General features: G+C 69.2%; 105 protein-coding genes, 3 tRNA genes and 3 pseudogenes (2 of these 111 only partly in view). 49 read left to right on the top strand and 62 right to left on the bottom strand.

From position 1 onward, the window contains the following. Positions 1-128, top strand: partial view of a hypothetical protein gene (locus BUR99_RS10975; RefSeq protein ID WP_074260437.1) — the 3' portion only. 613 nt of this gene lie to the left of the window's left edge; 128 of the gene's 741 nt are visible here — the last part of the coding sequence; the start codon falls outside the window, past its left edge; its stop codon occupies positions 126-128. A 26-nt stretch (positions 129-154) separates the two neighbouring features. Here BUR99_RS10975 and BUR99_RS20020 read toward each other — a convergent pair whose 3' ends face one another. The 3 genes from BUR99_RS20020 to BUR99_RS10995 all read right to left on the bottom strand — a co-directional run bounded on the left by BUR99_RS20020 (position 155) and on the right by BUR99_RS10995 (position 2,085). Continuing rightward, the gene (locus BUR99_RS20020; protein WP_159440986.1) at positions 155-892 is read right to left on the bottom strand and encodes a hypothetical protein; all 738 of its coding nucleotides are present in this window, start codon (positions 890-892) and stop codon (positions 155-157) included. Between the two features lie 126 nt (positions 893-1,018). Then, complete coding sequence (locus BUR99_RS10990; RefSeq protein ID WP_143231602.1) at positions 1,019-1,576, bottom strand: DUF4232 domain-containing protein; 558 nt, start codon at positions 1,574-1,576, stop codon at positions 1,019-1,021. A gap of 146 nt (positions 1,577-1,722) precedes the next feature. Further along, on the bottom strand, positions 1,723-2,085 hold the full coding sequence (locus BUR99_RS10995; RefSeq protein WP_074260441.1) for a hypothetical protein: 363 nt from the start codon (positions 2,083-2,085) through the stop codon (positions 1,723-1,725). Positions 2,086-2,322: 237 nt separating this feature from the next. On the opposite strand from BUR99_RS10995, the gene BUR99_RS11000 reads away from it, so the two are divergent. Beyond that, a complete protein-coding gene (locus BUR99_RS11000) occupies positions 2,323-2,595 on the top strand; it encodes a hypothetical protein (RefSeq protein ID WP_143231603.1) in 273 nt (90 codons plus the stop codon). 58 nt (positions 2,596-2,653) lie between these two features. Here BUR99_RS11000 and BUR99_RS11005 read toward each other — a convergent pair whose 3' ends face one another. From BUR99_RS11005 to BUR99_RS11060, 12 genes and pseudogenes are all read right to left on the bottom strand, one after another. Beyond that, the gene (locus tag BUR99_RS11005; protein WP_074260443.1) at positions 2,654-3,889 is read right to left on the bottom strand and encodes an RNA polymerase sigma factor; all 1,236 of its coding nucleotides are present in this window, start codon (positions 3,887-3,889) and stop codon (positions 2,654-2,656) included. Continuing rightward, complete coding sequence (locus BUR99_RS11010; protein ID WP_074260444.1) at positions 3,886-4,209, bottom strand: YciI family protein; 324 nt, start codon at positions 4,207-4,209, stop codon at positions 3,886-3,888. The genes BUR99_RS11005 and BUR99_RS11010 overlap by 4 nt, the downstream gene beginning before the upstream one ends. 61 nt (positions 4,210-4,270) lie before the next feature. Further along, positions 4,271-4,630: an MmcQ/YjbR family DNA-binding protein gene (locus BUR99_RS11015; RefSeq protein WP_074260445.1), complete on the bottom strand. Its 360-nt coding sequence runs from the start codon at positions 4,628-4,630 to the stop codon at positions 4,271-4,273. 196 nt (positions 4,631-4,826) lie between these two features. Then, positions 4,827-5,438, bottom strand: coding sequence for a dihydrofolate reductase family protein (locus BUR99_RS11020; protein ID WP_074260446.1), 612 nt, complete (start codon positions 5,436-5,438; stop codon positions 4,827-4,829). Between the two features lie 317 nt (positions 5,439-5,755). Then, positions 5,756-6,103, bottom strand: a complete 348-nt coding sequence (locus tag BUR99_RS11025) for a hypothetical protein (protein WP_074260447.1) — start codon at positions 6,101-6,103, stop codon at positions 5,756-5,758. Between the two features lie 99 nt (positions 6,104-6,202). Continuing rightward, positions 6,203-7,576: a replicative DNA helicase gene (gene dnaB / locus BUR99_RS11030; RefSeq protein ID WP_074260984.1), complete on the bottom strand. Its 1,374-nt coding sequence runs from the start codon at positions 7,574-7,576 to the stop codon at positions 6,203-6,205. A 465-nt stretch (positions 7,577-8,041) separates the two neighbouring features. After that, entirely contained in the window at positions 8,042-8,494 is a 453-nt protein-coding gene (gene rplI / locus BUR99_RS11035) for a 50S ribosomal protein L9 (RefSeq protein ID WP_074260448.1), read from the bottom strand. A gap of 11 nt (positions 8,495-8,505) precedes the next feature. Then, positions 8,506-8,766 (bottom strand): 30S ribosomal protein S18, encoded by a 261-nt coding sequence (gene rpsR, locus BUR99_RS11040; protein ID WP_022892391.1) that lies wholly within the window; start codon positions 8,764-8,766, stop codon positions 8,506-8,508. An 89-nt stretch (positions 8,767-8,855) separates the two neighbouring features. After that, positions 8,856-9,380, bottom strand: a complete 525-nt coding sequence (locus tag BUR99_RS11045) for a single-stranded DNA-binding protein (protein ID WP_056007138.1) — start codon at positions 9,378-9,380, stop codon at positions 8,856-8,858. Positions 9,381-9,481: 101 nt separating this feature from the next. Next, positions 9,482-9,841, bottom strand: a pseudogene (gene rpsF / locus BUR99_RS11050) (30S ribosomal protein S6); the annotation flags it as partial. 219 nt (positions 9,842-10,060) lie between these two features. Further along, a complete protein-coding gene (locus tag BUR99_RS11055) occupies positions 10,061-10,873 on the bottom strand; it encodes a hypothetical protein (protein ID WP_074260450.1) in 813 nt (270 codons plus the stop codon). Between the two features lie 92 nt (positions 10,874-10,965). Further along, complete coding sequence (locus tag BUR99_RS11060; protein WP_074260451.1) at positions 10,966-12,396, bottom strand: CCA tRNA nucleotidyltransferase; 1,431 nt, start codon at positions 12,394-12,396, stop codon at positions 10,966-10,968. A 106-nt stretch (positions 12,397-12,502) separates the two neighbouring features. Here BUR99_RS11060 and BUR99_RS11065 point away from each other — a divergent pair, with 106 nt between their 5' ends. The 6 genes from BUR99_RS11065 (at position 12,503) to BUR99_RS11090 (ending at position 20,581) form a co-directional block, all read left to right on the top strand. Then, on the top strand, positions 12,503-14,899 hold the full coding sequence (locus tag BUR99_RS11065; protein ID WP_074260452.1) for a DUF6049 family protein: 2,397 nt from the start codon (positions 12,503-12,505) through the stop codon (positions 14,897-14,899). After that, positions 14,892-16,514 carry a murein biosynthesis integral membrane protein MurJ gene (murJ, locus tag BUR99_RS11070; protein WP_074260453.1) on the top strand — a complete coding sequence of 541 codons (1,623 nt, stop codon included), beginning with the start codon at positions 14,892-14,894 and terminating at the stop codon, positions 16,512-16,514. The genes BUR99_RS11065 and murJ overlap by 8 nt, the downstream gene beginning before the upstream one ends. Positions 16,515-16,698: 184 nt before the next feature. Beyond that, positions 16,699-17,682, top strand: coding sequence for a thioredoxin-disulfide reductase (gene trxB / locus BUR99_RS11075; RefSeq protein ID WP_074260454.1), 984 nt, complete (start codon positions 16,699-16,701; stop codon positions 17,680-17,682). Between the two features lie 73 nt (positions 17,683-17,755). After that, a complete protein-coding gene (gene trxA, locus BUR99_RS11080; RefSeq protein WP_074260455.1) occupies positions 17,756-18,079 on the top strand; it encodes a thioredoxin in 324 nt (107 codons plus the stop codon). Between the two features lie 202 nt (positions 18,080-18,281). After that, positions 18,282-19,604 carry an aminotransferase-like domain-containing protein gene (locus tag BUR99_RS11085; protein ID WP_074260456.1) on the top strand — a complete coding sequence of 441 codons (1,323 nt, stop codon included), beginning with the start codon at positions 18,282-18,284 and terminating at the stop codon, positions 19,602-19,604. Between the two features lie 17 nt (positions 19,605-19,621). Next, positions 19,622-20,581 (top strand): D-alanine--D-alanine ligase family protein, encoded by a 960-nt coding sequence (locus BUR99_RS11090; protein WP_074260985.1) that lies wholly within the window; start codon positions 19,622-19,624, stop codon positions 20,579-20,581. 142 nt (positions 20,582-20,723) lie between these two features. Here the strand turns inward: BUR99_RS11090 and BUR99_RS11095 are convergent, their stop codons facing one another. The 8 genes and pseudogenes from BUR99_RS11095 to rpmH form a co-directional block, all read right to left on the bottom strand. Next, positions 20,724-21,704 (bottom strand): ParB/RepB/Spo0J family partition protein, encoded by a 981-nt coding sequence (locus BUR99_RS11095; protein WP_074260457.1) that lies wholly within the window; start codon positions 21,702-21,704, stop codon positions 20,724-20,726. Then, a complete protein-coding gene (locus tag BUR99_RS20560; RefSeq protein WP_074260986.1) occupies positions 21,704-22,576 on the bottom strand; it encodes a ParA family protein in 873 nt (290 codons plus the stop codon). The genes BUR99_RS11095 and BUR99_RS20560 overlap by 1 nt, the downstream gene beginning before the upstream one ends. A 4,552-nt stretch (positions 22,577-27,128) precedes the next feature. Further along, the gene (rsmG, locus tag BUR99_RS11105; RefSeq protein ID WP_074260458.1) at positions 27,129-27,758 is read right to left on the bottom strand and encodes a 16S rRNA (guanine(527)-N(7))-methyltransferase RsmG; all 630 of its coding nucleotides are present in this window, start codon (positions 27,756-27,758) and stop codon (positions 27,129-27,131) included. Between the two features lie 16 nt (positions 27,759-27,774). Next, a complete protein-coding gene (locus BUR99_RS11110) occupies positions 27,775-28,272 on the bottom strand; it encodes a Jag family protein (RefSeq protein WP_074260459.1) in 498 nt (165 codons plus the stop codon). A 3-nt stretch (positions 28,273-28,275) separates the two neighbouring features. Then, positions 28,276-29,229, bottom strand: a complete 954-nt coding sequence (gene yidC, locus BUR99_RS11115; RefSeq protein WP_074260460.1) for a membrane protein insertase YidC — start codon at positions 29,227-29,229, stop codon at positions 28,276-28,278. Positions 29,230-29,441: 212 nt separating this feature from the next. Further along, positions 29,442-29,732, bottom strand: a pseudogene (gene yidD / locus BUR99_RS20565) (membrane protein insertion efficiency factor YidD); the annotation flags it as partial. Position 29,733: 1 nt separating this feature from the next. Beyond that, complete coding sequence (rnpA, locus tag BUR99_RS11125; protein ID WP_074260462.1) at positions 29,734-30,105, bottom strand: ribonuclease P protein component; 372 nt, start codon at positions 30,103-30,105, stop codon at positions 29,734-29,736. 7 nt (positions 30,106-30,112) lie between these two features. Continuing rightward, positions 30,113-30,250, bottom strand: coding sequence for a 50S ribosomal protein L34 (rpmH, locus tag BUR99_RS11130; protein WP_055854070.1), 138 nt, complete (start codon positions 30,248-30,250; stop codon positions 30,113-30,115). A gap of 429 nt (positions 30,251-30,679) precedes the next feature. Between rpmH and dnaA the strand changes: the two genes are divergently transcribed. The 9 genes from dnaA to BUR99_RS11175 all read left to right on the top strand — a co-directional run bounded on the left by dnaA (position 30,680) and on the right by BUR99_RS11175 (position 41,052). After that, positions 30,680-32,101, top strand: a complete 1,422-nt coding sequence (gene dnaA / locus BUR99_RS11135) for a chromosomal replication initiator protein DnaA (RefSeq protein ID WP_074260987.1) — start codon at positions 30,680-30,682, stop codon at positions 32,099-32,101. A 549-nt stretch (positions 32,102-32,650) separates the two neighbouring features. Further along, positions 32,651-33,799 (top strand): DNA polymerase III subunit beta, encoded by a 1,149-nt coding sequence (dnaN, locus tag BUR99_RS11140; protein ID WP_074260463.1) that lies wholly within the window; start codon positions 32,651-32,653, stop codon positions 33,797-33,799. A 109-nt stretch (positions 33,800-33,908) separates the two neighbouring features. Further along, complete coding sequence (gene recF, locus BUR99_RS11145; RefSeq protein ID WP_074260464.1) at positions 33,909-35,180, top strand: DNA replication/repair protein RecF; 1,272 nt, start codon at positions 33,909-33,911, stop codon at positions 35,178-35,180. Continuing rightward, positions 35,173-35,655, top strand: a complete 483-nt coding sequence (locus BUR99_RS11150) for a DciA family protein (protein ID WP_143231606.1) — start codon at positions 35,173-35,175, stop codon at positions 35,653-35,655. The genes recF and BUR99_RS11150 overlap by 8 nt, the downstream gene beginning before the upstream one ends. Before the next feature lie 123 nt (positions 35,656-35,778). After that, positions 35,779-37,797, top strand: coding sequence for a DNA topoisomerase (ATP-hydrolyzing) subunit B (gene gyrB, locus BUR99_RS11155; RefSeq protein ID WP_074260466.1), 2,019 nt, complete (start codon positions 35,779-35,781; stop codon positions 37,795-37,797). A gap of 82 nt (positions 37,798-37,879) precedes the next feature. Then, entirely contained in the window at positions 37,880-40,384 is a 2,505-nt protein-coding gene (gyrA, locus tag BUR99_RS11160) for a DNA gyrase subunit A (RefSeq protein WP_200802743.1), read from the top strand. A gap of 6 nt (positions 40,385-40,390) precedes the next feature. Beyond that, positions 40,391-40,795: a DUF3566 domain-containing protein gene (locus BUR99_RS11165; protein ID WP_074260467.1), complete on the top strand. Its 405-nt coding sequence runs from the start codon at positions 40,391-40,393 to the stop codon at positions 40,793-40,795. 65 nt (positions 40,796-40,860) lie between these two features. Next, positions 40,861-40,934, top strand: a tRNA-Ile gene (locus tag BUR99_RS11170). Positions 40,935-40,979: 45 nt separating this feature from the next. Beyond that, a tRNA-Ala gene (locus tag BUR99_RS11175) sits at positions 40,980-41,052 on the top strand. A gap of 66 nt (positions 41,053-41,118) precedes the next feature. Here BUR99_RS11175 and BUR99_RS11180 read toward each other — a convergent pair. After that, entirely contained in the window at positions 41,119-41,517 is a 399-nt protein-coding gene (locus BUR99_RS11180; protein WP_143231607.1) for a DUF1801 domain-containing protein, read from the bottom strand. Positions 41,518-41,595: 78 nt separating this feature from the next. On the opposite strand from BUR99_RS11180, the gene BUR99_RS11185 reads away from it, so the two are divergent. After that, a complete protein-coding gene (locus BUR99_RS11185; protein ID WP_074260469.1) occupies positions 41,596-42,045 on the top strand; it encodes an NUDIX hydrolase in 450 nt (149 codons plus the stop codon). 220 nt (positions 42,046-42,265) lie between these two features. On the opposite strand, the gene BUR99_RS11190 is transcribed toward BUR99_RS11185, so the two are convergent. Continuing rightward, positions 42,266-42,517, bottom strand: a complete 252-nt coding sequence (locus BUR99_RS11190) for a hypothetical protein (protein WP_074260470.1) — start codon at positions 42,515-42,517, stop codon at positions 42,266-42,268. A 601-nt stretch (positions 42,518-43,118) separates the two neighbouring features. Continuing rightward, positions 43,119-43,637 (bottom strand): hypothetical protein, encoded by a 519-nt coding sequence (locus tag BUR99_RS11195; RefSeq protein ID WP_074260989.1) that lies wholly within the window; start codon positions 43,635-43,637, stop codon positions 43,119-43,121. Positions 43,638-43,755: 118 nt separating this feature from the next. Here BUR99_RS11195 and BUR99_RS11200 point away from each other — a divergent pair, with 118 nt between their 5' ends. After that, the gene (locus BUR99_RS11200; protein WP_074260471.1) at positions 43,756-44,295 is read left to right on the top strand and encodes a peptidylprolyl isomerase; all 540 of its coding nucleotides are present in this window, start codon (positions 43,756-43,758) and stop codon (positions 44,293-44,295) included. Positions 44,296-44,446: 151 nt separating this feature from the next. After that, the gene (locus BUR99_RS11205; RefSeq protein WP_234980829.1) at positions 44,447-45,154 is read left to right on the top strand and encodes a rhomboid family intramembrane serine protease; all 708 of its coding nucleotides are present in this window, start codon (positions 44,447-44,449) and stop codon (positions 45,152-45,154) included. Positions 45,155-45,366: 212 nt separating this feature from the next. On the opposite strand, the gene BUR99_RS11210 is transcribed toward BUR99_RS11205, so the two are convergent. Then, positions 45,367-45,606 (bottom strand): cell division protein CrgA, encoded by a 240-nt coding sequence (locus tag BUR99_RS11210; protein WP_074260473.1) that lies wholly within the window; start codon positions 45,604-45,606, stop codon positions 45,367-45,369. Positions 45,607-45,678: 72 nt separating this feature from the next. Here BUR99_RS11210 and BUR99_RS11215 point away from each other — a divergent pair, with 72 nt between their 5' ends. Genes BUR99_RS11215 through BUR99_RS11220 form a run of 3 tightly spaced genes read left to right on the top strand, consistent with a single transcriptional unit; the run spans position 45,679 to position 47,295 of the window. Next, positions 45,679-46,470: a class E sortase gene (locus BUR99_RS11215; RefSeq protein ID WP_084183933.1), complete on the top strand. Its 792-nt coding sequence runs from the start codon at positions 45,679-45,681 to the stop codon at positions 46,468-46,470. A gap of 4 nt (positions 46,471-46,474) precedes the next feature. Further along, positions 46,475-46,630, top strand: coding sequence for a hypothetical protein (locus BUR99_RS20445; protein ID WP_200802717.1), 156 nt, complete (start codon positions 46,475-46,477; stop codon positions 46,628-46,630). A gap of 8 nt (positions 46,631-46,638) precedes the next feature. Next, a complete protein-coding gene (locus tag BUR99_RS11220) occupies positions 46,639-47,295 on the top strand; it encodes an anthranilate synthase component II (protein WP_074260475.1) in 657 nt (218 codons plus the stop codon). Between the two features lie 98 nt (positions 47,296-47,393). Here the strand turns inward: BUR99_RS11220 and pknB are convergent, their stop codons facing one another. The 9 genes from pknB to BUR99_RS11265 all read right to left on the bottom strand — a co-directional run bounded on the left by pknB (position 47,394) and on the right by BUR99_RS11265 (position 59,562). Then, entirely contained in the window at positions 47,394-49,088 is a 1,695-nt protein-coding gene (gene pknB, locus BUR99_RS11225) for a Stk1 family PASTA domain-containing Ser/Thr kinase (RefSeq protein WP_074260476.1), read from the bottom strand. Between the two features lie 40 nt (positions 49,089-49,128). After that, complete coding sequence (locus BUR99_RS11230; protein WP_074260477.1) at positions 49,129-50,814, bottom strand: protein kinase domain-containing protein; 1,686 nt, start codon at positions 50,812-50,814, stop codon at positions 49,129-49,131. Continuing rightward, entirely contained in the window at positions 50,811-52,265 is a 1,455-nt protein-coding gene (locus BUR99_RS11235; protein WP_074260478.1) for a peptidoglycan D,D-transpeptidase FtsI family protein, read from the bottom strand. The genes BUR99_RS11230 and BUR99_RS11235 overlap by 4 nt, the downstream gene beginning before the upstream one ends. Beyond that, entirely contained in the window at positions 52,262-53,596 is a 1,335-nt protein-coding gene (locus tag BUR99_RS11240) for an FtsW/RodA/SpoVE family cell cycle protein (RefSeq protein ID WP_084183934.1), read from the bottom strand. Before BUR99_RS11240 ends, BUR99_RS11235 begins: the two co-directional genes overlap by 4 nt. 55 nt (positions 53,597-53,651) lie before the next feature. After that, positions 53,652-54,884: a PP2C family protein-serine/threonine phosphatase gene (locus tag BUR99_RS11245; protein WP_074260480.1), complete on the bottom strand. Its 1,233-nt coding sequence runs from the start codon at positions 54,882-54,884 to the stop codon at positions 53,652-53,654. 2 nt (positions 54,885-54,886) lie between these two features. Further along, on the bottom strand, positions 54,887-55,450 hold the full coding sequence (locus BUR99_RS11250; protein WP_074260481.1) for an FHA domain-containing protein FhaB/FipA: 564 nt from the start codon (positions 55,448-55,450) through the stop codon (positions 54,887-54,889). After that, positions 55,447-56,196, bottom strand: a complete 750-nt coding sequence (locus BUR99_RS11255) for an FhaA domain-containing protein (protein WP_074260482.1) — start codon at positions 56,194-56,196, stop codon at positions 55,447-55,449. Before BUR99_RS11255 ends, BUR99_RS11250 begins: the two co-directional genes overlap by 4 nt. A gap of 97 nt (positions 56,197-56,293) precedes the next feature. Next, positions 56,294-58,804 carry a glycoside hydrolase family 65 protein gene (locus BUR99_RS11260; RefSeq protein WP_074260483.1) on the bottom strand — a complete coding sequence of 837 codons (2,511 nt, stop codon included), beginning with the start codon at positions 58,802-58,804 and terminating at the stop codon, positions 56,294-56,296. Next, a complete protein-coding gene (locus tag BUR99_RS11265; protein WP_074260990.1) occupies positions 58,801-59,562 on the bottom strand; it encodes an HAD family hydrolase in 762 nt (253 codons plus the stop codon). The genes BUR99_RS11260 and BUR99_RS11265 overlap by 4 nt, the downstream gene beginning before the upstream one ends. A 448-nt stretch (positions 59,563-60,010) precedes the next feature. On the opposite strand from BUR99_RS11265, the gene BUR99_RS11270 reads away from it, so the two are divergent. Further along, a tRNA-Leu gene (locus BUR99_RS11270) sits at positions 60,011-60,097 on the top strand. A gap of 166 nt (positions 60,098-60,263) precedes the next feature. Next, on the top strand, positions 60,264-60,644 hold the full coding sequence (locus BUR99_RS11275; protein ID WP_074260484.1) for a YybH family protein: 381 nt from the start codon (positions 60,264-60,266) through the stop codon (positions 60,642-60,644). A 116-nt stretch (positions 60,645-60,760) separates the two neighbouring features. Here the strand turns inward: BUR99_RS11275 and BUR99_RS11280 are convergent, their stop codons facing one another. The 3 genes from BUR99_RS11280 to BUR99_RS11290 all read right to left on the bottom strand — a co-directional run bounded on the left by BUR99_RS11280 (position 60,761) and on the right by BUR99_RS11290 (position 64,555). Further along, positions 60,761-61,330, bottom strand: coding sequence for an RNA polymerase sigma factor (locus tag BUR99_RS11280; protein ID WP_074260485.1), 570 nt, complete (start codon positions 61,328-61,330; stop codon positions 60,761-60,763). A gap of 10 nt (positions 61,331-61,340) precedes the next feature. Next, positions 61,341-63,764 carry a cellulase family glycosylhydrolase gene (locus BUR99_RS19645; RefSeq protein ID WP_084183935.1) on the bottom strand — a complete coding sequence of 808 codons (2,424 nt, stop codon included), beginning with the start codon at positions 63,762-63,764 and terminating at the stop codon, positions 61,341-61,343. A 128-nt stretch (positions 63,765-63,892) separates the two neighbouring features. After that, on the bottom strand, positions 63,893-64,555 hold the full coding sequence (locus BUR99_RS11290) for a pentapeptide repeat-containing protein (protein WP_074260486.1): 663 nt from the start codon (positions 64,553-64,555) through the stop codon (positions 63,893-63,895). 83 nt (positions 64,556-64,638) lie between these two features. On the opposite strand from BUR99_RS11290, the gene BUR99_RS11295 reads away from it, so the two are divergent. Next, positions 64,639-64,869 carry a hypothetical protein gene (locus BUR99_RS11295; RefSeq protein ID WP_074260487.1) on the top strand — a complete coding sequence of 77 codons (231 nt, stop codon included), beginning with the start codon at positions 64,639-64,641 and terminating at the stop codon, positions 64,867-64,869. Between the two features lie 34 nt (positions 64,870-64,903). On the opposite strand, the gene BUR99_RS11300 is transcribed toward BUR99_RS11295, so the two are convergent. Beyond that, positions 64,904-65,449, bottom strand: a complete 546-nt coding sequence (locus BUR99_RS11300; RefSeq protein ID WP_074260488.1) for a YbaK/EbsC family protein — start codon at positions 65,447-65,449, stop codon at positions 64,904-64,906. 193 nt (positions 65,450-65,642) lie between these two features. Here BUR99_RS11300 and BUR99_RS11305 point away from each other — a divergent pair, with 193 nt between their 5' ends. Continuing rightward, on the top strand, positions 65,643-66,521 hold the full coding sequence (locus BUR99_RS11305) for an EamA family transporter (RefSeq protein WP_074260489.1): 879 nt from the start codon (positions 65,643-65,645) through the stop codon (positions 66,519-66,521). A gap of 16 nt (positions 66,522-66,537) precedes the next feature. Here the strand turns inward: BUR99_RS11305 and BUR99_RS11310 are convergent, their stop codons facing one another. The 3 genes from BUR99_RS11310 to BUR99_RS11320 form a co-directional block, all read right to left on the bottom strand. After that, positions 66,538-67,461: a S41 family peptidase gene (locus tag BUR99_RS11310; protein ID WP_074260490.1), complete on the bottom strand. Its 924-nt coding sequence runs from the start codon at positions 67,459-67,461 to the stop codon at positions 66,538-66,540. A gap of 98 nt (positions 67,462-67,559) precedes the next feature. Next, a complete protein-coding gene (locus BUR99_RS11315; protein WP_074260491.1) occupies positions 67,560-68,414 on the bottom strand; it encodes an SDR family oxidoreductase in 855 nt (284 codons plus the stop codon). Continuing rightward, positions 68,411-69,487, bottom strand: a complete 1,077-nt coding sequence (locus BUR99_RS11320; RefSeq protein ID WP_074260492.1) for an SDR family NAD(P)-dependent oxidoreductase — start codon at positions 69,485-69,487, stop codon at positions 68,411-68,413. Before BUR99_RS11320 ends, BUR99_RS11315 begins: the two co-directional genes overlap by 4 nt. A gap of 76 nt (positions 69,488-69,563) precedes the next feature. Between BUR99_RS11320 and BUR99_RS11325 the strand changes: the two genes are divergently transcribed. After that, a complete protein-coding gene (locus BUR99_RS11325) occupies positions 69,564-70,142 on the top strand; it encodes a TetR/AcrR family transcriptional regulator (RefSeq protein ID WP_074260493.1) in 579 nt (192 codons plus the stop codon). 16 nt (positions 70,143-70,158) lie between these two features. Here BUR99_RS11325 and BUR99_RS11330 read toward each other — a convergent pair whose 3' ends face one another. Next, positions 70,159-70,761, bottom strand: coding sequence for a hypothetical protein (locus BUR99_RS11330; RefSeq protein ID WP_074260494.1), 603 nt, complete (start codon positions 70,759-70,761; stop codon positions 70,159-70,161). A gap of 114 nt (positions 70,762-70,875) precedes the next feature. On the opposite strand from BUR99_RS11330, the gene BUR99_RS11335 reads away from it, so the two are divergent. From BUR99_RS11335 to BUR99_RS11350, 4 genes are all read left to right on the top strand, one after another. Continuing rightward, positions 70,876-72,297 (top strand): cellulase family glycosylhydrolase, encoded by a 1,422-nt coding sequence (locus BUR99_RS11335; RefSeq protein ID WP_074260495.1) that lies wholly within the window; start codon positions 70,876-70,878, stop codon positions 72,295-72,297. A gap of 102 nt (positions 72,298-72,399) precedes the next feature. Next, positions 72,400-72,846, top strand: coding sequence for a DUF2871 domain-containing protein (locus BUR99_RS11340; RefSeq protein ID WP_074260496.1), 447 nt, complete (start codon positions 72,400-72,402; stop codon positions 72,844-72,846). Between the two features lie 46 nt (positions 72,847-72,892). Continuing rightward, complete coding sequence (locus BUR99_RS11345; RefSeq protein ID WP_200802718.1) at positions 72,893-73,810, top strand: DNA-3-methyladenine glycosylase family protein; 918 nt, start codon at positions 72,893-72,895, stop codon at positions 73,808-73,810. Positions 73,811-73,948: 138 nt separating this feature from the next. Then, the gene (locus BUR99_RS11350) at positions 73,949-74,461 is read left to right on the top strand and encodes a hypothetical protein (protein WP_074260498.1); all 513 of its coding nucleotides are present in this window, start codon (positions 73,949-73,951) and stop codon (positions 74,459-74,461) included. A gap of 7 nt (positions 74,462-74,468) precedes the next feature. Here BUR99_RS11350 and BUR99_RS11355 read toward each other — a convergent pair whose 3' ends face one another. Then, positions 74,469-74,840 carry a winged helix-turn-helix transcriptional regulator gene (locus tag BUR99_RS11355; protein ID WP_074260499.1) on the bottom strand — a complete coding sequence of 124 codons (372 nt, stop codon included), beginning with the start codon at positions 74,838-74,840 and terminating at the stop codon, positions 74,469-74,471. Positions 74,841-74,976: 136 nt separating this feature from the next. On the opposite strand from BUR99_RS11355, the gene BUR99_RS19650 reads away from it, so the two are divergent. Both BUR99_RS19650 and BUR99_RS11370 read left to right on the top strand, forming a co-directional pair. Next, a complete protein-coding gene (locus BUR99_RS19650; protein ID WP_234980861.1) occupies positions 74,977-77,367 on the top strand; it encodes an LLM class flavin-dependent oxidoreductase in 2,391 nt (796 codons plus the stop codon). Next, positions 77,318-78,082: pseudogene (locus BUR99_RS11370) on the top strand (NADPH-dependent F420 reductase); the annotation flags it as partial. The gene BUR99_RS19650 and the pseudogene BUR99_RS11370, both read left to right, overlap by 50 nt. 72 nt (positions 78,083-78,154) lie before the next feature. Here the strand turns inward: BUR99_RS11370 and BUR99_RS11375 are convergent. Together BUR99_RS11375 and BUR99_RS11380 are read right to left on the bottom strand one after the other, a co-directional pair. Next, positions 78,155-78,499, bottom strand: coding sequence for a cupin domain-containing protein (locus tag BUR99_RS11375; RefSeq protein WP_074260500.1), 345 nt, complete (start codon positions 78,497-78,499; stop codon positions 78,155-78,157). A gap of 119 nt (positions 78,500-78,618) precedes the next feature. After that, complete coding sequence (locus BUR99_RS11380; protein ID WP_074260501.1) at positions 78,619-79,506, bottom strand: carbohydrate kinase family protein; 888 nt, start codon at positions 79,504-79,506, stop codon at positions 78,619-78,621. A 107-nt stretch (positions 79,507-79,613) separates the two neighbouring features. Between BUR99_RS11380 and BUR99_RS11385 the strand changes: the two genes are divergently transcribed. From BUR99_RS11385 to BUR99_RS11395, 3 genes are all read left to right on the top strand, one after another. After that, the gene (locus tag BUR99_RS11385) at positions 79,614-80,726 is read left to right on the top strand and encodes a phospholipase D-like domain-containing protein (RefSeq protein WP_074260502.1); all 1,113 of its coding nucleotides are present in this window, start codon (positions 79,614-79,616) and stop codon (positions 80,724-80,726) included. Between the two features lie 64 nt (positions 80,727-80,790). Continuing rightward, on the top strand, positions 80,791-81,027 hold the full coding sequence (locus BUR99_RS11390) for a hypothetical protein (RefSeq protein ID WP_074260503.1): 237 nt from the start codon (positions 80,791-80,793) through the stop codon (positions 81,025-81,027). A gap of 51 nt (positions 81,028-81,078) precedes the next feature. After that, positions 81,079-82,002 (top strand): N-acetylglucosamine kinase, encoded by a 924-nt coding sequence (locus tag BUR99_RS11395; RefSeq protein ID WP_074260504.1) that lies wholly within the window; start codon positions 81,079-81,081, stop codon positions 82,000-82,002. A 54-nt stretch (positions 82,003-82,056) separates the two neighbouring features. Here the strand turns inward: BUR99_RS11395 and BUR99_RS11400 are convergent, their stop codons facing one another. From BUR99_RS11400 to BUR99_RS11425, 6 genes are all read right to left on the bottom strand, one after another. Beyond that, entirely contained in the window at positions 82,057-82,521 is a 465-nt protein-coding gene (locus BUR99_RS11400; RefSeq protein WP_074260505.1) for an SRPBCC family protein, read from the bottom strand. Next, on the bottom strand, positions 82,518-82,868 hold the full coding sequence (locus BUR99_RS11405; protein ID WP_056654864.1) for an ArsR/SmtB family transcription factor: 351 nt from the start codon (positions 82,866-82,868) through the stop codon (positions 82,518-82,520). The genes BUR99_RS11400 and BUR99_RS11405 overlap by 4 nt, the downstream gene beginning before the upstream one ends. 140 nt (positions 82,869-83,008) lie before the next feature. Then, positions 83,009-84,442 (bottom strand): pyridoxal phosphate-dependent decarboxylase family protein, encoded by a 1,434-nt coding sequence (locus BUR99_RS11410; RefSeq protein ID WP_074260506.1) that lies wholly within the window; start codon positions 84,440-84,442, stop codon positions 83,009-83,011. Positions 84,443-84,590: 148 nt separating this feature from the next. Beyond that, a complete protein-coding gene (locus tag BUR99_RS11415; RefSeq protein WP_074260993.1) occupies positions 84,591-86,945 on the bottom strand; it encodes an arylsulfatase in 2,355 nt (784 codons plus the stop codon). A gap of 135 nt (positions 86,946-87,080) precedes the next feature. Continuing rightward, positions 87,081-88,241, bottom strand: a complete 1,161-nt coding sequence (locus BUR99_RS11420) for a mandelate racemase/muconate lactonizing enzyme family protein (RefSeq protein ID WP_074260507.1) — start codon at positions 88,239-88,241, stop codon at positions 87,081-87,083. A 98-nt stretch (positions 88,242-88,339) separates the two neighbouring features. After that, positions 88,340-89,143 (bottom strand): IclR family transcriptional regulator, encoded by an 804-nt coding sequence (locus BUR99_RS11425; RefSeq protein ID WP_074260508.1) that lies wholly within the window; start codon positions 89,141-89,143, stop codon positions 88,340-88,342. A gap of 238 nt (positions 89,144-89,381) precedes the next feature. On the opposite strand from BUR99_RS11425, the gene BUR99_RS11430 reads away from it, so the two are divergent. Genes BUR99_RS11430 through BUR99_RS11440 form a run of 3 tightly spaced genes read left to right on the top strand, consistent with a single transcriptional unit; the run spans position 89,382 to position 92,542 of the window. After that, on the top strand, positions 89,382-90,326 hold the full coding sequence (locus BUR99_RS11430) for a carbohydrate ABC transporter permease (RefSeq protein WP_074260509.1): 945 nt from the start codon (positions 89,382-89,384) through the stop codon (positions 90,324-90,326). After that, positions 90,323-91,180 carry a carbohydrate ABC transporter permease gene (locus BUR99_RS11435; RefSeq protein ID WP_056006939.1) on the top strand — a complete coding sequence of 286 codons (858 nt, stop codon included), beginning with the start codon at positions 90,323-90,325 and terminating at the stop codon, positions 91,178-91,180. Before BUR99_RS11430 ends, BUR99_RS11435 begins: the two co-directional genes overlap by 4 nt. 54 nt (positions 91,181-91,234) lie before the next feature. Continuing rightward, positions 91,235-92,542: an extracellular solute-binding protein gene (locus tag BUR99_RS11440; RefSeq protein WP_074260510.1), complete on the top strand. Its 1,308-nt coding sequence runs from the start codon at positions 91,235-91,237 to the stop codon at positions 92,540-92,542. A gap of 107 nt (positions 92,543-92,649) precedes the next feature. On the opposite strand, the gene BUR99_RS11445 is transcribed toward BUR99_RS11440, so the two are convergent. Further along, positions 92,650-93,615, bottom strand: coding sequence for an acetylxylan esterase (locus tag BUR99_RS11445; RefSeq protein WP_074260511.1), 966 nt, complete (start codon positions 93,613-93,615; stop codon positions 92,650-92,652). A gap of 96 nt (positions 93,616-93,711) precedes the next feature. On the opposite strand from BUR99_RS11445, the gene BUR99_RS11450 reads away from it, so the two are divergent. Continuing rightward, entirely contained in the window at positions 93,712-97,737 is a 4,026-nt protein-coding gene (locus BUR99_RS11450) for a golvesin C-terminal-like domain-containing protein (RefSeq protein ID WP_074260512.1), read from the top strand. A gap of 91 nt (positions 97,738-97,828) precedes the next feature. Here BUR99_RS11450 and BUR99_RS11455 read toward each other — a convergent pair whose 3' ends face one another. Both BUR99_RS11455 and BUR99_RS11460 read right to left on the bottom strand, forming a co-directional pair. Beyond that, on the bottom strand, positions 97,829-98,548 hold the full coding sequence (locus BUR99_RS11455) for an SDR family NAD(P)-dependent oxidoreductase (protein ID WP_074260513.1): 720 nt from the start codon (positions 98,546-98,548) through the stop codon (positions 97,829-97,831). Further along, positions 98,545-99,438 (bottom strand): dihydrodipicolinate synthase family protein, encoded by an 894-nt coding sequence (locus BUR99_RS11460; RefSeq protein WP_234980830.1) that lies wholly within the window; start codon positions 99,436-99,438, stop codon positions 98,545-98,547. Before BUR99_RS11460 ends, BUR99_RS11455 begins: the two co-directional genes overlap by 4 nt. Before the next feature lie 136 nt (positions 99,439-99,574). Between BUR99_RS11460 and BUR99_RS11465 the strand changes: the two genes are divergently transcribed. From BUR99_RS11465 to BUR99_RS11485, 5 genes are all read left to right on the top strand, one after another. Then, the gene (locus BUR99_RS11465; RefSeq protein WP_074260515.1) at positions 99,575-100,474 is read left to right on the top strand and encodes an SMP-30/gluconolactonase/LRE family protein; all 900 of its coding nucleotides are present in this window, start codon (positions 99,575-99,577) and stop codon (positions 100,472-100,474) included. A gap of 140 nt (positions 100,475-100,614) precedes the next feature. Continuing rightward, the gene (locus tag BUR99_RS11470) at positions 100,615-101,346 is read left to right on the top strand and encodes an ATP-binding cassette domain-containing protein (protein WP_074260516.1); all 732 of its coding nucleotides are present in this window, start codon (positions 100,615-100,617) and stop codon (positions 101,344-101,346) included. After that, complete coding sequence (locus BUR99_RS11475) at positions 101,346-103,430, top strand: YhgE/Pip family protein (RefSeq protein ID WP_074260517.1); 2,085 nt, start codon at positions 101,346-101,348, stop codon at positions 103,428-103,430. Before BUR99_RS11470 ends, BUR99_RS11475 begins: the two co-directional genes overlap by 1 nt. A 52-nt stretch (positions 103,431-103,482) precedes the next feature. After that, on the top strand, positions 103,483-104,046 hold the full coding sequence (locus BUR99_RS11480; protein WP_074260518.1) for a TetR/AcrR family transcriptional regulator: 564 nt from the start codon (positions 103,483-103,485) through the stop codon (positions 104,044-104,046). Positions 104,047-104,106: 60 nt separating this feature from the next. Further along, the gene (locus BUR99_RS11485; RefSeq protein WP_074260519.1) at positions 104,107-105,048 is read left to right on the top strand and encodes an NAD(P)/FAD-dependent oxidoreductase; all 942 of its coding nucleotides are present in this window, start codon (positions 104,107-104,109) and stop codon (positions 105,046-105,048) included. Between the two features lie 15 nt (positions 105,049-105,063). Here the strand turns inward: BUR99_RS11485 and BUR99_RS11490 are convergent, their stop codons facing one another. The 4 genes from BUR99_RS11490 to BUR99_RS11505 form a co-directional block, all read right to left on the bottom strand. After that, positions 105,064-106,941 (bottom strand): cation:proton antiporter, encoded by a 1,878-nt coding sequence (locus tag BUR99_RS11490; protein ID WP_074260520.1) that lies wholly within the window; start codon positions 106,939-106,941, stop codon positions 105,064-105,066. Between the two features lie 78 nt (positions 106,942-107,019). Then, the gene (locus BUR99_RS11495) at positions 107,020-107,328 is read right to left on the bottom strand and encodes a hypothetical protein (protein ID WP_074260521.1); all 309 of its coding nucleotides are present in this window, start codon (positions 107,326-107,328) and stop codon (positions 107,020-107,022) included. Beyond that, the gene (locus BUR99_RS11500) at positions 107,316-107,846 is read right to left on the bottom strand and encodes a hypothetical protein (protein ID WP_074260522.1); all 531 of its coding nucleotides are present in this window, start codon (positions 107,844-107,846) and stop codon (positions 107,316-107,318) included. Before BUR99_RS11500 ends, BUR99_RS11495 begins: the two co-directional genes overlap by 13 nt. 109 nt (positions 107,847-107,955) lie before the next feature. Next, the gene (locus BUR99_RS11505) at positions 107,956-110,499 is read right to left on the bottom strand and encodes an AAA family ATPase (protein WP_159440987.1); all 2,544 of its coding nucleotides are present in this window, start codon (positions 110,497-110,499) and stop codon (positions 107,956-107,958) included. Between the two features lie 143 nt (positions 110,500-110,642). Between BUR99_RS11505 and BUR99_RS11510 the strand changes: the two genes are divergently transcribed. Together BUR99_RS11510 and BUR99_RS11515 are read left to right on the top strand one after the other, a co-directional pair. After that, positions 110,643-110,975 carry a DMT family transporter gene (locus BUR99_RS11510; protein WP_074260524.1) on the top strand — a complete coding sequence of 111 codons (333 nt, stop codon included), beginning with the start codon at positions 110,643-110,645 and terminating at the stop codon, positions 110,973-110,975. A 75-nt stretch (positions 110,976-111,050) separates the two neighbouring features. Beyond that, on the top strand, positions 111,051-111,812 hold the full coding sequence (locus BUR99_RS11515; protein ID WP_074260525.1) for a GAP family protein: 762 nt from the start codon (positions 111,051-111,053) through the stop codon (positions 111,810-111,812). 76 nt (positions 111,813-111,888) lie between these two features. Here BUR99_RS11515 and BUR99_RS11520 read toward each other — a convergent pair whose 3' ends face one another. Then, positions 111,889-113,202 carry a hypothetical protein gene (locus BUR99_RS11520; RefSeq protein ID WP_143231611.1) on the bottom strand — a complete coding sequence of 438 codons (1,314 nt, stop codon included), beginning with the start codon at positions 113,200-113,202 and terminating at the stop codon, positions 111,889-111,891. Positions 113,203-113,321: 119 nt separating this feature from the next. Between BUR99_RS11520 and BUR99_RS11525 the strand changes: the two genes are divergently transcribed. After that, positions 113,322-114,122 carry a DNA/RNA non-specific endonuclease gene (locus BUR99_RS11525; RefSeq protein WP_074260527.1) on the top strand — a complete coding sequence of 267 codons (801 nt, stop codon included), beginning with the start codon at positions 113,322-113,324 and terminating at the stop codon, positions 114,120-114,122. Between the two features lie 3 nt (positions 114,123-114,125). Here the strand turns inward: BUR99_RS11525 and BUR99_RS11530 are convergent, their stop codons facing one another. Further along, on the bottom strand, positions 114,126-114,195 hold the 3' end of the coding sequence (locus tag BUR99_RS11530; protein ID WP_074260528.1) for an AI-2E family transporter. It continues 1,142 nt past the right edge of the window; only the last 70 of its 1,212 coding nucleotides appear in the window; its start codon lies beyond the right edge, outside the window; the stop codon is at positions 114,126-114,128.

Below are 114,195 nucleotides of genomic sequence, written 5' to 3' on the forward strand. Positions count from 1 at the left end.
CGCATGCGCTCGTCGAGTGGGCACGAGACCCGCACCGCACCGGACGCATGCTGGTGGGGCTGGCTGAACGTGTGCTTGATCGCGCAGGTGGACGATTGCAAGCAGGTCACGCTCGGGGTGCCTCCTGACAATGACGAATGTCGCGCGAAGATTCCTAGTCGGGGGCGTCGGGCGCGTCTCGGAAGTAGCGAACGGACACCGTCGCGACGATGACCTCTGACTCACCGGATGCGACCAGCTCGGGAAGTCGCTCGATCAGATCGCCATCATCCTGATGGACGACGTCGTTCGCGAGCCAACCCCGCACCGGAAGGTCATCAACGGTCGAGGGTTCATCGATGAGATCGCGAGAGACTTCGACGAGCACAGTGAATCCGGCGGCCTGGATCCGATCGCTGACGATGTACTCGCCGTCCCAACGTTCGGTTGCAGGGGCTCCAAGAGCGGCACCCAGCTGCTGCACCGCTGCATCGAGGTCGACGGTGACGCCGTCGGCTGGGGTGTACACGACACGTTGGACGGCGAAGCACTCGTAACCCTCCACATGTCGGTCATCCAGGCCGTCACGATCACTCGTCGGCGAACCGCACGCATCCACCGTGCGGTGCGCGGCACGAGCGAACCCAGTTGGAGCCCCGAAGTCGAACCCGGCAAGCGCCTGGTGGCCGTCATCTCGGGCCTCTGCGGCGCCGGCCAGCTCAGCCTCGGTCGGAGCTCGGCTGCAGCCGGATACCCCAATCGCGAGAACACAGACGATCAGGGCGGGGATGCCCCGGCGCCATGTTCGAGCGAGGACCCGTCGTGTCGCGCGCGCGTCGCGCGAGTGTCGGTGGGATAGCTCCACCGGTGCGTGCGGTCGGGTGCTGGAGTTCGGGTCGATCATCAGGTCCATTCATGACTACAGGGTTGACGATTCGGTGTTAAACCGGCCCGCTTTCCGATCGGCAGCAGGGAACGAGTCGAGCGTCCCGATCGCTGCGAGGAGAATGCTCGCGCACGCGCCCGGCTCGAAGCAGAGTCAGGAAATGCGAATGAACGGCCCGGCCGAGAGATCGCTCCAGCCGTCGGTGCAGACCTGGAAGTCGGCCGGTGCGTCGATGCCAGGGCCGGCGCCGTCTGATGTGACGAGAACCCGGACCGTCGTCGCGGTCGTCTTGGTCGGGCAGTCGTGCCCGGCGATCTCCCCGAGCTGTCCTTCTACCTTGCCCGATTCACCCGGGGCGAGCGCGCCGGGCGGGGCGGACTCCACGGGTGAGTCGTTGAGGCTGGTGAGGATGGTGCCGTCGGCGCCGAGCAGCAACACGCCGGGGGGACCCCCGTAGTACGAGCACGCCTGCTCGGACACGTTTGTCAGCACGATCTCGAAGCCTTCCCGGCCGGCTGCCGACAGGTCGGGTCGCTCTACGAGCTTGGCGGCGAGCTGCTCGTCCTGGCACCGGTCTTCCGGCCAGACCGGACCAGACTCTTCGCTCTGTGGAGCCGCAGTCGCGGTCGACGTCGGCGCGACGGTCGGAGTCGACGCCGGAGCCTCGGCAGCCGCAGCAGCACAGGCGGCCAGCGCAAGAACGGGGAGCATGAGCAGCGCGGTGAGGGCGACGCGGCTCGTTCGGGTCTTTATCACGTGACGAACCTATCGGCATGCCTCGGCAGCGTTGGAGCGCTCACCGGTGGCACGGCCGGCGAGCAGTTCTGTCTGGCTCTGGCGGCGGACCATGCGTTCGCTCAGCCCGCGTGAGCAGGAATGTCGAAGCCGAGTTCGACGAACGGGGTGACGAGTACCGTGAACTGCTCGGCGGTCAGCCGCCGACGCGTCAGAATCGCTCGCGCCGCCGTGGAGATCGCCGTCCGGGCATCGGAGTGGAGCCCGAAGAGGTGTTCGTTGAGTTCGTCGGCACGAGGAAGGAGCGCTGCTCGAATCCGATGATCGAGCTCGGAACTCGCACTCGCGGATGGACCCGCGGCTTCGCTCGCCTCCTTGCCGCCCTCGGTCCACAGATCGATCTGTCGATCGAACGCCGCTTCGAGATTCGTCGCCGACAGAGCTGTCGCCGCGTCGACGAACTGCGTCGTCTCGGTGTCCAGCATCAGTTCGTCGCACCCTGAGTCATCGTGCGATCGTATCGAGGTCCGGGCGGATGCCTCTTGGGCAGCGACGACCTCGTCGGGCAAGAACGCACTCGGAGTTCCTCCCTCGACTCCACCCGGTCAAAACACTCGTGGATGATGCCGCGATCTACAACGTCGCCCAGATCGTCATGTCGCGATGATCATCGGTGTGGCACTGTTGGTACTGGTGGGAGTGAAGTACGGGTGGGAGTGGACATGAGCGGCAAGTGGCATCGTAAGCACCTCGGAGACGACGTACCGGAGCAGGCTCCCGGCGAAGAGACACTGTTGGGTGCCGCAGGCGACGAGGTTCCCCCCGGGGGAGTCGTCGCCGGCTCCTTCAGTCAAGAGTTCCCCGGCGCCGACCCGTACGCGGGCATTCCGGCCGACGAAGTCGGCCTCCCGCCGCTGAGTGAGGCCGAGCAGGAAGCCGTGGCGCGTCTGGCAGACCGGCTCGCAGACGACCCGGACGCACGCCGCAACCTCTGAGATGCCGTCCCGGACGCCCGGACGACAAATCGACGGGTGCCGACCGGAGCCGGTCGCATTACTGCAGCTGGTCGCGGCGACGTGACAGGTTCGCGGTCTCGGCGGTGTTGCCCGCCAGATCGATGGCTTTGTCATACGCGGCGCGGGCGTCTTGGCTACGGCCCAGTCTGCGCAGCAGGTCAGCGCGAGTCGCGTGGAAGGCGTGATAGCCGTTCAGTCCCGTTTCGAGCCGATCGACGGTCGCAAGTGCCACTCTCGGGCCGTCGAGCTCGGCGACCGCGATGGCCCGGTTGAGGGCGATGATCGGTGATGGGTCGACGTTGACGAGCTGATCGTAGAGGGCGACGACCTGTGACCAGTCGGTGTCGCGGATGTCGCGGGCGGAGGTGTGCACTGCGCCGATGGCTGCGAGGATCTGGTAGCGACCGGGCGCTTCACCGGCAGCGGCGGCGGCCAGGCGCTCGCGCACCAGCCGATGACCCTCAGCAATGAGCGCCGGGTCCCAGGCGCCCCGGTCCTGCTCATCGAGCGGAATCAGTTCGCCGTTCATCGAGATCCGGGCGGTGCGTCGGGCCTCGGTGAGGAGCATCAACGCGAGCAACCCGGCAACCTCGCCATCCTCCGGCATGAGGGCGCGCACCAGGCGAGTGAGCCGGATCGCCTCGGCCGTCAGGTCGGCACGTACCGGGCCGGTGCCTGGGCCGGTCGCCAGGTAGCCCTCGTTGAAGACCAGGAAGAGCACCGCGAGCACTCCTGAGACGCGGCCGGGGAGATCCGCCGCAGACGGCATCCGGTACGGGATGCGAGCCGCCTTGATCTTGGCTTTGGCACGGGTTATCCGCTGTCCCATCGTGCTCTCGGAGACGAGGAACGCGCGGGCGATCTCGGCCACGGTCAGACCGCCGATCATGCGCAGTGTCAGCGCCACCCGGGTCTCCATCGCCAACGCCGGATGACAGCAGGTGAAGATCAACCGGAGCCGGTCGTCGTCAATGGCACCGATCGACTCGGGCGGTGCGTTGTCGAACACCATCTGAGCCTCCTTGTGCTTGCCGACGCGTTGGTTCTCGCGCCGCATTCGATCGATGCCCTTACGGGTGGCGGTGGTGGTGAGCCAGGCGCCTGGATTGGGTGGAACACCGTCGGTCGGCCACCGGGCGACGGCGGTCGCGAACGCCTCGGCCGCAGCCTCCTCGGCCAGGTCGAGGTTGCTGAAGCGTCTGGTCAGGCTGGCGACTATCCTGGCCCACTCGCCGCGGTATGCCCGGCTGATTGCGTCCTCGACGTCGCTCATTGGAACGGTCGCACCTCGAGCTTCCGATCGCAGATCTTCGACGCCTCGGCGGCGAGGGCGAGCGCAACATCCAGATCAGGCGCCTCCCACACCCAGACGCCGGCGAGGTACTCCTTCGACTCCACGAAGGGTCCGTCGCTGAGCATCGGCTGCTCGCCCCGGTTGTCGATGACCGTCGCCGCGTCAGGGTCCGCGAGTCCGCCCGCGAACACCCAATAGCCGTCGGCGATGAGACGCTCGTTGAACTCGCTGATCGCCGGCCGCCTGTCCGAACTCCCGGGACTGCTCTTGTCGTCGATCACGGAAACGAGGTACTGCATTTGAAGATCCTCTCCTTCGGTTCGTGTCAGCGTTGAACGCCGGTCAGGTCGCGCGTCAATGTCACTGCGGGCCCGCGGGATGCGCGAGATCGTAGGCGCGGGAGAGCTTCGCCGGGACGACCATGCGCCAGGCATCGACGACGAGCTCGCGGGCCTCGGTAGCCTCCAAGACCGTGAGATCGGCGTGGACCCAGTTGAAGCGCAGATCCGAGTCCGAGGGCATCTGGAACTTGCGCGGATTCCCCGCGACGAGCGCTGCCCGCTCCTCCTTCGGGAAGGCGAACCCCATCACGCTCTCGTCGAGCGAGAACGCGACGTAGACCATCTGTCCCACGCGGAACTTCAATCGCCCGCGCACGTAGGCAAGGTAGGAGCGCTCCAACTCTGCGCCCAGCGCTCGAACGTCGTCGATGACCGCCATGTCTACAGCCTCTCAGGCGTTTCCGACACGGAGCGATCCCCGATCCGCAGGTAGGCAATTCCGCGGCCAAGCGGTCGTTCCCCAGCGCAGGATCCACGGTGCATGACCTCATGGATGGTGCGGAGTGTTTCGGTCATTGCGACACATCCTCGTGCGTAGGTGAACTGATCGGCGGCATACGGCAGAAGTCCGGCGATCAGAACGTCGCGTAGTTGGGCCGGCCAGCGGGCCGATAGGTCTGAATCATCACGCCCTTCGAATCGGAGCGAGAGTCGACCAGGTTCATCGCGATATCCCGACCTGAGTCTGCGAAGAGGCGGGCACCCTGCCCCAGGACCACGGGGACGATGATGAGTTCCATTTCATCGACCAGGTCCTTCTCGAGGAGCCACTGGATGAGACGACTGCTTCCGTGTACTTGGAGTTCCCCGTCGCCGCTCGCTTTCAGTTCCGTGACGGCGGCGAAGAGGTCGTCTCCGAAGACCGCCGTGCTTGCCCATTCCGGTTCCATCAGCGTTCTGGATGCCACGTACTTCGGCCTCGAATTCAAGGCCACCCCAATCGGGTGCCGTTTCAGGTCCTCGATGGTGCCCCAGAACTCGAGGAGGATGTCGTACGTTCGGCGGCCGAAGAGGAACGCATCGGCGCGCTGGAACGTCGCGGCAATGTGATCCCGGGTCGTGTCGTCACCCGCTCCCCTCGCCCATCCACCGCGTTCGAACCCGCCCTCGCGGTCATCGGCAGTCGGGCCACCATTACCCTGAGTCACTCCGTCCAGAGTGAGCTGCGTGATCGTCGTGAGTTTCATTGGTTCGGTTCTCCATGCCTTCGGCACCCACGCATTGGGCACCACTCACCAACTCAACGAACGACACCGCCCAAATCCGACAACAGCGAGAAGAATGCATTCGGACACGAAGTCTCGCGGTGAACAATCCGTGTTCGCGTGGATCCGATCATGGGCCACCTCAAGACTGGGTGGACCCGTCGTCTCGGAACGTCGCTATGGCGCCGATTCCACGGCACTTGTCCCGGGGAGGAGCGAGCGGGATTCCACGGTAGAGAGCAGATTCCTACCCGTGGCCGGTGTCGTTGAATAGCCCATCCCGCCCGCAAGCGAATCCACTACGGGGCGCCCTGGTCTGACCATTGCCAGTACGGCAGGAGCACGGCGATCCAGACGCCGATCGCGGCGAGGAGAGCAAGGAAGGCAACAGCTGATCTGCGCGGCCACGAAGTCCCGCGCGGCCGCGAAGTCTCCCGCCCAATCGCGACCAGAGCGAAAATCGTGAGCACGAGCGCAACAAGCGGTGGGACGGCTGCGCCGAAGGGGATCCAGATAAGGACCCAGGTCGCGGCGTAGAGCGGCAACGCCAAGAGCACCGACGCGACGATGACTGTCCAGGCGATCGCAGTGCCGTCCTTGCGGGGAGTGTCGGCGCGCGCCTGGTTGCGGCCCGTGAACGGTGGCATAGCAGTCACGCTACTTGAACCGCCGGAATGACAAGTACGTGACAGGTACTCGTGGAAGATGACATCTTCCCGCGGAACCTGCAACGGGGGGCTCGGAAGCTACCCCTGCACCATGTCCGCGAACCGCGAGAAGTGCCCGTGGAACGCCACGGTGATGGTGCGCGTGGGGCCGTTACGGTGCTTGGCCACGATGAGGTCCGCCTCGCCGGCACGGGGGCTGTCGCGCTCGTAGGCGCTCTCGCGGTGCAGCAGGATCACCATGTCGGCGTCCTGCTCGATCGAGCCCGACTCGCGCAGGTCGCTGATGGCGGGCATCTTGTCGGCGCGCTGCTCGGGGCCACGGTTCAGCTGCGACAGCGCGATGACGGGCACCTGCAGCTCCTTCGCGAGCAGCTTCAGCGCACGCGAGAACTCCGAGACCTCTTGCTGGCGGCTCTCGACGCGCTTGCCGCTCGTCATGAGCTGGAGGTAGTCGATGACGACCATCTTCAGCCCGACCTTCTGCTTGAGGCGGCGGCACTTCGCGCGGATCTCGACGAGCGTCATGTTGGGGGAGTCGTCGATGTAGAGCGGTGCGTCGTTGATGCGCCCGCGGGTCGCGGCGATCGTGGTCCAGTCGCGCGAGTCGACCGTGCCCTTGCGCATCATCTGCAGCGGTACGGATGCCTCGGCGCTGAGCAGACGCATCGCGATCTCGCTCTTGCCCATCTCGAGTGAGAAGAAGACCGACGGCTGGCCGTTCGTGATCGACGCGGCACGGGCGAAGTCGAGCGCGAGCGTCGACTTACCCATGGCGGGTCGCGCTGCGACGATGATCATCTGGCCGGGGTGGAAGCCGTTGGTCAGGTCGTCGAGGTCGGCGAAGCCGGTGGGCACGCCGGTGAACTTGCCGTCGGTGTGCTTGGCGGCCTCGATCTCATCGATCGCCACGGTGACGGCCTCGGAGAGCGGCACGTAGTCTTCGGTCTCGACCGAGCCGGTCACGGCGTAGATCTCGGCCTGGGCGTTGTTGACGAGGTCGGTGACCTCGCCCTCGCCCTGGTAGCCCATCTGCACGATGCGCGTGCCGGCCTCGACGAGGCGGCGCAGCATCGCGCGCTCGGCGACGATGGACGAGTAGAAGCCGGCGTTCGCCGCGGTCGGCACGATGCTCGTGAGCGTGTGCAGGTATTCGACGCCGCCGGCCCGCTGCAGGTCGCCGGTCTTCGTCAGCTCGTCGGTGACGGCGATGACGTCGGTGGGCTCGCCGTGCGAGTACAGGGTGAGGATCGCGTTGAAGACGACCTCGTGCTTCGGCACGTAGAAGTCGACGCCGCGAACGGTCTCGATGACGTCTGCGACGGCGTCTTTCGAGAGCATCATGCCGCCGAGCGCGCTCTGCTCGGCGAGGAGGTCGTGGGGAGGAACGCGTTCGCCCCGTCGGGCGTCACCGTCGTCGGCCGGTTCAGCGAGCCCGATGTGCGCGATCGACAAGTTCATGACCTCCGGTTCGGCTCGGACGGGCGAGCGACCCGCGCCCACGACCCAGTGTCCCGGAGGCCGCCGACATGGCGGGCCGTGCAGGATTTCAGAAGGGGTGGAATGGACGCTGCTTCACGATAGGGAAGCCTGTGCACACACACAACCCAGCCTGTGGATAACTCTGGGGACAATCTGGGCGAAACGCCGTGGAATGTGTGCACTACGCCTGTGGATAACTGTGGAAACTCGGTGAATTACATGGGTTGAATTTCAGTCTGACCAGCGAATTTATCTACTCACACCTGTGGGGGAAAACTTCTTTGAAAGTCGTTTCCACCTGTGTGCCGACCTGTGTACAACCATCTCAGGAAACATGCATCTCGACTTGCGCGCACCACCGCGGCGGGTGTACGGCGGGAACGCGAAAACGGCGGCCGGGCCGAAGCCCGAACCGCCGTTCCCGTGGTGCGTCGCGAGTTACTTCGCGGCAACCACCTGAAGGGTGATCGTCGCAGAGAGCTCGTCGTGCAGACGAACCGTCGCCTCGTGGTCGCCGACCGCCTTGATGGGGGTCGTGATCTCGATCTTGCGCTTGTCGAGCTCGCCGAGACCGGCGGTCGCGACGGCAGCCGCGACATCCGAGGTCTTGACGGAGCCGAAGAGGCGCCCGCCCGTGCCGGCCTTGACGGCCAGCTTGACCTTGGTCGACTCGAGCTTGGCCTTGACGGCCTGCGCGTCTTCGAGCGAGTGCAGCGCGCGAGCGGCGCGAGCCGCCTTGATCTGCTCGACCTGCTTCTCGCCACCGCGCGACCACGCCACAGCGAAGCCCTGGGGAACGAGGTAGTTGCGAGCGTAACCGCTCTTGACCTCGACGACGTCGCCGGCCGTGCCGAGGCCGGTGACCTCGTGGGTGAGAATTACCTTAGCCATTGTCGTGCTCCTTAGCGGCCAGAGCCCGAGTAGGGCAGAAGGGCCATCTCGCGTGCGTTCTTGACGGCACGGGCGATCAGGCGCTGCTCCTGCACGGAGACACCGGTGATACGGCGGGCGCGGATCTTTCCACGCTCGGAGATGAACTTGCGGAGGGTCGCGACGTCCTTGTAGTCGATGACACCGACCTTGATGGACTTCGCCGGGGCGGCGTTCTTCGCGCCCTTCCCGCGGGTCGGCTTGCGGCGATCGCCGCTCGACTTTCCAGCCATTGTCTTTCCTGTCTATTGAAAACGATTCGAGCGAGCGGATGCCCGTGGCATCCGTTCACCGGCCGCTGCGCTCCTGAAAGCGCCTGGGCCTAGAAGGGGGTCTCGTCGCCGTAGCTCGTACCGGGGGTGTTCCAGACGTCGCCACCGCCGCCGCCCTGAGGGGCTGCTGCGGGAGCGCTGGGTGCCCACGGCTCGTCGGCACCGGCGCCGCCCCCGAAGGAGCTGTTGCCGCCGCCGACACCACGGTTGGACTGGGCGCGCGTCACGGACGCGGTGGCGTAGCGCAGGCTCGGGCCGATTTCATCGACCTCGAGCTCGATGGTGGTGCGCTTCTCGCCTTCCTTCGTCTCGTAGGAACGCTGCTTGAGACGCCCGGAAGCGATGACCCGGGATCCCTTGGTGAGTGAACCGGCCACGTGCTCGGCGAATTCACGCCAGACGCTCGCGCGCAGGAACAGCGCTTCGCCGTCCTTCCACTCGTTCGCCTGACGGTCGAACGTACGAGGAGTGGAAGCGATGGTGAAGTTGGCAACCGCGAGGCCGTTCTGCGTGTAACGCAGCTCGGGATCTGCAGTGAGGTTGCCCACCACGGTGATGATGGTCTCGCCGGCCATGAGGACTAGTCGTCCTTCTTGGCCGTGGCGGGAGCGGCGGCGACCGCAGCAGCGGGAGCGGCGGCGACAGCGGCAGCAGGAGCTGCAGCCTTCGCGCCGGCCTTCGCCTGAGCGGCGGCCTTCTTCGCGGCCTTCGCCTCCTGGGCCTTCGCGTGAGCGGCGACCTGAGCGATCGCCTCTTCGGCACGGAGGACCTTGGTGCGCATGACGGCCTCGCTGAGGTTCAGCTGGCGGTCGAGCTCATCGGTGGTCTTGGACTCGGCGGTGAAGTCGACGACGGCGTAGATGCCCTCGTTCTTCTTGTTGATCTCGTACGCCAGACGACGACGTCCCCAGATGTCGACCTTGTCGACGGTGCCGCCATCATTACGGATGACGTTGAGGAACTTGTCAAGGCTGGGAGCAACGGTGCGCTCATCGATCTCGGGATCGAGGATAACCATCAGCTCGTATTGGTGCATGACTAACCCACCTCCTTCGGACTCAAACGGCTACAGGATCTCTGCAGCAGGAGGGTTGTGCATACGTCACGCCGTGGAGGCCGCACATTCGCGGCACACGGGCAACCTAGACAGCATAGCGGATGCCCCGCACCCGCGCCATTCGGCCCCGGGAGGGCATCGGGCCGGGCGTCAGGCCCAGGCCCCGGTCGTCGAACTCAGGCCTCAGGCCTCAGGGCCTCAGGCCTCAGGAACCTTCTCGCCGGCGCTGACCGGCCACCACGGGGCATCCGCGCCGAATCGAACGACCGCGAGCCCGCTCTTGGCGCCGGGCTTGACGAACATCCCCTCGAGCCGGCTGCCTGCCTGCGGCACGCCGGGCGCGGCAGCGGCCTTCGCCGTCAGCACGAGTTCGGTGCCGACAGGGATCCCCTCGGTCGCCGACGCGGCCACTGCGGTGATGTCGATCTCGGTGTTCTTCGGCGTCGCGGCCTTCTTCTGGTTGACGACGCGCACGGTCGCACCGGTCACGTCGAGCGCGAGCTCAGGCGTTCGCGACGACGGGTCGAACCGCGACAGACGAACGGTGCCCGCGATCGAGCCGACGAGCGCGATGACGCCGCCCGCGAGCACGAGGCCGCCGGCGATGCCCCAGAACCAGCCCCAGAAGTCGATGGCCTCTGGCGCCTCGAACGCCACTCGATCGGTGCTCGTGTTGAGGTAGACCGTCACGTCGCCGAGCTGCTCGTCATCGGTCGCGAGCGTCTCGCGGTACTGCGTGCCGGCGAACTCGAACTCCACCACGAGGGCACGGACCTCTTCGATGTGACGGTTCCGACGCGAACCCTGCGTCTGCATGACCGTCGTCTCCTCGACCGCGACGGCGGAGACCTGCTCGGTGTGCTCGGTGGCCTGGGCGATGACCGGGCCGACGAAGACCAACGACCAGAACCCGACGCCGATCACGAGCACCACGGCCCAGAGCGCATTGAGACGGGCTCGCGCCTTCGTGTAGGTCGAGAGGTGCGAACGGTCGATGGTCGTCATGGTCATGCGTGTGTTCCCCCAGGGGTCGGTGCGGTGTCGTCCGCGCCGATCATAACGACTCGGGAATCCCGCTCCGCGCGCCTGTGGACAGCCCTGTGTCAGGCTTCGCGCGACGCCCACCAGGCGAGGAGCCGATCGGTCGCGGCATCCGGGCCGATGGGCCCCTCGTCGAGGCGCACCTCGAGCAGGTACCGGTAGGCCTCGCCGACGACGGGGCCGGGCGCGACGCCCAGCAGCCGCATGATGTCGGCGCCGTCGAGCTCGGGCCGCACCGCGGCGAGCTCCTCCTCCTCGGCGAGCACGGCGATGCGCTCCTCGAGGTCGTCGTACGCGAAGGCGAGCTGGTCGGCCTTGCGGCGATTGCGAGTCGTGACGTCGGCACGGGCGAGGATGTGGAGCCGCTCGAGCTGGTCGCCGGCGTCGCGCACATAGCGGCGCACGGCCGAGTCGCTCCACGCTCCATCGGTGTACCCGAAGAACCGCAGGTGCAGCTCGATGAGCCGCGAGACGGCGGCGATCGTGTCGTTGTCGAAGCGCAGCGCGCGCAGGCGCTTGCGGGCGAGCTTCGCGCCGACCACGTCGTGGTGGTGGAAGCTGACGGCACCGCCCGCCTCGAAGCGCCGGGTGGCGGGCTTGCCGATGTCGTGCAGCAGCGCCGCGAGGCGCACGATGAGGTCGGGGGAGTCGAGCACGCCGCGCTCGATCTCGTAGTCGATCGCCTGGTCGAGCACGGTGAGGCTGTGCTCGTAGACGTCCTTGTGGCGATGGTGCTCGTCGCGCTCGAGCGAGAGCGCGGGCAGCTCGGGCAGCACGCGTTCGGCGAGGCCCGATTCGACGAGCAGTCGGATGCCGCTGCGCGGGGTCCTCGACAAGAGCAGCTTCGTCAGCTCGTCGCGCACGCGCTCGGCCGAGATGCGGTCGATCTCGGCGGCGAGGTCGGTCATCGCCTGCTCTGTGGCGGGCTCCACCGTGAAGCCGAGCTGGGCGGCGAAACGCGCGGCCCGCAGCATCCGCAGCGGGTCGTCGCCGAACGACTGCTCGGGGGCGGCAGGGGTGCGCAGCACCTTGGCGACGAGGTCCTCGACGCCGCCGGACGGATCGACGAGCTCGAGCTTCGGCAGGCGGAGCGCCAGGGCGTTGACCGTGAAGTCGCGTCGCGTGAGGTCGTCTTCGAGGCTCGTGCCGAACACGACCTCGGGCTTGCGCGAGGCCCCGTCGTACGCGTCGGCGCGATAGGTCGTGATCTCCACGGTCTCGCCGGCGATCTTCGCGCCGATCGTGCCGAACGCACGGCCGATGTCCCAGTGGGCCTCGGCGATCGGCTTGACGATCGCGAGGATCTCGTCGGGCGTGGCATCCGTCGTGAAGTCGAGGTCGTTGACGGGCCGCCCGAGGAAGGCGTCGCGCACCGGGCCGCCGACGAGTGCGAGCTCGTGCCCGGCCGCCTCGAACGCCGCCGCGAGTCGCGAGACGGTCGGCGAAGCCGCCAGCTCGCCCAGCCGGTCGAGGGCTGTCGCGACACTCTGCATGTCCCTATATTAAGCGCCGGGCGACGGATGCCTCGGCCCGTACGGAACCCGAAGCGCCTGTGGATGCCGAGCGAACGCCCCGGTACCACGCCGTAGAATCGCCAGCATGGTGCCCGAGTCGAACCCTGCGCGCCGCCGGTGCTCACGGGTCGAATCGACGGAGAGCGCCCGGCGGCCGTCGCCGTCAGCGCACGCGAACCGGCTCCACCGGCGCGGTTCCACGGCGTTCGGTGCGGTGATCGCCACGGCCGCGACGGTCGCGATGCTGGCCTCCGCGCCGCTCGCGGCGAGTGCCGTCACCGGCGGCGCATCGACCGCGACCGCGACGCGCACCGTCCCGGCGGAATCACGCGCCGACACGGGCTCAGGCGTCGTGCTGCGCGTCGCGCCCACGGTGACGACGAGCATCGCGCCCGACGCGCCCGTCGCGCTCGAGATCGAGGTCGAGAACGCCACGGCCAAGCCCATCCCGGCCGGCACCCTCCAACTCCTCCGATCGGCTTCGATCGACGACACGGCCGAGCTCGATGCCTGGCTCGCACAGGCACCCGGCCCCGACACCTCGGCAACCGACGCGGTCGCGGCCGAGGCGACCGCCATCGACGGCGTCGAGGTCGCCGAGGTCGTGTCGTCGATGATCGCGCCCGGCGCGGTCGAAGTCGTGTCGATCGCGCTGCCGCCGTCTGCCGTCGACGACATCGACGAGTCCCCGGTGCTCGGATTCGGTGCTGAACTGCACGTCGACGGCACACTCGTCGCGTCGGCCACCGACGTCTTCGCCAGCACGACCGCGCCGACCACGGGTCCGACCGCGATCTCGGTCGCGGTTCCCGTGACCGTGCCGGCATCCGCCACCGGCCTGCTCGGAGCGGATGACCTGGCCGCCTGGACGTCACCGTCGGGCCTGCTGACCCGCCAGCTCGATGCCGTCGAGGGTCACCCCGTCGCGATCGGCATCGACCCGCGCATCATCGCGTCGATCCGCACGCTCGGCACCTCTGCGCCGAGCACGGCATCCGCATGGCTCGAGCGCCTCGCCGCACTTCCCAACGAGATATTCCCGCTCGCGTATGCAGATGCGGATGTCGCGGCGCAGGCCCAGCTCCGCCTGCCCGCGCTGCTCACTCCGACGTCGTTCTCCGACGAGCTCGATCCGGCGGACTTCGCGGGAGTCGCGGACGCCGACGCCGCCGAAGAAGAAGCCGGTGCCGGGGCGCCCGACGGCACCGATCCGAGCGCCACGCCGGTACCGACCGAGCCACCGACGGGTGAAGTCCCGACGACCGAAGAGCTGCTCGCCTGGACGTATACCCGAACCGACATCGGCTGGCCCGCCGACGACACGATCGCCGCCGGAGATCTCGCCTACCTGGCCACCGCAGGGCTGACGAGCTCGATCCTCGCGCCGGGCAACGTCGCCCCCGGTGAGCAGTGGGCCAACGCCGCCTCGAGCGTCGACGGGTCGACCGCCGTCGTGGCGGACGCGCGGATCACGGCGCCGCTCCGCGCGGCATCCGAAGCCCTCAGCGACACGGAGTGGCGCGCCGCGGCGGGCCAGCTCGGGGCCGAACTCGCCCTGCTCGATGGCAGCGGCGACCGCCCGATCGCGTTGCTGGCGACGCTCGATCGCAGTGCCGGGGCGCAGTCGGCGCGGGTCGCCGCCACCCTCGAAGCACTCGCGGCGAACCCGCGCGTGGCCCCTGCGTCACTCGCCGACGCCATCGGCGCACCCCCGGTCGCCCGCGAACTCGTCGACGAACCCGAAGACCGGCAGCGCATCGACAACGTCGGTCGCATCATCCGCACCGACGCCAACCTGACCGCCTTCGCGACGGTGCTCGACGACCCCCGGGTGCTCACCGGCCCGACGCGACGCGACGCCCTCGCCCTGCTCGACGTCGAATGGATCGACGATCGCCCCGCTTGGGACGCCGCGGTCGGCGAGTGGCTCGTCGCTCAGCGGCGGACGCTCGATTCGGTGTCGATCATCCCCAGCAGTCCCATCAACGTGGTGTCGTCGGAGACGGGCGTGCCGACCACCATCCTCAATGCGCTGCCGTACCCGGTCACCGTCGTCGTCAACGTCACGCCGTCGAACGGCCGTCTGGTCGTCGAAGACCAGGTCACCGTCACGGTCGATCCCGAGTCCCGGAGCACCGAGACGGTACCGGTGGCCGCCGGCATCGGCAACGGCGAAGTCACCCTCACCGTGTCGCTGTCCTCCCCTGAAGGCGTGCCGGTCGGCAGCCCCGTCTCGATCCCCGTCAACGTGCAGGCCGACTGGGAAGGCCTCGGTGCCGCCATCCTCGGCGCCCTCGTCGTCGTCTTCTTCGGCGTCGGCATCTGGCGCAACATCCGTCGCCACCGCAAGCGACGGGCCGAGGCCGCAGCGACCGACGCAGCAGACGAGACGGATGTCCCTGACGCGACCGACGCCTCCGACGCGACCGATGCCTCCGACCCCACGACCGACGAACCTGGAGACGATCGCCGCGATGGCTGAAGACCGTATCGGACGCGCGAGCGTATTCCTCGCCTCGGGCACGATCGTCTCGCGCATCCTCGGGTTCGTGAAGACGATCGTGCTGACCGCCACGATCGGCATGGTCGGTTCCGGTGCCAACGCCTTCGCGATCGCGACGCAACTGCCGAACACCATCTACGCGATCGTCGGTGGCGGTGTGCTGTCGGCGGTGCTCGTTCCGCAGATCGTGCGTGCGAGCCGCTCGCCCGACGGCGGTGAGCGGTACATCAACAAGCTCGTCACCGTGGCGCTGGTGATTCTCGCGGGCGTGGCGATCATCGCCACGCTGGCCGCGCCACTGCTCACGATCCTGTACGGTCCGAAGCTCAACGATGAGACCCGTCAGCTCGCGACCCTGTTCGCCTTCTGGTCGCTGCCGCAGATCTTCTTCTACGGGCTCTACTCGGTGCTCGGTGAGGTGCTGAACGCCCGTCGTTCGTTCGGCCCGTTCACCTGGGTGCCGGTCATCAACAACCTCGTCGGCATCGCCGGAATGCTGGTCTTCGCATTCATCTTCGGGGCCGACCCGACCGGCTCGCGAGCCCCCTCCGAGTGGACGGGCGGCATGATCGCCCTCCTCGCCGGCGCCACGACGCTCGGGGTCGCACTGCAGGCCCTCACACTGTTCTGGTTCTGGAAGCGCATCGGCCTGCGGTTCCGTCCCGACTTCGGCTGGCGAGGCGTCGGGCTGGGCGCCGCGGGGAAGATCGCCGGCTGGACCTTCGGCATGCTGTTGCTCACGACGTTCGCCGGCATCGTCGAGACCGGGGTCAGTGGCGGTGCCGCCGACACCGGCGATCCGTCCGTCGCCGCCCTCAACAACGCCTGGCTCATCTTCATGCTGCCGCACTCGGTGATCACGGTCTCGATCGCGACGGCCTACTTCACCCGCCTGAGCGAGCATGCTGCGGCTGCGGACATCGACCGGGTGCGAGCCGACCTCTCGAGCGCCCTGCGCGGTATCGGCTCGATCATCGTGATCGCCGCGGCGGTCATCATGGTCGTCGCGTACCCGTTCGGCGCGGTCTACGGCCTGGGAGACCTCGAGAGCATCGCCGCGTTCGGCAATATCGTCATCGCGTACCTGATCGGCTTGATCGGCTTCTCCGCCCTGTTCGTCGTGCAGCGCACCTTCTACGCGCTCAACGACACCAGGACCCCCTTCTTCTTCACGCTCTTCCAGGTCGTGCTCTTCACCGGCGGTGCGCTCTACGCCGGCACGCTGCCGACCTCGCAGATCGCCGTCGCGATCGCGCTCACGACGACCATCGCCGGCACGGCGCAGCTCGTGCTCGCGGCGGTGCTCCTGCGTCGCAAGCTGCGCGGCATCGACCTGCGGCACGTCCTCGCTTCGTACCTGCGATACGTCGCCGCCGCGATCGTTCCCGTCGCAGTCGGAATCGGCCTCCTCGTGCTGCTCGGTGGAACCTCCGAAGGCGGTTTCGCGCTCGCGACCCGTGCCGGAGCGATCGTGTCGATGATCGTGATCGGCGCTGCGATGTCGCTCCTCTACTTCGCCACGCTCTGGTTCGCACGGGTACCCGAGTTCCGCGGCTTCGCCGAGGCGATCATCGTCAAGCTCCGTCGCCGCTGAGCTCGAGGCGCCGCCAGGCGCTGCTCAGGCGCTGCGCCCCGCGGTACACCGGCGAGCACGTGGCATCCGTCACACGCTGTGCAGCGCGGCTCCCGCGGAATACTCGCCGCTTAGACTGTGTTGAGCATCTCGTGGCATCCGATTCGTTGAATGCTGCGAATCACCAGCAACGACGGGAGCGGGCTTGCGCGACATCATCATCATCGGTTCAGGACCGGCCGGTTTCACGGCTGCGATCTACGCCGCTCGCGCGCAGCTGAAACCACTGCTCATCGCGAGTTCGGTCGAAATCGGCGGCGAGCTGATGAACACGACCGAGGTCGAGAACTTCCCCGGCTTCCCCGAGGGCATCATGGGCCCCGAGCTGATGACGAAGCTCCAGGAGCAGGCCGAGCGCTTCGGCACCGAGGTCGTCTACGACGACGTCGTCGAGCTGGAGCTCGACGGTCCGGTCAAGCGCGTCAAGCTGGGCAACGGCGACGAGCACGAGGCATCCGCGATCATCTACGCGACCGGCTCGGCGTACCGCAAGCTCGGCCTTCCCGAAGAAGAGGTGCTCTCGGGCCACGGGCTGTCGTGGTGCGCGACGTGCGACGGATTCTTCTTCCGCCAGAAGACGATCGCCGTCGTCGGCGGCGGCGACTCGGCCATGGAGGAGGCGACGTTCCTCACGCGCTTCGCCGACAAGGTCTACGTGATCCACCGTCGCGACACCCTCAAGGCGTCGAAGATCATGCAGCAGCGCGCCTTCGACAACGAGAAGATCGAGTTCATCTGGAACGCCGAGGTGGCCCGCCTGCTCGGTGAAACCGCCGTGACCGGTGTCACTCTGCGCGACACCGTGACGGGCGAGGAGCGCGACCTCGAACTCGACGGCCTCTTCGTCGCGATCGGCAACGACCCGCGCACGCACCTCGTGCACGGCAAGCTCGATCTCACGAGCGAGGGCACCATCGCCGTCGACGGGCGCACGTCGAAGACCAACATCCCCGGCGTGTTCGCCGCCGGTGACGTCATCGACCCGCACTACCGCCAGGCGGTCACCGCCGCGGGTTCGGGCACGGTCGCAGCCCTCGACGCCGAGCACTACCTCGCCGCGCTCCCAAAATCGCCTGAGGCCGGAACGGACTCCTCGGTCGCCGAGGCCGAGTTCGCCGCGGTGAACTGAGACCCGGGCATCCCGGACTCAGTCCTTCCGTCCTCTTCCCTGATCTTCTGACTTCCACCAAAAGGAGAACGCAATGACTGCACGTGCAGTGACCGAGGCCACCTTCGATCAGGAGGTCCTCAACAACGAGAAGGCCGTGCTCGTGGACTTCTGGGCAGAGTGGTGCGGCCCGTGCCGCGCCGTCAGCCCGATCCTCGACCAGATCGCGACGGAGCACGCCGACAAGCTCGACATCGTCAAGCTCAACGTCGACGAGAACCCCGGCCTCGCGATGAAGTACCAGATCACCGCGATTCCCGCGTTCAAGGTCTTCGAGAAGGGCGAGGTCGTCAAGACCGTCATCGGCGCCAAGCCGAAGCCCGCACTCGAGGCCGACCTCGCCGCCTACATCTCGTAGTCGGCGGTCGAACTTCCAGACCCGTCCGGCGAAAGCCGGGCGGGTCTTTCGCGTCTTCGGGCGCGACCCGGGTGAGGCTCAAGGCGCGTCTCCAGGCGAGCGGATGTCACGGGCGAGCGGATGTCACAGGGACTCGGCGCCGAACGACCACCCGGAACCCAGCAACTACCATGGAAACCCTGAACAGAACGGAAGCAGCGCAGTGACATCTGACGGCGTCCCCCAGCGGACCGGCAACAATCTCGACCCTTGGTACGCGAATTACGCCGAGCGAGCCGCCGGGCTGGCCGCCTCCGAAGTCCGAGCCCTGTTCGCCGTCGCCTCACGACCCGAGGTCGTCTCGCTGGCCGGCGGCATGCCGTACGTCTCCGCCCTGCCGCACGAGCTCATCACCTCCTCGATGGAGAAAGTGATGCGCGAGCGCGGTGCCGTCGCGCTGCAATACGGCTCTGGTCAGGGAATTCCCGAGTTGCGCGAGCAGATCCTCGATGTGATGGCGATCGAGGGCATCCACGGCAGCGTCGACAACGTCGTCACGGCGACCGGCTCGCAGCAGGCGCTCGACCTCGTGGCGAAGCTCTTCATCGATCCCGGAGACGTGATCCTCGCAGAGTCGCCCAGCTACGTCGGTGCGCTCGGCATCTTCCGGTCGTACCAGGCGAACGTCGCCCACGTCGCGACCGACGAGCACGGGCTCATCCCCGAGGCGCTGCGGCAGACGATCGCCGCGCTCCGCGGCCAGGGTCGCCGCATCAAGTTCCTCTACACGATCCCGAACTTCCACAATCCGGCCGGCGTCACACTCTCCGCCGAGCGACGGCCCGAGATCCTCGAGATCTGCCGCTCGAACGAGATCCTCGTACTCGAAGACAACCCCTACGGGCTGCTGCACTTCGACGAGCCCGCGCCGAACGCGCTGCGCTCACTCGATCCTGAGGGCGTCATCTACCTCGGCTCGTTCTCGAAGACGCTCGCGCCCGGATTCCGGGTCGGGTGGGCGCTCGCACCGCACGCCATTCGCGAGAAGCTCATCCTCGCGGCGGAGTCGGCGATCCTCTCGCCGAGTTCGTTCAGCCAGATGGTGGTGTCGGAGTACCTCGCCACCGCCGACTGGCGCGCGCAGATCGACACCTTCCGCGGCGTGTACCGCGAGCGCAAGGACGCGATGATCGAGGCGCTGGGGGAGTACCTGCCGCAGCTCAACTGGACCAACCCGAACGGCGGGTTCTACGTCTGGGTCACGATGCCCGACGTGCTCGACTCCAAGCAGATGCTGCCCCGAGCGGTGAAGGAGCTCGTGGCATATACGCCCGGCACGGCATTCTTCGCCGATGGCCGCGGCCGGCACGCGATGCGCCTGTCGTTCTGCTATCCGACGCCCGACGCGATCCGACTCGGCATCCGCCGCCTCGCGACCGTGATCAACGGAGAGCTCGACCTGCTCGACACCTTCGCGGGCACTGGTCCGCTCCAGCTGCCACCGAGTGCGGGCTACGACTCCGCGCCGCCGTCCGACCTGAAGTAGTGGAGAAAACCCTGATCATGAGCGATTCTTCTGGTCTGTACGTCGTCGTTCTCGCGGGCGGCATCTCGCACGAACGAGATGTCTCCCTTCGTTCAGGACGCCGGGTGGCCGACGCACTCATCGCAGCGGGTCACCGCGTGGTGCTGCGCGATCCCGATGCCGGGCTACTCCCGTTCCTCGTGAACGAGCGCCCCGACGTCGTATTCCCCGCACTGCATGGATCAAGCGGCGAGGACGGTTCGCTCCTCGAACTGCTCGCCGCGATCGGAGTGCCGACGGTCGGTTCGTCAGGTGCGGCGTCGCGCCGTGCCTGGTCGAAGCCCATCGCGAGTTCGCTGCTCGCTGCCGCGGGCGTCGACGTTCCGGAGTCGATCGTGCTCTCTCACGAAGCCTTCAGAGAGCTCGGCGCATCGAGCGTGCTGAAGGTGGTCCGCTCGGCGCTCGAGGGCGACCTCGTCGTGAAGCCGGCATCCGGCGGCTCGGCGCAGGGCGTCACGATCGTGGAAGACACGAACGACCTGCCGCGCGCGATGGTCGAGGCGTTCACCTACGACGACGTCGCCGTGGTCGAGCGCCGCATCCACGGCACCGAGATCGCCGTCGCGGTGGTGGACACGGGCGACGGGCCGCGCACCCTGCCCGCCGTGGAGATCGAACCGACCACCGGTGTCTACAGTTTCCAGGCACGGTACAACGCGGGGGAGACGACGTTCTACGCACCATCGCGACTCGGTGATGCCGCGGTGACGGCGGTCTCGGAGGCTGCCGTGCTCGCACATCGCACACTCGGACTCCGCGACCTCTCGCGCGTCGACTTCATCGTCGATGACAGCGGCCGGCCTTGGTTCCTCGAGGCGAACGTCATCCCTGGTCTCACCGAGACGTCACTCGTGCCGCTCGCCATCGAGGCGTCGGGCACGAGCGCTGCTGCAATCTACGGTGCACTCGTGGAAGCGGCACACGCTCGATCGAACTGACGTTGTTCGACGCGAAAGCGGGTCGGTCCATTCGGACCGACCCGCTTTCGCCTTCGGATCAGAGCAGCGTCCGCGCCGCTCCAGCCCGCTCGAAATCAGCCGATTTCGGTTCGTCAGAACGGATTCTCCGGACGATCGGCAATCACACGCCGTCGAGATCCTCGCCGAGATCAGTAAGGATCCGACGCAGGTCCTGAACCGTCGCGAAATCTACCGTGATCTGGCCTTTTCTTGCACCCAGAGTGATCTTCACGCGGGTGTTCAGCCTGTCGCCCAAACGAGCAGCCAGGTCCTCCAGGAAATCCTGACGCTTGCCGGCTGCAGGCTTCGGACGCGAGGTCTTCGGCTCCTTCGTCGCCACGGCCTCGGCAGCACGAACGGAGAGCTCTTCGTTCACGATCTTGTCGGCGAACCGCTGCATCTCGACGGCATCATCGCCGATCGACAGGATCGCACGAGCATGGCCGGCGCTCAGCACACCGGCCGCCACGCGGAGCTGCACCGGCTCGGGGAGGCGCAGCAGTCGGAGCGTGTTCGAGATCTGCGGACGCGATCGACCGATGCGCGAAGCGAGCTGTTCCTGTGTGATGCCGAAGTCTGCCAACAGTTGCTGGTACGCGGAGGCTTCTTCGAGCGGGTTCAGCTGAGAGCGGTGCAGGTTCTCGAGCAGCGCGTCGCGCAGCATGTCCTCGTTCGCGGTGTCCTTCACGACCGCCGGGATCGAGTCGAGACCCGCTGCCTTGGTGGCGCGAAGGCGGCGCTCGCCCATGACGAGTTCGTACTTGCCAGCGAGCTCCGGGTGCCGCCGAACGACGATCGGTTGCAGCACGCCGAACTCGCGCACGCTGTGCACGAGCTCGGCGAGGTCGTCGGGATCGAAGACGCTACGCGGCTGGTGAGCGTTTGGCAGAATGTCGTTCGGATCGAGTCGGGCCAGGTGAGCGCCGGGAACCGTGACGAGCCCTTCTGCCGATGCGGCCTGTTCGACCACCGCGACCGCAGTGGGCTGCTGAGTATCTGACTCGGGGAAGAACACGTCGACCGGGCGCGCTCGCGTGCTGTCTTCACCGCTCGGAATCAGTGCACCGATTCCACGTCCGAGGCCGGTTCGTTTCGTTGCCATCAGTTCGACTCCTCGGGTGTTGCTGCTCCGCGACGAGCGATTTCGGCGGCTGCCTCTCGATACGACAGGGATCCGGTCGACCCGAAGTCGTAGCTGATCACGCTCTGACCATAACTCGGTGCCTCGGACACGCGAACCGATCGGGGAATGATCGTCTCCAGCGTCTGGACGGGGAAGTGGTCGCGAACCTCCTGCGCCACCTGCTGGGCGAGGTTCGTGCGCGAGTCGTACATTGTCAGCAGGATCGTCGAGAGGCGGAGCTCAGGATTGAGGTGCTTCTCGATCAGTTCGATGTTGCTGAGCAACTGCGAGAGCCCCTCGAGTGCGTAGTACTCGCACTGGATCGGGATGAGCACCTCACGGGCCGCGACGAATGCGTTGATCGTCAGCAGGCCCAGCGACGGTGGGCAGTCGATGAAGACGTAGTCGTACGGGCGATCCATCGTGGCGAGATGCGCATCGAGTGCCCTGCGGAGTCGTTGTTCGCGCGCCACGAGCGACACCAGTTCGATCTCGGCACCGGCGAGATGGATCGTCGCCGGGACGCAATCGAGCAATTCGTGCTCGGTCGACGGCTGCACGACCTCAGCCAGCGAAACGTCGGAAACGAGCACCTCGTAGACGCTCTTGCGTTCGGATCGGTGGTCGACGCCGAGTGCCGTCGACGCATTGCCCTGCGGGTCGAGGTCGATCACGAGCACTCGAGCCCCGGCGCGTGCGAGGCCGGCGGCGAGGTTCACGGCGGTGGTCGTCTTACCGACGCCACCTTTCTGATTGGAGATCGTCAGCACGCGAGTCGATGGCGGAAGGGGGAGGACCGCTTCATCGAGTGCATTGCGCCGACGGGTCTCATCGGCGAGTTCGTAAGCCAGGGGAGTTCCTCCGTGATCTGACGATGTTTCACGTGAAACATCGGGGGCTTCGGTTGGTTCGTGGGGTGCCACCGGCGCAGTGGACGGGGCAACAGGAGGCGCGGACTCGGCGACCGGGGGAGCGTCCGCGACAGACGGCGTTGCCGGAGCGATGATCGCTGGCACCTCGGGCGGAGCGGGGTGCTGGACGACTGCCGTGGGCGTCACTGCCACTTCCGCAATTTCCGGCGCAGAGCCCTGCGGTGCAGCTGCCTCGGGCGCGAGGCTCGTGTTCGCCGGCGCCCCCTCGCTGTCGTGGGTGCTCTCGGCGGTGCCGGTGGGGGCGGTGCGCGTCGGGTGCAATGCTGAAGCGGTGTCGGCGGTGGCGTCACCGACGATTTCGCGGATCAGATCCTCGAGCAGTCGGTCAGGGCCGGTGGAGTGATGCTCCGCGGTGGTCTCCGCGGGATCGACGTCTGCAGTGAGCGCGGCAGCGGTCGCGGCGTCCCAATCGATGCTGCGCGACACGCTCTCGTGAGCCGGTGCCACCTCCGGCAGCTCGGTGGTCTCGCGGCCCGAAGGGCCTTCGTGGCCAGGCCGCGGCGCGGTCGAAGTTGCGTCTTCAGAATCTGCGACACGGACGGCGGTGGGCTCGACTGCCGATGACGCCCCGCTGTCGTACTGACGAACGGCGGCGGAGGCCGAGTCGGAACCCGCGGTGGGTGCGCCGAGTCGAACCTCAGGGCTCCATTCGGCGAACTGCTGCGAATCGCGCGCGGGCGTTGGATCAGCCTGCGGCACCGCTTCGGGCGATGGCCCGACAACGGTCGGCGGGGTGGATCTCACGTGCGTGGTGCCGCCCACGGGTTCATCGGGGGAGGGCTGAGGGCGCTTGCGGTGAAACCATCCACGTCCCCCGCCCTGTGCCATGCCGACGCTCCAAATCCTTGGTATTCGAGAGATTCGCCGCGTTCTGCGGTGTCCTCGATCCGAGAGTCAAGCCTAACCGCCGCGACCGACTCTCAAGATGAAACACGAGCGAACTCCGGCAGATCCGGACCGATCGTCCTGGCGAGGCTGAGTCGCCCGGCCGGCGGCCCCGACCGGGCCCGGCCTCGGTGCCGTATCCGGGTGGTGTCGAGGTCTCGGCGCCGTGCTGGGCCGACCGGACCCGTCCGCTTCTGCTTCCGGACGTGGTGTTTCACGTGAAACATTCGGTTCGTTGTCGTGCTGGCCCCCACCCTCCTGCTCGTCGGCGATACGGGCTGGGGTGACCAGAAGTGCGGGCGTAGGGATCGCGACTGCAACCCGAAGGCGGTGATCATCTCCAGCGCGAGCGTCCTCTGGCGCTGCGGGCGAGACGGGAGTCCGTGGTGCGGCATCGACCTGAATGCGTCAACTGCACGCGAGGAGTCCAAGCGCTCGATCGATCTGAGCGCACTGGTCGATGGGACCGATACTGCGTGCTGGTCGAGCCAACAGCGCCTCGGCTCACTCGCCCCATCTGTGAGCGTCCATGGTGGATCGTGATGTTTCACGTGAAACATCGCCTGCCCCGCGTCCCCGCGTCCCCGCGACTCCTCGCAACTGCAGCAACCTCGATCAGGCAGTGCCGCGAGGGAGGCCATCGCATCGAACCGCCCGCCGGTATCCACTGAGCTCGGACCGGCCCGCCAGGTATCCGATCACCCTGTCCATGTGCGCGCCGCGACGGCTCCCGCGTCCGCGCACCGTGGTTCCGCGTCTGTGCACCGTCATTCCGTGACCTTGAGCAGTCGCACGGCATTCACGCCCATCGGCTGAGACTGCACCGGGGCAGCGAGCGCAGGAACCAGGAGTTGAGCGTTCGATCACTCATCACCTGCAGCACCGACCACATCGCGTCGACCGGGTCTGCAGCGACGGACAGGAGATGGGCAGCGATTAAGGGGTCCGTGCGACAGGTTCGCCCGCGCGAACCCGCAGACCTGGGCTGCGGGCAGCGACCGCCATCGCCGGTGAGCTATTCGGTGAGGAGCTGAAGGTCGGGGTCGTGGGGTCCGGGCTCGAGGTTCGAGGGGGGCGAGTGTTCGGGGTTCGCGGACTCGGGTGTTCGGGGTTCGCGGTTCGGGGTTCGAGGTTCGAGGGGGCGAGGGGCGAGGGGTACAGGATCGAGGGTTCGAGGTTCGAGGTTCGAGGTTCGAGGACTCGAGGTTCGAGGGGTCGAGGGGACGTGGGTTCGAGGTTCGAGGGTCGAGGGCACGAGGGCACGAGGTTCGAGGGCACGAGGGCACGAGGTTCGAGGTTCGAGGGCACGAGGTTCGAGGCTCGCAGTCGAGGTTGGCGGGCCCAAAGGTCGCGGGGTCACGGTTCAAGACGGAGAAGATTCTCGGCGTCGAGGATCCGGTCCGTTGGTCCGGGATCGGGACTCGGGCGCGGGAATCAGTACATGACGTCAAGCAGCAGACCTTCGGACCTTGAACGACGGGACACGACGTTCGTGGGTCCGATTCCCGATCCGGGATTGCCGAGCAGGGTCTCGGGGGGCGTGGGTTCTGACTTTCGGCCGATGCGATCGGGGCGCTCGATATGGGACATGAGATGAGCCTTGCTTCTCGCGCTGCCGCTTGTGAGGACGGAGGTGAGGCAGGGGCGGGGAGACCCGGGGATCGAGGACAGGGGACCGAGGACCGAAAGGCGAGGTCAAGGAGCGAGATCAAGAGGGCGGAACCCCGGCGGGACAGCACCACGGCGCGACAGCACCACGGCGGGGGAGGAACACAGGGAGCAGACCACACGAAGCGGGAACCCGGGAAGCGGACCACGGGACGCAAGAACACCGCGGACACGACCACGGCGAGCAGGACTCAGGGGGCAGGAATACGAGGGCAGGACACGGAGGAGGAATACAGACCAGGACCCGACAGGGAGCAAGCCAACCGAGAGCGAGCGCACCGAGAGCAAGGCCAGGGGAGTGAAGCCGCGGGAGTGAGGCCACGGGAGTGAGGCCACGGGAGTGAGGCCACGGGAGCAACGCCAAAGGAGTGAGATGCGAGCATGGAGAACTGTTCGCGAACGCGCGACATGGTCCTGTGGGGTCCAGGGCCGGAGATGACGCTGGCGCTTGGTCTCCTGGATCCCCGTGCGTAGACGAGCTCACGCGAATAACGAGCATGACCCTGGCCAGTGGGTCGACCACACTGGATCGGCCGGCGAGGCCCTGCTCCACAGAGCGAGGTTCGTGATCACGGGTGCCTCGACCTCGGTGGCGGAATCGGGTGCGGACGTCACGGCAGCCCACCGCGGGGCCGCACATCCGGTTCGCCATCACGCGCGACGACAGTCGAACGGGTCGCATGGTGGGGTGGATGACACCACGGCGGACGGAGCCATCGCGCGCAACGGCATCGCGGCGTCGGACCGAGTCCTCAGCGGTCATCCGTGAGGGCTGCAGATGCGGCAGGGAAACACTCGGTCGGACAGCGCCGCCATCTCGTACTGGCCCGTTGGAACGGAGCACACGGGCATTCCAGCCTGACTCGCTCGCAACGCGGCGACCGATGTTTCACGTGAAACGCACCGCCTCGATTCCAGAGATCATGCTGCCACGGCCCAGGCGGCCGGGTGGATCGGTGGGTACCGCTCTCCGGACGCTCGGCCCAGCTGTACCGCGAGGGTGGTGCCATGTCGGCGACGCTCAGTGGCGCACGAAGCAGCTTGAGCGGCAGCGAAGCAGGGTTGAATCGCCGGGGCTACGAGAAAATGGGGTAGCGACTGCTCCGACCCGCGAACTCAAGCGATCTACGGATCACAGGGGAGACCGCCCCGTCCGCCATCCACACAGGCCGGCGGTCACACACGACGGCGGGGTGGTGAGATACCTTGCTCGAGGCGACGAGCTCGCGGAACCGGTGTTTCACGTGAAACATCACCCATCCACACATGCGTGGGGAACTTCGAGACTTCGGTACGAGCCCGTGCCTCACCCAGCGCACGACGGTCGCGTGCACCATGCGCTCCTCGAGCGCCGGATCAAGCGGCCGCGAAGAACTCTTCGCCGCGCGACCCCAGCATCTCGGTGCGAACGGCACGCCACCTCGCCGCCGTATCCAGAGATCGGGGAGCATGCCATGACGAACGGTAATCATCACATCGCGTCAGTGGTCCGTGCCCTGAGTCAACGCAACAGGCGCACCGCCGGCACTCCGACGCACCGCCGCCATTCCGACGCACCGCACGACTGCCGCCTCCACTGCTCCTCGACGAACGCACCACGTACGAACGGCACCACGATGGCCGCGGACATGCTGGGTGCATGCGGTCTCGCCAACCGTGAAGGCCAGCTGCGGGGGAGTCGGGGCGGAGCGCCAGGCCGATCTCACGATCAGACAACTGGCGAGGCCCGCCACGCGGGCTTCGTGAACAACACCGCACTCGACGCCCGCCGCGAGGACATGAGCCCGTGAACACCGGGCGTCGACGCCGGCCGGATCGACCGCACGCAACACACGACGGGTCGCGTCAGCCGGACTTGCATGAGCAGCAACGAGATCGCCGGGCGCAGAGCGCACCCCCGAGATCACGCCGGATACGTTCAGCCCGCGGTAGCGCGGAACACCCTCGTGACCTCGGAGACGACACCCTCGCCGAGCACCAGCACCTCGACGTCGTGCAGGTGGTACTTGCGGATGACCTTCTCGGCGGCGCCGATCTCTCCGTCGACTCCGGCGCCCTTCATGAGCACGAGCTCACCACCGGGACGCAGCAGGGGAGCGGTCACGGGGATGAGCGTGCGGAGCGCGCTCACGGCGCGTGCCGTGACCTGGTCGAGCGAGTCGAACAGCTTGGACTCTTCAGCGCGGGCGCGCACGACCGTCACGTTCGAGAGCCCGAGTTCCTCGGCCTGACGCTCGAGCCACGCCACGCGTCGCTCCATCGGTTCGATGAGGGTGAACGAGACATCCGGTCGCATGATCGCGAGCACGATGCCGGGAAGGCCCGCGCCGGAACCGACGTCGCCGACCCGCCCCGGCCGCAGCAGCGGCGCGACCAGGGCACTGTTCAGGATGTGCCGGGTCCACAGACGCGGCAGTTCGAGCGGGCCGATCAGCCCGAGCTCCTCGCCGTGACGGGCAAGGGCTTCGGTGAATGCCCGCCCGCCCTCGATGTGCTCGCCGAAGAGTTCGACGGCCGCGGCCGGTTCGGGTTCGAGTCCGTCGATCATCGTTTCACGTGAAACGTCAGCCAACGCGGGTGATGACCGTGTGACGATCGGAACCCTCGCCGCGCGACTCCGAGTGGAGACCGCGCTCGGCGACGAGGTCGTGCACGAGCTTGCGCTCGTAGGACGACATCGGGGGCAGGGATGCCTCGGCGGCTCCGCCCTCGATGCGCTCGGCCGCGCGCTCGACGAGACCCGCGAGTTCGTCGCGACGTGCGTCGCGCGAACCGCCGATGTCGAGGATCAGGCGAGAGAACGCGCCGGTCTTGGTCTGCACCGCGAGGCGGGTGAGCTCCTGGAACGCGCTGACCGTCTCGGGCTTCGCGAGCAGGTTGAGGTTCGCACCTTCACCGGCGTTGACCGAGACATAGGCGCGACCGTTGCGCGCGTCGATGTCGATGTCGCCATCGAGGTCCATGATGTCGAGGAGCTCTTCGATGTAGTCGGCGGCGATGTCGCCCTCTTCCTCGAGCTGCGAGGTCGAGCGGTCAGCTGCGTCGTGCTGTACGTCGGTCATGGGTTACTTTCCCTGCTTCTTCGCGCGAGCCTTGCTCACGGGCTGCTGGCGCTGGGTCTTCTTCGCCTCAGGCGCTTCGATCTCGGTCGGGGTCTTCTCGTCGACGACGAGCTTGCCCTTGCGTGCAAGGCGCTCTTCGCGCGCCTTCGCTGCTTCACTGCCCGGCGTCGGCATGTTGCGGATGACGACGAACTGCTGACCCATGGTCCAGAAGTTCGAGACGAGCCAGTAGAACATGACGCCGATCGGGAAGGCGACACCCGAGAACGCGAACACGAGGGGGAGCAGGTAGAGCATGATGCGCTGCTGGCGGAACATCGGGCTCGCCTTGGTCTCGGGCGACATGTTCTTCGAGACGATCTGCAGCTGGGTGATGAACTGCGATGCGGTCATCAGCACGATCATCGTCGCTGCGATGACCATGACCTGCCACGGGTACTCGCCGTTCATCGCACCGATGAACGTGCCCTTCAGGGGAGCGCCGAGGATCTCCGAGTTCGCGAACGAGTTGGCGAGGTCCTGCGTGAACACGCCGACACCGGCCTTGTCGTGCTGCGCGTCGTTGAGCACCGAGAACAGGCCGAAGAAGATCGGCATCTGCAGCAGCAGCGGCAGGCAGGAGGAGAGCGGGTTGGTGCCCGTCTTCTTGTAGAGGTCCATCGTCTCGCGAGACATCGCCTCACGAGAGAACTGGTCCTTCTTGCCCTTGTACTTGTCCTGGATCTTCTTGAGCTGCGGCGCGACCTCGAGCATGCGGCGCTGGCTCTTGATCTGCTTGACGAAGATCGGGATGAGCGCGGCCCGGACGACGATGACGAGACCGACGATCGAGAGCACCCACGTCACACCGGCATCGGGGTTGAGCCCGAAGAACGTCCACATCGAGTGGAACGCGACGAGGATCAGCTCGATGACCCACTTGATGGGCCAAAGGATCAGGCTGAAGATATCGGGCATTGGGTGGGTCAGTCCTTTCGGAACACGGTGGAGGAGGAGAGCTCGAGCGCCGCGTCATCGCGGCGAGCACCGGGTGCCGAGACGACCGCGGCACTCGAATCGACGTGAACGTCGTCGATGAGTGCACCGTGGCCGGCGGAGCCGGAAGTGTGAGAGTGGTCGTGACCCGAAGCGTCGAGATCAGCGGATGTCGCGGCATCCGTCCAACCGGCGGGGACGACCCAGCCGAACCGGGTGACGCCGTACCGCGAGTGCTTCGCCGCGCGAACGTCGTCGACACCGCCGGCCGACCAGGGGTTGCATCGGAGAATGCGCCAAGCGGTGAGTGCCGAACCGACCAGGAGGCCTCGTTGCTGCACCGAGCCGAGTCCGTAGGCGGAACACGACGGGTAGTACCGGCAGACATCGCCGTACAACGGCGAAATCGCGGCCCGATAACCGCGAATGAGGAGGACCCCGGCGTTGCGGGGGATGAGCGCAGCGAACAGGACGGCGTTGTTCACGCTATTCGCCCTTCTCCTGCGCTGCGGCGGCCGGCACGCGTGCGCGCCGACGTTGGAGGGCGCCGAGTACCTCGGCACGGATCTCGTTCCAGTCGGCGAGGGACGCCGACGGCAGTGCTCGCACAACCACGTCGACATCGGAGATGCCGTCGCCGAGTGCCTCGTGGCAGACGGCCTTGAGCCGCCGGCGCACGAGATTGCGACGGACCGCGCCGCCGACCTTCTTCGAGACGATGAAGCCGAAGCGTGCGTCGGTGCCCGACTCCCGCGAGCGCACATAGCTCACGGTGTGGGCACCGGCGACCTTCGCACCTCGGCGCACGATGACTCGATAGTCGTCGGCGCTCGTGATGCGATTGGCTTTGGCGAGCACCGAAGAACTACGCGGAGAGCTCGGTGCGACCCTTGCTGCGGCGTGCCGACAGGATGGCACGGCCAGCGCGGGTGCGCATGCGGAGGCGGAAGCCGTGCTTCTTGGCGCGACGACGGTTGTTCGGCTGGAAAGTACGCTTGCTCATTCTTCTTCTCCGGCGTTCGGATCTCCTCGCCGAATTCGCTGGTTGCGTGAAGGCGGGAAAACTGGGTGCCCTTGACGGGCTGGGGTCAACTGATTAAAACTACGGCCTCAAGGGCTCGGGGTCAAACCGAACCGACATCGATACGGCCGCAGTTCAAAAGAGACAGTATCGCTCGAACCTCAGGATCGCCTGTGGAACGACACGCCCGCACTGTCGAATCCCTCAATCGGCATTTGTCGGGAGCGGCTTCCTCGGATAGCGTTTGACACCAGTTATCCCCAGCTTGGTGCGCGGATTCTCGGGCTTCTTCCGAAATCTCCCCACAGGCCGTGGACAACGCAGAGAACATGCGCCTCGCGCCGCTTGCTCCGTCGATCGGGGGATCGATGAGCGGCCCAGACGATGGCTACCGAATGAATGCGGGGAACGATGACAGAACAGCCCATCACGGATACGTGGGCGACGATCCTCGATCGGCTGTCAGACGACGACGCGATCACCCCGATGCTCCAGGGATTCCTGAACCTGGTCGAACCCAAGGGCATCGCGGCGGGCACCTTCTATCTCGAGGTGCCGAACGACTTCACCGCGAGCATGCTCAACCAGCGCATGCGGGTCTCGCTGCTGTCGGCGATGAGCGTGGTCGAGGCGCCCTCGCCCGTGACCTCCTTCTACGTCGTCGTCAATCCCGAGCTCGAAGAGGCGCGGGCCCCCGAGCCGCAGTCGCCGTTCGGCGATGACTCCATCGATCCGGTCGAGCTGCCGGCGTCGCCGCAGTCGGTCTTCGAGAACACGAGTCCCGTCGCATCACGCGACACGCGCCTGAATCCCAAGTACGCGTTCGAGAGCTTCGTCATCGGACAGTCCAACCGATTCGCCCATGCGGCGGCGGTCGCCGTCGCGGAGGCGCCGGCGAAGGCCTACAACCCGCTCTTCATCTACGGCGACTCGGGACTCGGCAAGACCCACCTCCTGCACGCCATCGGTCATTACGCGATGAGCCTGTACCCCGGCATCCGCGTGCGCTACGTGAGTTCCGAGGAGTTCACGAACGACTTCATCAACTCGATCGCGAACAACCGCGGTTCCCTCTTCCAGCAGCGCTACCGGAACATCGACATCCTGCTGATCGACGACATCCAGTTCCTGCAGGGCAAGGCGGAGACGCAGGAGGCGTTCTTCCACACGTTCAACACGCTGCACGATCACAACAAGCAGGTCGTGATCACGAGCGATGTGCCGCCGAAGCACCTCACGGGCTTCGAGGACCGCATGCGCAGCCGCTTCGAGTGGGGCCTCATCACCGACGTCCAGGCGCCCGACCTCGAGACGCGTATCGCGATCCTCCGCAAGAAGGCGCAGTCCGAGCGGCTCCAGGTGCCCGACGACATCCTCGAGTACATGGCGTCGAAGGTGTCGAGCAACATCCGCGAGCTCGAGGGCACGCTCATCCGCGTCACCGCGTTCGCAAGCCTCAACCGCACACCGGTCGACATGCCGCTCGTGCAGACGGTGCTGAAGGACCTCATCACGGATGACTCGGACAACGTCGTCTCGCCGGTCGACATCATCACGGCCACCGCCGACTACTTCAAGTTGACGGTCGACGACCTCTACGGTTCGAGCCGATCGCAGGCCGTGGCCACCGCCCGTCAGATCGCGATGTACCTCTGCCGGGAACTCACGAGCCTGTCACTGCCGAAGATCGGACAGCTCTTCGGCAACCGCGACCACACGACGGTCATGTACGCGAACAAGAAGATCTCGGAACTCATGAAGGAGCGACGCTCCATCTACAACCAGGTCACCGAGCTCACCGCACGCATCAAGCAGGTCAGCCGCTACCGCTGAGTTCGTCTCGGGCGTGGGCAAGCTCGGGTTCGCCGCGCTCGGGTTTCGACAGGCTCAGGTTTCGACAGGCTCAGGTTTCGACAGGCTCAACCGGCACAGGGGTGTTCGGCGCACCCGAAAACGGTCCGAATCGAGGTCTGCAGGGCCTGTGCAGGCCTCTGACGCCCGATTCCCACAGTTGTGGAGAACCTGTGGATTGTTAACGAGCAACCGCCCAGCGCCTGTTGAGACAGGGTGCTCGCCTGTGCAGAACAGTGTCATGCGTTCGGCATCGGCACGAGGCATCCGCTCACGAACCCACACACTGTGCACAGATCGGATGCCCCCGGATCAGCGTCGTTCCGCGGGTCTCCGAACACCATCCACAGTTTCCACAGCGGTTAACACTGTTAAGAGTTAAGGGTTTAAGCGGGGATTCCCACAACCTTGTGAATCGGGGCGCCTCGAGCAGCCGGCTCCGCCATGCGGTTCGTCATCGATTCGCCCTCGTTGGAGGGAACTGTGCGGATAGCATGGGAGCCACCCAGCGACATCCACGACGGGAGTACCGTGAAGTTCCAGGTCAACCGCGACGTCTTCAGTGAGGCCGTTTCCTTCGCCGTCAAACTGCTGCCTCAGCGCACCACGCTGCCGATCCTCTCGGGCGTATTGATCCAGGCGAACGCCGACGGCCTCGTGCTCTCCTCGTTCGACTACGAGGTCTCCTCGCAGACCGAGATCCAGGCCGACGTCGAAGAGCCCGGCACCGTGCTCGTCTCCGGCCGCCTCCTCGCCGAGATCGCCGGCCGCCTGCCGAACGCTCCCGTGCGCGTGTCGACCGAAGAGAGCCGCATCTCCGTGAGCTGCGGCTCGGCGAGCTTCACGCTGCTGTCGATGCCGGTCGAGGAGTACCCCTCCATTCCCGAGATCGGCGAGCAGTCGGGTGTCGTTCCGGCTGAGGAGTTCGCCGCAGCCGTCGCGCAGGTCGCCGTCGCCGCATCGCGCGACGACGTCACCCCGGTCATCACCGGCGTGCAGCTCGAGGTGCGCGAGAACAACCTCAGCCTCGTCGCCACCGACCGCTACCGCGTCGCAGTCCGCGAGCTCGACTGGGACGGCGGCGGCGTTGCGAGCGAGGAGTCCGTCACCGCGCTCGTCCCGGCCCGCACCTTGCAGGAGGTCGGCAAGACGTTCGGGCACTCCGGCACCATCTCGGTCTCGATCACGAGCCGCGACGACCGCGAGCTCATCGCGTTCAGCGCCGAGAAGAAGACGGTGACGTCGCTCCTCATCAAGGGCAACTTCCCGCCGGTGCGTCGTCTGTTCCCCGAGACGGTCGACAACTTCGCGGTCGTCAACACCGCCGAACTCATCGAGGCGACCCGTCGTGTCGCCCTCGTGCTCGAGCGCGAGGCCGCGCTTCGCTACAGCTTCACCGCCGACGGGCTGACCCTCGAGGCGATCGGCAGCGAGCAGGCCCAGGCCTCCGAGTCGATCGATGCGATCCTCACCGGCGACGACACGGTCGTCTCCCTGAAGCCGCAGTTCCTGCTCGACGGGCTCGGTGCCGTGCACTCGGAGTTCGTGCGCGTCTCCTTCACGAAGACCGAGAACCCCAACAAGCCGGGCCCCGTGCTCATCACGAGCCAGTCGTCGCGGGACCAGGCCGGCGCCGACAGCTATCGGTACCTGCTGCAGCCGAACCTGCTGCTGCGCTAGTCCGTCGTCACGGGCCGGGCCCGTCGTCGGCGGTGCGGGGTAGCGTGATCAATTGCGAATCCGTCGGCTCCGGGGCATCCGGATGCCCCGCTGCTGAAGGGAGCCCAGCGTGCACGTCGCCCGGCTCTCGCTGACCGACTACCGCAATTACGCGCGCGCCGAGCTCGAACTCGGCCCAGGTGCAACGGTGCTGGTCGGCCGCAACGGCCAGGGCAAGACCAACCTCGTCGAGGCGATCGGGTACCTCGCCACGCTCGGATCGCACCGGGTCTCGGGCGACCAGGCGCTCATCAGGGCGGGTGCCGATGCCGCGATCGTGCGGGCGCTGCTCTCGCACGGTGATCGTGAGCTGCTCGTCGAACTGCAACTGAACCGCCACGGCGCCAATCGGGCCCAGTTGAACCGCTCGGCCGTGAAGACCCGCGAGCTGCCGCGGTACGCGCACAGCGTGCTCTTCGCACCGGAAGACCTCGCGATCGTACGCGGTGAGCCCTCGGTGCGCCGGCGCCTGCTCGACGAACTGCTCATCCAGCGCACCCCTCGGCTGGCCGGGGTCATGGCCGACTACGAGCGAGTGCTGAAGCAGCGCAACTCCCTGCTGAAGAGTGCACGGGCGCGCGGACTCGCCGTCGAGAAGCTCACGACGCTCGACATCTGGGACGAACGCCTCGTCGCGTTCGGCTCCGAACTCATCGATCAGCGCCTCGCGCTCGTCGAGGAACTGCGCGACCCCCTGGCCGCGGCGTATCGCGCCATCGTCGACGCCGATCACGGGCCGGGCATGACCCCGCTGCTCTCGATCGACGGCGCCGATCCCGATGCCGACCCCGAGCAGGTGGTCGACTCGGCCGCCTCGACGGTCGGCACCCGAGAGCGGTTCGCCGAAGCGCTGCGCGTGCTCCGCCCGAAGGAGCTCGAGCGCGGCGTCACCCTCGTCGGCCCGCACCGCGACGACGTCGTGCTCCTCCTCAACGGGCTCCCGGCGAAGGGCTATGCGAGCCACGGCGAATCCTGGTCGTTCGCACTCGCGCTGCGCCTCGCCTCGGCTGAACTGCTGCGTCGCGACTCGATGACCGGCGACCCCGTGCTCGTGCTCGACGACGTGTTCGCCGAGCTCGACCGCCTGCGGCGCGAGCGACTGGCCCACGCGATCGCCGGATTCGAGCAGGTGCTCGTGACGGCGGCGGTGCTCGAAGACGTGCCGGCCCCGCTCACCGCCCGCATCGTGCACATCGCGGCCGGACGGATCGTCGACGGCGAGGGCGAGCTCGACTCCTCGACGCCGCCTGCCGCGACCGTCGCCGAGACCGTCTCCGTCTCCGCCACTGAGCCCGAGGCCGATGGAGCGCCCGACACGGAGACCGAGGCCGCCGATGTCTGAGGCCTCCCGCGTCTACCAGCACTTCCGCGAGATCTTCGGCGGCGAGCCCCGCACGCGCACCGGCCGTCCGGGCAGGGTTCGCACGCGCGAGACATCCGGCAGCGAGCCCTTCAGCCCGGGCCGCGACCCGAAGCCGCTCGGCGACACCATCGACTCCCTCAGTGCGCAGCTCGGCTGGAGCGGCCCGTTGTCGCAGCACGACGTGCTCGCGTCGTGGGCGGAGATCGCGGGGGAGGAGACCGCGCGGCACACCGAACCCATCGCGATCGAGGGCGGCGTGCTGCAGGTCCGGTGCGAGTCGACGGCGTGGGCGACGCAGCTCCGCATGATGCGCACGCAACTCGTCACCGAGATCACGACGAGATTCCCCGGAGCAGGGGTCGACACGATCCGCTTTCAGGGGCCGGATGCCCCCACCTGGAAAAAGGGTCCCAGATCGGTTCCAGGGCGCGGTCCACGCGATACCTACGGCTAGGCAGGCAAATTCGGTCACTGGGAACCTGAAATCGCCCCAGAACGGCGCTTCGAGGCTTGCGCCGACCCTCGATTTGATAGGATCGAGAGTCGCCAGAATGACGGTCAGGAGCCCGATTCACACATGACAGCGGAACCGACGAAGCCCCAGCAGACACCGGCATACGGTGCTGATGAGATCCAGGTCCTCGAGGGGCTCGAAGCGGTTCGCAAGCGGCCGGGTATGTACATCGGCTCGACGGGTCCCCGAGGCCTGCACCATCTCGTCTCCGAGATCGTCGACAACTCGGTCGACGAAGCGCTTGCGGGCCATGCCACCACCATCGACGTGACGATCCTGCCCGATGGCGGTGTGCGCGTCATCGACGACGGCCGCGGCATGCCGGTCGACATCCACAAGACCGAGGGCCGCTCGGCGGTCGAGGTCATCCACACCGTGCTGCACGCCGGCGGCAAGTTCGGTGGCGGCGGCTACGCGGTCTCCGGCGGGTTGCACGGCGTCGGAGCATCCGTCGTCAATGCGCTCTCGACGAAGTTCGATGTCGCCGTGCGCCGCCAGGGCCACGTGTGGCGCCAGTCGTACACGATCGGCGTGCCCGATGCACCGCTCTCGAAAGACGAGCCGAGCGACGAGACCGGCACGACCACCACGTTCTGGCCGAGTCCCGACATCTTCGAGACCATCGAGTTCGACTACGAGACGTTGCGCGCCAGATTTCAGCAGATGGCCTTCCTCAACAAGGGCCTGCGCATCAGCCTGACCGACGAGCGCGTCGGCCACGTCGAGATCGACCCCGACGACACGGCGGCGAATGATGCGGATGGCGCGACTCCCGGTCAGCGTACCGACACGTTCCTCTACGAGCGCGGCCTCGTCGACTACGTCGAATACCTGAACCGCTCGAAGAAGTCCGATGTCGTGAACGACGAGATCATCTCGTTCGAGACCGAAGACACCGAGCGCAAGATCGCGCTCGAGGTCGCGATGCAGTGGACGACGTCGTACACCGAGTCGGTGCACACGTACGCGAACACCATCAACACGCACGAGGGCGGCACCCACGAAGAGGGGTTCCGTTCGGCACTCACGACGCTCGTGAACAAGTACGCCCGCGAGAAGGGCATCATCAAGGAGAAGGACGACAACCTCTCCGGCGACGATGTGCGCGAGGGTCTCACCGCGGTCATCTCGGTGAAGCTCGCCGAACCGCAGTTCGAAGGCCAGACGAAGACGAAGCTCGGCAACACCGAGGTCAAGTCGTTCGTGCAGAAGGTCACCTCCGACCAGCTCGGTGACTGGTTCGAGCGCAACCCGACTCAGGCTCGCGACATCATCCGCAAGGCGATCCAGGCGGCGACCGCTCGCCTGGCCGCACGCAAGGCGCGTGAGGCGACCCGGCGCAAGGGCCTGCTCGAGTCGGGCGGCATGCCCGGCAAGCTCAAGGACTGCTCGTCGAAGGACCCGTCGATCTCCGAGATCTTCATCGTCGAGGGCGACTCGGCCGGCGGCTCCGCCGTGCAGGGCCGCAACCCCGAGACGCAGGCGATCCTGCCGCTGCGCGGCAAGATCCTGAACGTCGAGAAGGCCCGCCTCGACCGCGCCCTCGCCAACAACGAGGTGCAGGCGATGATCACGGCGTTCGGCGCCGGCATCGGCGAGGACTTCAACACCGAGAAGGCGCGCTACCACAAGATCGTGCTCATGGCCGATGCCGACGTCGACGGCCAGCACATCACGACGCTGCTGCTCACGCTGCTGTTCCGCTACATGCGCCCGCTCATCGAGCTCGGCTACGTGTACCTCGCGCAGCCGCCGCTGTACCGCCTGAAGTGGACCAACTCCGACCACGAGTACGTCTACTCCGACAAGGAGCGCGACGCGCTGCTCGCCGCCGGCATCGCCGCAGGCAAGCGCATCCCGAAGGACAACGGCGTGCAGCGCTACAAGGGTCTCGGTGAGATGAACCACCAGGAGCTGTGGGAGACCACGATGAACCCCGAGACCCGCACGCTGCTGCAGGTCACCATGGATGACGCGGCCGCCGCCGACGAGATCTTCTCCACCCTGATGGGCGAAGACGTCGAGAGCCGCCGCAACTTCATCCAGAAGAACGCGAAGGACGTGCGTTTCCTTGACATCTGATGTGATCAACCCCGGCGGCGACGACATCGTCGAGGGCCCCGGCATCCACGGCAAGATCGACCAGGTCGATCTGCAGCTCGAGATGCAGCGCTCGTACCTCGACTACGCGATGAGCGTCATCGTCGGGCGCGCACTGCCCGACGTGCGCGACGGCATGAAGCCCGTGCACCGCCGCGTCATCTACGCGATGTACGACGGCGGTTACCGCCCCGACCGCGCCTTCTCGAAGTGCGCCCGCGTCGTCGGCGACGTCATGGGCCAGTTCCACCCGCACGGCGACACGGCGATCTACGACGCGCTCGTGCGCCTCGTGCAGCCGTGGAGCCTGCGCTACCCGCTCGCGCTCGGCCAGGGAAACTTCGGTTCCCCGGGCAACGACGGCGCGGCCGCCCCGCGATACACCGAGACGAAGATGGCTCCGCTCGCGCTCGAGATGGTGCGCGACATCGAGAAGGAGACCGTCGACTTCCAGGACAACTACGACGGTCGCACGCAGGAGCCGTCGATCCTGCCGGCACGGTTCCCGAACCTGCTCGTCAACGGCTCGGTCGGCATCGCCGTCGGCATGGCGACGAACATCCCGCCGCACAACCTGCGCGAAGTGGCATCCGGCGCGCAGTGGTACCTCGAGCACCCCGAGGCCTCGCGCGAGGAGCTCCAGGAAGCGCTGATCCAGCGCATCAAGGGACCCGACTTCCCGACCGGGGCGCAGATCCTCGGCGTCAAGGGCATCAACGACGCGTACCGCACGGGTCGCGGCTCGATCACGATGCGCGCCGTCGTCTCGGTCGAGGAACTGCAGGGTCGCACCTGCCTCGTCGTCACCGAACTGCCCTACCAGGTCAACCCCGACAACCTCGCGATCAAGATCGCCGACCTCGTGAAGGACGGCAAGGTCGGCGGCATCGCCGACATCCGCGACGAGACCTCGGGCCGAACCGGCCAGCGCCTCGTGATCGTGCTGAAGCGCGATGCCGTCGCCAAGGTCGTGCTGAACAACCTGTACAAGCACACCTCGCTGCAGGAGAACTTCGGCGCGAACATGCTCGCGATCGTCGACGGCGTGCCGCGCACGCTCTCGATCGACGGCTTCATCGCGCACTGGGTCGACCACCAGATCGAAGTGATCGTGCGCCGCACGCAGTACCTGCTGCGTGAGGCCGAGGCCCGCATGCACATCCTGCGCGGTTACCTCAAGGCGCTCGACGCGCTCGACGAGGTCATCGCACTGATCCGTGCGTCGGCGACCGTCGACGACGCTCGCGACGGGCTCAAGAACCTGCTCGAGATCGACGACATCCAGGCCGACGCCATCCTCGCGATGCAGCTCCGTCGTCTCGCGGCGCTCGAGCGCCAGAAGATCATCGACGAGGCCGAGACGATCCAGGCCGAGATCACCGACTACCAGGACATCCTGGCCCGCCCCGAGCGCCAGCGCACGATCGTCTCGACCGAGCTCGCCGACATCGTCGCGAAGTACGGCGACGAGCGGCGCACGCACATCATGCCGGGCTTCGACGGAGACATGTCGGTCGAAGACCTCATCCCCGAAGAGGAGATGGTGGTCACCGTCACGCGCGGCGGCTACGTCAAGCGCACGCGCAGCGACAACTACCGCTCGCAGCACCGCGGCGGCAAGGGAGTCAAGGGCGCCCAGCTGCGCGCCGACGACGTCGTCGAGCACTTCTTCGTCACGACGACCCACCACTGGCTGCTGTTCTTCACGAACATGGGCCGCGTCTACCGGGCGAAGGCGTACGAGATCCAGGAGGCCGGACGCGACGCGAAGGGCCAGCACGTCGCGAACCTGCTCGAGATGCAGCCCGACGAGCAGATCGCCGAGATCCTCGACATCCGCGACTACAGCGTTGCCCAGTACCTCGTGCTGGCGACCCGCGAGGGCCTCGTCAAGAAGACCGAGCTCACCGCGTACGACACGAACCGCTCTCGCGGCGTCATCGCGATCAACCTACGTGAAGGCGACGAGCTCGTTTCGGCGATGCTCGCCGATGAGCACGATGAGATCCTCCTCGTCTCGAAGAAGGGCATGTCCCTGCGCTTCGAGGCGACGGATGAGGCGCTCCGGCCCATGGGTCGCTCGACCTCGGGTGTGAAGGGCATGTCGTTCCGTGCGGGCGACCAGCTGCTCGAGGCATCCGTCGTCGCCGCGTCGCTCACCGACGGTGCCGAGGCCGAAGAGGCCGAGGCGAGCGCGGGAGACGAGGCCAGATACGTCTTCGTGGTCACCGAGGGCGGGTACGCGAAGCGCACCGCGGTCGACCAGTACCGTCTGCAGAACCGAGGCGGTCTCGGCATCAAGGTGGCCAAGTTGAACGAGGATCGAGGCGACCTCGCGGGCGCCCTGATCGTCGGTCGCGACGACGAGGTGCTTGTGGTTCTTGCCAGCGGCAAGGTGGTACGCTCTGACGTCGCCGAGGTTCCCGCCAAGGGCAGGGACACGATGGGCGTCGTGTTCGCGAAGTTCGCGAACGACGACCGGATCATCGCCATCGCGAAGAATTCCGAACGGAATCTCGTGGAGGAGGCCGCAGAGTCCGAAGCGGCCGAGCCCGCGCGAGAGGAGTAACCCTACATGAGTAGCGTCGCCGAGAAGCTGGCCCGCAAGTCCAACCGCAAGACCCCTGCCAAGCAGGTGCGCCTTCGTCTGGTCTACATCGACTTCTGGTCGGCGGTGAAGCTGTCCTTCCTCGTCGCGGTCTGCCTCGCGGTCGTCAGCATCGTCGCCACCTTCCTCATCTACACCGTGTTGAACTCGACCGGCATCTTCGGCAAGATCAACGAGCTCGTGCAGGACGTTGCGGGCACGGGCGGCGATCTCACGTCGATCCTGTCGCTCGGCAACGTCATGGGCTTCGCCGTGGTCGCTGCGCTCCTGAACCTCGTGGTCACGACGGCGCTCGGCGCCATCATCGCGGTGCTCTACAACCTGAGCGTCAAGATCACGGGCGGCATCCTCGTCGGTTTCACCAACAACTGACGCCGCGTTCGGCCCGATTCGGAGATTCCTGCCGCGTCCGGTAGTGTTTCCTCTGGCCGAAATTCGGGGATATAGCTCAGGCGGTTAGAGCGCTTCGCTGATAACGAAGAGGTCCGAGGTTCAAGTCCTCGTATCCCCACTGTGAACAATTCAATATGAAGAACGGATGCCTCGGCATCCGCTCGGGGCCTTAGCTCAGTTGGTAGAGCGCCTGCTTTGCAAGCAGGATGTCAGGAGTTCGAATCTCCTAGGCTCCACAGTTTCCCACTTGGCGTCACTCGATACCCGCACCTCGCAGCGATCCGGCGTTCGACTCGACTCCGTCACAGCCGCAGCCAGCGTTCGATGAGCACGACGATCTCATCGCGATGTGCGTCGATCTCGGCCGGGTCGAGTGCGATCACGCCGCGGTCGGCCGCCGCCCAGCGCACCAGGCCGGTGTCGTCCTCGAAGCTGAAGCCCTCGGAATCGACGATCTTCACGCCCCGGTGCATCACGATGCGCACCTTTCCGCGCGGGTCGGTGCCGACCGTGACTCGATCGACGCCGTCGAGCGCATAGTTCGGGCCGTTCCATTTGATGTTCTCGACGGCGCCGGCGGGCGCGACGCCGCGGATGCCGTCTCGGAGTCGCGCGAGCGTGCCCGCAAGATCCGTGGGCAGGCCGTCGAGATATCGATCGACTTCGGGTGACGCGGCGATCATGTTCGACGCCTCGGCCATCGTGACGCTCCGTTCGCTCGGTGCCTCGACCATAGCGGCGCTGGGCCGGCTCGTCGATGCCCCCGCTACAGTGTGCTGATGGACATCCGCATCGCTGCGTACGGGGTCATCATCCACGAGGGCCGGATCCTGCTCTCGCACTGGAACGAGCACGGTCGCTCCGGCTGGACATTGCCCGGTGGCGGCATCGAGGGCGCCGAGCACCCGGTTGTGGCGGCTCGGCGGGAGATCTTCGAGGAGACGGGGTACGAGGCATCCGTCGACCGTCTGCTCGGCATCGACACCATGGTCGTGCCGACGTCGAAGCGTCACACGGGTGCCGCGCCCCTCTACGCGATGCGCGTCATCTATCGGGCGAGCGTGGTCGGCGGGGAACTCCGCAACGAGGTCGACGGCTCGAGCGACGAGGCCCGCTGGTTCGCGCTCGACGAGGTGCCGCGCCTCAAGCGCGTGAGCCTCCTCGACATCGCGCTGCGGCTGAATGCCGCAGAACCGGCCGATGGCGTGCCGCCGTCGGTTCAGGAGTAGCAGCCAGGCCAGGGGTTCCGCGCTCCGGGATCCGGGCTCCGCGGAACGCACGGGATGCACTCGCGGCCGTGTCGCCGACGTTCCGGCCGTCGTGGCCGAACCGTTCGCGACACGGCCGCGAGTGGCCGAGCTCCCCGCGGGTCGGCGTCATCGCGTGATTCGCGACGCCGACCTGCGGGGGCCTGGCTGGTGTGTTGCTGTCGATGTTGTGCATGGTCGCTCAGATCAGCGGCTGTGCCATCAGGGTGATGCGCCGGAACTCGTCGGCCTGCAGGCGTGCTGCGGCCTGTTCGTTCCTGCGGCGTTCGGCGGTCGCCGAGTGCGTGCGCTGTTCGTCCCGACGACGGCTCCAGGAGAGGAGTGCGTGGGCCGCGCGGCGTGCGAGGCGATCGCTCATCTGTCGCGCGTCTGCGCGGAGGGTGACGGCCTGCACCTGTGCGGTGCGGCCGGCGGAGATGGTGCTCGTATTCACGGTGATTCCTTCTGGGTGTGGTGGTGCGATGGGGTGATGCAAGTGGCGGATCGGTCGGAGCCGCCGGAGTCCGGCCCGAACCGCGTCTGCGGAACCGGTCGGCACAGGGATCGCGTCTGGAGGCGATCGGTGCGAGCCCGACGAGCGGGCTCGGTGCAGCGCAGGACGGCGAGTGCCGTGCAGCGCGTCCGCGGAGGCGTGAGCCGGAGACATCCGCTCGCTTCACAGGAAGCGGCCGGCGACGAGGTCGCAGACGGATGTGCGGCAGGAGCCGCTGGGTCACGCCCGAGGGGCGGAGTGGACGATCAGGCGCGAACGCGCGAGACGTCGAGGCGAACTGCTAGCAGGCCCGAGGCGCGAGGAGGACTCCCGTGTGGGCCGCAGTAAATGCTGGCGTGAAGATGTGCTTCATCATGGGTATCAACTCCTCTCTGCATTGCGTATTCGACAACGGTTTTAGACACTAGCGGGATTCTCACGCCAACCGCAAGGCGTTTTCACAGATTCGTCGAGATTCAGGGTCTGCACTGACTGATGGGGACTCGCGGAGACGACGAAGGCCCCGCCTGGAGCAGGCGGGGCCTTCGGAAACTCGTGCAGGTCAGGCTGCGGGGCTCGAACCCGCAGCGGGCTCGTCGTCGGCGACCCAGAGTTCATCGTCAGCCCGGAAGGTCTGCCAGACGGCGTACGCCACACCCGCTGCAGCGACGATGCCGGCGCCGATCGCGAGGTAGGTGCCGAAGCCGGGGCCGCTCTTCTCCTTGACGACGACTGCGGCGCGCGGCGAGACGCGCTCGAGGGCGCGGCGCACGCGGGCGTCGTTGGCGATGTCGCCGATCGAGAGCACGGAGCCGAGCGCATTGCCGACCGTGCGCTCCATGGTGTCACCGGCCGCGCGCGCGGCGGTGCTCGCCCGCTGGACGTTGGGGCGGACATAGCTGTCGTACCCGGTGCGAACTCGCGGCACGACCTCTTCGCGCGTGAGGTGGCCGAGTTGACGGCTGGCCTCGCGGGCGACGGCGTTGGCGTGCTCGAGCACGATCTGCTGGTTCCCCCAGAGTTCCCCAGCGTTGCTCTGCAGTCGCTTGAGTTCCTTCCGGCGCTTGCGTGACAGGCTCATCTCGACCTCCATCGATGGCAGCGAACCACTCCATCTTGCCACCGAAACGGCTGGAAGCGAGGTGGGAGTCCGAATACGGCATGCCGCTTGACGAATCCACCCGTGACAGAATATGAGGATGCCGATTCCTACCGCAGTCGCGACGCTCAACACCAACCACGGACCGATCAAGGTCGACCTCTACGGCGACCACGCCCCGAAGACGGTCAAGAACTTCGTCGGCCTCGCCACGGGCGAGATCGAATGGACCCACCCCGCCACGGGCGAGAAGTCCACGGCGCCCCTCTACGACGGCGTCATCTTCCACCGCATCATCCCCGGCTTCATGATTCAGGGCGGCGACCCGCTCGGCCAGGGCGTCGGCGGCCCCGGCTACCAGTTCGACGACGAGATCAACTCCGAGCTCGACTTCACGGAGCCCTACGTGCTCGCGATGGCCAACGCCGGCATCCAGATGGGTCGCGGCACCAACGGCTCGCAGTTCTTCATCACCGTCGGCCCCACCACGTGGCTGCAGGGCAAGCACTCCATCTTCGGCAAGGTGACCGACCCGGCGAGCCAGGCCGTCGTCGACAAGCTCGCCGCCGTGGCGACCGATGGTCGCGACAAGCCGCTCGAGGACATCGTCATCGAGAGCGTCTCCGTCGAGCAGCTCTGACCCGCAGGTGAGCGACTCGGGGCCAGATCGGTCGAACTTCTGCTACCGGCATCCTGATCGGCAGAGCTACATCCTCTGCCAGCGGTGCGGACGCACGATCTGCCCCGAGTGCCAGACCCAGGCCCCCGTCGGGGTCATCTGCCCGGAGTGCATGCGCGAGCAGCGCGCCAGCGCCCCGCGCACCAAGCCGGCCGTGCTGACGCGCATGCGCTCAGCCGCCGGTCGTGGCGCACCCGTGGTCACGTATACCCTCATCGGCATCTCCGTTGCGGTGTACCTCCTGCAGATGATCCCCGGCCTCGGCGTCACCGGGGCGATCCGCTACGCGGGCCTCTACTCGCATCCGGGCTACCTCGAGCCCTGGCGCATGATGACGTCGGTGTTCGCGCACGGCAGCATCCTGCACCTGCTGCTCAACATGTACACCCTGTGGATCTTCGGGCAACTGCTCGAGGGCCTGCTCGGCAGATGGCGCTACCTCACGCTCTACCTGCTGGCCGGCCTCGCCGGCTCGGTGGGCGTGCTCTGGCTCGCACCGCCGAACATGCCGGTCGTCGGGGCATCCGGGGCCATCTTCGGGCTCATGGGCGCCTTCCTCGTGATCCAGCGTCGACTCGGCGGGCAGTCGACCCAGCTGTTCGTGCTGCTCGGCATCAACCTGGTCATCGGGTTCATCCCCGGCATGAACGTCGCCTGGCAGGCGCACCTCGGCGGGCTCGCCGCCGGCGCCCTCATCGGCTTCATCCTGGTCGAGACCCGCAAGCGGTCGCAGCGGCGCCTGCAGGTGTGGCTCCTGGTCGGCGTGGGCGTGGTGCTCGTGCTGCTGAGCCTGCGCTACTTCCTCTTCCCGATCGCCTGACGCCGTTCGAGGTTATCCACAGCTCTCTCCACAGCTGGGGAGAGTTACACCGGTGTAATTGTCGTCATTACGGGGGACACGGGGTCTTCCGGTTCTCCACAGCCTGTGGAGAACTCTGCATCGCGTCGGCGTGAATCGAGCGCGGCGGAGCAGCAACGACAGAGGGGCGGATGCCGCAGCATCCGCCCCTCTGGTGCGCGTGTAGGCGCCGGCTAGCGCCAGCGAGTGGTCATGAGGAAGCCGATGAAGGCGATGCCGAAGCCGATGAGGATGTTCCACGACTCGAGGCTGGCGATCGGGTACGCACCCTGGCTCACGTAGAACACGATGATCCAGGCCAGCCCGACGAGCATGAAGCCGAACATGACGGGCTTGAACCACACCGGGTTCGGAGCCTCTTCGCCGCTCGCCTGTTCTGCGCGCGCGGGCTTCGATGATTTCGTACGTGCCATGCGGGTGATTCTAGCCGAGGGAGGGCCTGCGAACACATTCGGTTCACTGCTCCCCGGGCTAGAATCGCCCTCATGTCCGAGTCTCAGCCCGATGCGCGGCGCGCACGCCGCTCCTCGGAGGCTCGGCATCCCCGTGTGAGCGTCGTCGGGGTGCTCGGCGAACTGCTGCTCACCGCCGGAGTGTTGATCCTGCTGTTCCTCGGCTGGCAGCTCTGGTGGAACGACGCGATCATGGCCGGGCAGCAGTCGTCCGCGGCATCCGAGCAGAGCAGTCGATGGCTCGAACAGGCGCGCGCGAGCCAGGGTGCCACGCCACCGCCCGAGCCGGCCGACTACGGCGATCCGGTCGTCGACACCACCGAGTACTCCAACGGCGACGCGTTCGCGGTCATGTACGTACCCCGCTTCGGCGAGGACTCGCAGCGCAACATCGCCGAGGGCTACGGCCTCGACGTGCTGAACAGCTTCGACCTCGGCGTCGGGCACTACCCGCAGACGCAGAGACCCGGCGAAGTCGGCAACTTCGCGATCGCCTCCCACCGCAGTGCCTATGGCGGTGGCATGCACGAGATCGAGCAGCTGCAGCTCGGCGATGCGATCTACATCCAGACGAAGGACGGCTGGTACACCTACCGGTTCCGCGACTTCGAGTACGTGACGCCCGAGACGGTCGACGTGCTGGCACCTGTGCCGCATCACCCCGACCTCGCTCCGACCGACCGGCTGGTCACGCTCACGAGCTGCAACCCGCTGTTCTCGACCGCCGAGCGCATCATCGCCTACGGCGTGCTCGAGTCGTGGCAGCCGAGCGCCGCCGGTGCGCCGGCCGAGATCGCGCCGATCGTCGCGAAGTGGGGGGACTGAGAAGATGTACGGAGCGCTCTGGAGAGTGCTGCCCGGCCCGGTGTGGCTGCGCGTCATCCTGATGCTGCTGCTCGTGGTCGCCGTCGTGTTCGCCCTCTTCACATGGGTGTTCCCGTGGGTCGACGGCATCCTGAACCCGATCAACGTCACGGTGGAGTGAGCTGACACATGGACAACACCCCTGCCCGCATCCTCGTCATCGACAACTACGACAGCTTCGTCTACACGCTGAACGGCTACCTGCAGGAGCTCGGCGCCGAGACCGAGGTCGCGCGCAACGACTCGTTCGACGTCGCCGATGTCGCCGCCCGCATCGCCGAGTACGACGCGGTGCTGATCTCACCGGGTCCGGGCAAGCCGTCGGATGCCGGTGTGTCGATCCCGGTCGTCGAAGCCGCCCTCGCATCGGGGCAGCCGATCCTGGGCGTGTGTCTCGGCCACCAGGCGATCGCCGAGGCGTTCGGTGCGGTCGTCACGAACGCCGAAGAGCTGATGCACGGCAAGACCTCGCGCATCACCCACGACGGCAGCGACTTCTACGACGGGGTGCCCCAGCCGTTCACGGCGACTCGCTATCACTCGCTCGCCGTCGTGGACGACACGGTGCCCGATGAGCTCATCGTGACGAGCCGCACTCAAGGCGGGGTCATCATGGGTCTCCGGCACGAGAGCGCCCCGATCTTCGGCGTGCAGTTCCACCCCGAGTCGGTGCTGACCGAGGGCGGCTACCGCATGCTCGGCAACTGGCTGGCGGTCGCGGGCATGCCCGAGGCGCGGGAGCGCGCCGTGGGCCTGAGCCCGCTCGTGCGGGCGACCGCCGGCTGAGGGGTCATCGACGTCGAGCACGCCGCGTGAGCCCCCGGAAGGGTCGCGGTGACCGCCCGTGCTGTCTTGCTGCGCTGGCCCTCGACCCGCGGTGCGGGTCAGCCGGCGCAGTAGGTGAGTTCGACCGAGGAGTGCTGCGGTACGTCTCCGGGTGCGAGCGACTGCTGGGTGACCGGCGAGCCGGGCTGCGAGTCGCATGAGCCATCGGGCTTGGGAACGGCCGTGAGCTGCAGGTTCTCGGCCCCGAGGTAGGAGGTCGCCGCTTCGAGCGTCTGACCGGTCACATCGGGGAGCGTGACGGTGCCGCTCGAGATGCGGAAGTCGACCGTGGAACCGACCTCGACCGCCGAGCCCGCCTCGGGCGAGGTGCCGAGCACGGTGTCGGCCGGAACGGTCGGCGAGGACTCCCTCGTCTCGACACCCGCCACGAGGCCGAGGGCCTTGAGGTCGGCCTTCGCCTGTTCGAGGGTCTTGTTCCGAAGGTCTGGCACGGTCACGGCCTGTTTTCCGGTCGAGACGAACACGGTCACCGCGGTGCCGTTGTCGACGATCTCGTGTGCGGGCGGGTCGGTGCCGATCACCTGGCCCGCCGGAACGGTGTCATCGGTCTTCTCGACGGGAGTTGCGGGCAGCCCGAGCTCCTGCAGGATGTCGACGGCTTCTTCGTAGGTGTTACCGGTGAGCACGGGGATCTCTTTGACGTTCGACGGCAACTCGGCCGTCGGTTGCAGGTTGAAGGCCCAGTACATGACGGCGATCACGATGACGATGACGCCGATGATGCCCGACCAGATCCAGATCGCCGGCGGCCGGCGCTGGGTTCTGGTCATCGTCTCGTCTTCGGCCAGCTGTCGCAGGGCGAGTTCGGAGCTCGAGAGCGAGCCGGTCGGTGCTCCGAAGAGCATCGTGGCCTGGTCGGGTTCGCGGTGCACGGGCACCTGGCCGGCTGCTGCGGTGTCGACATCGGCACGGAACTCCGCGGCCGTCTGGTAGCGCTGGTCGCGGTTCTTCGCGAGGGCGTGGAGCACCACCGAATCGAGCGCCGGCGAGACCTTCGGGTTGACGACGCTCGGCTTGACCGGGCGCTCGCTGACGTGCTGGTAGGCCACTGCGACGGGGGTGTCGCCGCGGAACGGCGGTCGACCGGTCAGCATCTCGAACAGCACCACGCCCGTGGAGTACAGGTCGGTGCGGGCGTCGACGGTCTCGCCCTTCGCCTGCTCGGGCGAGAAGTACGAGGCGGTGCCGAGGATCGCCGTGGTCTGCGCGACGGTCGTCGACGAGTCGGAGACGGCACGCGCGATGCCGAAGTCCATGACCTTCACCTGACCGGCGGTCGTGATCATGATGTTGCCGGGCTTGATGTCGCGGTGCACCACGCCGGCACGGTGGGAGTACTCGAGTGCGGTGAGCACGCCGTCGATGACCCGCACCGCCGCGGTCGCCTCGAGCGGACCATCGTGGATGATGTCCTTCAGCAGGCGGCCTTCGACGAACTCCATGATGATGAACGGCAGCTGCACCTCCTGCCCCGCGGAGTCGACGACCGTCTCCTCGCCGGCGTCGAAGACGCGAACGATCGTCGGATGCGCCATGCGCGCCGCCGACTGCGCCTCCTGACGGAACCGCATGCGGAACGCGGGGTCGGTTGCGAGCTGCGGCTTCAGCAGCTTGATCGCGACCTGACGCCCCAGCCTGGTGTCGGTTCCGACGTGGACATCGGACATGCCGCCGCGCCCGATGAGGGCGCCGACGCGGTATCGCCCCGCGAGCACTCGTCCTTCATCGTTCACGTGCAGTCCTGTTCCTCTCGTCGAATTCCTCGGCCGTGACCTACTCGGTGGCCGGGAGCACGGTCACCGTCGTCGACGGCGATGCCGGTGACGCCACGGATCCGCAGTAGTAGACGAAGGTGACGGTCAGGTCGCCAGCCGTCTCCGGGGTGGTGGTGAGCACTGTCGAGGTGGCGCCGCCGGCCGACGGCTGCGCCGTCGGAGCGCCGGTGCCCTGAACCGTCACCTGGTATCCCGACAGGGTCTGACCGCTCGGGCAGCTCTGCGCGTCCCACGAGACCGTGAACGGCTGGTTGCCGCCGGCAGGGATCTCCTCAGGGTCGACGCGCGGTGCCGATGCAGGAGCGCCCGGCGTTTCGAGGGCTGCGTAGTACGTGATCGTGACCTCGGACCCGAGCGGCATGTTGCCGGTCGGGTTCACGTCGTAGACGCGTCCGACGTCGTTCGGGTCCACAGCAGGATTGCCCTCGACCGCATTGACCACCATCTCGAGGCCCTGGAGCTTCGCACGCGCCTCGTCGACGGTGAGCCCCAGGTAGTCTTCGCGGTTGACCTCCGCGCTCGTGGGCGCCTCACTGGTCGGCGGAGCGCTCGTCGGCGGTGCGCTCGTCGGGGTCGACGGTTTCGCCGACGTCGACGCGGGCGGCTCCTTGCCGCCGCCGTTCAGCGCGAGCGCGATGATCGTGCCGATCAGCACGATCGCGAGGAGCGCGATCAGCACGATGAGCGGCCAGGTCCAGGGACTGCGCTTCTTCTCTTCGACGGGTTCTTCGTCGTCGCCCGGGACGCCTGCCGACGGCAGCACCGTCGTGGCAGCGGTGGCGCCGGCCGTGGGCATGAGCATCGTCGCGGCGGTGGCACCGGCGGCGCCGAGCACCGCGGGAACCGCGGCGGCGGCCGCCTGCACGTCGCCCCGGCGCAGCGCCGTCGCGGCACGCGCGAGGTGCGCGGCCGACTGAGGCCGGTCGGCCGGGTTCTTCGCGATGCATCCGTAGACTAGGTTGCGCACCGGCTCGGAGACCGTGACGGGCAGGTCGGGCGGCGTCTCGTTGATCTGCGCCATCGCGATCGCGACCTGCGACTCGCCCGTGAACGGGCGGCGGCCGGCGAGGGCCTCGTAGGCGACGATGCCGAGCGAGTAGATGTCGGTGGTCGGCGATGCCGGGTGACCCGACGCCTGCTCGGGCGAGAGGTACTGCACGGTGCCCATGACCTGGCCCGTGGCCGTCAGCGGTACCTGGTCGGCGATGCGAGCGATGCCGAAGTCGGTGATCTTGACGCGCCCGTCGGGCGTGATGAGCAGGTTGCCGGGCTTGATGTCGCGGTGCACGAGGCCTGCCGCGTGCGCGGCCTGCAGCGCAGCCGCCGTCTGGGCGACGATGTCGAGCACCTTGTCGGTCGAGAGCACGTGCTCCCGCTCGAGGATCGTCGACAGCGCCTCGCCGGGCACGAGTTCCATGACGAGGTAGGCGCTGCCGTCTTCTTCTCCGTAGTCGAAGACGTTGGCGATGCCCTCGTGATTGACGAGTGCCGCGTGACGGGCCTCGGCGCGGAAGCGCTCGAGGAAGCCCGGATCGCCCAGGTACTCGTCTTTCAGGATCTTGATCGCGACCTGGCGACCGATGACGAGGTCTGTGGCCTGCCACACCTCGCCCATCCCGCCGATCGCGATGCGGGACTGCAGTTCGTAGCGCCCTCCGAAGGTGAGCCCTGCGCTCGGTCTCATTTGTTCAGCACCGCCTCTAGTACCTGCTTTGCGATGGGTGCGGCTATGAGATTGCCGTACCCATCCTGACCAAGTCCCCCGCCATCCTCCACGAGCACTGTGATCGCGTATTGAGGATTGTCGGCGGGGGCGAAACCGGTGAACCAGAGAGTGTAGGGGTCGCTCTCGCCGTTCTCCGCAGTACCGGTTTTACCGGCCACGCTGACGCCGTCTATTCTTGCATTACTCGCGGCCCCGTTCTCGACGCCGTTGACCATCATCTGCACCATGGTGTTCGCCGTCTCCTCGCTGATCGCACGGCCGAACTCCTCGGCCTCGAACTCCTGCAACGGGGTGAAGTCGGGCGCCGTGATCTGATCGACCAGATTCGGGTTCATCACGATGCCGCCGTTGGCGATCGCGGCCGACACCATCGCCATCTGCATGGGCGTCGCGCGCACCTCGTACTGGCCGAATGCCGTCAGCGCGGTCTGGGCTTCGTCCAGTGCGCGCGGGTACACGCTCGCCTCGGTGGCCGTCGGGATCAGGAATTCGTTGTTGAACCCGAACTTCTCGGCCTGCTCGCGGATCGCGGCATCGCCGAGTTCGATGCCGAGTTCGGCGAACGGGATGTTGCACGAGAGCCGAAGCGCGGTCGCGATGCTGACGGTCTCGCCGCCGCCGCAGTCGCCGCCCTCGGTGTTGCGCACGACGGAGTCGGTGCCCGGCAGCGTGAAGGAGGTCGGGTTCGGCAGCTGGCTCTCGGGCGTGTACTTGCCCGACTCGAGGGCCGCGGCGACGGTGACGAGCTTGAACACCGACCCGGGCGGGTTCATGTCGCCGCCCGTTGCACGGTTGAACAGCGGGTCGGCCGGGTCGGCGAGCAGCCCCTCGTACGTGGCGGTGACCGCTGCCGAGTCGTGCACCGCCAGCGCGTTCGGGTCGTACGTGGGCTTCGTGACCATCGCGAGGATGCGACCGGTCGCAGGTTCGGTGACGATCACGGCCCCGGTGTAGTCGCCGAGGGCGTCCCATGCCGCCTGTTGCGCGACGGGGTCGATCGCGACCTCGACGGAGGCGCCCATGGGGTCCTGCCCGGAGATGAGGCGGTTGATCGAGTCGAAGAACTGGCTGGAAGACTGACCGCTCAGGTACTCGTTGACGGATCGCTCGAGGCCGGTCGCCTCGCCGTTGACCGGCAGGTAGCCCGTGACCGGCGCGTACAGCGGTCCGTTCGAGTAGATGCGCTGGAACTTGTAGTCGTCGGCGGAGGGCTCCGAGTACGCGATCGGCTCGCCGCCGACGAGGATCGGGCCGCGCTCGATCGAGTAGCTCTCGTACAGCGTGCGGGAGTTGCGAGCGTCGGCGTTGAGGGCGTCGGCTCGCACGTACTGGATGATCGTCGACGAGACGAGGAGCGTCAGGAACATGAGGAACGCGACGATGGAGACGCGCTTGAGTTCGCGGTTCATCCGTCGATCACCAGCCTCGGATGGTTGCGGACCGTGTCGGAGAGCCGCAGCAGCAGCGCGACGATGATCCAGTTGGCCACCAGCGACGAACCACCGGCGGCGAGGAACGGGGTCGTGAGGCCGGTCAGCGGGATGACCCGGGTGACGCCTCCGACGACGATGAAGACCTGCAGCGCCACGACGAACGCGAGCCCCACGCCGAGGAGCTTGCCGAAGTCGTCCTGACCGGCGAAGCCGATGCGGAACCCGCGCGCCACGAAGAGCAGGTAGAGCGCGAGGATCGCGAAGATGCCCGCGAGGCCCAGCTCTTCACCGAGGCTCGCGATGATGTAGTCGCTCTGCGGCACCGGGGTGAGGTCGGGTCGGCCCTGGCCCCAGCCGGTGCCGATGAGGCCGCCGTTCGCGAGCCCGAAGAGCCCCTGCACGAGTTGGTAGCTGCCGCCGATCTCGGCGCCGAAGCGATCGTCGCTGAACGGGTCGAGCCAGTTCGCGAAGCGGTTGCCGACGTAGTCGAGCGTCTGGCTCGCGATGATCGCGCCGCCGATGAAGAGGCTCAGCCCGAGCACGACCCACGAGAGCCGGCTCGTCGCGACGTAGAGCATCACGAGGAAGAGCCCGAAGTAGAGGAGCGCGGTACCGAGGTCGCGCTGGAAGACGATGACGGCCATCGACAGGGCCCACACGATGAGGAGCGGGCCGAGGTCGCGCGCACGCGGGAACTGCATGCCGAGGAACTTCGTGCCCACCATCGACAGGGAGTCGCGGTTGCGCACGAGGTAGCCGGCGAAGAAGACCGCCAGCGCGATCTTCGCGATCTCACCGGGCTGGAAGGTCGCGATGTCGCCGATGCCGACCCACACCTGCGCACCGCCGCGCTCCTGCCCGATGCCCGGCACGAGCGGCAGGATGAGCAGCACGATCGCGAAGAGCCCGGCGAGGTACGTGTAGCGGAACAGCACGCGGTGGTTGCGGATGACGAGGATCGTCGCGATCGCGCAGATGATCGCGATCGCGCTCCACGCGATCTGGCGCACTGCGGCGCTCTCCCAGCCGGCGTCGCCGTACGCGATGTCGATGCGGTAGATCATCGCGATGCCGAGACCGTTCAGCACGGTCGCGATCGGCAGCAGGAAGGGGTCGGCGTCGCGAGCGACGAAGCGCATCGCGATGTGCAGCCCGAAGACGAGCAGCGAGAGGCCCGCGCCGAGCAGCACGAGCTGCGTGTCGACGCGACCGAGCGCGCCGAGCTGCACGAGCACGATCGCCGAGGCGTTGATGAAGCACGCCACGAGCAGCAGCCAGAATTCGAGGTTGCGCAGCTTCTGCGGCATCCGGATGCGGCGGACGCCCTCGGGCGGCGTGGCGGTGGGAATCGCGGACTGGAGATCACTCAATGGATTCCTCCAACCGCTGCACGATGCGGTACGCCTCGGCGTAGGAGCCCGCACTGATCGTCTGGGCGACCCGCTGCTGGTCGTAGGTGCGGAGCTCGGCGACGTCGAGGTCGGTCTCGGTGTCCAGCTCGTGCAACGAGATCGGCCCGAGGTTCTGCTGGATGCCCTGGTAGATCGCGACCCTGCCGTTCGATTCGCCGACGTAGAACCGGGTCTGCGTCCACTGGTAGCCGAGCGTGAAGGTCACCACGATCGCACCGATCAGCAGCACGATCCAGAAGCTCCACATCCAGCGGCGACGACGGCGGCGGCGGGCGTCCTCCTCGATGATCTCGTCGAAGAAGTCCTCGGAGTCGGGCTCGAAGTGCGTCTCCTGAACCGGGTGCGGACGGAACGGAGTGAGACGGATGCCGCGGGGCCGCACCGGCTCGGCGGCCTGGCCGAATGCCGGCGGTGCCGCTGCCGACCCGACGATCAGCGGAGGGGTCGCCGGTGCCGGCGGCTCGCCGATGTCGAGGACGACGACGGTGACGTTGTCGGGGGCGCCGCCGTCGAGAGAGGCCTTGACGAGGCGATCGGCGACCTGCTTGGCACCGGCGTCGGCCGACATGATGTCGTGGATGTCGTCGAACGACGCGACGCCGGAGAGGCCGTCGGAGCAGAGCATCCAGCGGTCGCCGTCGCGGGTGTCGAGCACCAGGGCGTCGATCTCGGGCGAGGCCTCGACGTCGCCGAGCACCCGCATGAGCACCGAGCGGCGGGGGTGCACCATGGCCTCCTCGGCCGTGATGCGGCCGGCGTCGACGAGACGCTGCACGAAGGTGTGGTCGGTCGAGATCTGGCTGAGTTCGCCCGAACGCAGCAGGTAGATGCGCGAGTCGCCGATGTGCGAGATCACGACGCGATCGCCGACGAGCAGCACGGCGCTCACCGTCGTGCCCATGCCGGTCAGTTCGGAGTGATCCGCGACGGTGGCGGCGAGCTGCCGGTTGGCGGCGATCAGGGCGCCCTCGAGCGATGCAGAGGCCTCGGTCGTGCTGTCGTAGTCGAGGTCGGCCTCGGCGATGCGCCGCGTGGCGATCGCGCTGGCGACGTCGCCGCCCGCGTGGCCGCCCATGCCGTCGGCCACCACGAACAGGCGGCGTCCGGCGTAGCCGGAGTCCTGGTTGTTCGAGCGGATCCGCCCGACGTGCGAGACCGCAGCGCTCGCCTTGATGTTCGCCATGGCTACCGCCGCAGCTCGAACGTCGTCGCTCCGACCTTCACGGTGGCTCCGAGCGGGATCGGGGTGGGCACGGTCACTCGGGAGCCGTTGAGGAAGGTGCCGTTGGTCGAATCGAGGTCCTGAAGCATCCAGCGGCCGTTCCACTGCATGAGGCGCGCGTGGTGGGTCGAGGTGTAGTCGTCGCGGATGATGATCGCCGAGTCGCTCGAGCGCCCGATCGTGATCTCGTCGTGGCCGAGCGGGAACTCGGCGCCGTTCTTCGCGCCGCTCGTGATGACGAGGCGGGTGGCGTTCTCGTTCGAGGCGAGTTCGCCGGCGCCACCGCCGGTCGCTGCAGGGCGCGAGACGGGGGCGGTCGGCGCTGCGGCCGCCGCGACCGGGGCGCTCGGGAACGCGGATGCCGCGGACGGGGCGGCTGCCGGCGCGGCCCCTGCGGTCTCGGGCTGGAGCTTGCGCACGCGCTGGCCGAACAGGTCGCTGCGCAGCGCGTAGACGATCGCGAAGATGAACACCCAGAGCAGCACGAGGAAGCCGAGCTGGAGCACGAGGAGGGTGAGTTCGCTCATTCGCCGGGCCCCCAGAACCCGCCCATGTCGTGACGTTCGGTGGCCGGGTCGGGGCGGCCGCGGGAGCCCGTGTTCGTGTTCGAGGCCTGCGCGAGCACTCGGAACGTGATGCGCGAGCGGCCGATGCCGATGACCGAGTCGGGTTCGAGGATGGCGTCCTTCACCGGGGCGCCGTTCAGCTGGGTGCCGTTCGTCGAGCCGAGGTCGCGCACGCGCGCGCGGCTGCCGTCCCACTGCACCTCGGCGTGCCGGCGCGAGGCGCCGGAGTCGTCGAGGGTGACATCGGCCTCGCTGCCACGGCCGATGACCGTGCGGCCCTTCATGATCGGGTAGCGCTTGCCGTTCACGTCGAGCACCGGAGTCCAGGCGACCTGGCCCTTCACGTTCTGCGAGTCGACCTGCACCATGCCCACGGCGAGGCTCTCGTCGCGCTCCAGGGAAAGGGTGATGCCGCCGGCGAACTGGAAGCGCTGACTCGCGGCGTGCTTCTGCACGAGGTCGACGAGTTCGTCGACGAGCGCCGGACCGAGTCCCGCCATGCGGGCGTAGTCGTCGGGCGCCATGCGCACGACGAAGCTGTTCGGCACGAGCACGCGGTCGCGTGAGACGACTGCCGCCTTCGTGTCGATCTCCCGCTTCAGGGCAGAGGTGATCTCGACGGGTTGCAGCCCCGAGCGAAAGGTCTTCGCGAACGCGCCGTTGACGGCACGCTCGAGACCTTTCTCGAAGTTGTCCAGTAGGCCCACAGGTCTCCCGCTCCAGATTCGCACCGACGACGTCGTTTCTCACCGACGCTGTCGTGACTTGTGACATGGTAGCCCGAAGGGCTGGGAAGACTCGTGATCAGTCCACGTGGATCGCCGAGTCGGATTCGTCGACGTCGAGCGACAGGGTCGGGATCGATGCCGTGAGCAGGGTGCCGTCGGCTCGGCGCGAGCCGGTGACATCGCGCATCGTCGGCGCTCCGAATCGACGCGGGCCCTGGTCGTCGAGCGGCACCGAGACCTCCGATTCCGCGGTCACGACCACTTCGGCGCCGCGCACCCTGACCCGTGCCTCGACGCCGGCTTCGACGGCGAAGGCGATCGACTCGGGGTCGAGACTCACGCGCAGTCGCGTGCCGCGGAGCGTGATGCGGAACGTCAGCCGCTGCCAGCCGTCGGGCAGACGCGGGTCGAACGTGAAGACGCCGTTGTGGTCCCGGAACCCGCCGAAGCCCGAGATGAGCGCGCTCCAGACGCCGCCGGTCGAGGCGACGTGCACGCCGTCGGCCGTGTTGTTGTGCAGGTCGGCGAGGTCGACGAACAGCGCCGAGCGGAAGTACCGCATCGCGAGTTCGTGGTAGCCGACCTCGGCCGCGATGATCGACTGCACGACCGCCGACAGCGTCGAGTCGCCGGTCGTCAGCGGGTCGTAGTACTCGAAGTTGGCCCGTTTGGCCTCGGTCGAGAAGCGATCGCCCTGCAGGTAGAGGGCGAGCACCACGTCGGCCTGCTTCAGCACCTGGAAGCGGTAGATGACGAGCGGGTGGTAGTGCAGCAGGAGGGGGCGCCGGTCGTCGGGCGTGTTCTCGAGGTCCCACAGCTCCTTCTGGAGGAACGCGCTGTCTTGCGGGTGGATGCCGAGCTGCTCGTCGTACGGGATGTGCATGTGGGCGGCCGCACGCCGCCAGCTCGCGACCTCGGCCGGCGTCACCATGAGGCGCTCGACGAGGCGGTCGTAGGCCGCCGGGTCCTGCACCTGCAGGTCGTCGACGGAGGATGCCGCCGCGGCGAGGTTCGCCCGCGCCATCACGTTCGTGTAGAGGTTGTCGTTGACGACCGTCGTGTACTCGTCGGGCCCGGTGACGCCGTGGATGTGGAACACGTCGTCGGCGTTCGAGCGCCAGAACCCGAGGTCCTCCCACATGCGCGCCGTCTCGACGAGGATGTCGATCGCCCCGCGGCCGAGGAAGTCCTGGTCGCCCGTGGCCCTGACGTACTGGTTCAGCGCATAGGAGATGTCGGCGTCGATGTGGTATTGCGCGGTGCCGGCCGCGTAGTACGCGCTCGACTCCTGGCCGTTGATCGTGCGCCAGGGGAACAAAGCCCCGTGCTGGTTCAGCTCGAGCGCCCGGGCGCGGGCGGCCGGAAGCATCCGCTGCCGGAATCGCAGCACGTTGCGCGCCACTACGGGTGCCGTGTAGCTCAGGAAGGGCATCACGTACACCTCGGTGTCCCAGAAGTAGTGGCCGCCGTAGCCCGAACCGCTCACGCCCTTGGCGGCGACGCCGTCGCCGTCGGTGCGCGCGGTCGCCTGGGCGAGCTGGAAGAGGTTCCACCGCGTCGCCTGCTGGATCGCTGCCTGCCCCTCGATCTCGACGTCGGAGCGCGCCCAGAAGTCGTCGAGCCATGAGCGCTGCTGCTCGAACAGCTCGGCAACGCCGAGTTCGGCGGCGCGGTCGAGCGTGCGGTCGCACCGGTCGACGAGCTCGCGCGTGGGCACGGTGCGGGCCGTGTGGTAGCTGATCGTCTTCGTCACGCGGATCGGCTGGCCCTGCTTGGCGTGCACCCGGTAGATGTGCTTCGCGAGGTCGTCGCCGATCGAGCTCGACTCGCTGAACTGGTTCTCGGTCGCGATCTGGTGCTCGGCGCCGACCGCGATCGTCATGCCGGAGTTCGTGGCCTGGTAGCCGAGCATGTAGCGCCCGCCCTCGGCCCGCTTCACCCGAGGCTGCAGCACGCGCTCGTTGAACATCTCGGCCTTGCGAGGGTCGAAGCTGCCGACCGCCTCAGGCACGCCCGAGCGGTACTCGTCGCGGCCGTCCTGACGGTTCAGGATCTGGCTCGAGATCGTCACCGCGGCATCCGCGTCGAGCATCTCGACCTCGTAGTCGAGCACCGCGAGGTGGCGGTCGGTGAAGCTCACCATGCGCCGGCTCGTGATGAGCACCCGCTTGCCCGACGGCGTGCGCCAGACGATCGACCGGCTGAGGGCCCCGAGCCGGAAGTCGAGCCGGCGCTCATAGGCGAGGAGCTCGGCGACGGTGAGCACGAGCGGCTCGTCGTCGACGTAGAGGCGGATGACCTTCGCGTCGGGCGCGTTCACGATCGTCTGACCGACGCGGGCGAAGCCGAACGCCTCTTCTGCATGACGGATCGGCCACGTCTCGTGGAACCCGTTCACGAAGGTGCCGTGCATGTGGCCGTCGCGGCCCTCCTCGACGTTGCCGCGGAGGCCGAGGTAACCGTTGCCGACGGCGAAGATCGTCTCGGTGCGGCCCATGTCGGCGTCGCCGAACTCGGTCTCCACGAGCGCCCACTCGTCGATGGGGAAGCGCGTGCGGTTCAGCGGGTCATGGTCGGCGAACCTCATTCGCGGTCCTCTCGGGGGGTGTCGGTCGCGGGTGTGCCGGTCGTCGCTGGGAGCAGTGGGATCAGTTCGTCGAGCTCGTCGACCACGAGGTCGGCGCCGAGCTCCTCGAGCGCGGCCCTGCCGACGCCCCGGTCGACGCCGATCACGACGCCGAAGTCGCCGGCGGCGCCGGCCTTCACGCCCGATTCGGCGTCTTCGACGACGGCGCATTCGGTGGTCGGCACGCCGAGCAGCTCGGCCGCGCGCTCGAAGGTGTCAGGGGCCGGCTTGCCGGGGATGCCGTCGCGCGCGGCCACCGCGCCGTCGACGACGATCTCGAAGCGATCGGCGATCCCCGCGGCGGCCAGCACCGACGGGGCGTTCTTCGAGCTCGACACGACGGCGACGAGGCATCCGCTCGCCTGTATCGCGTCGAGGAACGCGACGCTCCCCGGGTACGCCTCGACGCCCTCTTCGGCGAGGGTCTCGTTGAATGCCTCGTTCTTGCGGTTGCCGAGGCCGTGCACGGTGTCGGCTTCGGGCGGGTCGGTCACCTCGCCCTCGGGCACGCGGATGCCGCGGCTCTCGAGCAGGCTGCGCACGCCGTCGTAGCGGGGCTTGCCGTCGATGTACGAGAAGTAGTCGGCCTCGGTGTACGGCGCGGCGCCGTGCTGCTCGAGGTAGGGCGTGAAGAGGCGCGCCCACGCGTGCATGTGCACGGTCGCGGTCGGCGTCAGCACGCCGTCGAGGTCGAAGAGATAGGCACGGATGCCACGCAGGGCCTGCCTGGAGTCGCTGGGGGGAGTGTCGGCCGCAGCGCGGTCGTGTGCTTGCCCGGAGTCGCTGGGGGGAGTCAAAGGGGCGGTCCTTTCGTCGCGTCGGTCGGGGCAACGGAACCCGCAGATCGATGCTATTCCCGGGTGGCGGGCGAGCGCGAGGTGTGAGCCGGACTCGGAGGAATCGTGGAGGCGCGGGCGTGGGTCGGGGTTCGGCCCCGGGGAGTGTGCCCCGGTGGGTCCAGGCTCGGGCCGGGCCGTGCCTGCCGACTTCGGCACACAACCGCGGGTATACGATCCGCCACCCCGCGGCACGGCTGTTTCGCCCGGCGCGCCCGATCGTATATCCGCAGTTGCGTCGAGCGGGAGGCATCCGCTGCGCTCGAATGGCTTTGCGGGGCGCGAGATGTTAGTCTCTCGTGGTTGGACGCACTGAGGTGCGACCACACGTGCGCGAGTGGCGGAATTGGCAGACGCGCTGGCTTCAGGTGCCAGTACTCGCAAGGGTGTGGGGGTTCAAGTCCCCCCTCGCGCACCACGATCGAAACGGCCCGGGTCTCACTGAGACCCGGGCCGTTGTCGTTGCTGCCTCGGCGGTCGCGCCCCGAGCGTCGTCGAACTCGCATGTCACACTTCGCGCGCGGCGGCGTCTTTCTCTGTAGAGGCCGGCAACAGGGCGGCCTCACGAAGAAAGGCACGTCCGCATGGCGACTCCCGTCACCGCTCTCGACCAGCTCAACCTCGCGTTCGCCGACCGGTTCAACGCCCGCGACCTCGACGGCCTGATGGCGCTCAACGTCGATGACGTCGTGTTCGTGCCGGCGCCCGGTCACCCCGTGCAGGGCGAGGCGGCTGTGCGCGGTGCGCTCGAGCAGTTCCTCGGCCTGAACCTTCCGATCACGATGACGGTTCGTCACGTGTTCCAGAGCGGCGACACGGGCCTCGCGGTCGCCGACTGGACGATCACGGGCACCGGCCCCGACGGGTCGGAGGTCGCACTGGCGGGCACGACAGCGGATGTCGCGGTGCACGACGAACAGCACGGATGGCGCTACGCCGTCGACAACCCGTTCGGCACCGCCTGAACCGCAGTACGTGGGAGGGCCGGCCGCTGGGGGAACAGGGCCGGCCCTTCTGCTGGGCGAGGCTCAGCGCGCGTCGGACACGCCAGGCTTGGTCTTCCCGGCGTGGGGGAGAGGCGTCAGCGCGCCTCGGACATGCCCGACTCGCGGCATTCTGCGAGGGTCTTCCGTGCGCGGGAGATGCGCTGCCGCGCCGCGGCCGGCGTGATCTCGAGGCGTTCGGCGATCTCGGGGGCCGAGAGCTCGTCGACGACGCTCAGGAGCAGCGGCTCGCGCAGTGACTCGGGGAGGGCTCGGATCGCGTCGAGCGCACCGTCGAGGATCACGCGCAGCTCGACGTCGCCGGCGACGCTCGCCTCGTCGGGCAGGTCGGCGTCGAGCGCTGCCACCGGGCGACGAGCCTTCTGGCGGGCAAGGTCGGCCGCGGCGTTCCGCGCGATGACGTCGAGCCACGAGCACATCTGCCCGGGTTCCGGCGCATGCAGCTGCTCGATCGACCGCCACGCCCGGAGCAGCGCGGTCTGCGCGACATCCTCTGCGTCATCGGGCGCCACGCCGAGCGAGAGGCTCCGCCGCCGGAGCCGGTCGGGCTCCGCGGCGATCATCGCGGTGAGCGAGGCGCGACGGCCGTCGTCGCGCCCCGCGTCGTGCACGTCGTCGCGCCCGCTCGGCGCGGCCTCGGAAGTCATGCCTCCGAGGCTAGCCGTCGGTCGACAGCGTGTAGTCGCCGTCGGCGCAGCCCGTCACGATCCATCCGCCGGGCACCTCGGTCGTCTCGACCTTGGTGATGCCGGTGACCTCGACGTCGGGCTCGGCCGAGCCCGGGACCCACACCTCGAGGTCGCAGCTGCGGTCGGCAGCGGTTCCGGCGAGGTCGACGGCGGCGCCCTCGGCCTCGAGGGAGGTCAGCGCGCCCGGTGCCGACTGCGGGTAGGCGCGGCTCAGGATCTCGAGGAGGTCGGACTTGGGCGGGGCGTCGCCGCCGGTCTCGCACTCCTGCATCATGAGCGCGTTGCCGTACGGGCCGATGCCGTTCTGCGGGTCGCCGCAGGCCTGCTTCCAGACCCAGTAGGCGCTGCCGAGCATGCGCTCGTCTTCGGTGTCGGCGTAGCGGTTCATGCGGGCGAGCACGTCGTCGTCGTCGCCCCAGTAGCCGTACTCGCCCGACCACAGCGGCACGCCGTAGATGTCGGCGACGCGCTGCGCGAGCCCGAACTGGCGCTCGATGCTCACGATCGGGGGAATGCCGAGGTCGCGGTCCATCGTGATCGACTCGGCGTAGAGGTGCGGCGAGAAGACGATGTTGTCGTCGTCGGTGAAGCCGGGGGTGGGGCCGGTGTCGAAGCCGAGGCCCGACCAGAGGATGCTCGGTTCGAAGAACACGATCTGCTCGGCGCCGGCCTCGCGGATCTCGTCGATGGCCTTGTCGTAGAACCTGCCGAGCTGGTGCGAGGTCGTCACGGGCGCCGTCTCGCCGAAGCCGGGCTCGTTGATCAGGTCGAAGCCCGCGACCATCGGCTCGTCGGCGAACTCCGCGGCGAGCTTGCCCCAGGTCTCGGCGAACGCCGTCTGCACGCCGTCGGTGTCGAAGTAGAAGTTCTGGAACGCCCGGTCGCCAGCGGGGGAGATGTCGCGGCCGGTGAACTGGCAGCGCGGCGCGTCATCGGTGATGGTCGCCCACTCGGGGGCGCCGTCGTAGCCCCACATCTCCTCGGTGCCGGGGCGGCAGGCGGTGCCCTCCTCGGTCGGGCCGTTCCACCAGCCGTCTTGATGCATGTCGAGCACGGTGTAGATGCCGCGCTCCTTGCCCCAGTCGACGGCGTCCTCGATCTTCGCGAGGTACTCGGGGTCGAGGGTGCCGCGCTCGGGTTCGAGCGCCGACCACGAGATGTTGAGGCGTACGACGTTGAAGCCGTACTCGGCCATGGCCGCGTAGTCGTCTTCCGTGAGCGGCCGGGTCGCGGGCACGTCGGCCTGGTGCTGGTAGAAGTCGACGAGCTGGTTGACGTTCGCGCCGCGGAGCAGCACCTGGTTGCCGGCGCCGTCCGTGATGATCGAGCCCTCGGCGCGGAGGAATCCCTCGGGCGGCGAGGTCTCGGCCGCGACGCCTTCGGCCGTGGCCGCGGTGGCCGCATCAGCACTGGGCAGCACGAGCGCCGCGCCCATCGCGAGCACGGCCACCGAGGCGGCGACGAGCTGCGGGGCACGTGACGCGGCGCGCCGGGCGCGCACCCGGTCGACCACGACGGCGCTCACGCCGACGATCCAGCCGGTGCAGGCGCCGAAGGCGAGCCCGTCGGCGACCGTCACGTATGCCGCCATCAGCGGCCAGATGTCGCCCGCGAAGCCGCCGTCGACGATGAGGGCGACGACCGCCTGCACGAGGCCGACCAGACCGCCCGCGACGAGTGCCGCGAGCCAGCCGGCGAGCACGCCCGGCACGCGGGTCCGCAGCCAGCCCAGGCTGAGCGCGGTCGCGCCCGCGATGATCACGACGGCGACGAGCATCGAGAGGATGCCGCGGTCGGGACGTGCCACCGGGATGCCGTCGGCGTAGACGGCGCCCGTCCACCACAGGCCTGCCAGGAGCGGCGTGACCGCGGCGAACAGTACGGCCGCGGGCCAGATCGATCCGCGTTCGAGCGTCCGCCGCGTCGTCGGGCCGCCGAACCAGCGGGCCAGTGCGGCGACGATGAGGGCCGCGGGCACGGCCTTCGCCGTCACGAAGCCGGCAGCCCAGCCGGCGACGGCGAGATCCCAGGTCATGACGAAGCACGCTGCCGCCTGCGCGAGCAGCACCGCGAGCACGACCCCGGCCGTGAGCGTCCAGAACCGGTCGCCCGCGCGAGCCGCGGCCCACCAGACGACGCCGAGCGCGACGGGCACGAAGACCAGATAGGGGGCGAAGGGCCAGACGCCGGCGCTCGCCTGGGGGATCGCACCCGACCAGCCGACCAGTGCGAGCAGGCCGGTGGGGTCGGCGACGGCCTGGATGACGATCAGGACGAGCATGGATGCAACGGCGACGAGGGGGCGACGAACGCCCGGGCGACGGGGGGCCGCGACCTCGGGGGTCGAGCGATCCGCCAGATCGTTCGGCTGCGTCGTGGGGGCGTCGTGCATCGGGAACCTCGCTGTCTCCTACTGGGTCGCTTGACCCAGTTCGGCCAACACTAGCTCCCAAGTGCGGCCCGGGGAAGAGCCGTTCGATCACGACACCGCATCGAAGCGAACGGCCGCCCGATCGGAGCTCAGTCCACGACGCGGATGCCCAGGTGGCTCGCGAGCGTCGTCGCGAGCAGCGCGACCTGCATGCCGTCCATCGTGGCGCCCTTCAGACCCTCGATGCCGGCGATCGCGGCGAGGTCGAGACCCCGCAGGTCGACGTCGGTGAGCCTCGCGCCCGTCACGTCGAGCGATCGCACGTCGCATTGCTCGAACGCGACGCGTTCGGCCCGCGCGTTGCCGAGGTCGAGCTCTTCGATGGTGCAGTCGGTGAAGCGGATGTCGCGGACCTCGGCGCCCCGCAGGTTCACGAACCCGAGCTTGCAGCCGACGAAGCGCACCGACTGCCAGTGGTTGTCGTAGAACTCGACCGATCCGATGCGGGAGCCCGAGACGAGCACGTCGCGGAGGGTCGCGCGGGGTGCGCGCAGCACCGGGGCCTCGAGCCGCTCGATCGTGGTCTCGGTGAGCACGGCCCCGCGGAGCAGCGCGTCGTGGGCGAACACCCCGACGAGCTCGCACTCGCCGATCGCCACCCCGGTGAGGTCTCGTTCGGAGAGGTCGCCGCCGCGGTAGCGGCGCCCCTCGACGCGGTCGCCGGCGGAGAGTTCGCCGATCTCGCCGTCGACGAGGTCGGCGAGCACGATCTCGTCGATGCTGGGCGGCTTGGGTCGAGCGTCTTTCGGCATTGCTTCCTCCGTCTGCGGCCCCGATCGCGGGCCGCATCGAGGCTAACGCCCGGCGCTGACAGCGCGGCTTCTACGATGAGGGGATGCGTCGCGCACTGCTGGTCATCGGCGGCATCCTGCTGAGCTGGGTGCTCGGCGCGGTCGTCGTGCGCGTCGGCCTCGACTGGGCCGACACCTTCCCCTACAGCGAGGCATCCGAGTGGCGCTACCTCGGCGTCGCGATCGCGGCGCTCCTCGTCGCGATCGGCGGCTCGGTCGCGACGGTGCTCCTCGCGCGGCGCCGACGCCGGCGCGACTCCGCGACGCAGGGCTGAGCGGGTCGAGCGGGTCGCACGGGGCTGACCAGGGCTACGCGGCAGGCTGTGCGATCGGCAACACCTCGGCGTTCGGCAGGGAAGCGATCAGCGCACCGGTGACCAGCAGCTTCGAACCCCGGATGCCGCTGCCGACGATGAGCCGCTCGTGCGCTGCGACCGACTCGTCGACGAGGATCGGCCAGTCGGCGGGCAGGCCGATCGGCGTGATGCCGCCGTACTCCATGCCGGTGAGCTCGACCGCGGCGTCCATCGGTGCGAACGAGAGCTTGCGGGCATCGAGGTGCCGGCGCACGGCGCCGTTCACATCGAGCCGGTCGGCACCGCGCACGAGGCACGCGGCGTACCAGGTGCGCTCGCCCCGGCGGGCCTGCACGATCACGCAGTTCGCGCCGTCGCCCATCGAGATCTCGTGGTGCTCGCAGAAGGCGGCCGTGTCGGCGAGGCCCGGATCGATCTCCGAGACCAGCACCGACGCGGCATCCGCTGCCTGCATCGCGCCGACCGCCGCGGCCGCGGGCGCGGCGAGCAGGCCGGGGGAGTCGGCGACGGGCGTGAAGTCGAGCGTTCCGAAGCGCATTCGAGCAGCGTACTCGGCGGCCGAGCGGATGCCGCGTGCTAGCGTGAATCGCGATAGCGCCTAGGGTTCCGGGGTTTCGATCCGACTGGTCCGAGCGGCGCCACGGCAGCCGTGATCGGCAGCCGTCATCTGACAGGACAAAAGCCCGGAGGACCCCGTTCGTCGCGCCCGCGACGGGCTCGAAGGGTCCCGCATGTCGGTCACTGCTCTCCTCCTCGTCCTCTTCGCCGCGGTCTGCCACGCGACCTGGAACATCGTCGCCCACGGCGTGAGCCGCATCGGCGTGCCGTTCCTCTGGTGGGGCGCGGTGGCCTCGAGCGTGATCTGGCTGCCCGTCGTGCCGTTCACCGGGGGCATCGGGGCGGCGACGATTCCCGACTTCCTGCTCGCCGTCGCCGTCTCGACCGTGCTGCACTGCACGTACATGCTCGTGCTGCAGAAGGGGTACGAATCGGGCCGGCTGTCGACGGTCTATGCGACGGCGCGCGGCACCGGCCCCACGATCACGGTGCTCGTCGCGGTGCTCGTGCTCGGGGAGCGGCCGTCGGCGTCGGCGCTCGTCGGCGTCGCGGCGATCATCGCGAGCGTCGTCGCGATCGGCCTGATCGACCGGCCGGCGGCGACGACGCACCTCACGGCCGGGCGGCGCCGGCTGGACCCCGGCATCGCCTGGGGACTCATCACGGGCGTCGCGATCGCGATCTACACGATCTGGGACGCGCATGCGGTGCGGGAGCTCGAGGTCGCACCGGTCGCCTTCATGGTCGGATGCACCGTCGGCGAGATCCTCATGCTCTCGCCGATGCTCGGGCGGCGGTGGCGGGAGCTCGGCACCATCGCCCGAACGCACTGGCGGCGGCTGCTCGCCTTCGGCGTGCTCTCGCCGCTCTCGTACATCCTGGTGCTCGTCGCGGTCACCCTCGCGCCGGTCTCGCTCGTGGCGCCCGTGCGCGAGGTGAGCGTGGTGCTCGTGAGCATCTTCGGTGCGCTGGTGCTGCGCGAGGGCCGGGCCGCTTGGCGGGTGGGCGCATCCGTGGTCGTGGTGGCCGGCATCGTGCTCATGGCGTCGTAGGCGGCGCCGTGTCGATTCAGGCGGCGGCGGCCCGTTCGACGACGCGGCGGCGGGCCTCGTCGAGCGCTGCCTGCAGCGCATCGTCGGCGTCGACCGCGATGTCGGGAACCACGCCGACGCCCTCCCAGTTCGTCCCGGTGACCGGGTTGACGGCGCGGGCGAACGGCACGGTGATCTCGATCGTGTCGGAGATCGGGATGAAGCGGGTGGGGTGCGCCCCGCCGCCCGTCACGGCTCCGACGATCGTGGCGCGACCGATCGCCTGCAGGTCGTAACCGAACTGCTCGGCGCCCGAGAAGGTGGCCCCGCTCGTCAGCACGAAGACATCGCGGTCGAGGTAGCGGGGTCCGGCCACGTCGGCGAGCGTCCAGTACTGGCGCAGCGACGCGCCCTCGCGTTCCTGCACGGAGCTCAGCTGCGTCTCGTCGTCGGCGATGAGGTGGCTGATCCACGACTGCACGGCGTTCGGCGAGCCGCCGAGGCAGGACCGCAGGTCGAAGACGAGCGCATCCGTGCGGGAGACGAGCTCCATGGCGGCGGCGATCGCCGGCCCGGCGAGGGAGGCGTCCACGATCATGCGGAGGTCGATGAGGCCGACGTTGCCGTCGAGCCGTTCGACCTTCGCGATGCCCCAGTTGTCGTCGCGGAACTTCGCGATGAGGGCGGCGACGACCTCCTCCTGGCTCCGACCCGCGTGTTCGGCGGGCGGCTGGATCCGCGCGCGCACCCGCAGGTGCTTGTCGTGGGTGCGCGACTGCAGTTCGGCGGTCAGCCGAGTGCAGAACTCCGCCTCGTCGAGGCCGGCGAACGATCCGGCCCGCTCCAGTTCGCGGATCGCGGCACTGGTGGCGTCGGCGACCTCGGGGAAGACGTAGAGGCGTTCGAGGTGGCCGAGCGCGGCGTCGACGAGCTCGGCGGTCGAAGGTTGCGTGGTTCCCATCCTCGGCATCGTACGGGCGCGAGCCGGAGACGTCACCCCTGCGAACGATGACGGCGGGGGGCGGTCGCCCGCTCCCCGCCGTACCGCACGCGCGCCGGCTACCGACCGCCGCGCAAGTCGAGCCGTCCCGTGCTGACCGCGGCGACCACGCCGCCGTCGACCCGCAGGTCGGTGCCCGTGATGAAGCTCGCATCGGGGCCCAGCAGGAACGCCGCGGCATCCGCGATGTCGTACGGGGTGCCGACGCGGCCGGTGCCGGAGCCGTCGATCATGGCGCGCATCTGGGCGCCCGACTCACCGGCGAGTTCCTGCTGACCCATCGGCGTCGAGATGACGCCGGGGCTGATGCTGTTGACGCGGGCCCCCTTCGCACCCCATCCGGCGCTCGCCGCCCGCACCCGCAGGTGGTTGGCGTGCTTGGCGAACGAATACGCACCTGCGGGCTCGGCGATCGAGGCGAGCACCGGGAGCGCGAGCAGCTCGTCGCTCGGCGTCGTGGCGAGGGCGTGCGAGACCTCGGGCGGCAGCGGCGGCAGGAAGTGACCGGCCATGCTCGCGATGACGAGGCCCGCACCGCCCGGGGCGATGACCCGTTCGAACTCGTCGAGCACGTGCGCGGTGCCGAGCAGGTCGACCGCGAGGATCGCGTCGCGCGACGCCTGCACCGGCGAGAGCCCCGCCGTGTGCACGACCTGGGTCACTCGGCCGAGGTCGCCCGCTGCATCGGCGAGGGCGGCCACCGAGGTGCGCGACGAGACGTCGACGAGGTGCACGACGACCTCGAAGCCGTCGCCGCGGAGCGCATCGCCGACTCGGTCGAGTGCCGCCTGGCTGAAGTCGGCGAGCACGACCGTGCGGCCCGTGCCCTGGCGGCGGGCGATCGCCTCTCCCATGCCGCCGACGCCGATGACGACGAGGACGTCGCGCGTGCCGCGCTCGGCTGCCGACGTCATGCCGCCGACCAGCCGCCGTCGCTCGCGAGCACGACGCCGTTGATGTTCACGCCGTCGTCGCTGAGCAGGAAGGTGATCGAGGCGGCGAGGGCCTCGGCCTCTGCGGCATCCGGAAGGATCGCCATCGCCTGGCGCACGCGCTCCGCGCCGAGCGGGGAGGCGAAGGTCGCCTCGATGTTCGTGATGGTCGCACCGGGTGCGACCGCGTTGACGCGCAGGCCGCTCGGGCCGTACATGAACGCCGTCGACTTCGTGAGGCCGACGACCGCATGCTTCGACGCGGTGTAGGCGACGCCCGCTGCTGAGCCGCGGAGTGCCGCCTCGGAGGCGGTGTTGACGATCGAACCGGTGCCGCGGGCGAGCATGACGGGCACGACGGCGCGCATGAGCTTCATGGTGCCGTCGACGTTGACCGAGAAGACGCGCTTCCAGACGGCGTCGGTGAGCTCGCCGATCGGCGTCATGTCGTCCATGATGCCGGCGATGTTCGCGAGGCCGTCGATGCGGTCGCCGGCTGCGGCCACGATCTCGGCGACCTTCGTGTCGTCGGTGATGTCGGCGACGAGGGTCACGATCTCGGCGCCCTCGTGCTCGGAGGCGAAGTCGTCGAGACGCTCCTGCGAGACGTCGACGGCGATCACGCGCCCGCCTTCGCGGGCGATGCGCGACGCCGTGGCCCGGCCGATGCCCGAGCCGGCGCCCGTGACGATGACGGTCTTGCCGGCGAAGCGGCCCTGGTCGAGGCGCTCGACCCACTCGGGGCGCTCGACCTCGGGTGCGGCGCCGGCGTCGGCCGACTCGGTCGTGGGCTCGGGTGCTTCGACGGAGGCGTCTGCTCCTGCCGGAACGTCACCGGCCGCCGCGCGTGCGACGAGCTGGTCGACCATCTCCTGGCTGAACTGGCCCTTGCTGAGCTTGACGAGTCGCTTGATGGCGAGCCGCTGCACGGGCTTCAGCACGTCGGGGTTCTGGCCCGACTGGGCGAGCAGGTCGCGGATGATGGGGCCGCCGACCGGGTGCTCGAGCCAGGTCTTGATCGAGTCGTCGCCCGAGAGGGTCTTGGGGGTGCTCATGGTGATGTGTTTCCTTCTCTTCGATGTGGTGCGAAGCCCATACCGGACATCCTTGTCCGGTAGTAAGGTAACACTCGTGCCTGAACGTGGGAAGGGAACTTCCGAGGCCCGCAAGGCCAACCGAGGCCCGAGCGCCGGCCCCGAGAATCGTCGCGCGATCATCACCGCGGCGCGAGAGGTCTTCGCGGCCGAAGGGCTGCAGGCGCCGTTCAACGCGATCGCCCGGCGCGCCGGCGTCGGACAGGGCAGCCTCTACCGGCACTTCCCCGATCGCCTCTCGCTCGCCGTCGCGGTCTTCGACGAGAACATCGACGAGCTCGAGACCTCCGTCGAGCCCGAGGACGCGACCCTCGACGACCTCCTCGAGGCGATCATCGGGCAGGCGGTCGCGTCGACCGCGCTCATCGACCTCATCTGGCAGCATCAGCACGACGAGCGGGTCGCGCACCTCGGTGAGCGGCTCGCGGCCATGGTCGGCGCGGTCGTCGTTCGCGAGCGTGCCGCCGGGCGGATCGGCGCCGACATCGAAGACGCCGACGTGCTGCTCGCCGTGACGATGCTCGCCGGCCTGCTCGCACGCACCGATGCCGATGATCGCCGCCGGGTCGCGCGGCGGGCGTGGGCGATCTTCCACACGGCGTTCGCGCCGCGCTGACCCGTCGAGACGTGCGTCAGGCGGTGACGGATGCCTCGGAGTCGGCGTCGTCCGCAACGGTGTGCGTCTCGGCGTCGGCCTGAACCTCCGAACCGGCCTGCGCCTCGGCGTCGGCCGGGGCATCCGCTTCGCTGCTGTCGCTCTCGCCGTCATCCCCGCCGCCGCGACCGCGCCCGGTGGCCGCGACGATCGCCGCGACCGCGCCGACGACGAGGCCGAGCAGCGCGCCGGTGATCGCGGAGACCACGACGTTCGCGGCGAAGGTGCCGAGGTAGGTGCCGAGGTCGGCGTGCACCGTGAAGCTCGTGAACACCCCGCGCACGAGGTTGCCCGCGACGACCGCGACGGTCGTCACCCAGACGCCGCGGCCGAACGCACGACCCGGGCTCGGCACGGCGCGGCGCTTCGGCGCCCTGAGCATGACCACCGCCGTCAGGAGCATGACGAGCACCCCCGCGACATCCGCGAACCAGAACGCCCACGTCGTGTCGCCGAGCGGCACCAGCCGCAGTGCGGGGATCAGGTAGGGCAGTCCGGCGGCGGCGGGCACGGCGAGCAGCGGGACGTAGGTCGTGAGCATGCCGGTGATCGGCCAGATGCCGACGAGGATCGCGAGCACGACGAGCGCCGCGAGGACGGACCGATCGGCTCGGTGGAGACGATGTGGGTCAACTGTCCTAGTCGGCATGCGATTGATGATAGCCTCCCCCTCACCTACGTCAAGGAGGACCGGATGTTCGCCGCTCGAAGCACCGTCGCCGCAGGGCTGGGAGTACTGCTCGTGGTCGGTGGCGTGGCCGCGGCGATGCGCACTCCGGGGCCGGCGGCGGCCGATTCCTTCATCACCGACGGCGACGGCCGGGCGCTCGTGCAGCACGGCTTCTCGACGGCGAGCAGTTCGAAGAGCGTTCCCGACGGCATGCCCGACTTCACCGAGGACCAGCTCGTGCAGGAGCAGGCCGACATGGGCACGGACTTCGTGCGCTTCCTCATCTCGTGGCGCAAGGTCGAGCCGAGTCCCGGCGTCTACGACCAGGGCTACCTCGACGACGTCGAGGAGCGAGTGGGCTGGTACGAGGAGCGTGGCTACCACGTGATGCTCGACATGCATCAAGACCTCTGGGGTTCCGGCATCACCCCCGAGGGCGACAACGGCAACGGCGCGCCCGAGTGGGCGACCTACCTCGACGGCTTCCCGGTCGCCCACCACGACCAGTGGGAGCTCTACTACCTCGAGCCCGGGGTGATCCACGCGTTCGACAACTTCTGGAACACCACCGGCGAGCACCCCGAACTCACCGACCACTACGCCGGTGCCTGGCGTGCCGTCGCCGAGCGGTTCGCCGACAACGACGCCGTCGTGGCCTACGACCTCATGAACGAGCCGTACGGCGGCACCGTGCAGGGGCCCGCCTTCGAGTCGGGGCCGCTCACCGCGCTCTACCAGAAGACCGTCGACGCGATCCGCGAGGTCGACCAGGACACCTGGGCATGCCTCGAGCCCCAGGCCCTCGGATTCAACTGGGGGCTGCCGAGCGCGCTCGGCGCGGTCGACGACCCGCGCGAGGGCGATCCGCGCATCGCGTTCTGCCCGCACCTCTACCCCCTGCCGATGGATCTCGGCGACGGCTTCAGCGGAACCTCTCGCGACCTCGTCGAGTCGACGGTCGCCGCGTGGCGCTCGAACACCCTGCGCACGGCCGAGGCGCTCGGCGGCGTGCCGATCATCCTCGGCGAGTTCGGTCTCGACACCACACTGCCCGGAGCGCTCGACTACGTCGACCTCGTCTATTCGACGTCGGATGCCTCGGGCATCGGCATCGCGTACTGGTCGCGCGACCCCGGGCCATGGGGCCCGTACGAGGCCGACGGCACTCCGCGCAACCTCATCACCGTGCTCGACCGCCCGTACCCGCGCGCGATCGCCGGCGAGCTGCACACGTGGGATTCCGAGCCCGACTCGCTCGAGATCTCGGTCACGTCGGACCCCGACGCGACCGCGCCGAGCGAGGTGTACCTGCCGGCGGCGGGCTTCCCCGACGGCGGCGTCGTCGAGGGCGGTGAGGTCGTCTCGTGGGACCCCGAGCTCCGCATCCTCCGGTTCACGATCGACGGCGATGGCGGCGAGCAGACCGTCGTGGTGCGCCCGAGCTGACCCCGACCGGTTCAATCCTTCGTTGGATGCGGTGCAGCCCCCGAGAAGAGGAGTATCGAGGTGAGGCTCGACCACCTCGTCATCCTTCGAAGGGAATCGCCCATGCAGAAACTGTTCTACGCAGCATTCGCGTACATGATCCTCGGTGTCGCGTCAGGGCTGTTCTACCGCGAGTTCACGAAGGCCAACGACTTCCCCGAAGGACAGTTCACCCAGCTCGGCCTCGTGCACACGCACCTGCTGACGCTCGGCTTCATCGTGCTGCTCATCGTGCTCGTGATCGAGAAGGTCTTCGTGATCTCGAAGAGCCACCTCTTCGAGTGGTTCTTCTGGGTCTACAACGCGGGCGTGCTCGTGACCTCGGCGATGCTCACCTGGCACGGCTCGCTCACGGTCATGGGCGAGGAGTCGACGTCGGCCATCGCCGGCATCGCGGGCCTCGGCCACATCGCACTCACCGCCGGCATGGTGCTGCTCTTCCTGGCGCTCCGCAGCCGCATCGTGGCGCCGAAGGACGCACCGTCGGTCGTGGAGGCTCCCACCGCGTAGCCCGAGCGGCCGCGTGGCTGTCAGCTGCGTGCGTCACACTGGAGCCGTGATCGCCGACCATGCCCTCAGCTGGCGGCCGCGGCATCCGACCGACCTGCGGCAGACGCTCGGCGCGCTGCGGCGCGGCGGCGGCGACCCGGCGTTCACGTTCGACGCGAGCGGTGCGGTGTGGCGCACGACGCGCACCGTCGAGGGCGACGCGACCCTGCGGTTGACCCAGCCCGATGCCGACGCGCTGCGCTGCGAGGCATGGGGCCCCGGCGCAGGCGCGGCGGTCGCGCAGGCGCCCGAGCTGCTCGGCGAAGCCGACGACCCGTCGGGGTTCGAGCCCCGGCTCCCGGTGCTCGCCGACGCCCACCGTCGCAACCCCGGCCTCCGCATCCCGTGCACGGCGCAGGTCTTCGAGGCCCTCGCCGCGACGATCCTCGAGCAGAAGGTCATCACGCTGCAGGCCCATGATTCGTGGCGTCGGCTGCTGACCCGATTCGGCAGTCCGGCCCCCGGCCCCACGCCCCGGCCGATGCGGGTCGTGCCGTCGCCCGAGGCGTGGCGCATGATCCCGAGCTGGGAGTGGCACCGCGCCGGCGTCGACCCCAAGCGGGCGCGCACCCTGCAGAACGCCGCGGGCTACGCCGACCGGCTCGAGGCCGTCGTCGCGATGAGCCCCGCGGATGCCGCGGCTCGGCTCACCCTCATGCCCGGCGTCGGCCCGTGGACCGTGGCCGAGGTGGCCCAGCGCGCGCTCGGCGACGCCGACGCCCTCTCGGTCGGCGACTACCACCTCTCGAACTACGTCGGCCACGCGCTCGCGGGGCGCGACATGACCGACGACGAGATGCTGGAGACCCTCGAGCCGTGGCGCGGCCACCGCTACCGGGTGGTGCGACTGCTCGGTGCCGCAGGGGTGCCGGGGCGGCCGCGTCGCGGGCCGCGCATGGCCTTCGTCGACCATCGGGCGATCTGACCGAGCGATTCGCGAGCGATTCGTGAGCGATCCGTCTCCGGGTGGATGTTCCCCAGACGCATAGGACACGCATAGGCTCAGCAATTACCGTGCCCTGAGGCCGAACCGGCTTCTCCCGATTACGAAGGACGTCACACCGTGAATACAACCGCCAGCTCCAAGGTCAACGTGCCGCTGATCCTGCTCTGGGTCGCGGCAGTGGCGCTGATCGGCGGGGGCTACTGGCTCCTGAACTCCTCGACCGCGGCCCAGGTCGCGTTCTACACCTCGGGCTCGCAGGACGTCGCCGGCCTGCTCGGCGCGCAGTCGAACACGACGATCGCCGGCCTGCTGCTCGCTGTCGGCGCACTCGCCGTGATCATCGCCCTCGCGGTGCACGCGCTCGCGCACGTGAGCGCCCGCTCCGCATCGGCCGAGGTCGCAGCGGCGTTCGCCGCCGAGGACGCCGCCTTCGAGGCCGAGGTCGCCCGTGCCGACGCCGAGGCCGACGCTGAGATCGCACGCGCCGAGGCCGAGGCGGACTCCGCTGTGGCACCGATCGCCGAGGCGCCCGCCGTCGTCGAAGAGGTCGTCGTCGAAGAGGTCGTCGTCGAGGAGATCGTCGCCGACGAGGCACCCGCCGCGGCGGACAAGGCCGCCGACCAGAAGTAACCCGCCCTCAGCCGGCCGAGCGCTCCGTCTCGGTCGGCCGAGCGCGACCCCACTCGACGAGCGGCTGCAGCAGCTCGATCAGCTGGAGTCCGGCAGCGCTCGGCGTATAGGTGATCGTGACCGGCGTCGTCGCCCGCACGTGCCGTTCGAGGATGCCTTCGCCTTCGAGCTCCTTCAGGCGCGCGGCGAGCAGCCGGTCGGAGATGCCCACGACGGCGTCGCGGTACTCCGAGAACCGGCGGGCCCCGCGCACGCCCGCGAGCAGGATCGCCGCGTTCCACTTGCGGCCCGCGAACTCGACGGTGCTCTGGAAGCGCCGGCACTCCGCCTCGTCGATGTGGCCGAGGTCGTGCAGGCGCGCACGATGCTCATCGAGCATCGCGACGGGCGCGTCGTCCGTACTTTCACTTACCATAGGTAAGTAGCTTACTCTCGGAATGCGCCGGTGTCATCCGTGGTTCAGGATGGGGGGAGTGGCGCAGGATGCACTCGCGCCCAAGATCGATCGGAGCACGATGCACTACGGCCACGAACTGCAGTTCGGCACGTTCATCACGCCGAAGAACGACCCGCCGCAGTTCGCCGTGCGACTCGCCGAACTCAGCGAGGCATCCGGCTACGACCTCGTCACGTTCCAGGACCACCCGTATCAGCCGGCATTCCACGACACGCAGACCCTGCTCACCTGGGTCGCCGCTCGCACCGAGCGCATCCACCTCGCCGCCAACGTCACGAACCTGCCGCTGCGACCCCCGGCCGTGCTGGCCCGAGCGGCCGCGAGCCTCGACCTGCTCTCGGGCGGGCGCTTCGAGCTGGGCCTCGGGGCCGGCGGCTTCTGGGACGCCATCGAGGCGATGGGCGGCCGCAAGCTCACTCCCGGGCAGGCGGTCGACGCGCTCTCCGAGGGGATCGACGTGATCCGCGGCATCTGGGACCAGGGCGAGCGAGCCAGGTTCCAGATCGACGGCACGTACTACCGGGTCGACGGCGCGAAGCGCGGGCCGGCGCCCGCCCACAACATCCCGATCATCATCGGTGCCCTGAAGCCGCGCATGCTGCGGCTCATCGGCCGCAAGGGCGACGGCTGGCTGCCCTCGCTCGGGTACATGCAGCCCGGCGACTACGCCGCGGGCAACGCCCGCATCGACGAGGCCGCGATCGCGGCCGGCCGCGACCCCCGCGAGATCCGGCGCATGGTCAACATCGGCGGCCGCTTCGGCGGGGGCGGCGGCGGATTCCTCAACGGGCCCGCCGCCCAGTGGGTCGAGCAGTTGCTGCCCTACGTCGTCGACGACGGGGTGGGCACCTTCATCCTCGCGAGCGACGACCCCGGCACGATCGCGCACTTCGCCGAGGAGGTCGCGCCCGCCCTTCGCGAGGCGACAGCACGCGAGCTGCGAACGGCGGATGCCGCGGCATCCGTCGACTCGATCGCGCTGTCGGGCGGGGGCCCTTCGACAGGCTCAGGGAACACGACAGGCTCAGGGAACACGACAGGCTCAGGGAACACGACAGGCTCAGGGAACACGACGGGCTCAGGGAGCCGAGACGTGCGCAACTCGACGGTGCGCGCGAAGCGGCGCGACGGCATCGACTACGACGCGGTCCCGGCCTCTCTCGCCGCCGACGCGATCGAGCCCGGCGACGCCGGCTACGTACGGGTGAAGTCGACGTACATGCGCGGCGGAGCGCCCGGCCTCGTGCTGCGGCCCGCCGATGCCGGTCAGGTCGCCGAGGCGGTCGACTTCGCGCGGGCGAACCCCGACGTGCCGCTCGGCGTGCGCAGCGGCGGTCACGGCATCAGCGGCCGCTCGACGAACGACGGCGGCATCGTCATCGACCTCTCGCGGTTGAACGCGATGGAGGTGCTCGACGAGGCGAGCCGGCTCGTGCGCGTCGAGGCGGGAGCGCGCTGGCAGGACGTCGCGGCCTTCCTCGCGCCGCACGGCTGGGCGCTCTCCTCGGGCGACTACGGCGGTGTCGGCGTCGGCGGACTCGCGACGGCGGGCGGCATCGGCTGGCTCGTGCGCGAGCACGGGCTCACGATCGACCACGTGCGCGCCGTGGAGATGGTGCTGGCCGACGGCTCCATCGTGCGAGCGGATGCCACGCAGCATCCCGATCTCTTCTGGGCCGTTCGCGGCGCCGGGGCGAACATGGGGATCGTCACGGCGTTCGAGTTCGAGGTCGACGAGGTCGGCGCGCTCGGGTTCGCACAGCTCGCCTTCGATGCGAGCGACACGGCCGGGTTCCTGCAGGCCTGGGGCGATTGGGTCGTCGACTCGCCGCGCGACGTCACGAGCTTCCTGATCATGGGCGGCGCCCGCCCGGGTGAGCCGCCCGTCGCGCAGGTGATGGCGGTGATCGACTCCGATGACCCCGACACCGTCATCGCGAGGTTGCAGCCCCTCGCCGAGGTCGCGCCGCTCATCGGCCAGGACGTGCGACTCACGACCTACGAGTCGATCATGGCGAACGCCGCCGACGGCAGCCACGGCGCCGAGGGCGAGCCGACCGCGCGCACCGGCCTGATCGGTCGCATCACGCCGGAGTTCGCGGCCGATGCCGCGCAGTTCATCGCGAGCGGGGCGACCTACTTCTTCCAGTTGCGTGCGGTGGGCGGCGCCGTGCACGACGTGCCCGCCGATGCGACGGCATTCGCCCACCGCTCGGCCGAGTTCTCGGTCGTCGCCTTCGGCTCGAACCGGCACCGGACGAGCGAACGCTGGAACGAGCTCATGGCGCCGCATTTCTCGGGCTCGTACGTGAGCTTCGAGACCGAGCAGGGCCCCGAGCTCGTGGCGGCGGCCTACCCGCCGGCGACCCTCGAACGGCTGCGAGCGATCAAGGGCGAGGTCGACCCGGGCAACGTGTTCCGCGACAACACGAACATCGCGCCCGCGTGACGCGGTTCGTCATCTGCGGAATCAAACCGCGGTGCACGCGTTGCATCCGATCATGACGAACATCGCACCCACGCACATCGGAATCATCGGCGCCGGCAACATCGGCGGCACACTCGCTCGAGCGCTCGTCGGGCTCGGCCACCGAGTGACCATCGCGAACTCGCGCGGCCCCGAGACGCTCGCCGAACTCGTCGCCGAGCTCGGCCCGAACGCGACGGCGGGCACCCCGACCGAGGCCGCCGAGGCGGGGGAGTTCGTCATCGTGACGGTGCCGCTGAAGGCGTACCGCGACATCCCGGCCCCGCCGCTCGCCGGCAAGATCGTGATCGACACGAACAACTACTACTGGGAGCGCGACGGCCGCATCGCCGAGCTCGACTCGGGTGCGGCGACGGTCTCGGGGCTCCTGCAGGCGCACCTGCCCGAGTCGAAGGTCGTGAAGGGCTTCAACAACATCGCCGCCGCCGCGATCCTGACCGATGGAACTCCGGCCGGAACGCCCGGTCGCCGTGCGCTCTCGACCGCGAGCGACTTCGATGACGCCGCGGAGCTGGTGACCGCGCTCTTCGACGACCTCGGGTTCGACTCGGTGGTCTTCGGCCCGCTCGCCGAGAGCTGGCGCGCCGAGCGCGACCAGCCGGCGTACGTCACGCCGCAGAACCGCGAGGAGCTCGTGGCGAACCTGGCGCGCGCGGAGCGGCTGCTCGCGGCGTGATCACGCGGCGATGAAGGTTTCGGCAGGCTCGACCCGCACACCTCGCTCCGCGGGTCGAGCCTGTCGAGACCGCTACTCGAGCCACTCGGTGATGAAGGTCGGGCTCGCGTGGATGTGCGTCGAGATCATGGCCTCGGGTCCGAGGATCACGAACTTGTGCGGCGTCTGCGCCGGCACGACGAGCACCTGGCCGCCGACCGCCTCGAGCTGCTCGTCGCCGACCGTGAACAGGGCGCGCCCGTGCCGGATGACGAACGTCTCGGAATAGGGATGGCGGTGCAGCCGCGGCCCTGAGCCGACCTTCGAGCTGTACGTGAGGATGAGCGACACGTCGGAACCGATCGACACACCCTCGATCGACTCGTGCCAGTAGACGTCGTCTTCGGCGACGCCGCTGCGCTGGTGCATCAGGACCATGGTGTGCTCCTCGCTTTCGCAGGGCACACGGTACACCCGGCGACGTGCGGCCGCATGGGCGTGTGGTCCGCGGCCGTAGTCAGCGCACGCCGTCGAGCGTCAGAGCACCTCGTCGAGCGTCAGAGCACCCTCTCGAGCACGGGGTGCAGGTGCCGCGTCGTCAGCACGGTTGCGGCATGCCGGGAGCCGGCCGCGAGCGCATCCACGAGCGAAGCCCCGCCGAGGTGCGCGTCGAGCACCCCGGCCATGAACGCGTCGCCGGCGCCGTTGGTGTCGAGCACCTCGACGGGCACGGCGGCGACCTCGGTCACCGACATCCGCTCGCCGTCGCCGGCGCCCGAACCGCCGCCGCGCGAGACCGCGATCGCGCCCTGCGCTCCGAGCGTGCAGACGACGACGGATGCCCCGCCGCGCACGCACGCCTCCATGAAGGGGAGCGGATCGACGCCGATCCGGTCGGCGTTCATGAAGATCCAGTCGGCGGCCTCGATGAACGGGCGGTGGAAGTCGGCGCTGCCGTCGTAGTCGTGGATATCGGTCCAGATCGGCCGGCCGGTCGCTCGCGCCGCGCCGATGAGCCCGCGCGAACGTTCCGAGAGGTCGAGCACGATCGCCGGGGCATCCGCCATCGCCTGTGTCAGGTCGGGCGACGGCGGCGTGCCCGGATCGGCCGGCGCGCTGAGGTAGAGCGAGACGCGCTCGCCCTGTCGCGTCATGAGGTTCAGGTGGCTCTCGGTGCGTGCGGCGGCGAGGCTCGCGAGCGCGACTCCGGATGCCTCGAGCGCGCCCTGCACGCGGCGCCCCTCGTCGTCGTCGCCGAGCAGGGTGTGCAGCAGCACGGGCCGGCCGAGGCCGGCGAGTCCGAGCGCCTTGCCGGCAGAGGTGCCGCCGATCGTCTCGTAGTCGTCGAGCGCGAACTGCATGTGGGGCACAGGCTCGGGCAGGTGGTCGAGGTAGACGATGCGGTTCCAGGCGGCGGGGCCCGAGATGACGATGGGTGCGCTCATGGTTGGCCAGCGTAGCGGCGACGCTTCGAGTTCCGGGCGGGCACTGATGTCGCGCCGTGTCGCGAGGTCGACGCTCAAATGAGGATCACTCACGAGAGGAGCGCGCCATGTCGGTCAGCATCGGGGGAGTGGAGCTCTACATGGGGCCGACCGCGGTCGGCGGCCCCGACGATCTCGACCAGGCGATCCGCGACTTCATCGACGGTGCGCAGCACAGCCTCGCCATCGCCGTGCAGGAGATCGACTCGCGACCGATCGCCAAGGCGATCCTCGCAGCGAAGCTTCGCGGGGTGCGCGTGCGCGTCATCCTCGAGGGCGACTACCTCACCGAGGAGAAGGCGCTCGAGGACCCGTGGGGCGTCACCGGCGCGCACGAGGAGAACCGCGTGATCCAGGGCGCCCTGCTGAAGGCCCGCGTCGACGTGATCAGCGACCTGAACCCGAAGATCTTCCACCAGAAGTTCATCGTGCGCGACTCGGGCAAGCCGACTGCCGCGGTGCTCACGGGCTCGACCAACTTCACCCTCACCGACACGGGGAAGAACGAGGAGGTCGGCATCGGGGCGGGTCAGAACCTCAACCACGTCGTCGTGCTGACCGGCCAGCGCGCGGCCACCGAATACCTGCGCGAGTTCGAGCGCATGCGCTCGGGCACGTTCGGCGACCTGCACGAGCGCGTCGAGCCGAAGCCCAAGGAGTTCGACCTGCCCGAGGTTCGGGTCAAGCCCCTCTTCGCTCCGCGCCACGGCCCCGAGATGGAGATCATGAAGCAGATGCTGAAGGCGAAGGACTCGATCGACTTCGCGATGTTCACGTTCGCCCAGTCATCCGGCATCGACGACACCATGATCCGCCTGCGCCCGCTCGTCCCGCGCATCCGCGGCGTGCTCGATCGCGACCAAGGCGCCGCGAAGTGGGCGGCCACGAGCGGCCTCGGGCACGGCGACGTCGAGCTCTTCGCCAACCGCCGCAACACGGGCGTGCGCAAGCTCCACCACAAGCTCATGGTCATCGACGAGCGGCTCATCATCGTCGGCAGCTTCAACTACACGGCGCCCGCCAACACCCTGAACGACGAGAACATCATCGTGATCGGCGACCTCGAGGAGGAGCCCGGCAGTGCAGCGGATGTCGCGCAGCGCGCGCTCGCCCGCTACGCGCTCACCGAGATCGACCGCATCATCGACGACCTCTCGGCGCCGGTGCCGGTCTCGCCGTAGGGCGAGTTCTCCACAGATCCGCATCGGCCGCAGATGGGCCGGGACCGGCCGCTACGGTCGAGGGATGTACGACGTCATGAGCTACAGCATGTCCTGGTTGTACCCGCTCGTCTGGGTGCTCTTCGCGCTCGCGTTGCTCACGGCGCTCGTCTGCCTCATCGTGCTGCTGCTCGCCGCCGCGAGGGCACTGAGTGCCAACGCTCGCTGGCGCACGGTGCAGACCGAGCTGTTGCTCGCCGAGGCATCCGCGGGACCCGACCCGATGGCCGCCGAACCTCCGGCAGTCGTCCAGCCGTCGTAGGCGCGGAGTCCGCAGCATCTGCGACGCCGCCCAACTGGTAGCGTCGCAGCCGTGAATTCGACGAGCACTCTCGCGATCGACGCCGGCCAGTCGGGCATCAAGGTCAGGCACACGGATGCCTCGGGCTCCGGTGAATGGTCGACCCCCGGCATCCGCACCGACCTGCCGCTGCTGCCGCAGCTGGCACGCATCATCGAGCAGGCGCACGAGGGCGGCCGCACGGCTGAACGCATCGGCCTGGGCGTCTCGGGGCTGACCGACGACGAGGTCGACGCCGGCTACCTGCTCGCTGCCGCTACGCCGATCGGTGCGCGCAGCGTGCACCTCGCCCACGACTCCATCACCGCCTACCTCGGTGCGCTCGGCGACGAACGCGGCGTCGTCGTCGCCGCGGGCACGGGCGGGGTCACGCTCGCCGTCGGCGCCACCGACATCGCGCGGGTCGACGGCTGGGGCTACATCATGGGCGACGCAGGCAGCGGCTATTGGCTCGGCCGGGCCGGGCTCGAAGCGGTCATGCGCGCCCACGACGGACGGGGGCCCGCGACCGCCCTGACGGACGTCGTGCGCGCCGACTTCCCCGACCTCGAGGCCGCCTACATCGAGCTGCAGGGCGACCTCGGGCGGGTGCAGCGCATCGCGTCCTACGCACGGGCGGTCGCCGATGCCGCCGCCGCCGGCGACGCGGTCGCCGAGGCGATCGCGACCGCGGGGGCGCGTGAACTCGCGATCTCCGCCATCGCAGGGCTGCGGCGCGTGGGTGAGTCGGGTGTCGCCGATTCGCACGTGCGCGGCGTCGGCGGACTGTTCCTCGGCGAGGTGCTCGGGCGCGAGTTCGTCGCTGCGATCCGCGCCGAGATCCCCGGAGCCGACATCCGGCTCGGCGAGGCGCACCCGCTCGACGGCGCCGCGGCGCTGGCCGACGTCGCGCCGACGAGCGCGCTCGCGGCGCACATCGCGGTCGCGCGCATCTGAGACGCGACGCAACGGGCGTCCGCGGTGCACCCGCAGACGCCCGCCGTCCGTGCGTCAGCTGCGGGTGAGGTACGCCTCGATGCGATCGAACGCGCCGTTCCAGGCCTGGATCTGGAAGAAGTCGCGCAGCTCGGGGGTCGGGAAGCCGGTCTGCTCGACGGTCACGAGCGTGCCGCCGTCATTGGCTTCGAACGTGACCACGACGTGCGTCGTCATGCTGGTGCCGTCGGGTTCGCTGCCGGTCGACTCGGTGACGAGTCGGTGCGGGCGATCGATCTCGAGGTAGGTCTGGACCTCGCGGAACAGGGTCTCCCGATTCGGACCCCACACCGCGGTCTGCGTGCCGCCGACCCTCAGGTCGACCTCGATCTCGACGATGCCCGGTTCCTCGTCGAGGATCGAGAACCAGATCTTCTGCTTCTCTGCATCCGTGTAGGCGTCGAAGACCTGTTCCGGCGTCGCCGGCAGCTGGCGTTGGAGCCGGAGGCCGATCGTCTCGTTCGTTTCCGTGTCGCTCATGATTCCGTTCCTTTCGCGAGGGTGAAGTAGGCGTCGAGGCCGTCGAGGCGGCGAGCCCAGAGCCGTTGATAGAAGGTGATCCATGCCATGGCGTCATCCAGTCGTTCGGTGCCGAGGGTGACCTGTCGCACGCGCCCGACCTTCTCGGTCGCGACGAGCCCCGCGGCCTCGAGCACGTCGACGTGCTTGCGGATGCCGGTGAGGGTCATGCCGCTCGGTTCGGCGAGCTCGGTGATCGTGGCGGGGCCGGCACCGAGCCTGGTGAGGATGCCGCGCCGGGTCTCATCGGCGAGGGCGCCGAAGGCCCGGTCGAGCATCGACGGATCGAGTGCAGTTTGCTGAACCATGTGGTTCAGTGTAGAACACTGAACCGAAAAGTTCAATAACCGCATCGGCTGGCCGGGCGGGCGAGCGCGGCGCGGGTCTCGGGACCGGTTCGGGGTCTCGAGAGGGCGCCGGCGCCGCTCCGGCGCCGGTCGGGCCCGGCTCAGGCCATCGTGTCGAGGATCGCGACGAGGTGCTCGAACGTCGTGTTCGGGTTGACGATCGCGAAGCGCGTGTTGGGCCGGCCCGCGTGCGAGCTCGGCGTCACGAACGCCCGCTGCTCGTCGAGCAGTCTCGCCGACCACGCGTCGTAGTCGGCCTTCGTCCAGCCGTCGCGCTCGAACACGACGACCGAGAGCTGCGGCGACCGCACGAGGCTGAGCCCATCGCGGCCCTCGATCTCGTCGGCGATCTGCTGCGCGAGGGCGATCGAGCTCGAGATCGCCTCGCGGTACGCGGTGCCGCCGTAGGTCGCGAGCGAGAACCAGAGCGGCAGGCCGCGCGCACGGCGCGTGAGGTGCGCGGCGTAGTCCGACGGGCTCCAGTCGCCGCCCTCGGTGAGGGTGTCGAGGTACTCGGCGTGCTGGGTGTGCGCGCGGCGGCCCTGCTCGGGGTCGCGGTAGATGAGCGCGCACGCGTCGAAGGGGGCGAAGAGCCACTTGTGCGGGTCGACGATCACCGAGTCGGCGTGCTCGACGCCCGAGAAGCGGTGCCGCGCGAGGGGCGAGAGCATGCCGGCGAGGCCGTAGGCGCCGTCGACGTGGAACCAGAAGTCGAAGTCGCGCTTCAGCTCGGCGATCGAGGCGAGGTCGTCGACGATGCCGAAGTTCGTCGAGCCTGCGGTCGCGACCACGGCGAAGACGGATGCCCCGTGCTCCTCGAGTGCCGCACGCACGTCGTCGCCCCGCAGCATGCCGTCGCCGGCAGGGGTCACGGGCACGACGTCGACGTCCATGACGCGGGCGGCCGAGGCGATCGAGGAGTGCGCCTCGGCGCTGCACACGATCTTCCAGCGACCGCCGGGGGGCGCGGGCACCGCGGCATCCGCTGCGCCGTCGCTCAGCCGGTGACGCGCGTGCTCGCGCGCGGCGACGAGGGCCGAGAGGTTGCCGAGCGTGCCGCCCTGCACGAAGACGCCGCCCGAGCCGGCGGGGAGGCCGAACTCGCGGCCGAGCCACGAGAGCACCTCGTTCTCGGCGTACACCGCGCCGGCGCCCTCGAGCCAGGAACCGCCATAGAGGGCGCTCGCCGAGACCACGAGGTCGAACGCCGTGGCGGCCTTCGTCGGCGCCGTCGGGATGAAGGAGAGGTACTGCGGGTGGTCGGTCGTGATGCAGGCCGGGGCGAGCACGTGCTCGAAGAGGGCGAGCGCGCGGGCCGCCCCGATGCCCTGCTCGTCGATCGTGCGACCGGCGAGGCGGCGCAGCTCGGCCTCGGTGACCGGCTTGTCGAGCGGGGTGTCGTCGCTCAGGATGCGCCGGCGCGAGTACGCGAGCACGAGGTCGACGAGGTGGCTGGTCTCGTCGGAGGTCGAGTGCATGCGGGTCGCGGGGTCGCGCGGCTCGTTCGCATCGAGGTCGAGTTCAGTGCGGTGCATCCGGAGGTTCCCTTTCGGCTCGGCCGAGCCGGAAGCCGGCGGGCCACGGGAAAGCATCACATACCTCGGCGGAACCGCAAAAAAGCCTCACGATTCCTGCGTCGCGCGCCGCTTCCGTGCAGGAAGCGGCGCACGAACGCAACGGATGCTACTGGTGACGCAACGCCGCCTGCAGGTGCTCCTCGGGGTCGACGAGGTGGTTGTGGTCGTCGACGCCGAGCGCGACCTCGGCCCAGTGCAGCACGCCGCTGAACGCGCCGCCCCACTTCTTGTAGCCCTCGTAGGCGGGCATGCCGGTGTCGCAGCCCGTGTCGAGCCCCTCGTCGAACGAGAAGTAGAGCGCGTGCGTGTGCTCGACGCGGCCGGTGCCGACCGCCTTGCCGTCGATGAAGAGCGTGACGTCGCCGCCCTTGCCGATGCCGCCGCCGTCGTAGGCGAACTCGACGCGCACCTGGTGCTCGCCCGCGCCGACTGGGACATCCGACAGGGTGGTCGAGCGCTGCAGGCCGCAGTAGTTGTAATGGAAGCCGACCTTGCCGTCTTCGGCGAAGAACGACCAGCCGCCGGTGCGGCCGCCCTGAGCGACGATCGCGCCCTCGAGCGCGCCGTCGTCGGGCACGACCACCTCTGCGGTCACCGAGAACGAGCGGTTCTTCACGTTGATCGCGACGTTCTCGCCGAGGCGCACCATGCCCGGGTAGAGCCGCAGACGGTCGCCCTTCACGAGCGTCGGCCGGCCGGCGATCTCGGGGTTCATGCGCTCGGCCGCGCGGTCGTCCATCGGGAACACGTTGTGTCGCGCCGCCTCGATGAGGAACAGCCGCTGCAGCTCGGCGAGCTTCTCGGGCTGCTCGTCGGCGAGGTTCTTCGCCTGCGTCCAGTCGGTGGTCGTGTCGTAGAGCTCCCACACGTCGAGCGAGAAGTCGGGGGCCTTCGACACGACGTCCCACGGGGTGCGGTGCTTCGTGACCGCGGTCCAGCCGCGGTGGTAGATGCCGCGGTTGCCCATGAGTTCGAAGTACTGCGTCGTGTGGCGTTCGTCGGCGGTTGCGTCGTCGAAGCTGTACGCCATCGAGACGCCGTGCATCGGCTCCTGCGTGACGCCGTTGAACGTGTGCGGCTCGGCGAGACCCGCCACGTCGAGCACGGTCGGCGCGAGGTCGATGACGTGGTGCCACTGCTGGCGCACCTCGCCCTTGGCGGCGATGCGGCTCGGCCAGTGCACGATCGTGCCGTTGCGGGTGCCGCCGTAGTGGGAGGCGACCTGCTTGGTCCACTGGTACGGGGTGCACATCGCGTGCGCCCAGGCGACCGAGTAGTGGTTGTACGCCTCGGGGCCGCCGACCTTGTCGAGGTGCTCCTTCCAGAACTCGACCGTCTCGAACTGGCCGCCGCCGTTGGAGGCGGTGGTCAGCATGTAGGCGCCGTTGATGCCGCCCTCGGCCGAGGCGCCGTTGTCGCCGATGATGTAGTAGATCAGCGTGTCCTCGAGGATGTCGAGCTCCTCGAGCGCATCGATGACGCGACCGGTGTGGTGGTCGGCGTACTCGAGGAAGGCCGCGTAGACCTCCATCTGGCGGGCCAGCACGGGCTTCTGCTCGTCGGGCACGTCGTCCCACGCGGGCAGGCCCTCCGGCCGGGCGGTCAGCTCGGAGTCGGCGGCGATGACGCCGAGCTCCTTCTGCCGCGCGAAGGTCTGCTCCCGCTGCGCATCCCAGCCGAGGTCGAACTTCCCCTCGTACTTGGCGATCCAGTCCTTCGGCACGTGGTGCGGTGCGTGCGTCGCGCCCGGCGCGAAGTACACGAAGAAGGGCTTGTCGGGCGTCAGGCTCTTCTGCTGGCGCACGTAGTCGATCGCCTTGTCGGCGAGGTCGGGCATCAGGTGGTAGTCGGGATCGGTGGGCGGCTCGATCGTCGTGAGGCCGTCGATGAGCGCCGGCGTGTACTGGTTCGTCTCGCCGCCGATGAAGCCGTAGAAGCGCTCGAAACCGCTCTGCGCGGGCCAGTGGTCGAACGGGCCGGTCGGGCCAGACTCCCACACGGGCACCTCGTGGCACTTGCCGAACTGCGCGGTGTTGTAGCCGCTCTGGCGGAGGATCTCGGGCAGCGGCACCGCGGTGTTCGGGCGCGTCGAGCGGTAGCCGGGCGCGGGCGTCGCGGTCTCGGTGATGTGGCCCATGCCGACGGCGTGGTGGTTGCGGCCCGAGAGCAGCGCGGCCCGGGTCGGCGAGCAGAGCGCCGTGGTGTGGAACCGCGAGTAGCGCAGGCCCTCGCCGGCGAGGCGCTCTGCGGTGGGCGTGTGGATGGGGCCGCCGAAGGCGCTGGACGCCCCGAAGCCGACGTCGTCGAGCAGGATCACGAGCACGTTCGGCGCCTGGGCCGGCGGCCTCGCCGGCTCGATGGGCGGGAACTTCTCGTCGAGCTTCTTCGCGTCGTACGCGACCGGCCCTTGGTACGGGCGGTCGGGCACGGGAAGCACGGATCCCGGTCGGACGTCGTTCATGTGTTCCCCCTCATGCGCGGCGTCCTTCACCGCGCCCCTCGATCATCGCAGCGTGAGAGGGGCTCCGACCGGCTCGAGGCAGCGCGTCGCGAGAGCGAGGCGACCGGAGCCGCCTCGCTCTCGGGAGGGAACGCGTCAGCGGCGCACGAACTCCCGCACGAAGTCCTCGTCGACGCTCACGCCGAGACCCGGGCCGGTCGGCACCGTGAAGTCGCCGTTGGGCGCGACCTCGAGTGGGGTCGTGAGGATCCGGTTCGCGACCGGCAGGGTGAGCGGCTGGTACTCGAACGCGAGCAGCGACGGCGAGCTCGCGGCGACGTGCAGGCCGGCGGCCATCGCGATGCCGAACGCGGCGGAGTGATGCGGTGCCACCTGCGCGTGGAAGGCGTCGGCGATGGCCGCGATCGCGATGCCCTCGGTGATGCCCGTGCGGCCGATGTCGGGCTGGGTCAGGCCGACCGCCCGACGGGTCAGCCAGTCGGTGAACTCGAATCGACTGCGCATCGCCTCGCCGACCGCGACGGGGGTCTCGATGGATGCCGCGAGGTCGCGGTGGCCCTCGACGTCTTCGGGGGCGAGCGGCGCCTCGAAGAACCAGGCGTGGCGTTCGTCGAGTTCGCGCCCGAGCGCTTTCGCCTCGCCGAGGCGGTAGCTCCAGTGCGCGTCGAGTGCGACCTGCAGGTCGGGGTGCGCGTCGCGCACGGCGTCGTAGGTCGCGAGGTCGGTGCGGAGGTCGGTGCCGAGGTGCATCTTGAACCGGCGCACGCCCGCTTCGACGAGCACGGCGGTCTTCTCGGCGATCTCGGCGTCGTCGGCGCCCCGCACCCCCGACACGTAGGTCGGCAGCACGTCGGCGAAGCGCCCGCCCGCGAGCTCGGACACCGAGAGGCCGGTGGCCTTGCCCCAGAGGTCCCACAGCGCGATGTCGACGGCGGCCATCGCATCGGCCTGATGTCCGGTGAGGTGTCCGCGCTCGCGCATCGACTCCGACATGCGGTGCCAGAGGGTGCGCACCGAACGCGGGTCCTCGCCGATGATGAGCGGCGTCAGCAGGTGGTCGACGATCGCGGCCGCGACCTCGGGGGCGACCGGGGCGAGCCCCTCGCCCCAGCCCACGAGTCCGTCGTCGGTCTCGATCTTCACGATGAGCGTCTCGTAGCCGGGGGAGTAGAGGCTCCGCCACGGCGGCCGGATCATGTAGCCGCGGTGCTCGACCGCCGCCTCGCCCGCGTAGGAGTCTTCGGCATCCTCCTTCGAGATGAAGAGGGGGAACGTTTGGACGCGCGCGATTCTCACAGGGTCTCCAGTGACGAGAGGGATCGAGAACGCCGCCGACGGATGCCGCGGCGTGGGGTTTCAGGTCGAGGTGCCGCGAACGCCGTCGCGGCGTGGGGTCAGAGTGCCGCGAACGCCGTCGCGGAGTGGGAGGCGCTGTAGCCGAGGGCGACGGAGATCTCGTCGGCCGCCTCGATCACCTGCAGCGCGATCTCCTGATGAGGGGCCTGCAGGTCGAGCACCGAGAGGGGGCCGCTCGCGGAGAGGCCCGCGACGATCTCGCCGGCGCGGTTGCGGATGGGTGCGGCGATGCACGCCCGCCCGAAGGCGAGCTCCTCGATCTCGGTCGCGTACCCGCGGCTGCGGGTCTCGTCGAGGGCGATCTCCATGGCGTCGCGGTCGACGATCGTGTGCGGCGTGTACCGCTGCGGCGTGTTCGCGAAGTACTCGTCGACGAGCGCCGAGGGCATGCCCGACAGCAGCGCCTTGCCGAGGCCCGTGGCGTGCAGCGGGGCGGTGCGGCCCGCCATCGCGAACGACTTCGGTGCGAGCGCGCCCTCGAAGTTGCAGAGGTAGGTGAAGGTGAAGCCGCTGAGTTCGGCGACGTTCACGCCGATGCCGAGCCGGTGCGCGAGGTTCTGGGCGATCTGGCGGGACGCGCGGAAGATCGGGGAGCCGTTGAGGGCGATCGTGCCGAGGGAGACGGCGGCCGGGCCGAGCCGGTACAGGCCGGTCCGGTCGTCCTGGACGACGAACCGCATGCGGTCGAGCGCCGACATCATGCGGGACACGGTGGACTGGCCGAGGCCGGTGAGCGCGCAGAGCTCCGACACGCGGAGCTCGCCGGACTCCTCGGTGAAACAGGCGAGCAGGGACATAGCCCGTTCGACGGTCTGTGTGCCGCCGACCGATTCCGATGCCATCGGGACTCCTTCTCAATGCAGTTGCCGAGCGTGGTTGCATACCCGCTCGGGCTGCGCCATTGCCGTCAGTGTAGTGAGCGGAATCGGTCGAGGCAATCCAAATATGGGTGAGTCATGCATTTAGTGGATTTAGCATCCGCATTGTGGTTTACTGGCCGCACGTCAGCGTTGACCACTTGTGACGACGACGCACAGGGGCCCCTGATGAGGGGTCGCCATCTCTCGGGAAGTGAACGCAATGCAGCAAGCCATCCTCGAACGACCCGCGACACGCGAGGCGACCGAGCCGACCGAGCCGCGATCCGGGCGCCGTTCGACGCTCGGCGCGAAGGATCGCACCTTCGGATTCATGATCGCACTCCCCGCGGTCCTGCTCTTCCTCGTGATCGCGATCTATCCGCTCGTCTCCAGCATCGGCACGAGCCTCTACGACCAGTCGCTGCTCACGCCCGATCGCACCTTCGTCGGCTTCGACAACTACGTCGCGATCTTCGGCGAGTTCATGGCGCGCCTCGGCACGACGCTCACCTTCGCGACGCTCGCGACGATCTTCCCCGTGCTGCTCGGTGTCGCGCTCGCCGTGCTGCTGAACGCGCGCCTCCGTGGTCGCAATATCCTGCGCGGCACGCTCATGCTGCCGTGGCTCCTGCCCGGCGTCGTCGTCTCGTTCCTCTGGGCGTGGATCTTCAACGACAGCTACGGCGTGCTGAACCACCTGCTCACCATGGTGGGCCTGCCCGAGGTGAGCATGCTCGGCAATCCCACCGGTGCGATGGCGGCCGTCGTGATCGCGAAGACGTGGCACTCGTTCCCCTGGATCATGGTCGTCGCACTCTCGGTGCTGCAGACCCTGCCGGCCGAGCAGCTCGAGGCCGCGACGATCGACGGCGCCACGCGTTCGCAGCGGTTCCGCTACATCTCGCTGCCGCACATCGTGGGGCCCGTCGCGCTCGTCGCGACCCTCGAGTTCATCTACAACTTCGGCAACTTCGACACCATCTTCGTGATGACGGGAGGCGGCCCCGGAGATTCGACGACGACGCTCGCCGTCAGCCTCTATCAACTCGCGTTCGGCAGCTACGAGCTCGGCAAGGCATCCGCCATGGGCGTGCTCTGGCTCATCCTGCTCGCGATCATCTCGAGCGCATACCTGCTGCTCAACCGACGTCTGGAGAAGCGATGAGTCACGGCCGCGACATCGGAGAGGCGATCATCCGCCCGAGACTGTCGATCCCCGGGCGCCTCGGGCTCATCCTGCTCGCCCTCTTCGGCCTCCTGCCGATCTACTGGCTGACCTCGACGGCGTTCATGAAGAAGGAGGCGGTGTTCGCGCTCGATCGGCCGCTCTTCCCGGTCGACCCGACGCTGGACAACTTCATCGGCTTCTTCCAGAACGATGCGCTGCTCCAGGCGCTCGCGAACAGCTTCATCGTCTCGACGGGCACGGCCGTGCTCTCCGTGCTCGTCGGCGGCATCATGGCCTACTCGCTCTCGAAGTTCCGCTACCGCGGGCGCAACGCGATCATGTTCATGTTCCTCATCGGGCAGCTGATCCCCGGCGCGCTGCTGCTGATCTCGCTGTACCTGATGCTGAGCTCGGCCGGCCTGCTCTACACCTACACGGCGCTCATCATCTCGTTCACGACGTTCACGCTGCCGCTCGTGGTGTTCCTCCTGAAGGGCATCATCGACGGGCTGCCCGACGACATCCTCGAGGCGGCGAAGGTCGACGGACTCTCGCGCATCGCGACGATGTTCCAGATCGTCTTCCCGCTCGTGGTGCCCGGCCTCATCACGGCGGCGATGTTCGCCTTCATGCGCGGCTGGAGCGACCTGCTGTTCGCGCTCACGCTCGCGGGCCCAGACAAACAGACCCTGCCGGCCGGCCTCACCCAGGCCTTCATCCGCGAGGGCACGGCCGACTGGCCGGCACTCATGGCGGCATCCCTCATCACCTCGTTGCCGCTCGCCATCATCTTCATCCTCCTCCAGCGCTACTTCGTCTCCGGCCTCGCGTCGGGGGCCGTCAAGGGGTAGCCCGTGATCCACAGCACCGCACCGAACACACATTCCGACGAAGGAGCAGTCCCCATGAACCTCTCGACCTCGCAGCTCAGCCGCCGCGCCTTCCTCGGCGGTGGCACTGCACTCGCCGCGTTCGGCGCGCTCGCGCTCGCCGGCTGCGCCACCCCGGCCGCGCCGGGCGCCAGTGCCGGCGCCAACGCCGCGACCAAGGCGAAGACGATCAACTTCTACGGCAACTCGCTCGGCGAGGAGGCGCTGAAGCCCGCATGGGAGGCGATCCTCAAGGACTTCTCCGCGGAGGAGGGCGTCACCGTCTCGCCCGTCATCTACCCCTACGACCAGGCGGCGACGCAGCTCGCACTCACCGGCCGCTCGGGCAAGCTCATGGGCGTCGGCCAGTCGGGCGGATGGCAGGTGCTGACGCCGATGGACGTGCTCGCCGATCTCACCGACCTCGCCAAGGGGCTCGGCATCCCGCAGGGCGTGCTCGACTCGTACACGATGGGTGGCAAGCTCCTCGTGCTGCCGCTCACGGCGTCGGGCATCGGCATCATCACGAACGGCGAGATCGCCAAGAGCGTCGGCATCAAGTCGGGCATGACGGTCGAGCAGTTCGCGACCGCGCTCGAGAAGATCAAGTCGCAGGACTCCTCGCTGATCCCCTACGCGGCGGTCACGAAGAACCCCGACCTGAAGGACGCCACGCACTGGATGTGGGGCTGGGGCAGCCCGGTCGTCACCGACGACTTCGAGTGCACGATCGGCGACAAGGAGAGCGTCGAGGCCATCACCTGGTACAAGTCGCTGCAGGACGAGGGCCTGACCCAGGCGAACGTGGCCCGCAGCGACGCGCGCATCCTGTTCGCGAGCGGGCGCGCGGCCCTCTACGACGACGCCCCGCTCGCTTCGACCTTCGTGAAGACGAACGGTGCCGCACAGAACATCATCGACAACATCAGCGCGATCGAACGGCCTACGGCCAACGGCAAGCCGTCGTACAACCGCGCCTGGGGCGGCGGCCTGTTCGCGAGTGCGGGCGAGGGCGAGCTCACGAGTCGCGACTTCATCACCTATGCCGCGACGAACCTCGATGCCGCGACCGCGCAGTACGAGCAGTCGGGCGTCGCGCCGGCCGCGAAGTCCGTCGCCGACCAGATCCCGGCGCTCGCCGCCGACGAGTACCAGACCACGTTCCGCACCGAGGTCTCCGAGCACGCTCGCGGCGCCGCGTGGGACCGCGTGCCCGTGACCGCGCAGATCGACGCGGCGATCGGCGCGGGCGTCGCGACCATCCTCGCGGGCCAGGTCGACGTGCAGACGGGCCTCAACTCCCTGAAGAAGGAAGTCCAGGACCTGCTCGACGCGAACTCGTAGCAGGTCGTCCGGCGCCGGCCGCCTGCGGAGGGACCCGCAGGCCGCCGGCGTTCGGCGTGCGCCGGGGCATCCGCTCGAAGCGGATGCCTCGACCCGACGGCCCTGCCTCAGGCCAGGCGGCCGTCGGGGAGCGCGAAGAAGTCGGCAGCGTGCTGGCGCGCCATCCGCTCGGAGACCTCGGCGACGGGCCCGTCGAGGTGGCCGTTCGCACGCACGCTCAGCCGCTTCGGGCCGGTGAGCGCGTGGTAGACGGCGAACTGCCCCCGCGGGTCGACGGCGGGATCGAGCACGGCCGCTGCCACATGCACCGGGATGCGGATGCGCTGCGCCGCCACTGCGGCGTCGAAGTAGCCGAGCACCGGGCGCACCTCGGGGTGCTCGACGAGGTGCCGACGCACGGCCTCGCCACTGCCGGTGCACTGCCGGGTGAGGCGGACCGCATGGTGTCCGAAGCTCGGCACGTCGAGCGAGGCGCGCCGGAAGCGGGCGTCCCAGGGGAGGGCCATCGCCCCGATGCCGCCGCCGAAGCTGCCGCCGCTGAAGTCGAGCGCCCCGGCGACGGCGGGGGCGGCGTCGAGCAGCACGGTCGCGGCGCGCCAGACGTCGGCGGCGGCGAATCGGTGCGAGTACGTGTCGCGGTGCGCGATGCCCGAGAGCACGTGCTCGTCGGGGAGCGCCGGGAAGCGACTCGAGGCGTTCGGCGCCGTGCCCGGCGCGGCGGGGAAGATCGCGGCCGTGTCCGTGGGCACCTGGTCGGGGTCGGGCGCGGTGCGACCGCCGTAGCCGTGTCCGATCACGAGGCCGCGGCGCACGGCGGTGGCGACGCGCGGCACCATCAGGAACGCCACGGTCGGCTCGCCGGCCGATGAGGCGAACCGGATCTCCGTCACGAGATGGGTCTCGGAGGCGTCGAGGTCGCGCACGCGTTCCCAGGCGACGGGTCCGGTGCCGAACTCCTCGAACGTCCCTCGCCAGAACTCGTCGAAGTCGGCGGGCTCCTCCGGACGCCCGGCCGGCGTGAGCAGCTCGGTCAGCGAGTACTCGGTCAGTTCCTCTGGTCGGTTCGGGGTCACCGCGTGTTCCTCTCAGGACGTGCATGGTCGACGCTACCGGCGCCGCTGGCCGCATGGCCATTGACACTGTCGCATATCGCATGCATCATGTGCATCATGGATTCAACGCAGAACCCGGAGATCAACGACGAATCAGAGGTCGGCCATCGCCCAGGGCTGTGGAGCCGGCGCTCGGCGCTCCAGCTGCTGCTGGCCGCGGGCGTGCTGCCGGCGGTCCTCGGCGCCGATGCCGAATCCGCCGCGGCGGATCCCGGTTTCAGCAGCGTGAGCGGCTCGTTCCCCGACGCACTTCGCCGGTTGGACAAGCCCGAGCTGTCGTTCACCCGCCTCGCCCAGCTCGTCGGGCGCAAGCATCGGATGACCTTCTTCCAGGCCCGTTGGGACGGCGGCGAGACGATCGTGCGAGATCTCGAGATCAAGCACGACGGCAAGTGGCTGTCGCTGACCGATCCCGAGCACCGCTTCGACGAGCAGTGGGTGGTGCTGGCGGGCACGCTGCCCTCCGGGAGCGCGCCCGAGCTGTACGGCCCGCTGCAGCCGGCCTGGCTGGGCTTCACCTCGTTCCGGCGCCTCGGCGCCCAGGCGATCGAACTGCGCACCAGCACCGACGACGTGGAGCTCATCGTCAACTGGCGGCTCGACGGCGATCACCCCGAGGCGCACTACGTGCTGCGGGCCAAGAAGGCCGGCGACTACCTCGTCGGCTACCAGAGTCAGGACGCGAAGGAGCTCGACGACCTCGATGAGGTGCTGTGCGGGTCGTACCAGCACGCGCTCTCCGTGGTCGACGGCTCGGCCCCCCTCGGCGCATGGGAGCTGTTCGCGCCGATGGCGCTGACCCAGTACTCCGTCGCCGACGTCGCCGTCACCTCTGGGGTCTACCTGCCCGCCGAGGTCGCCGAGTTCGTGCACGAACGCCAGCTGATGTCCGACCGGCAGCCGTACGGGATGAGCCTGCGCAACGACAGCCTCGACCTCGTGCCGAGCATCTACGCACCGCAGCCGGGGCTGCGAACCGCGATGGCGGCCGGTGATCGCCGCGGCTTCGCCTTCGGGCTCGCGGCTCGAGCGGGCACCCTCTACGACACGTACACCGAGCTGTGCCGGGGCGAATACGGGCTGAAGGCCTACCGGCACAACGTCTACGACCGCTCGCTGACCGATGCCGTCCACGCCATGACCGAGCTCATCGCCATCGAGCCCGACGGCGACGACTCGGTCGACTACATCCCCTCGTACTCCGGCTGGTGGAACCGCGGCAAGGGGTTCGTCGACGTGGAGAACGAGGATGCGGTGCGCACCGCGGCCAGCGGCGTGCTGCTCTCGGCGCACTACCTGACGGGCACCGCGGACAGCACCCTCTACGACCGTCGCGCCCGGCCGGCACTCGAGTACCAGCTGTCGCGCAAGGGGATCGGGCACTCGCCGGTCATCGGCGGCTCGGTCTACAACGACAAGACGCAGTACCGGATCGGCCGGATCCCCACCGACGCGGTGAACCTGACGGCGCTCTCCCAACTCACCCACGGCCGCAACGCGGGCATCCAGCGACTCGCGGTGCAGGCGACCAAGGCGGGTGTCGTCGGGCAGAGCCGCGCACCCTTCGCGACCGCACTGGCGACCTACCAGCTCACCGGGGATCCGGCGTACCTGGCCGAGGCGACGCTGATCGGCAAGCGCTACGTGCAGGAGGAGATCCTCACGCCGTATCGCGGCAACGGGCAGCCGCCGGGCGGGTTCGCCTACAGCTTCTCGAAGTACTGGATGGATCTGCTCGTGCTGTTCGAGCTGACCGGCGAGGCCGAGTTCCTCGACGGCGCCTACCGGGAGGCCCAGCGGTTCATCACCCAGACCGCGGTGCGGCCGGTGCCGGACACGACCGTCACGGTGCCCGAGGGCCATGTGGTGGTGCAGCAGTACGACTGGGAATCGCGGAGCTCCCTTCCGTCGTACCCGAACACCGAGGTCGCGCCCGAGACCGTGCCCGCCTGGTACGTCTCCGCGACCGGTCTCACCTTCGAGGCGCTGTCGTCGTTCAAGCTCGGGGTCAGCTCACTGACCGATCCGGGCGGCGGGTACGTCTTCAACCCGTGCTGGGCCGGCGCGCTGCTGCGCCTGGCGCACCACACCGGCGACCCGTTGCTGGCGGACGTCGCGCACAACATGGTGATCGGCCGGTTCACCACCTATCCCGGCTACTACAGCCGCCAGTTCCAGGTCGCCCAGATGAAGCCCGACTTCGCGACGAGCGGCCCGGTCGGGATCACCGGGTACTACTTCCACCACGCACCCGCCCAGCTCGGCCTCGCGATGGACTACCTGATCAACGAGAGCTTCTACCGCAGTGCCGGCAAGATCGACTTCCCGCACGTCTTCGAGGCCGACTTCGCCTACTTCAAGTACTTCGCCTACGGCCACGCGCCCGGCACCTTCTTCGGAGAGGACGGCGTGTGGCCGTACTTCCCGGCCGGCCTGATCGCCCTCGACAACCCGCTGGTCAACTGGATGGCGGGGGTCGGCAACGACTCCCTGTACGTCAGCCTCACCAATTCCGCCGCCGCCGCGCAGTTCGTGGTCGTCGACCTCACCGGTGAGCTGACCGGGCTGACGGGGAGCGATGCGCCTGCGGTCGAGGTGGTGGCCGCCGACGGCACCCGCTCGTCCCAGACCGCCGTCGGGGGCCGCATCAAGGTGCGCGTGCCCGGACACGGGCTGGTCGCGCTCGTCGTTCGCGACGTCACGGTGGATCGGCCGGCACTGCCGTTCGACGACATCGTCGATCACGGCCCCGACAGCTTCCACGAGGTCGACACGGTTCCGGGCACCGACTACGGCCTCGCCCGTGGCGTACTGCTGGTGCGCCCTGACCGGCCCGGCTACGACGCCTACGTGCAGATCGACACGGAGGAGCCGGCCGCCCTCAGCTACCGGATCGGCGACGGGCCGGCGCAGGAGGCGCCGCCGAAGGGCTACCCCTACGAGTGGACGATCCCCGTCGACTCCTCGGCCGACGCGTTCAGCTACGCGATCAGCGTCGGCTCGGCGACCACCGAGGAGGTCGCGCTGCGTCTGCCGGGCCGCATCAGCGGAGCCGACTCCGGCGTGGCCGGAGACGTGGTCGCCCAGGCCACGAGCACGGCCGGTGACCGGGTGCCGCTCGTCATCGAGGTGCGCAACCCGACCGACGAGCCGTTCGCAGGCGACGTGGCCCTGACCCTGCCCGACGGGTGGAAGCTCGACGGCGCTGCGCCGTCCGTCTCGGTCGATGCTCAGGGATCCGCCCGGGTGGAGTCGGCCGCGATCATCGCGTCGGGCTCCGCGCCGGGCGAGGTCCGGATCGAGGCATCCGTGTCGGCAGCCGACGGCGACCCGGTGGAGCTGCGGCCCGCGGCGATCGAGGTCATCGACCGCCGCCGCCTGGTGTCGCTCACCACCGACACCGCCATCATCAGCGGTCCCGGCGTGACGGTGCGGCTGACCGCCCTGGTCATCAACACCGGCGTCACCCCGCTGCGCGCCACACTCGCCCTGTTCGGCGCCACCGGGTGGAGCGTCGGTCAGAAGGAGGTGGCGATCGAGGTGCCCCCGCGCTCCGACCTGACGCACACCTGGACGGTCACGGCCGGATCGGCCGTGGCGCCGGGGTCGACGAACCGGTTCGAGGCGCGACTCGACGGAACCCTCCGCCGCGCCGTGCTCGTGCGGGTCGCCGACGAGGGCGTGATCGCCCACACCCAGTCGCCGTGGCCCGGCTACCTGGAGACCGGCCTGTGGTATCCGAGCGGCCTGGCCGGGTGGAACGGCACCCGCACGCGGTACAGCGACGTCGATTCGATCGGCAGCACCGTGACCTGGCAGGTGGACCTTCCGGAGGCCGGCGAGTACCGGGTCTCGGTCTGGTACCCGACGAACCCGACGACCACCACCTCGGCGGCCTACATCGTCGAGCATCAGGCGGGCAGCACCGAGGTGATCGTGAACCAGACCGAGGGGGCCGCCGCCTGGCGCCCGCTCGGCACGTTCCGCTACGCCGCCGGCGCGGTCGGCGTGGTGCGCCTGGAGGTGCGCAACGCCGCCTTCCACCGCGTCAGCGCCGCGCAGTTCGTCCGCATCGGGAACTGACGACGAAACCCCGCCGGCCGAGTGCGTACGCACTGGCCGGCGGGGTCATTCCTCAGGCTCGCGGGATCGGCTCAGAGCGGCCCGCTGCAGCTCAGAGCCAGCGGTCGCGCAGCGCCGGCTTCAGCCAGGCGGCGGGGGAGGAGATCGACAGGCCGCCGTCGACGGGGATCGTCGTGCCGGTGACGAACGAGGCGGCATCCGATGCCAGGAAGGCCACGACGGAGGCGACCTCCTCGGGCCGGCCGATGCGGCCGAGCGGGTAGCCCTCGCTCTCGCCCGTCTCGGTCGCCGAGATGCTCCCGGGTGCCACGGCGTTGACGCGGATGCCGCGCGGTCCGTAGTCGAGCGCCAGCTGCCGCACGAGGCCCTCGACGCCCGCCTTCGCCGCGGCGTAGGCCGGCAGGCCCGGTGCCGCGAGCGAGGCGTTCACCGAGGTGATCGCGATGATCGAGGCGCCGGGCGCGAGCCTCGGCAGCGCGGCGCGGGACACGAGGAACGCCGAGTCGAGCGTCGCCCCGAGTGCGCCGCGCCAGTCGGCGTCGCTCGTGGCATCGGCCCGGCCGATCGGCATGCGCGCAGCAGCGAGCACCACGACGTCGAGCCGGCCGAGCGCCTGCTCGGCGTCGGCGACGGCCTGCGCCGCGGCATCCGCTCGGCTGCAGTCGGCGACGAGGTACCGTTCGAAGACGGGGTCGGCGGATGCCTCGAGCCCCACTCCGACGACGTCGTCGCCCTGCTCGGCGAAGGCCCCGGCGATCGCGAGTCCGATGTCGGAGCCGCCGCCGATGAGCAGCACGCCGCGACGGGTCACACGCGCACCGCGGTCGGCAGGGGCGGGAGGTCGAGCTCTTCGATCACGAGGTCGACGGCGGCTCGGCTGCCGGCGTCGAGGCGAGCGGCCGGGTAGCGCACGGTGGCGTGGTCGATGATGCCGCGCGCCACGAGCACCTCCTTGTGCACCGCCCACGCGATGCCGCCCTGCAGACCCACCAGCACGAGGGGGAGCATACGGCGGAACCCGGCTCGCGCCTCCTCGACGCGCCCCGTGACGAACAGGTCGAGCACCGGGGCGAGCAGGTCGGCGAACTCGCAGGCCGGCATCGTGCCGACCGCGCCGCGCGCGTACTCCTCGAGGCAGAACTGCGCGTTCTGGCCGCCGAGCACCGCGAAGTCGGCGTCGCCGATGGCCTCGACGACCGCGCCGACCTTCGGAGCGGTCGGGGGCGCCTCGATCTTCACCGAGTCGACGCCGTCGAGGCGGGCGAGCTCGGCGATGAGCGACGGCGGCATGGCGACGCCGGTCACGCCGGGGGCGTCCTGCACCATGACCGAGAGGGAGGTGGCCGCGGCGACCTCGCCGTAGAAGTCGATGAGGCTCGCCGCCGGCGGCTTCACCATGAACGGCGGCAGCACCATGAGCGCGTCGGCGCCGCCCTCCTGGGCGATGAGCGACTGCTCGATCGAGGTCGCCGTCGAGGTGCCGTTGACGCCGGCGATGACGGGGATGCGGCCGTCGACGATCTCGACGACGTCGGAGAGGATGGTGCGTCGTTCGACTGCGGTGAGCGCGAACCCCTCGCTCGCCATGCCGAAGACGGCCACGCCGTCGACGCCGGAGGCGAGCTGGAACTCGACCAGTCGTCGCAGACTTGGGCGGTCGAGTGCGCCCGATTCATCGAACGGGGTGGCAAGAATCGGCATCAAGCCATGGAGCTTCGGGGCCATTGGCCAGTTCCTCACTTCAGCGTCGTTGCTTCTGTCAGTCTCGCAACTGACATTCATATTGTGAGATAGCCTGCCACATATCGGGTAACACCACCACCGGAGGAAGACACGGATGTCACGCTCAACGCCCTCGCGAACCGTCGAGATCATCTCCGCCGAGCGATACGTCCAGGCCGAGTCACCGCGCTGGGACGGCCGGGACGGCGGTCTCGGGTGGATCGACATGGCGACCGGGTCGTTCCACCGCGGTCGGTTCGAGGATGGCATGGTGGTGCCCGGGCCCGCCGTGCGCGTCGGCGCCCGGATCGGCGCGCCCGTGCCGCTCGCCGAGCCCGGCGCAGGGTGGGCGGTGGCCGTCGACCGGGGCGTCGTGCACGTGGGGGACGACGGGCTCGTCTCGCCGATCGCCGTCGACATCGCTTCGGGCGACGACTACATGAACGACGGCGGCGCCGACCCGTTCGGCCGCTTCTGGGTCGGCAGCCAGTCGATGCCCCGGCAGCCTCACTGCGCGCTCTGGAGCATCGACGCCGACGGCGTGGCGACCGAGCGGCTCGATGGCGTGACGGTCTCCAACGGGCTCGCGTTCGATCGCACCGGCGAAACGCTGTACTACATCGACACGCTGCCGCATCGCAGCATCGAGGCCTTCGACGTCGCGGCCGACGGCACACTCGACAATCGACGCACGGTGTGCCGGGTGGAGGGCGGCAACCCCGACGGCATGGCCATCGACCTCGAGGGCATGCTCTGGGTGGCCGTCTGGGATGCCGCAGAGGTGCGCCGCTACTCGCCGCACGGCGTGCTCCTCGAGACGATCGAACTGCCGTCGAAGCGGCCCACGGCCGTCGCGCTCGTCGGTCGACTGCTCGTGATCACGACGGCGAGCATCGGGCTGCCGGATCCGACGGACGCCGACGGCGCGCTCCTCGGCGTCGAGGTCGAGGTCGGCGGAGCCCCGGCGTTCCCGTGGCGTGGGGCGCCGCCGCGGGTGCTTCCCGCCGCCCGCTAGGTCTCGCTCGGGAACGCTCCCTCGGCGGGCCCCGGTCTCGGCGACCCCTCGGCGGCGTCGCGCTCGTGCCGACGCCGGAGTTGCCAAACTCCCGTCTCGGATCTAAACTGACTAGTCAGTACAAATCCGAAGGATGCATCGTGTCGATCATCGTGCGGGCGCACGAACTCGCCCTCCACTCCAAGCGCGGCCCCGTCTACGGCCCCGTGAACCTCGTCGCCGACCGCGCGCTCACCGTGCTCCACGGCCCCGCCGGCAGCGGCCGCACCTGCCTGCTGCTCACGCTCGCCGGGCGCATGAAGCCCTCGAGCGGCGCCGCCGAGGTGCTCGGCTACGAGCTGCCGCGCCGGGCGCGACCCGTGCAGCGAGCCACCGCGATCGCGGGGTTCCAGGGCATCGACACCCTCGAGGAGTCGGTCACCGTCGGTGCCGCGATCCGCGAGCGCGCCGCCTGGATCGCGCCCTGGTGGGCCATCGTGCGCCGCACCGACGACGCCGAGCTCCGCCGCGTGCTCGCCCCGGTGTTCGGCGAGGTGCCGCTGCCGTCGACCGACACCATGATCTGGGACCTCGACGAGGTGCAGACCGTGCTGCTGCGCATCGCGCTCGCGATGATGAGCGAGCCCGAGGTGCTCTTCTTCGACCAGATCGAGCAGCTGCAGTCGCCTGCGGCCCGGCGCGTGCTCTGGCAGCGCCTCGACGCGATCACCCGAGCGGGCACCGCCGTCGTGGCATCCGCCGCCGCGCCCGACACCGACATCTGGAACGACCTCGGCATCGCCCCGCTCGCCTTCGACCTCACCCCTCTCGCGCCCGAGGCCCCGGCAGCAGCCGACCCCGACGCCTTCGACCTCATCCTGGAGCACGCCTGATGTTCGCCTTCCTCTCCTCCGGCACGGAGCTGCGCCGCTTCGGCAAGGGCACGCTGCCCAAGATCGCGCTCGTCGTGCTCCTCTTCATCCCGCTCATCTACGGCGCGCTCTACCTCTGGGCGTTCTGGGCCCCGACCGACGAGATGAAGAACCTCCCCGTCGCCATCGTGAACGAGGACACGGGCGCGAGCAGCGGCGGCGAGGCGATCACCGCGGGTGACGACCTCGTCGACGAGCTCACGAGCCGGGCCGACCTCGACTGGCAGGTCACCGATGCCGCGGACGCCAAGACCGGCGTGACCGACGGCGACTACTACTTCGCCGTCACGATCCCGGCCGACTTCTCGGCCAGCGCCGTCTCGGTCGGCACCGACGACCCGAGGGCCGCGACCGTCGAGGTCGAGTACAACGACTCCAACAGCTTCCTCGCCTCGACCCTCGGCCAGCAGGCGATGGTCCAGCTGCGCGACACCGTGGCCGAGCAGGTCGGACAGCAGACCGCGGACGCGATGCTCATCGGCCTGAACGATGCCGGCGACGGCATCCGGTCGGCCGCCGACGGCGCGAGCACCCTCGCCGACGGCATCGCGACCGCGAACGACGGCGCAGGCCGCCTCGTCGTCGGCCTCGGCGATCTCGCGACCGGCGCCGGCGCGATCGACGCCGGCGCGGTGCAGCTCGCCGACGGCACCGGCACCCTCGCCGACGGCCTCGAGCAGCTCGCCTCCGGCGCGGGCACCCTCTCCGATGGAGCCACCCGCGTGTCGGATGGCGCGGCCGAGCTCTCGGGCAAGGTGGGCGACGCCGCAGACGGCGCCGCCGTGCTCGCCGAGAAGGCGCACGGCCTCGCCGACGGTGCCGCCGGCATCGCGACGAAGACCGGCGAGCTCACGCAGGGCACCGCGATGCTCTCGGCGAAGATCGCGAGCCTCGAGGCCGATCTCGCGGGGGACCAGGCGGACACGGTCGACGTGGCCGCCCGACTCGCCGAGATCCAGGCGATCGCCGCAGGGGTCGACGGCGCCGCGCAGGCCGCCCTGCCGGCCGTGCAGGGATACGCGGGCCTCAGCAGCCAGTACGCCGGCGCCGTCGACCAGCTCTCCTCCGGGCTCACGGCCGGCGCGCCGAAGGCCGCCGAGCTCGCGGCCGGCGCCGCACAGGTGAGCGACGGGGCGTCGACGCTCTCGGCCAAGTCGGGCGAAGCGGCATCCGGTGCCCAGACCATCGCGAGCGGCGCCGCCGCGCTGAGCTCGGGCACCGATGACCTCGTGAGCGGCACCGGGCAGCTCGCGGACGGCGGCACGGCGCTCGCCTCGGGCGCGACGAAGCTCTCGGACGGCAGCCGAACCCTCGCCGACGCACTCGGCGAGGGCGCTGAAGCCGCGCCGCAGATGAGCACCGCCGACATCGAGGAGAAGGCGGCCGTCTCGGCCGCGCCGGTGCAGCTCGATCAGAGCTGGCAGAACGAGTCGAAGAGCTTCGGCGAGGGCTTCGCGCCGTTCTTCATCGCGCTCGCGACCTTCGTCGGCGGACTCATCACGTGGCTCATCCTGCGTGCGCTGCCGACGCGGGCGCTCGCAGCCTCGGCGAGCGGACTGCGCGCCGTGATGACCGGATTCCTGCCGGCGATGGCGATCGGCCTCGGCCAGGTCGTGATCATGGTGCTCGTGCTGGTCTACGGCATCGGCCTCGAGCCCGCGTACTGGCTCGGCACCTCGGCGTTCATCTACCTCGTGACCCTCGCCTTCCTCGCCCTGCAGCAGATGTTCATCATCGTGCTCGGCACCGCGGCGGGCCGGGTGGTGAGCCTCGTGCTGCTCATGCTGCAGCTCAGCTCCTCGGGCGGCACCTACCCCGTCGAGACGACGCCCGAGTTCTTCCAATGGCTGCACCCGTTCATGCCCGCCTCCTACGTGGTGAGCGGCCTGCGCGAGCTCATCACCGGCGGCGTGGACTCTAGACTGTGGCTTTCGGTGCTCGTGATGGCCGGCATCCTCGTGGGCTCGCTCGCGATCAGCGCCTGGAGCGCGGGCAGGCAGCGCATGTGGAGCGTCAGCCGGCTGCACCCCGAGCTGGCGATCTAGCCGGCCGGCCCGGACTTCCGCCCCCGGCTCGAGCGAACGACGAGGAGACACCATGGCACGCGCGAACACCACGAAGCGCGCGATCCTCGACGCCGCGCTCGAGCTGGCGGCCACGAAGGGCATCACCGGAACGACGATGGACGAGGTCGCCGAGCTCGCCGGCGTCGCCAAGGGCAGCCTGTACTACAACTTCAGCTCGAAGGACCAGCTGTTCGAGGCCATGCTGCAGGAGGGGGTCGGCGCGCTCGCCGACTCCCTCCGCACGGCCAAGGGCGAGCTGCGCGGCTGGCCGGCGATCGAGGCGCTCGTGCGTCAGCTGCTCGACCGGATCGTCGCGAACGCCCCGCTCGCCAAGCTCATGGCGTCCGAGATCTTCCGCACCGACCGGGCCTGGCAGCAGACGCTGTTCGCGCTGCGCCACGAGGCGCTCGCGGTGTTCGAGGAAGCGATCGACGAGACGGATGTCCCGGCGGGCCGTGCAGGCATCATGGCGTCGAGCGTCTTCGGGGCGGTGCTCCTGGCCGGGCTCGAATGGCTCGTGTTCGAGCCTGAACGCAGCCGCGACGAGGTCGCCGCCGCGATCCTCGCGACGCTCCGCGTGCGCCCCACGGGCTGAGGAGACGCCGTACGAGCGGGACGGAGGCGTCCGCCTGCCGGTGAGCGTAAGGTACGCAGAGTGGCAGCCGATCTGTTCGACGTCGCGGTGGTGGGCGGTGGCCCGGCCGGGCTCAGCGCGGCGCTCTCACTCGCCCGGGCCCGCCGCCGCGTGATCGTGTTCGACGCCGGCGATCCGCGGAACGGTGTCGCCGAGCACATGCACGGGGTGCTCGGCCACGACGGCGTGCCGCCGACCAGCCTGCTCGAACGAGGTCGACGCGAGGTCGAGCAGTACGGAGGACTCGTCGTCGATGGGCGCATCGAGCGCGCCCGCGTCGGCCCGAGCGGCGTCGAAGTCGATGGTCCGTCGGGCGTCGTGCGAGCTCGGCGGCTGATCGTGGCGACCGGCCTCCGCGACGGCCTCCCCGCGATCACCGGCCTGCAGGAGCACTGGGGACGCGGCGTCGTCGTGTGCCCCTACTGCGACGGGTGGGAGCGTCGCAACCACACGATCGGCGTCATCGCCGCGGGACCCCAGGGGATCGACCAGGCGCACCAGCTGCGCCAATGGTCGGACGAGATCGTCTACTTCCCGAACGACGTCGGAGAGCCCGGAGCAGATGCCGTGCGAACACTGGAGGCGCGCGGCATCCGGATCGAGCGCGGTCGGGTTCGGGCGATCCGATCGAGCGAGGGGCGGGTGGAGGCCGTCGAGCTGGACGACCGGTCGGTGGCGGTCGAGACGATCTTCACCGCGACGACGCTGCACCCGCGAGACCGGCTGCTGCGAGACCTGGGCGCGCGAACCCGCGACGACGCAGACGGCTCCTGGGTGGTGGTCGATCCCGACGGCCGCACCAGTGTCGAGCACGTCTGGGCCGTGGGGAACGTGGTCGATCGGCGCTCGAACGTCTCCGTGTCGCTCGGTGCCGGGTCGCTGATCGCGGGAGCCGTCAATGCCGATCTCACCGCTGACGACATCGCCGGCTCGCTGCGCCGGGACACCGCCGGCGAACGCTGAGCCGGAGCGCGGGCGTCAGCCGCTCTCCGTGCCCTTCAGCTCGACGCTGATCTGCTCGGCGTCGAGGTCTTCGAGCGCGGCGCTGAGCGCCGCGGCGCTGAACGTGCCGTCGTCGCGCGCGTCGAGCAGGGCGGTGCGCTCGGCCTCGATCATGCGGAGGCGCAGCAGGCGCACCTGCTCGGGGTCGATCCGGCGGTCGGATGCCGCGGGCGGCATCGTGGCGGCGGCGGTCGCGGTCGCGCCGCCCGATTCATCCGCGGCGTTCGAGTCATCCGTGTCGGGCGCGGCATCCGCCTCGCCGTCGCTCGCGCCCTCGGCGTTCGAGACCTGCCAGGCCGCTCGCATGCGCTCGGCGACCTCGCGCACCGCGGGGTCGTCGTCCCTCGCCATCTCGGTCATCGCGGCACTGCGCAGCACGCCCTCGAGTTCGCGCCGCTCGGCGAGGCTCTCGCCGGGGTCGCGGGCCGGCAGGAGCCGGTGCACGAGCCACGGCAGGGTGCCGCCCTGCACGAGCAGGGAGCCGACCGCGACGACGAACGCGATCAGGACGAGCAACGAACGACTGGGGGTCTCCGACGGCAGGGTCTGCGCGGCGGCGAGCGTCACGACGCCGCGCATTCCCGCCCACACCACGATCGTGCCCTCGCGCCAGCCGAGCGGCTGAGCGAGCAGGTAGTCGATGTCGGCGACCCGCCGCCGCCACATCGTGCGGAACCGTTCGGTCCTCGCCGCAGAGGGCTGGGGAGCACGCCGGTCGGCCCCGAGCGAGGCCCGATGCTCGAGGTGCTTCGTCTCGATGGCGGCGCGCCCGCGCTCTCGGCCGGGACCCGCCCCGCGCTCGAGGCTCGCCGCGCCTGCGGCCGCCCGGTCGGCGATGACGCCCTTGATGGTGGCGGCGCGGCTCGCCCGGCGAGAGAGTGCGGCGAGCAGCGGGGCGACGAAGGCGGCGCGGATCAGCACCGTCACCGTCAACGCGATCGCCGCGAGCCCGACGGCGAACCAGGCGCCTTCGTGGGCCGCCTCCACATCGGCGACGATCGCGGTGAGCTCGAGCCCCATCACGAGGAACACCGCGCCCTCGAGCACGAGCTCGACCGTCCGCCAGTTCTGGGCGTCCGACAGCCGATGCTGCGGGCTGAGGAAGCGCGCCGCCCCGCGTCCGGTGACGAGCCCCGCGACGACGGCGGCGACGAGGCCCGAGGCGCCGAGGTGCTCGGCCGGGATCGCGGCGAGGAACGGCATCGTGAACGAGATCACCGTGTTGACCGTCGGGTTGGCGATGCGTGCGCGCACCCGCAGGTTGACCCAGCCCACGACGACGCCGATGACGGCGGCGATCACGATCGAGTACACGAACGACGCGGCGACGCCCCAGATCGAGACGGATGCCGCGGCGCCCGCGATCGCCGCCCGCAACAGCACGAGGGCGCTGGCGTCGTTGAGCAGGCTCTCGCCCTCGAGCATCGCCACCACTCGTGGCGAGACCCCGAGGCGCTTCACGATCGAGGTCGCGACCGCGTCGGTCGGGCTGACGATCGCGCCGAGGGCGATGCCCCACGCGATGCCGAGGCCGGGGATCAGCCACGCGAACAGCAGCCCGAGCAGCACCGCGGTGATGACCACGAGCACGATCGAGAGCCCGCTGATCGCGCCGAAGTCTCGGCGGAACTCCATCGCCGGCATCGAGACCGCGGCCGAGTAGAGGAGCGGCGGCAGCACTCCCGCGAGGATCCACTCGGGGTCGATCTCGAACGACGGCACCGCCGGCAGGAGCCCGACGCCGAGGCCGACGAGCACCAGCAGCAGTGGCGCGGCGACACCGAGCTTCGGCGCCACCGCCGTCGCGGCGGCGATGGCGAGCAGTGCGAGCACGCCCGCGAGGAGCAGATCCATGTGAGCATTCTGCCGTCATCGCCGGTCGTCACCGCACGCAGCAGGCGGAGCGGCGCGACCCGGAGGCCCGGTGGCGGCCTAGTGCTGCCTGCGCATCTCGCGTACCCCGAGGACCACGAAGACGACGGCGACCACGAGGGCGATACCGGCGACGCCGAACGGCCCGATCGATCCGAGCATGGCCGAGAAGCCGGCGCGGCGGCCCGAAGATCCGTCGGCGACCTCATCCCAGAGCGGGGTGAAGCACGCCACGGCGATCGCGAGGGCGATCGCGCCGCCGCCGAACCATCCCCACGGCGTCTCGCGCTCCTCGTCGGGCGCGGCCGATGAGTCGGACTCGGGTGCTGCGGGCGGCGCCTGCGGCTCGTTCGGGGTCACGGACGCCACAGCGCACCGCCTTCGTCGAGGTTCGAGGAACCGACGTACACCCCGGTGACGCCGTTGGTGCCGTCGGAGGAGAGCGGGAAGCATCCGGAGACCGTCTCGCCGGCCGCGAGCGCCTCGGCGATCTCGGTCGGGCTGCCGCCACTCGGGCCGTTGCACTCCTCCATGCCGGTGAACGTCGTGTCGAGGTAGTCGCCGTTCGCGAGTTCGGAGTAGATGCCCGAGAACAGGATGTTGAGAGTCGCAGGGTCGTCGACCGCATCGCCCGTGTAGCGGAAGTCGATGTCGGCGAACCAGATCTCGTCGCCGCCGGCGTACGCCTCGGAGATCTCCGCGGGCGCAGCTTCGAGCGAAGTCACCGAGACCTCGACCGGCAGCTTCGCCTCGCCGGCGGTGAGGTCGAAGCTCGCGGACTCGCCGATCTGCTTCGTCTCGGGTCCGGAGCTCGAGCATCCGCTGAGCATCATCGTCACCGCAGCACCGGCTGCCGCGAATGCCATCAGGGTCGGCTTGGTCGCCATTCGTGTCTCTCCTCTGCACACAGCCGCGAACGCGGCGGACCCATCCTGTGGTCCGCGGAGGGTGCATCGGGAGTTTCCCGAACGAGCCCGAACGAGCGGCGCGATCCGCTCAGCCGACCAGCGCGACGCGTTCGCGGAGTTGCGGGGTGCGCACGTGGCCGATCGATTCGAGGAGATCGAGCGCGCGTCGGGCCGCGACCCCGGCGGCAGCACGGTCGCCGGCCGACTCCAGCACCGCCGAGTGCACTGCGAGCGACCTCGCCAGTTCCAGTGGATCGCCGATGGTTTCGGCGACCGACTGCGCTGCGGTCGCCCGCCTTCCCGCGAGGCCGAACTCGCCGGTGGCGACGGCGATCTCCGCGAGCGTGTTCAGCGCGTCGGCCTCGACGAGCGGCCAACCGACCTCCCGCGCCTCGCGGAGCGCTCGCGCGCCGGCCGCCGAGGCGTCGTCGAAGCGCCCGCGCGCGAGCTGCACGTGGGCGTCGAGCACGTCGAGCTCGGGCTCGACCTCGATGCCCTCCGAGCCGTCGAGCATCGCGCGGCACTGGGCGATCGTCGCCGCGGCTTCGTCGATGTCGCCGGCCGCGACCAGGATGCCGGTGCGCACGACCCGGAGGTACGACGCGGAGAAGCCCGTGGTGCCGTGCCGGATGAGTCCGTCGATGTCGGCGAGGGCCTCAGCGGTGAGTCCGATCGCCCCCCGGAACATCGCCCGATTCGAGCGGATGATCGCGAGGTTGACCTCGTCGCCGGCCGACTCGCTGATCTGCCGAGCACGCTCGTACCCGGATGCGGCCTCGGTCGACCTGCCGCGCAACCGCGAGAGATCGGCGAGGTTGCCGATCGCCCGCCCCTCGGTGATGCCGTTGCCCGCCGCCGAGGCTCGTTCGCCCGCTGTGCGGTACGCCTCCTCGGCGAGGTCGTAGCGGCCGAGCATGCGATGCACGTTGCCGATGATGTTCCAGCGACGCCCGGGCATCGCCTCGGTGCCGATGCGTTCGGCCCGGTGCAGGGCCGCGAGGGCTGCGTCGACGTCGCCGAGGCGCTCGGATGCCCGGGCGAGCAACTCGGCGATGTCGCCGCGCTCATCGGGTTCGGCCGAGGCATCCGCTCGCACCAGCAGGTCGTGCGCCTCGGCCCAGTAGCCGGCGTCGCCGAGCTGTTCGGCGAAGCGCTGCGCGAGGCGGACGAGCTCGGAGCGGAGGCCGAGCTCGTCGGCGAGCAGCGCCGCGGCATGGAGTTGACCCACCCCGACCCGGTCGAGCTGCGAGCGTTCGGCGACGACCCCCACGAAGGTCCGGCCGAACTCGCGGCGAACCGAGAGCGGATCGGTGTCGAGTGCGAGGCGGCGGGCGAAGGCTCGCACGGTGTCGTGCATGCTGATCAGCCCCGATTCGGACTCCACGAGGTGCAGCGAGGTGAGGCGGGCGATGCCCGCGCCGGGCGCGAGGTGCCCGATGATGTCGCGGTGGATCGGTGCCGAGAGCAGCCCGAGCGAACGGAACAGCGCCATCGCGTCGTCGTCGAGGGTGGCCACCGTCGACCGGAGGAACGGGCGCACTCGCTCGTCGGCATCGCCGCTCTCGAACCGTTCGGCCACGTCGTCGAGGCTCCACCGCGGATTGTCGCGCACGAAGCGGGCGATGACGGAGAGGTCGAGTCGGATCCCTCCCGAGGCTCGCGCCAGGCGAGCGATCGCGTCGTGACCTCCGGAGGTGATGCGATCGCCGAGTTCCCGCTCGAGCGAGGCGATCGCCTGCTCGCTCGTGAGCGGCTCGATGACCAGGCGCCGTACCCGAGGCGACGCCGAGCGGTCTGCGGACCCCGCGCGCCCGCGTTCGATCTCGGCCTCGAGGTCTTCGAGCATCGCGCGCGACGTGACAAGGATCTGCGCGCCCGGAATCCCGATCAGGAGCGGCGCCACGGCTGCCGCCGCTGCCGCGTCCTCGAGGAGCAGCAGCGTGGGGCGGCGGGCGCACGCCTCGGCGATGCGGCGTCGGAGGATGGCGGCGCCGGCCCGGTGCTCGGTACGGGCGCCGAGCGCGCGGGCGATGCCGCGGAGCGCCTCTTCGGCCGCCACCGGTGGCTGCACGCTGTCGTAGCCGCGGAGCTCGACCCTCAGGGCGAGGTCGACCCGGCCCGCGGCGCGCTCGCCCTCGGCCAACCGCCGGGCGAGCATGCTCTTGCCCACGCCCGGCAGGCCGGTGATGACGAGCACGGTGCCGGGAGCGACGGCGGGGGCCGACGGAGGAGCGTCCGACGACACCGGAGGCGCTGCACGGCCGGCGCCCAGCTCGGTCACGACGACGTGATCGCCGAGGGTGGCACCGGCCAAGCGGAGCGCGAGCCGCCGCCAGGCCTCGGCCGTGCCGGCGGGCACCCCGAGCGCGAGCACGATGTCGCCGACGAGATCGGCGTCGATCCGTCTCCGATCGGGGCGGAAGCAGTCGTAGACGGTCACCCGGCCGGGCGCGGCGCCCGACCCTCGCTGCTCGCGCAGCACAGCGACCCGCCGGGTGAGCTCCGCGAAGCTCGGCGCCCCCTGATCGAGCCGGAGCTGCGTGAGCGCGCGCGAGAACGCCGCGAATCCATCGATCCCGCGCGAGGGCATGAACGCGGCGGATGGCGCGGGGCTTCGCGACGGTCCGTTCACAGCCGTTCCTCTGCATCTCGGGAGATCCGGGCGCATCGCGAGGTCACCGCCCGTGCGGTTCCACCACCCTATCGAGCGGGTCGCCACCGAGCTGGACTAGTGTCGGATGCCGCTGCTCCCGCCACCCGAGAACGGAATCCACCATGGCCTGGCTGTTCCTCACCCTCGCGATCGTCTTCGAGGTCGCGGCGACGAGCTTCATCGGCAAGACCGAGGGCTTCACGAAGCCGTGGTGGACGGTCGGCGTGCTCGCGGCGTACGGAGTGTCGTTCGCGATGCTCGCGCAGGCGGTGCGCGAGCTCGAGATCGGCATGGTCTACGCGATCTGGTCGGGCGTCGGCACTGCGGCGATCGCGACGATCGGGGTGCTGTTCCTCGGCGAGAGCCTCACGATGCCGAAGCTCTTCGGCATCGGGTTGATCATCGCGGGCGTGATCGTGCTCAACGTCTTCGCCGCGCCGGCCGCGCACGCCTGATCGGGGCGCCCGCCGCGACCCGACATCCACCGTGCGGTGGATCCGCCGGCCCGCGGCATCCGACAGGCTGGACGGATGGACCTGGACCTGCTGAGCGGGGCCGCCCTCACCGGCCCCGCCCTCCTCGGCGCACTCGCGCTGCTGGCGCTCGTCGACTCGACGAGCTTCGGCACCCTGCTCATCCCGACCTGGCTGCTGCTCGCGCCCGGACGCCTGCGTCCCGGCCGCATCCTCATCTACCTCGCGACGGTCGCCGGCTTCTACCTCGTGGTCGGCATCCTGTTGCTGACGGTCGCGGCCACCGCCATGCCCCAGCTCATGACCTTGGCCGCGACCCCCGGATTCCTCTGGGCGCAGCTCATCGTCGGTGCGGCCCTGCTCATCGGCTCGTTCTTCATCGGCGGCAACCGCAAGCGCTCCGGCCCCGGCCGGTTCGCGCGCTGGCGTGAGCGTGCCGTCACCGACGTCACGGACGTCGCCGACGAGCGCGGCACGCTGCTGCCGCTCATGGGCCTCGCCGTGGCGGCCGCGGCGGTCGAGGTGGCGTCGATGCTGCCCTACCTCGTCGGCATCGGGCTGCTCTCGACGTCGGAGTTCGACGCCGTCACGAGGTTCCTGGTGCTCGCCGGGTACTGCATCGTCATGGTGCTGCCGGCTCTCGCGCTGCTCGGCCTGAGGCTCGTCGCAACTCGCGCGATGGAGCGGCCGCTCGCGCGGCTCGGCGCCTGGATGGAGAAGAACGCCGCTGAGACCACGGGCTGGATCGTCGGCATCATCGGGTTCCTGCTGGCACGGGCGGCGGCGGTGGAACTCGGCCTCTTCCAGGCGATCCTGTAGCACTGGAGACGCGAACGCGCGCACCGACCGACCGGTCGATGCGCGCGTTCGCGTGGTGCGTCAGTGCGTCAGGTGATCAGTCCCACTCGACGACGGCGCCCTCGGTCGCGAGGTTCAGCGACGGGGTGCCGAACGACGGGCCGAACAGCACGGAGCACGTGCCGGTGGCGCCGTCCTTCGTGCACTCCGCGGTGACCTCGACCACGCCCAGGTAGCCGCCCGTCACCAGGGTCGGCGCGTCATAGCTGAGCTCGGGCTCGAATGCGCCGATCTCTGCCCGCGTCTCGGCAGGGAGCGTGCGCGTGATGGTGCCTTCGGTGAGCTCGGTTCCGTCGCTGAGCGTCGCCGGAATCGTGAGCCCGCAGCCGGCCTCGAGGGTCTTCGATGCGATGCAGACGTCGATCGAGGCCGAGACGGCCTGCCGGAAGGCCTCCGCGGCTTCGGGCGTGAGCACTGCGTCCATGCCGCTCGTGTCGGGGTACTCGCTGGGCGCGGTCACGACGACCACGTTCTCGCCCTCGAGCGCGAATCCGTCGACGGTCACGCCGTACTCGTACGCGCCCGGGAACGCATCGACGTACTCGCCGCTGACCGGAACCCCGTTGATCGTCGGCTCGAGGCCGTCGAGCTGGTAGACGGCCAGCTGGCCGGTGCCGCCCGGGATCGTCCACCCCTCGGAGTCCTCGGAGACCGAGATCTCGGTGGTCACCGGCGTGTCCCCGATCGAGTAGGTGACGGGCACGAGGGCGTAGCCGCCAGTGACCTCGGGCTCGCCGATCACGATGTCGGTGAGTGGCGCGAGCTCCTGCGACGTGGCGAGCACCTCGTCGGTCAGCAGCGGGCTCGACGACTCCGACGCGTAGAGGAACGAGCGCGCGGTCTCGGCATCGCCGTCGGCGATCGCGGTGAGATACCCCTCGACCGTCTCCTCGGCGCTGCCGCCCCCGGCGAAGGGGCTGCCGCCGCCGGCGATGCCGCGCACGGCGCCGATCGCGAACACGATCGCCGCGATCAGGGCGATGAGCACGACGAGGCCGCCGCCGACGATGCCGAGGATCGCGCCCGTGCCGAGGCCCTTCTTGGGCGGGGGAGCCATCCCGTCGGCGGGCTGAAGGGGGGCCGGTGCGACGGGCACGTATGCGGGCGCCGCGGGTGCTGCGGGCGCCGGTGCGGCGGGCACGTCTGCGGGAGCGGCGGGAGCCGGTGCAACGGGAGCCGGTGCGGCGGGCTCCAGTGCTTCGGGAGCCGGTGCCTCGGCGGCCGTCGGCGTCTCGGGAATCGGTGCCGCGACGGGTGCCGTCGGCTCGGGATCCACCTCCGGCGCGGGTGCCGCCGCAGTCGTCTCGGGAATGGTCTGCTGGGGCTCTTCGCCCCGGGAATCGTCAGTCAATGTTCCCCCTTCGGTGGCCAAGCCTAGGGGCGCGGGGAAGGGGGTCCCGGCCACGGCGGGGTGGAGGACTCCCCATTGCGCAGTGCGCGAGTGTCGGCGGGTCGTGGTCCACTCGGCGCATGGGATTCGACGCGCAGTTCCTGGGGGTTCCCGCGGCGATGCCGCGAGTGGGCGGGGCAGACGCCCCGGCCGCCGTCGAGCTCGAGTACCTGCACTTCTCGGTGGTGCTCGACACGGCGAGGCGTCTCGCGCGCGTCACGGGCGTGAATGTCGACGGGCCGTCGCTCATCGACCTGCCGCGCGGCGACGACTGGCGGCTCGACGAGCGCATCCCCGCCGACTGGCAGGCCGGCCCCGAGATCTACGCCCGCAACGACTTCGACCGCGGCCACCTCGTGCGCCGTCGCGACCCCGTGTGGGGCGCGCCCGAGATCGCGGCCCGGGCGAACGCCGAGACCTTCCGCTATCCCAATGCCGCACCGCAGGCCTCGGGCTTCAACCAGTCGAAAGAGCTCTGGCTCGGCCTCGAAGACCATGTGCTCGCGCATGCCGAGGCCTACGGGCTGCGGCTCAGCGTGTTCACGGCACCCGTGCTCGCCGCGGGCGACCCGCCGTATCGCGGCATCCGAGTGCCCCTCCGCTTCTGGAAGGTCGTCGCCTGGAACGCGGGCGGCCGCCTGGCGACGACGGCCTTCGTCGTCGATCAGGCGCCGCTCGTCGACACCAGCGAGGTCGTCGCGCCGGCTCCGGGCGAGGCGCCGCCGCTCGGCCCGTTCCGCACCTTCCAGGTGCCGGTGTCGGATGTCGCGGGCCTCACCGGTCTCGTCATGCCCGACCTCGTGGCCGCCGACGTGCTGCCGTCGACGGTCGCGGTCACCGGGTGGCGGCCGTTGGCGTCGTTCGAAGGCATCGTGCTCTGACGCTCAGCCAGTGGCGGCCGGGCTCTCGCTCGACGCGTCGCTCGGCCGCGCTCCAGCGCCCGAGTGCCTCGCC

It is taken from the genome of Agromyces cerinus subsp. cerinus, from assembly GCF_900142065.1.
Taxonomy (GTDB): domain Bacteria; phylum Actinomycetota; class Actinomycetes; order Actinomycetales; family Microbacteriaceae; genus Agromyces; species Agromyces cerinus.

Coding starts and splice junctions, on each gene's coding strand:
- BUR99_RS20020 (WP_159440986.1), bottom strand. CDS start 892: ATGGACCTGATGATCGACCCGAACTCCAGCACCCGACCGCACGCACCG.
- BUR99_RS10990 (WP_143231602.1), bottom strand. CDS start 1,576: ATGCTCCCCGTTCTTGCGCTGGCCGCCTGTGCTGCTGCGGCTGCCGAG.
- BUR99_RS10995 (WP_074260441.1), bottom strand. CDS start 2,085: ATGCTGGACACCGAGACGACGCAGTTCGTCGACGCGGCGACAGCTCTG.
- BUR99_RS11000 (WP_143231603.1), top strand. CDS start 2,323: ATGAGCGGCAAGTGGCATCGTAAGCACCTCGGAGACGACGTACCGGAG.
- BUR99_RS11005 (WP_074260443.1), bottom strand. CDS start 3,889: ATGAGCGACGTCGAGGACGCAATCAGCCGGGCATACCGCGGCGAGTGG.
- BUR99_RS11010 (WP_074260444.1), bottom strand. CDS start 4,209: ATGCAGTACCTCGTTTCCGTGATCGACGACAAGAGCAGTCCCGGGAGT.
- BUR99_RS11015 (WP_074260445.1), bottom strand. CDS start 4,630: ATGGCGGTCATCGACGACGTTCGAGCGCTGGGCGCAGAGTTGGAGCGC.
- BUR99_RS11020 (WP_074260446.1), bottom strand. CDS start 5,438: ATGAAACTCACGACGATCACGCAGCTCACTCTGGACGGAGTGACTCAG.
- BUR99_RS11025 (WP_074260447.1), bottom strand. CDS start 6,103: ATGCCACCGTTCACGGGCCGCAACCAGGCGCGCGCCGACACTCCCCGC.
- rplI (WP_074260448.1), bottom strand. CDS start 8,494: ATGGCTAAGGTAATTCTCACCCACGAGGTCACCGGCCTCGGCACGGCC.
- rpsR (WP_022892391.1), bottom strand. CDS start 8,766: ATGGCTGGAAAGTCGAGCGGCGATCGCCGCAAGCCGACCCGCGGGAAG.
- BUR99_RS11045 (WP_056007138.1), bottom strand. CDS start 9,380: ATGGCCGGCGAGACCATCATCACCGTGGTGGGCAACCTCACTGCAGAT.
- BUR99_RS11055 (WP_074260450.1), bottom strand. CDS start 10,873: ATGACCATGACGACCATCGACCGTTCGCACCTCTCGACCTACACGAAG.
- BUR99_RS11060 (WP_074260451.1), bottom strand. CDS start 12,396: ATGCAGAGTGTCGCGACAGCCCTCGACCGGCTGGGCGAGCTGGCGGCT.
- BUR99_RS11065 (WP_074260452.1), top strand. CDS start 12,503: ATGGTGCCCGAGTCGAACCCTGCGCGCCGCCGGTGCTCACGGGTCGAA.
- murJ (WP_074260453.1), top strand. CDS start 14,892: ATGGCTGAAGACCGTATCGGACGCGCGAGCGTATTCCTCGCCTCGGGC.
- trxA (WP_074260455.1), top strand. CDS start 17,756: ATGACTGCACGTGCAGTGACCGAGGCCACCTTCGATCAGGAGGTCCTC.
- BUR99_RS11090 (WP_074260985.1), top strand. CDS start 19,622: ATGAGCGATTCTTCTGGTCTGTACGTCGTCGTTCTCGCGGGCGGCATC.
- BUR99_RS11095 (WP_074260457.1), bottom strand. CDS start 21,704: ATGGCAACGAAACGAACCGGCCTCGGACGTGGAATCGGTGCACTGATT.
- rsmG (WP_074260458.1), bottom strand. CDS start 27,758: ATGATCGACGGACTCGAACCCGAACCGGCCGCGGCCGTCGAACTCTTC.
- BUR99_RS11110 (WP_074260459.1), bottom strand. CDS start 28,272: ATGACCGACGTACAGCACGACGCAGCTGACCGCTCGACCTCGCAGCTC.
- yidC (WP_074260460.1), bottom strand. CDS start 29,229: ATGCCCGATATCTTCAGCCTGATCCTTTGGCCCATCAAGTGGGTCATC.
- rpmH (WP_055854070.1), bottom strand. CDS start 30,250: ATGAGCAAGCGTACTTTCCAGCCGAACAACCGTCGTCGCGCCAAGAAG.
- dnaA (WP_074260987.1), top strand. CDS start 30,680: ATGACAGAACAGCCCATCACGGATACGTGGGCGACGATCCTCGATCGG.
- BUR99_RS11150 (WP_143231606.1), top strand. CDS start 35,173: ATGTCTGAGGCCTCCCGCGTCTACCAGCACTTCCGCGAGATCTTCGGC.
- gyrB (WP_074260466.1), top strand. CDS start 35,779: ATGACAGCGGAACCGACGAAGCCCCAGCAGACACCGGCATACGGTGCT.
- gyrA (WP_200802743.1), top strand. CDS start 37,880: ATGCAGCGCTCGTACCTCGACTACGCGATGAGCGTCATCGTCGGGCGC.
- BUR99_RS11165 (WP_074260467.1), top strand. CDS start 40,391: ATGAGTAGCGTCGCCGAGAAGCTGGCCCGCAAGTCCAACCGCAAGACC.
- BUR99_RS11180 (WP_143231607.1), bottom strand. CDS start 41,517: ATGGCCGAGGCGTCGAACATGATCGCCGCGTCACCCGAAGTCGATCGA.
- BUR99_RS11185 (WP_074260469.1), top strand. CDS start 41,596: ATGGACATCCGCATCGCTGCGTACGGGGTCATCATCCACGAGGGCCGG.
- BUR99_RS11195 (WP_074260989.1), bottom strand. CDS start 43,637: ATGAGCCTGTCACGCAAGCGCCGGAAGGAACTCAAGCGACTGCAGAGC.
- BUR99_RS11200 (WP_074260471.1), top strand. CDS start 43,756: ATGCCGATTCCTACCGCAGTCGCGACGCTCAACACCAACCACGGACCG.
- BUR99_RS11205 (WP_234980829.1), top strand. CDS start 44,447: ATGCGCGAGCAGCGCGCCAGCGCCCCGCGCACCAAGCCGGCCGTGCTG.
- BUR99_RS11210 (WP_074260473.1), bottom strand. CDS start 45,606: ATGGCACGTACGAAATCATCGAAGCCCGCGCGCGCAGAACAGGCGAGC.
- BUR99_RS11215 (WP_084183933.1), top strand. CDS start 45,679: ATGTCCGAGTCTCAGCCCGATGCGCGGCGCGCACGCCGCTCCTCGGAG.
- BUR99_RS20445 (WP_200802717.1), top strand. CDS start 46,475: ATGTACGGAGCGCTCTGGAGAGTGCTGCCCGGCCCGGTGTGGCTGCGC.
- BUR99_RS11220 (WP_074260475.1), top strand. CDS start 46,639: ATGGACAACACCCCTGCCCGCATCCTCGTCATCGACAACTACGACAGC.
- BUR99_RS11230 (WP_074260477.1), bottom strand. CDS start 50,814: ATGAGACCGAGCGCAGGGCTCACCTTCGGAGGGCGCTACGAACTGCAG.
- BUR99_RS11235 (WP_074260478.1), bottom strand. CDS start 52,265: ATGAACCGCGAACTCAAGCGCGTCTCCATCGTCGCGTTCCTCATGTTC.
- BUR99_RS11240 (WP_084183934.1), bottom strand. CDS start 53,596: ATGCCGCAGAAGCTGCGCAACCTCGAATTCTGGCTGCTGCTCGTGGCG.
- BUR99_RS11245 (WP_074260480.1), bottom strand. CDS start 54,884: ATGGCGAACATCAAGGCGAGCGCTGCGGTCTCGCACGTCGGGCGGATC.
- BUR99_RS11250 (WP_074260481.1), bottom strand. CDS start 55,450: ATGAGCGAACTCACCCTCCTCGTGCTCCAGCTCGGCTTCCTCGTGCTG.
- BUR99_RS11260 (WP_074260483.1), bottom strand. CDS start 58,804: ATGAGGTTCGCCGACCATGACCCGCTGAACCGCACGCGCTTCCCCATC.
- BUR99_RS11275 (WP_074260484.1), top strand. CDS start 60,264: ATGGCGACTCCCGTCACCGCTCTCGACCAGCTCAACCTCGCGTTCGCC.
- BUR99_RS11280 (WP_074260485.1), bottom strand. CDS start 61,330: ATGACTTCCGAGGCCGCGCCGAGCGGGCGCGACGACGTGCACGACGCG.
- BUR99_RS19645 (WP_084183935.1), bottom strand. CDS start 63,764: ATGCACGACGCCCCCACGACGCAGCCGAACGATCTGGCGGATCGCTCG.
- BUR99_RS11290 (WP_074260486.1), bottom strand. CDS start 64,555: ATGCCGAAAGACGCTCGACCCAAGCCGCCCAGCATCGACGAGATCGTG.
- BUR99_RS11295 (WP_074260487.1), top strand. CDS start 64,639: ATGCGTCGCGCACTGCTGGTCATCGGCGGCATCCTGCTGAGCTGGGTG.
- BUR99_RS11300 (WP_074260488.1), bottom strand. CDS start 65,449: ATGCGCTTCGGAACGCTCGACTTCACGCCCGTCGCCGACTCCCCCGGC.
- BUR99_RS11305 (WP_074260489.1), top strand. CDS start 65,643: ATGTCGGTCACTGCTCTCCTCCTCGTCCTCTTCGCCGCGGTCTGCCAC.
- BUR99_RS11310 (WP_074260490.1), bottom strand. CDS start 67,461: ATGGGAACCACGCAACCTTCGACCGCCGAGCTCGTCGACGCCGCGCTC.
- BUR99_RS11315 (WP_074260491.1), bottom strand. CDS start 68,414: ATGACGTCGGCAGCCGAGCGCGGCACGCGCGACGTCCTCGTCGTCATC.
- BUR99_RS11320 (WP_074260492.1), bottom strand. CDS start 69,487: ATGAGCACCCCCAAGACCCTCTCGGGCGACGACTCGATCAAGACCTGG.
- BUR99_RS11335 (WP_074260495.1), top strand. CDS start 70,876: ATGTTCGCCGCTCGAAGCACCGTCGCCGCAGGGCTGGGAGTACTGCTC.
- BUR99_RS11340 (WP_074260496.1), top strand. CDS start 72,400: ATGCAGAAACTGTTCTACGCAGCATTCGCGTACATGATCCTCGGTGTC.
- BUR99_RS11355 (WP_074260499.1), bottom strand. CDS start 74,840: ATGCTCGATGAGCATCGTGCGCGCCTGCACGACCTCGGCCACATCGAC.
- BUR99_RS19650 (WP_234980861.1), top strand. CDS start 74,977: ATGCACTACGGCCACGAACTGCAGTTCGGCACGTTCATCACGCCGAAG.
- BUR99_RS11375 (WP_074260500.1), bottom strand. CDS start 78,499: ATGGTCCTGATGCACCAGCGCAGCGGCGTCGCCGAAGACGACGTCTAC.
- BUR99_RS11380 (WP_074260501.1), bottom strand. CDS start 79,506: ATGAGCGCACCCATCGTCATCTCGGGCCCCGCCGCCTGGAACCGCATC.
- BUR99_RS11385 (WP_074260502.1), top strand. CDS start 79,614: ATGTCGGTCAGCATCGGGGGAGTGGAGCTCTACATGGGGCCGACCGCG.
- BUR99_RS11390 (WP_074260503.1), top strand. CDS start 80,791: ATGTACGACGTCATGAGCTACAGCATGTCCTGGTTGTACCCGCTCGTC.
- BUR99_RS11400 (WP_074260505.1), bottom strand. CDS start 82,521: ATGAGCGACACGGAAACGAACGAGACGATCGGCCTCCGGCTCCAACGC.
- BUR99_RS11405 (WP_056654864.1), bottom strand. CDS start 82,868: ATGGTTCAGCAAACTGCACTCGATCCGTCGATGCTCGACCGGGCCTTC.
- BUR99_RS11410 (WP_074260506.1), bottom strand. CDS start 84,442: ATGCACCGCACTGAACTCGACCTCGATGCGAACGAGCCGCGCGACCCC.
- BUR99_RS11415 (WP_074260993.1), bottom strand. CDS start 86,945: ATGAACGACGTCCGACCGGGATCCGTGCTTCCCGTGCCCGACCGCCCG.
- BUR99_RS11425 (WP_074260508.1), bottom strand. CDS start 89,143: ATGGCATCGGAATCGGTCGGCGGCACACAGACCGTCGAACGGGCTATG.
- BUR99_RS11430 (WP_074260509.1), top strand. CDS start 89,382: ATGCAGCAAGCCATCCTCGAACGACCCGCGACACGCGAGGCGACCGAG.
- BUR99_RS11435 (WP_056006939.1), top strand. CDS start 90,323: ATGAGTCACGGCCGCGACATCGGAGAGGCGATCATCCGCCCGAGACTG.
- BUR99_RS11440 (WP_074260510.1), top strand. CDS start 91,235: ATGAACCTCTCGACCTCGCAGCTCAGCCGCCGCGCCTTCCTCGGCGGT.
- BUR99_RS11450 (WP_074260512.1), top strand. CDS start 93,712: ATGGATTCAACGCAGAACCCGGAGATCAACGACGAATCAGAGGTCGGC.
- BUR99_RS11460 (WP_234980830.1), bottom strand. CDS start 99,438: ATGCCGATTCTTGCCACCCCGTTCGATGAATCGGGCGCACTCGACCGC.
- BUR99_RS11465 (WP_074260515.1), top strand. CDS start 99,575: ATGTCACGCTCAACGCCCTCGCGAACCGTCGAGATCATCTCCGCCGAG.
- BUR99_RS11475 (WP_074260517.1), top strand. CDS start 101,346: ATGTTCGCCTTCCTCTCCTCCGGCACGGAGCTGCGCCGCTTCGGCAAG.
- BUR99_RS11480 (WP_074260518.1), top strand. CDS start 103,483: ATGGCACGCGCGAACACCACGAAGCGCGCGATCCTCGACGCCGCGCTC.
- BUR99_RS11490 (WP_074260520.1), bottom strand. CDS start 106,941: ATGGATCTGCTCCTCGCGGGCGTGCTCGCACTGCTCGCCATCGCCGCC.
- BUR99_RS11500 (WP_074260522.1), bottom strand. CDS start 107,846: ATGGCGACCAAGCCGACCCTGATGGCATTCGCGGCAGCCGGTGCTGCG.
- BUR99_RS11510 (WP_074260524.1), top strand. CDS start 110,643: ATGGCCTGGCTGTTCCTCACCCTCGCGATCGTCTTCGAGGTCGCGGCG.
- BUR99_RS11515 (WP_074260525.1), top strand. CDS start 111,051: ATGGACCTGGACCTGCTGAGCGGGGCCGCCCTCACCGGCCCCGCCCTC.
- BUR99_RS11525 (WP_074260527.1), top strand. CDS start 113,322: ATGGGATTCGACGCGCAGTTCCTGGGGGTTCCCGCGGCGATGCCGCGA.